At 46.1% G+C, this 103,214-nt stretch carries 80 protein-coding genes and 1 other RNA gene; 48 read left to right on the top strand and 33 right to left on the bottom strand.

Features of this window, described 5'->3' with window-relative positions; all coding sequences use genetic code 11:
• Window positions 1-6,503: two-partner secretion domain-containing protein (locus QUA71_RS12475; protein WP_333285277.1), on the bottom strand; the 6,503-nt coding region annotated here is incomplete at its 3' end.
• Between the two features lie 899 nt (window positions 6,504-7,402).
• Between QUA71_RS12475 and QUA71_RS12470 the strand changes: the two genes are divergently transcribed.
• The 3 genes from QUA71_RS12470 (at window position 7,403) to atpC (ending at window position 10,479) form a co-directional block, all read left to right on the top strand.
• Window positions 7,403-8,326, top strand: coding sequence for a PEP-CTERM sorting domain-containing protein (locus QUA71_RS12470; RefSeq protein WP_333285275.1), 924 nt, complete (start codon window positions 7,403-7,405; stop codon window positions 8,324-8,326).
• Between the two features lie 132 nt (window positions 8,327-8,458).
• On the top strand, window positions 8,459-9,916 hold the full coding sequence (gene atpD, locus QUA71_RS12465) for a F0F1 ATP synthase subunit beta (RefSeq protein WP_190663503.1): 1,458 nt from the start codon (window positions 8,459-8,461) through the stop codon (window positions 9,914-9,916).
• A 155-nt stretch (window positions 9,917-10,071) separates the two neighbouring features.
• Window positions 10,072-10,479, top strand: a complete 408-nt coding sequence (atpC, locus tag QUA71_RS12460) for an ATP synthase F1 subunit epsilon (protein WP_190663502.1) — start codon at window positions 10,072-10,074, stop codon at window positions 10,477-10,479.
• A gap of 91 nt (window positions 10,480-10,570) precedes the next feature.
• On the opposite strand, the gene QUA71_RS12455 is transcribed toward atpC, so the two are convergent.
• Window positions 10,571-10,870, bottom strand: coding sequence for a DUF7734 family protein (locus QUA71_RS12455; protein WP_333285272.1), 300 nt, complete (start codon window positions 10,868-10,870; stop codon window positions 10,571-10,573).
• Between the two features lie 701 nt (window positions 10,871-11,571).
• Here QUA71_RS12455 and QUA71_RS12450 point away from each other — a divergent pair.
• Window positions 11,572-11,706, top strand: a complete 135-nt coding sequence (locus QUA71_RS12450; RefSeq protein WP_333285271.1) for a hypothetical protein — start codon at window positions 11,572-11,574, stop codon at window positions 11,704-11,706.
• A 134-nt stretch (window positions 11,707-11,840) separates the two neighbouring features.
• Window positions 11,841-15,236: an ATP-binding protein gene (locus QUA71_RS12445; protein ID WP_333285269.1), complete on the top strand. Its 3,396-nt coding sequence runs from the start codon at window positions 11,841-11,843 to the stop codon at window positions 15,234-15,236.
• A gap of 48 nt (window positions 15,237-15,284) precedes the next feature.
• On the opposite strand, the gene QUA71_RS12440 is transcribed toward QUA71_RS12445, so the two are convergent.
• From QUA71_RS12440 to QUA71_RS12420, 5 genes are all read right to left on the bottom strand, one after another.
• The gene (locus QUA71_RS12440) at window positions 15,285-15,557 is read right to left on the bottom strand and encodes a peptidoglycan-binding domain-containing protein (protein WP_190663499.1); all 273 of its coding nucleotides are present in this window, start codon (window positions 15,555-15,557) and stop codon (window positions 15,285-15,287) included.
• 220 nt (window positions 15,558-15,777) lie between these two features.
• Window positions 15,778-16,059: a peptidoglycan-binding domain-containing protein gene (locus tag QUA71_RS12435; protein ID WP_333285267.1), complete on the bottom strand. Its 282-nt coding sequence runs from the start codon at window positions 16,057-16,059 to the stop codon at window positions 15,778-15,780.
• A 514-nt stretch (window positions 16,060-16,573) separates the two neighbouring features.
• Window positions 16,574-18,028 (bottom strand): hypothetical protein, encoded by a 1,455-nt coding sequence (locus tag QUA71_RS12430; RefSeq protein WP_333285265.1) that lies wholly within the window; start codon window positions 18,026-18,028, stop codon window positions 16,574-16,576.
• A 270-nt stretch (window positions 18,029-18,298) separates the two neighbouring features.
• Complete coding sequence (locus QUA71_RS12425) at window positions 18,299-18,919, bottom strand: DUF3177 family protein (protein WP_190662786.1); 621 nt, start codon at window positions 18,917-18,919, stop codon at window positions 18,299-18,301.
• 401 nt (window positions 18,920-19,320) lie between these two features.
• Entirely contained in the window at window positions 19,321-19,557 is a 237-nt protein-coding gene (locus tag QUA71_RS12420; protein ID WP_190662788.1) for a Calvin cycle protein CP12, read from the bottom strand.
• A gap of 744 nt (window positions 19,558-20,301) precedes the next feature.
• On the opposite strand from QUA71_RS12420, the gene QUA71_RS12415 reads away from it, so the two are divergent.
• Entirely contained in the window at window positions 20,302-21,552 is a 1,251-nt protein-coding gene (locus QUA71_RS12415; protein ID WP_333285262.1) for an FIST N-terminal domain-containing protein, read from the top strand.
• A 131-nt stretch (window positions 21,553-21,683) separates the two neighbouring features.
• On the opposite strand, the gene QUA71_RS12410 is transcribed toward QUA71_RS12415, so the two are convergent.
• Window positions 21,684-23,813, bottom strand: a complete 2,130-nt coding sequence (locus tag QUA71_RS12410; RefSeq protein ID WP_333285260.1) for an iron uptake porin — start codon at window positions 23,811-23,813, stop codon at window positions 21,684-21,686.
• 1,009 nt (window positions 23,814-24,822) lie between these two features.
• On the opposite strand from QUA71_RS12410, the gene QUA71_RS12405 reads away from it, so the two are divergent.
• Window positions 24,823-25,767, top strand: a complete 945-nt coding sequence (locus tag QUA71_RS12405) for a hypothetical protein (RefSeq protein ID WP_333285258.1) — start codon at window positions 24,823-24,825, stop codon at window positions 25,765-25,767.
• Window positions 25,768-25,914: 147 nt separating this feature from the next.
• Here QUA71_RS12405 and QUA71_RS12400 read toward each other — a convergent pair whose 3' ends face one another.
• Both QUA71_RS12400 and QUA71_RS12395 read right to left on the bottom strand, forming a co-directional pair.
• On the bottom strand, window positions 25,915-28,035 hold the full coding sequence (locus QUA71_RS12400; protein WP_333285257.1) for a hypothetical protein: 2,121 nt from the start codon (window positions 28,033-28,035) through the stop codon (window positions 25,915-25,917).
• Between the two features lie 127 nt (window positions 28,036-28,162).
• Window positions 28,163-29,920, bottom strand: a complete 1,758-nt coding sequence (locus tag QUA71_RS12395; RefSeq protein ID WP_333285255.1) for a CHAT domain-containing protein — start codon at window positions 29,918-29,920, stop codon at window positions 28,163-28,165.
• 679 nt (window positions 29,921-30,599) lie between these two features.
• Here QUA71_RS12395 and QUA71_RS12390 point away from each other — a divergent pair.
• From QUA71_RS12390 to QUA71_RS12375, 4 genes are all read left to right on the top strand, one after another.
• Window positions 30,600-32,552, top strand: coding sequence for an FAD-dependent oxidoreductase (locus QUA71_RS12390; RefSeq protein ID WP_333285281.1), 1,953 nt, complete (start codon window positions 30,600-30,602; stop codon window positions 32,550-32,552).
• A 307-nt stretch (window positions 32,553-32,859) separates the two neighbouring features.
• Window positions 32,860-33,546, top strand: a complete 687-nt coding sequence (locus QUA71_RS12385; RefSeq protein WP_333285253.1) for a methyltransferase domain-containing protein — start codon at window positions 32,860-32,862, stop codon at window positions 33,544-33,546.
• On the top strand, window positions 33,546-34,616 hold the full coding sequence (locus QUA71_RS12380) for an aromatic ring-hydroxylating dioxygenase subunit alpha (RefSeq protein ID WP_333285252.1): 1,071 nt from the start codon (window positions 33,546-33,548) through the stop codon (window positions 34,614-34,616). The genes QUA71_RS12385 and QUA71_RS12380 overlap by 1 nt, the downstream gene beginning before the upstream one ends.
• A 163-nt stretch (window positions 34,617-34,779) precedes the next feature.
• A complete protein-coding gene (locus QUA71_RS12375) occupies window positions 34,780-36,462 on the top strand; it encodes a DUF262 domain-containing HNH endonuclease family protein (protein WP_333285250.1) in 1,683 nt (560 codons plus the stop codon).
• 102 nt (window positions 36,463-36,564) lie between these two features.
• Here QUA71_RS12375 and QUA71_RS12370 read toward each other — a convergent pair whose 3' ends face one another.
• Window positions 36,565-37,038, bottom strand: a complete 474-nt coding sequence (locus QUA71_RS12370) for a hypothetical protein (RefSeq protein ID WP_333217170.1) — start codon at window positions 37,036-37,038, stop codon at window positions 36,565-36,567.
• Between the two features lie 383 nt (window positions 37,039-37,421).
• Here QUA71_RS12370 and QUA71_RS12365 point away from each other — a divergent pair, with 383 nt between their 5' ends.
• Together QUA71_RS12365 and QUA71_RS12360 are read left to right on the top strand one after the other, a co-directional pair.
• A complete protein-coding gene (locus QUA71_RS12365; protein ID WP_333285249.1) occupies window positions 37,422-37,535 on the top strand; it encodes a hypothetical protein in 114 nt (37 codons plus the stop codon).
• Window positions 37,507-37,902, top strand: coding sequence for a transcriptional regulator (locus tag QUA71_RS12360; RefSeq protein WP_333285247.1), 396 nt, complete (start codon window positions 37,507-37,509; stop codon window positions 37,900-37,902). The genes QUA71_RS12365 and QUA71_RS12360 overlap by 29 nt, the downstream gene beginning before the upstream one ends.
• 16 nt (window positions 37,903-37,918) lie before the next feature.
• Here the strand turns inward: QUA71_RS12360 and coaBC are convergent, their stop codons facing one another.
• From coaBC to QUA71_RS12330, 6 genes are all read right to left on the bottom strand, one after another.
• A complete protein-coding gene (gene coaBC / locus QUA71_RS12355; RefSeq protein WP_333285245.1) occupies window positions 37,919-39,118 on the bottom strand; it encodes a bifunctional phosphopantothenoylcysteine decarboxylase/phosphopantothenate--cysteine ligase CoaBC in 1,200 nt (399 codons plus the stop codon).
• A 144-nt stretch (window positions 39,119-39,262) separates the two neighbouring features.
• Complete coding sequence (gene isiD, locus QUA71_RS12350) at window positions 39,263-39,475, bottom strand: protein IsiD (protein WP_006632739.1); 213 nt, start codon at window positions 39,473-39,475, stop codon at window positions 39,263-39,265.
• A 45-nt stretch (window positions 39,476-39,520) separates the two neighbouring features.
• Complete coding sequence (locus QUA71_RS12345) at window positions 39,521-40,144, bottom strand: alpha/beta hydrolase (protein WP_333285243.1); 624 nt, start codon at window positions 40,142-40,144, stop codon at window positions 39,521-39,523.
• Window positions 40,145-40,336: 192 nt separating this feature from the next.
• Window positions 40,337-40,486 (bottom strand): hypothetical protein, encoded by a 150-nt coding sequence (locus QUA71_RS12340; RefSeq protein WP_333285241.1) that lies wholly within the window; start codon window positions 40,484-40,486, stop codon window positions 40,337-40,339.
• A 45-nt stretch (window positions 40,487-40,531) separates the two neighbouring features.
• Complete coding sequence (locus tag QUA71_RS12335) at window positions 40,532-42,619, bottom strand: CHASE domain-containing protein (RefSeq protein WP_333285240.1); 2,088 nt, start codon at window positions 42,617-42,619, stop codon at window positions 40,532-40,534.
• A gap of 376 nt (window positions 42,620-42,995) precedes the next feature.
• The gene (locus tag QUA71_RS12330) at window positions 42,996-44,906 is read right to left on the bottom strand and encodes an ATP-binding protein (protein WP_333285238.1); all 1,911 of its coding nucleotides are present in this window, start codon (window positions 44,904-44,906) and stop codon (window positions 42,996-42,998) included.
• Window positions 44,907-45,285: 379 nt separating this feature from the next.
• Here QUA71_RS12330 and QUA71_RS12325 point away from each other — a divergent pair, with 379 nt between their 5' ends.
• A complete protein-coding gene (locus QUA71_RS12325; RefSeq protein WP_333123502.1) occupies window positions 45,286-45,483 on the top strand; it encodes a hypothetical protein in 198 nt (65 codons plus the stop codon).
• A gap of 540 nt (window positions 45,484-46,023) precedes the next feature.
• Window positions 46,024-46,869: a cyanophycinase gene (locus QUA71_RS12320; RefSeq protein WP_333217178.1), complete on the top strand. Its 846-nt coding sequence runs from the start codon at window positions 46,024-46,026 to the stop codon at window positions 46,867-46,869.
• A 162-nt stretch (window positions 46,870-47,031) separates the two neighbouring features.
• Here QUA71_RS12320 and QUA71_RS12315 read toward each other — a convergent pair whose 3' ends face one another.
• The gene (locus QUA71_RS12315) at window positions 47,032-47,280 is read right to left on the bottom strand and encodes a hypothetical protein (RefSeq protein ID WP_333285236.1); all 249 of its coding nucleotides are present in this window, start codon (window positions 47,278-47,280) and stop codon (window positions 47,032-47,034) included.
• Between the two features lie 845 nt (window positions 47,281-48,125).
• On the opposite strand from QUA71_RS12315, the gene QUA71_RS12310 reads away from it, so the two are divergent.
• The 4 genes from QUA71_RS12310 (at window position 48,126) to QUA71_RS12295 (ending at window position 50,977) form a co-directional block, all read left to right on the top strand.
• On the top strand, window positions 48,126-49,499 hold the full coding sequence (locus QUA71_RS12310; RefSeq protein ID WP_333285234.1) for an alpha-amylase family glycosyl hydrolase: 1,374 nt from the start codon (window positions 48,126-48,128) through the stop codon (window positions 49,497-49,499).
• On the top strand, window positions 49,442-49,720 hold the full coding sequence (locus tag QUA71_RS12305) for an alpha amylase C-terminal domain-containing protein (protein WP_333285232.1): 279 nt from the start codon (window positions 49,442-49,444) through the stop codon (window positions 49,718-49,720). Before QUA71_RS12310 ends, QUA71_RS12305 begins: the two co-directional genes overlap by 58 nt.
• Before the next feature lie 349 nt (window positions 49,721-50,069).
• Window positions 50,070-50,447, top strand: coding sequence for a BON domain-containing protein (locus tag QUA71_RS12300; protein WP_006632731.1), 378 nt, complete (start codon window positions 50,070-50,072; stop codon window positions 50,445-50,447).
• Between the two features lie 113 nt (window positions 50,448-50,560).
• The gene (locus QUA71_RS12295) at window positions 50,561-50,977 is read left to right on the top strand and encodes a DUF2294 domain-containing protein (RefSeq protein ID WP_333217181.1); all 417 of its coding nucleotides are present in this window, start codon (window positions 50,561-50,563) and stop codon (window positions 50,975-50,977) included.
• Here QUA71_RS12295 and QUA71_RS12290 read toward each other — a convergent pair.
• The gene (locus QUA71_RS12290) at window positions 50,946-51,404 is read right to left on the bottom strand and encodes a response regulator (protein WP_333285229.1); all 459 of its coding nucleotides are present in this window, start codon (window positions 51,402-51,404) and stop codon (window positions 50,946-50,948) included. The two genes, QUA71_RS12295 and QUA71_RS12290, sit on opposite strands and share 32 nt — an antisense overlap.
• A 98-nt stretch (window positions 51,405-51,502) precedes the next feature.
• Between QUA71_RS12290 and QUA71_RS12285 the strand changes: the two genes are divergently transcribed.
• The 3 genes from QUA71_RS12285 to QUA71_RS12275 all read left to right on the top strand — a co-directional run bounded on the left by QUA71_RS12285 (window position 51,503) and on the right by QUA71_RS12275 (window position 55,799).
• Window positions 51,503-51,649, top strand: a complete 147-nt coding sequence (locus QUA71_RS12285) for a hypothetical protein (protein ID WP_333285227.1) — start codon at window positions 51,503-51,505, stop codon at window positions 51,647-51,649.
• Window positions 51,650-51,944: 295 nt separating this feature from the next.
• Window positions 51,945-52,748, top strand: coding sequence for a DUF2267 domain-containing protein (locus tag QUA71_RS12280; protein ID WP_333285225.1), 804 nt, complete (start codon window positions 51,945-51,947; stop codon window positions 52,746-52,748).
• 402 nt (window positions 52,749-53,150) lie between these two features.
• Window positions 53,151-55,799 (top strand): EAL domain-containing protein, encoded by a 2,649-nt coding sequence (locus QUA71_RS12275; RefSeq protein ID WP_333285223.1) that lies wholly within the window; start codon window positions 53,151-53,153, stop codon window positions 55,797-55,799.
• Between the two features lie 512 nt (window positions 55,800-56,311).
• On the opposite strand, the gene QUA71_RS12270 is transcribed toward QUA71_RS12275, so the two are convergent.
• Both QUA71_RS12270 and QUA71_RS12265 read right to left on the bottom strand, forming a co-directional pair.
• Window positions 56,312-57,964 (bottom strand): alpha-amylase family glycosyl hydrolase, encoded by a 1,653-nt coding sequence (locus QUA71_RS12270; protein WP_333285221.1) that lies wholly within the window; start codon window positions 57,962-57,964, stop codon window positions 56,312-56,314.
• A 485-nt stretch (window positions 57,965-58,449) separates the two neighbouring features.
• The gene (locus QUA71_RS12265) at window positions 58,450-59,169 is read right to left on the bottom strand and encodes a response regulator transcription factor (RefSeq protein WP_190662814.1); all 720 of its coding nucleotides are present in this window, start codon (window positions 59,167-59,169) and stop codon (window positions 58,450-58,452) included.
• A 397-nt stretch (window positions 59,170-59,566) separates the two neighbouring features.
• Between QUA71_RS12265 and QUA71_RS12260 the strand changes: the two genes are divergently transcribed.
• Both QUA71_RS12260 and QUA71_RS12255 read left to right on the top strand, forming a co-directional pair.
• A complete protein-coding gene (locus tag QUA71_RS12260; protein WP_333285219.1) occupies window positions 59,567-61,435 on the top strand; it encodes an ATP-binding protein in 1,869 nt (622 codons plus the stop codon).
• 362 nt (window positions 61,436-61,797) lie between these two features.
• A complete protein-coding gene (locus tag QUA71_RS12255; protein ID WP_333285217.1) occupies window positions 61,798-62,064 on the top strand; it encodes a hypothetical protein in 267 nt (88 codons plus the stop codon).
• Here QUA71_RS12255 and QUA71_RS12250 read toward each other — a convergent pair.
• Window positions 62,054-62,581, bottom strand: coding sequence for an orange carotenoid protein N-terminal domain-containing protein (locus QUA71_RS12250; protein WP_333285215.1), 528 nt, complete (start codon window positions 62,579-62,581; stop codon window positions 62,054-62,056). The two genes, QUA71_RS12255 and QUA71_RS12250, sit on opposite strands and share 11 nt — an antisense overlap.
• 327 nt (window positions 62,582-62,908) lie before the next feature.
• On the opposite strand from QUA71_RS12250, the gene QUA71_RS12245 reads away from it, so the two are divergent.
• A complete protein-coding gene (locus tag QUA71_RS12245; protein WP_333285213.1) occupies window positions 62,909-63,274 on the top strand; it encodes a hypothetical protein in 366 nt (121 codons plus the stop codon).
• Between the two features lie 232 nt (window positions 63,275-63,506).
• On the opposite strand, the gene QUA71_RS12240 is transcribed toward QUA71_RS12245, so the two are convergent.
• Both QUA71_RS12240 and QUA71_RS12235 read right to left on the bottom strand, forming a co-directional pair.
• Window positions 63,507-64,646 (bottom strand): glycerate kinase, encoded by a 1,140-nt coding sequence (locus tag QUA71_RS12240; protein WP_333285279.1) that lies wholly within the window; start codon window positions 64,644-64,646, stop codon window positions 63,507-63,509.
• 203 nt (window positions 64,647-64,849) lie between these two features.
• On the bottom strand, window positions 64,850-65,182 hold the full coding sequence (locus QUA71_RS12235) for a DUF565 domain-containing protein (protein ID WP_333217188.1): 333 nt from the start codon (window positions 65,180-65,182) through the stop codon (window positions 64,850-64,852).
• Window positions 65,183-65,543: 361 nt separating this feature from the next.
• Between QUA71_RS12235 and QUA71_RS12230 the strand changes: the two genes are divergently transcribed.
• From QUA71_RS12230 to QUA71_RS12215, 4 genes are all read left to right on the top strand, one after another.
• Complete coding sequence (locus QUA71_RS12230; RefSeq protein ID WP_333285211.1) at window positions 65,544-66,122, top strand: hypothetical protein; 579 nt, start codon at window positions 65,544-65,546, stop codon at window positions 66,120-66,122.
• Between the two features lie 120 nt (window positions 66,123-66,242).
• Window positions 66,243-68,327 carry a glycosyltransferase family 39 protein gene (locus QUA71_RS12225; protein WP_333285209.1) on the top strand — a complete coding sequence of 695 codons (2,085 nt, stop codon included), beginning with the start codon at window positions 66,243-66,245 and terminating at the stop codon, window positions 68,325-68,327.
• Between the two features lie 42 nt (window positions 68,328-68,369).
• Window positions 68,370-68,801: a GNAT family N-acetyltransferase gene (locus QUA71_RS12220; RefSeq protein ID WP_333285207.1), complete on the top strand. Its 432-nt coding sequence runs from the start codon at window positions 68,370-68,372 to the stop codon at window positions 68,799-68,801.
• 233 nt (window positions 68,802-69,034) lie between these two features.
• On the top strand, window positions 69,035-69,337 hold the full coding sequence (locus tag QUA71_RS12215; protein WP_333285206.1) for a hypothetical protein: 303 nt from the start codon (window positions 69,035-69,037) through the stop codon (window positions 69,335-69,337).
• A gap of 185 nt (window positions 69,338-69,522) precedes the next feature.
• Here the strand turns inward: QUA71_RS12215 and QUA71_RS12210 are convergent, their stop codons facing one another.
• Window positions 69,523-71,112, bottom strand: a complete 1,590-nt coding sequence (locus QUA71_RS12210) for an Eco57I restriction-modification methylase domain-containing protein (protein ID WP_190662823.1) — start codon at window positions 71,110-71,112, stop codon at window positions 69,523-69,525.
• Complete coding sequence (locus QUA71_RS12205; RefSeq protein ID WP_190662824.1) at window positions 71,087-72,052, bottom strand: XamI family restriction endonuclease; 966 nt, start codon at window positions 72,050-72,052, stop codon at window positions 71,087-71,089. Before QUA71_RS12205 ends, QUA71_RS12210 begins: the two co-directional genes overlap by 26 nt.
• A 209-nt stretch (window positions 72,053-72,261) precedes the next feature.
• On the opposite strand from QUA71_RS12205, the gene QUA71_RS12200 reads away from it, so the two are divergent.
• The 6 genes from QUA71_RS12200 to nuoK all read left to right on the top strand — a co-directional run bounded on the left by QUA71_RS12200 (window position 72,262) and on the right by nuoK (window position 78,117).
• The gene (locus QUA71_RS12200) at window positions 72,262-74,040 is read left to right on the top strand and encodes a protein kinase domain-containing protein (RefSeq protein WP_333285201.1); all 1,779 of its coding nucleotides are present in this window, start codon (window positions 72,262-72,264) and stop codon (window positions 74,038-74,040) included.
• 223 nt (window positions 74,041-74,263) lie between these two features.
• Window positions 74,264-74,654: a transfer-messenger RNA gene (gene ssrA / locus QUA71_RS12195) on the top strand.
• 365 nt (window positions 74,655-75,019) lie between these two features.
• On the top strand, window positions 75,020-76,138 hold the full coding sequence (nuoH, locus tag QUA71_RS12190; protein ID WP_333285199.1) for an NADH-quinone oxidoreductase subunit NuoH: 1,119 nt from the start codon (window positions 75,020-75,022) through the stop codon (window positions 76,136-76,138).
• 102 nt (window positions 76,139-76,240) lie between these two features.
• Entirely contained in the window at window positions 76,241-76,816 is a 576-nt protein-coding gene (ndhI, locus tag QUA71_RS12185) for an NAD(P)H-quinone oxidoreductase subunit I (protein ID WP_333217198.1), read from the top strand.
• 178 nt (window positions 76,817-76,994) lie between these two features.
• Entirely contained in the window at window positions 76,995-77,618 is a 624-nt protein-coding gene (locus QUA71_RS12180) for an NADH-quinone oxidoreductase subunit J (RefSeq protein WP_333285197.1), read from the top strand.
• 193 nt (window positions 77,619-77,811) lie between these two features.
• Window positions 77,812-78,117 (top strand): NADH-quinone oxidoreductase subunit NuoK, encoded by a 306-nt coding sequence (gene nuoK / locus QUA71_RS12175; protein WP_199292736.1) that lies wholly within the window; start codon window positions 77,812-77,814, stop codon window positions 78,115-78,117.
• 91 nt (window positions 78,118-78,208) lie between these two features.
• Here the strand turns inward: nuoK and folB are convergent, their stop codons facing one another.
• From folB to QUA71_RS12155, 4 genes are all read right to left on the bottom strand, one after another.
• Window positions 78,209-78,565, bottom strand: coding sequence for a dihydroneopterin aldolase (gene folB, locus QUA71_RS12170; RefSeq protein ID WP_190662829.1), 357 nt, complete (start codon window positions 78,563-78,565; stop codon window positions 78,209-78,211).
• Between the two features lie 153 nt (window positions 78,566-78,718).
• Window positions 78,719-80,086 carry a serine/threonine-protein kinase gene (locus tag QUA71_RS12165; protein ID WP_333285195.1) on the bottom strand — a complete coding sequence of 456 codons (1,368 nt, stop codon included), beginning with the start codon at window positions 80,084-80,086 and terminating at the stop codon, window positions 78,719-78,721.
• A gap of 397 nt (window positions 80,087-80,483) precedes the next feature.
• On the bottom strand, window positions 80,484-81,575 hold the full coding sequence (locus QUA71_RS12160; protein ID WP_333285194.1) for a formylglycine-generating enzyme family protein: 1,092 nt from the start codon (window positions 81,573-81,575) through the stop codon (window positions 80,484-80,486).
• Between the two features lie 130 nt (window positions 81,576-81,705).
• Window positions 81,706-82,989, bottom strand: coding sequence for a glutamate-5-semialdehyde dehydrogenase (locus tag QUA71_RS12155; protein ID WP_333285192.1), 1,284 nt, complete (start codon window positions 82,987-82,989; stop codon window positions 81,706-81,708).
• 226 nt (window positions 82,990-83,215) lie between these two features.
• On the opposite strand from QUA71_RS12155, the gene QUA71_RS12150 reads away from it, so the two are divergent.
• The 8 genes from QUA71_RS12150 (at window position 83,216) to QUA71_RS12115 (ending at window position 93,711) form a co-directional block, all read left to right on the top strand.
• Window positions 83,216-84,940, top strand: a complete 1,725-nt coding sequence (locus tag QUA71_RS12150) for a zinc metalloprotease HtpX (protein ID WP_333285190.1) — start codon at window positions 83,216-83,218, stop codon at window positions 84,938-84,940.
• Between the two features lie 259 nt (window positions 84,941-85,199).
• A complete protein-coding gene (locus tag QUA71_RS12145) occupies window positions 85,200-86,180 on the top strand; it encodes an SMP-30/gluconolactonase/LRE family protein (protein WP_333285188.1) in 981 nt (326 codons plus the stop codon).
• Between the two features lie 159 nt (window positions 86,181-86,339).
• Complete coding sequence (locus QUA71_RS12140) at window positions 86,340-88,067, top strand: hypothetical protein (protein ID WP_333285186.1); 1,728 nt, start codon at window positions 86,340-86,342, stop codon at window positions 88,065-88,067.
• 326 nt (window positions 88,068-88,393) lie between these two features.
• Window positions 88,394-89,854, top strand: a complete 1,461-nt coding sequence (locus QUA71_RS12135; RefSeq protein WP_333285184.1) for a DUF1565 domain-containing protein — start codon at window positions 88,394-88,396, stop codon at window positions 89,852-89,854.
• A 209-nt stretch (window positions 89,855-90,063) separates the two neighbouring features.
• On the top strand, window positions 90,064-90,399 hold the full coding sequence (gene psb28, locus QUA71_RS12130; protein WP_333285182.1) for a photosystem II reaction center protein Psb28: 336 nt from the start codon (window positions 90,064-90,066) through the stop codon (window positions 90,397-90,399).
• A gap of 200 nt (window positions 90,400-90,599) precedes the next feature.
• Window positions 90,600-91,106, top strand: a complete 507-nt coding sequence (locus QUA71_RS12125) for a MogA/MoaB family molybdenum cofactor biosynthesis protein (protein ID WP_006632696.1) — start codon at window positions 90,600-90,602, stop codon at window positions 91,104-91,106.
• A gap of 259 nt (window positions 91,107-91,365) precedes the next feature.
• Window positions 91,366-92,235, top strand: coding sequence for a methylated-DNA--[protein]-cysteine S-methyltransferase (locus QUA71_RS12120; protein WP_333285180.1), 870 nt, complete (start codon window positions 91,366-91,368; stop codon window positions 92,233-92,235).
• A gap of 123 nt (window positions 92,236-92,358) precedes the next feature.
• The gene (locus QUA71_RS12115; protein ID WP_333285178.1) at window positions 92,359-93,711 is read left to right on the top strand and encodes a cytochrome P450; all 1,353 of its coding nucleotides are present in this window, start codon (window positions 92,359-92,361) and stop codon (window positions 93,709-93,711) included.
• Between the two features lie 37 nt (window positions 93,712-93,748).
• Here QUA71_RS12115 and QUA71_RS12110 read toward each other — a convergent pair whose 3' ends face one another.
• The gene (locus QUA71_RS12110; RefSeq protein ID WP_333285176.1) at window positions 93,749-94,072 is read right to left on the bottom strand and encodes a hypothetical protein; all 324 of its coding nucleotides are present in this window, start codon (window positions 94,070-94,072) and stop codon (window positions 93,749-93,751) included.
• 339 nt (window positions 94,073-94,411) lie between these two features.
• Between QUA71_RS12110 and QUA71_RS12105 the strand changes: the two genes are divergently transcribed.
• Both QUA71_RS12105 and QUA71_RS12100 read left to right on the top strand, forming a co-directional pair.
• The gene (locus tag QUA71_RS12105; RefSeq protein WP_190743610.1) at window positions 94,412-94,690 is read left to right on the top strand and encodes a type II toxin-antitoxin system RelE/ParE family toxin; all 279 of its coding nucleotides are present in this window, start codon (window positions 94,412-94,414) and stop codon (window positions 94,688-94,690) included.
• A gap of 49 nt (window positions 94,691-94,739) precedes the next feature.
• Entirely contained in the window at window positions 94,740-95,051 is a 312-nt protein-coding gene (locus tag QUA71_RS12100) for a HigA family addiction module antitoxin (protein WP_333026536.1), read from the top strand.
• Window positions 95,052-95,238: 187 nt separating this feature from the next.
• Here the strand turns inward: QUA71_RS12100 and QUA71_RS12095 are convergent, their stop codons facing one another.
• Together QUA71_RS12095 and QUA71_RS12090 are read right to left on the bottom strand one after the other, a co-directional pair.
• Complete coding sequence (locus QUA71_RS12095) at window positions 95,239-96,069, bottom strand: abortive infection family protein (protein ID WP_333285174.1); 831 nt, start codon at window positions 96,067-96,069, stop codon at window positions 95,239-95,241.
• A gap of 215 nt (window positions 96,070-96,284) precedes the next feature.
• The gene (locus QUA71_RS12090) at window positions 96,285-97,232 is read right to left on the bottom strand and encodes a class I SAM-dependent methyltransferase (RefSeq protein ID WP_333285172.1); all 948 of its coding nucleotides are present in this window, start codon (window positions 97,230-97,232) and stop codon (window positions 96,285-96,287) included.
• 332 nt (window positions 97,233-97,564) lie between these two features.
• Here QUA71_RS12090 and QUA71_RS12085 point away from each other — a divergent pair, with 332 nt between their 5' ends.
• The 3 genes from QUA71_RS12085 to QUA71_RS12075 all read left to right on the top strand — a co-directional run bounded on the left by QUA71_RS12085 (window position 97,565) and on the right by QUA71_RS12075 (window position 103,092).
• Window positions 97,565-98,467 (top strand): hypothetical protein, encoded by a 903-nt coding sequence (locus tag QUA71_RS12085; RefSeq protein ID WP_333285170.1) that lies wholly within the window; start codon window positions 97,565-97,567, stop codon window positions 98,465-98,467.
• A 418-nt stretch (window positions 98,468-98,885) separates the two neighbouring features.
• Complete coding sequence (locus QUA71_RS12080) at window positions 98,886-99,827, top strand: glutathione S-transferase family protein (RefSeq protein ID WP_333285168.1); 942 nt, start codon at window positions 98,886-98,888, stop codon at window positions 99,825-99,827.
• Window positions 99,828-100,149: 322 nt separating this feature from the next.
• On the top strand, window positions 100,150-103,092 hold the full coding sequence (locus QUA71_RS12075; RefSeq protein WP_333285166.1) for a leucine-rich repeat protein: 2,943 nt from the start codon (window positions 100,150-100,152) through the stop codon (window positions 103,090-103,092).
• The last annotated feature ends 122 nt before the right edge of the window (window positions 103,093-103,214 follow it).

Below are 103,214 nucleotides of genomic sequence, written 5' to 3'. Positions count from 1 at the left end.
GGAGTGGGAGTTGGAGTTACTACCGGAGTTGGAGTGACAACTGGAGTGGGAGTTGGAGTTACTACCGGAGTTGGAGTGACAACTGGAGTGGGAGTTGGAGTTACTACCGGAGTTGGAGTGACAACTGGAGTGGGAGTTGGAGTTACTACCGGAGTTGGAGTGACAACTGGAGTGGGAGTTGGAGTTACTACCGGAGTTGGAGTTTCACTCGGAGTGGGAGTCGGAGTTACTACCGGAGTCGGAGTTTCACTCGGAGTGGGAGTCGGAGTTACTACCGGAGTTGGAGTTTCACTCGGAGTGGGAGTCGGAGTTACTACCGGAGTTGGAGTTGGCGTTGGCGTCGGGTCGATCGCGTCATCAGTCGAAAATACAATATTACCAACACTACTAGAACGCGGAAACGACTGCGATGTAATGGTAGATTGTCCCGTTGTAATTGCACCCGCCGTACCGTTGCTAGCAGCATCCCCCACAACAAACGGTTGAATCGGCGTCCCTCCATCTCCCCCAGCGTGCACAATTGTAATTTTGCCACCACCGGCGCCGCCAGCAGTAGAAATGCTAGCAAATCCCGTCGGCGACAGTGGGGTTGAAAAAGCACCCGTAGCGCGGAAAAAATTGCCTGTTATTGCTGTGACATCGCCGCCGGTGCCGCCAGTGCCGCCTTGGGCATTGATAAACTCTACTTGAATATCGCCGATCGGATCTAAGAACACATTGCCGGCATTTCCGACTATAGCGCTAGAGTTAATTTGTCCGGTGGTAATTGAAGTTATCGCCTTAACAGTTATGTTGCCGCCACTGTTTGCCGATGTATTCAAATTGCCTGCGGTGAAATTGTTACCGCTTGTAAAAAGAATTTCTCCGCCATTAGTAGTAATATTTTTAACACTTATATCGCCCTTGGCAGTAATATCGACTTGGCCGACGGTGAGATCTCCCGATAAATTGACTTTTTCCGTGTTTGGTGCTGTCAATTGTTGCGCGTTAATTGTCGAGTTTCCTGTCACATTGCCAGCATTGTCGATCGCAAGATTTTTTAACTTGCTGGTGGCCCCCACCGCACCGTTGAAAGTGATGCTGCCACTACCGGAGGCTAGAGTTAAGTTGCGGGCATTAATGCTGTCACTGTCGCTCGCACCAAAAGCAATATTTCCCCCTGCGGTACTAAATACCGCATCCTTTGTCAAAACCAAAGCATTGCTAATATTAATGTTGCCGTTATTAGTCGTAACATTCCCGCCTAATTTAGTATTTAAAGCCGTAACATTAAAACCAGAATTGCTTTTAACATTCCCGATAACTTCCGCATTCGATGCAGTAACATTCAGAACAGACAAGGGCGTTGTTTCGCCGATATTTCCTTGCAGCAGCACATTACCATTCGTCGCATCTAAGCCCAACAAATGACCGCCGTCGATCGCGCCTTTTATATTAATACTACCAACGCTGCTTTTAAGATTAACCTGGTTTCCCAGTTGAACGTTGCCAGTCAAATCTATATTGTTAGTTGTATTGATGCCATAGTTCAAATTAATTATTGAACCTTGGATAGCAGCACTGCTGTTGTCAAGTCCGGTGATAGTTCCATCAAGTGCGATCGTACCAGTTCCCGTTTGAATATTTACTGGGTCTAAAAATATGAGATTATAGGGAATACTAATATTGGCGCTGCTATCCGATCGCCCGATCGCGATCCAGCTAAATCCATTTTGAATCAAACTAATTTCCGATGCAGTCAAATCTAAAGCGCTAGTATTGTTATCAATTCCACCAACAACAATATTTTGGCCGGCTGTTGCGGGTTGCAGCGTTAACGCGCCAGTACCAGAAACATTCCCAGAAAAATCAATTTCACCTGCCGTTAACGTCAGCGAGTTACTACCTGCCGATAAACTAGAACCGAAAGCAATAGTTGCATCTCCGAGTGTAAAATTTACAGGAGCTTTTAATGTCACCGGATCGCTAAAACTAATGTTATCATTAGTTGTGGTGATATTTCCGCTAACCGCAACAGTTCCCCCGCCATTTTGAATAAATGCACCGTCTAAGTTCAGGTTTTTCTCAATATTCAAATTTACCTTATTGGCAATTGTGAGCCTCCCATCATTGGTGGTTGTTACAGTTCCTTTGAGATTGACATTATCAGCCGCAATACCGAGATTGCCAGCCACGTCAACTGTCTTGTTGAAAGTAATGTCGCTGCCTGAAAGAATCGAGTTTTTGGCAACAGTGACAGCATCTGCATAAGTTTGACTGCCGGTTGTAGTCACATTGCCGCCTAAAGATATCTTGCTGTTGGCAGTTAAATTTGTGAGAGGAGTTGTTTCGCCGATCGCACTTTTGAAGGTAATATTACCGCTAGCCGCCTTCACAGTCAAATCGCTGGTACCGTCTACAGCATTATTGAAAGTAATGCTGTCACCTGAAATAATCGGATTGTTGGCAATTGTAACTGCATCTCCATAAGTTTGACTGCCCGTTGTAGTGATATTTCCCTTCACTTGAGTTGTACCGCCAGCATCTGTAGTCAAACTCGCGGCATTGACTGTTTGATTAAATGCGGTTGTTCCTGTAGAGTTAGCTGTTAAATTGCCGATCGCACTTGTAGCACCAACTGCACCATTGAATGTAACATTACCGCTAACCGCATTCGCCGTCAAATTGCTGCTGCCGTTTACTGTATCGTTGAAAGTAATTTCGCTGCCGGAGAGAATCGGATTGTTGGCAATTGTAACTGCATCTTCGTAGGTTTGAGCGCCAGTTGTAGTGACATTGCCATTAAGTTGAGTTGTGCCCCCAGCATCTGTAGTCAAACTCGCGGCATTGACTGTTTGATTAAATGCGGTTGTTCCTGTAGAGTTAGCTGTTAAATTGCCGATCGCACTTGCAGCACCAACTGCACCATTGAATGTAACATTACCAGTACCCCCATTCAGAGTTAAATCGCTGCTGCCGTTAACAGTATCGTTAAAAGTAATCCCGCTGCCTGAAAGAATCGGATTAGTGGCAATTGTGACGGCATCTCCATAAGTTTGACTGCCGATTGTAGCGACATTGCCTTTTAGTTGAGTTGTGCCGCCGACATCTGTAGTCAAACTCGCGGCAGTGACTGTTTGATTAAATGCGGTTGTTCCTGTAGAGTTAGAAGTAATATTTCCTAATGCCTTGGTATTGCCAACTGTACCATTGAATGTAATATTACCCGTACCCCCATTTACAGTTAAGTCGCTGCCAATGTTATTGGCATCAACAGTATTATTGAAAGTAACGCCACTGCCTGAAAGAATCGGATTAGTGGCAATTGTGACGGCATCTCCATAAGTTTGACTGCCGATTGTAGCGACATTGCCTTTTAGTTCAGTTGTGCCGCCGACATTTGTAGTTAAATTCGCGGCATCGACTGTTTGATTAAATGCCGTTGTTCCTGTAGAGTTAGCAGTAATATTTCCTAATGCCTTGGTATTGCCAACTGCACCATTAAATGTAATATTACCCGTACCCCCATTTACAGTTAAGTCGCTGCCAATGTTATTGGTATCAACAGTATTATTGAAAGTAACGCCACTGCCTGAAATAATCGGATTAGTGGCAATTGTGACGGCATCTCCATAAGTTTGACTGCCGATTGTAGCGACATTGCCTTTTAGTTCAGTTGTGCCGCCGACATTTGTAGTTAAATTCGCGGCATCGACTGTTTGATTAAATGCCGTTGTTCCTGTAGAGTTAGCAGTAATATTTCCTAATGCCTTGGTATTGCCAACTGCACCATTAAATGTAATATTACCGGCACCGGCATTTACCAATAAACTTTCATTGTTTGCTGTAGTGCCATCGAGATTCCTATTAAAGGCGACATTGCCGCTGCTGGGAGTTCCTGATGTTGTTAGGGTAATAGTTGGTTTACTAAGGACAACTGGTGATTCGAAGGTAATATTGCCACCGCTACCGGCGGCGTCCTTTGAGGTCTTTATATTACCGCTAAGAATAATATTTCCTGTACCAGAGTTGAGGGTGAAGTTCCCTCCCGTACCTCCATCTACTGAATGCGAGTTCAGAGTACCAGTGGTAATGTTACCGCCAACAGTTGAGAGGGTGATCGCTCCTCCATTTCCTCGCTGAGAAAAGGAAGTGACAGTTCCAGCAGTTGTGTCGATCGCACCTGTTCCTCCAGTAACTCTGAGGTTGATATTCCCGGACGTACCTGCATCAGAGGAGAAGGAACTCAGATCACCAGTGGTAATGTTACCGCCAGCCGTTGAGAGGGTGATCGCTCCTCCATTTCCTCGCTCAGAAAAGGAAATGACCTCTCCAGCAATTGTGTTGATCGCACCTGTTCCTCCAGTAACTCTGAGGTTGATATTCCCTCCACTTCCATCAGAGGAGAAGGCATTCAGAATACCAGTGGTAATGTTACCGCCAGCCGTTGAGATGGCGATCGCTCCTGCATTTCCTCTTAGCTTAGAAAAGGAAAGGAGATTTCCAGCAGTTGTGTCGATCGCACCTGTTCCTGCCGTAATAGAGAGGTTGATATTCCCTCCATCTGCATCCGAGTAGGAATTCAGAAGACCAGTGGTAATGTTACCGCCAGCCGTTGAGAGGGTGATCGATCCTCCATTTCCCGCCTGGGAATAGGAATTGAGATTTCCAGCAGTTGTGTCGATCGCACCTGTTCCTCCAGTAATAGAGAGGTTGATATTCCCTCCCGTACCTGCATCAGAGAAGGAATTTAGATTACCAGTGGTAATGTTACCGCCGCCAACCGTTGAGAGGGCGATCGATCCTGCATTTCCAAATAAGCTTTGGGCATTCAGATTGCCCTCCCCCGCAGCGATGTTGATATCATTGGTACTGGTGAGGCTAATATTTCCGCCCGTAGTATAAAGGTCGGTATTGACTGATATTGCATTACCAGCATTTAATGTGATCGCGCCATTTCCACTATTAGTAATACGTTGATTAACCGTAATATTATTATTAGCATTCAGCGTCAGAGAATTACTATTATTCCAAACAACGGGAGCACTAACTGTAATATCACCGGCACTCGGAGCAGTCGAGGCAGTAGAAATAGTGACATTTCCCAAATTTAGTTGATTTTGCAGCGTCCCATTATTGATTGTAGAAGTAGCCACAGAGGAAGCAAATACTCCTGCCGTGAATGTACCGTTTGCATCCGCACCTGTGCTAATAGTAATATCAGTAGGATCTAATAATAAGGTGCCAGCAATCCCAAAGGTCGATCGCAAATCAACTAATCCTTGAAAATCGAGCGATTGCTTTCCCGAAACTTCCACAAAGCCGCCATTCCCAGAAAATAAGCCGCCTCTGGCCGTAATATTGCCATTAAAGCGAGTAGTTTCATCAGCCCAAACTATAACTCGCCCGCCATTCCCATTACTAACAGCATCAGCATTAATCGTCGAGTCGCTGCTAACAAAAGTCCGCGAAGCATTGGGCACAGTCCCCAAACCCTGATAATCTCCCCCAATCAGTACATTGCCACCGCCGTTAACCCCAGAAGCATCGATATTGCCTGCAATAACTCCTACTTTTTCCCCTAATATATTTAGAGTACCGCCAGTGTTGCCAGAGGCGTTGAGACTGCCAGAGGCGATCGCAGTTCCCGCAGTTACCGGCACAGAAACGTTCCCCGTCAACACCACTTCGCCATTGGGATTTACCGTCAAACCCGTCGCCTGTGCCACACCTTGTCCAGTCAGCAACTCCGGCAAAGATAACACTGGCTGCGTCCAATTGTTTGGCAGAGAACTTTGATTTGCTGTCGGCTGAATATCCAAACTCAATAAATTTCCAGCTTGACTAATTCGCACCAAATTGTTACCCGGTACGGCGCTGATGAGAATATTGCCGCTAGGCGCAGTTAGCTGACCATTATTGACCACCGTACCCCCGATCAAACTCAAACTTTGACCTGGTGTCACCGTCAGATTGCCTGTATTAACAATGCTTCCCCCTTGCAAACTTGTAAACGCAAAACTATTCGGCGTCCCCATTACAGTTGCCCAATTGTTATTGCCGATCGCACTAAACCACTGATTGTTCCCAAAACCAATCCCTGTCGCCGTAGTAGCATTAAAAGATCCAGGCACGTTGAGACTCGCATTCGGGCCGAAAATCATGCCGGCAGGATTCATCAAAAATAAATTAGAATTGCCGCCCGTAACTTGAATTAAGCCATTTATTAAAGAAGGATTACCCCCAGTAATCCTTCCCAAAATATTTTGAATATTGGGATTAGTCAGAAAGTTAGCCGTTTGAGCCTCGCTGAGGCCAAACTGAGTAAAACTGTGAAAAAGATTAGCCCCATCTCCACTGAAAGAACCCCCGGAAATGTCGTAGCGGTTGCCGTTGGGAGTAACAAGTGTGTTAGTGCCGTCTGGTGCCGGGGCGATGGGTTGGGCGTTTGCCGAGCCCGCCGCTGCACTCAGCCAGCCCACAATGAATAACCATCCGAGTAAATGTAGTTTGTTGGGTGTCATTGTGTTTCAAGACTGTGCTTAAAGTGCGATCTTATTTATTTCTACTATTTTTACTCAGAAAAATTTCTCATGTCAATAGGAGCCGCCTATTTTGGGTGACCGAATAATTAGGACTGAAAAAGGAAATGTATGGTTTTAATTACTATGATTCTAGTAAAAACAGTTTTTTTACTAGAATTCAGGCGCGGGAAATGAAACTTGGTTTCTTTTTTTGACTTTCACTGCTTCCCTGACCCAATTACCTTAAAAAACCGGGTTGATGCGTCCAGGACTGTTGGTGAAAATATGGCGCGGAATGCGAGGGTTAGAGGTTTAAAAAACTTGGAATATTAGTCAAAAGTACGTAAGTACCGATCGCCTACTATACAGCTTGCTTAGAGAGGCAAAAAACTCGCTCAAATTCCTACTCGCGGTCGCCGCCGCTTCTTTCTGCATCGGGCGACCAGCTTGCAGCCCGCTTTCACGAACAACTGACTGAACAGCCGACGTTCTCTCAAAAACTTTATATTTTAGGGATGAACTTTACCAAAACTTCATAAAGCTCGATTAAAAATTTTATGTATTTTTGATGAAAGCCAATAGTTGCAAGTCTTGTACTCAACTTTAGACTGTTACTAAAACGAAGTAAATGTAGTAAGTTGGAAGTCTAGGCAGGATGAAAATCTTGCTGTTACAGATTAAACTGTGCCAATCTGGTGTCAGTGAAAACTCTTAGAAGAAGCACTCATTTACTCCAAAACACCCTTAAGTAAGATCTCTCTGTAGATTCACTGGTGTGGAGCCTCTTCTTTAGATTTGACGATCGTCCTAAATATCGCAGGCTCGCGATCGTCGATTCGCGTCACGGCAACATGGCATTTTGCGCCTTACTACGTAACAATACTGGAGGAATCAGGGTTATGACTACCTTAACGCTAGTCAAAAAAACATCTTTTACAGTCGCCAGCTTGGCAACCACAATGTTGCTCAGCATCTGCACGCCCGTCAGAGCTTTCATGTTTGGCACTGCCGGCATCCAGTTCGATGAAGATACCAATATAAACTTTACCTTCGACCAATCTCACGGCGCTTACCAGTCCAGCTTGTGGGTAGCCCAAGCTCAGTCAGGAAACACTGGCTACACCAACATCGCCAGACTGTTCTACGAGACTAAACCCTCAGATAACGGCAGCGCGAATGACTGGCAGGGAAGCTTCGGCAACGCAGTCACCTCCGAAAACCGCTCCATCACCCAAACCTTCAAATTTTTGCAGGATCAAACTTATGCCCTGCTGCTGTGGAGCGACAGCGGCACCGGCCAACCATTGGAGCAGTACGCCTCCAGCAGCACCTTCATGAACAGCCCCAAATGGTTTGCCGCCAACACCCAGTACAGGAGAGATGACTGTCTGGTGGCGGGCTGTCAGCAAGCCGTGTTTGGCGACTTTAATCTCGACTACAACTCCCGCGACTCATTTACAAGCGTCAACGGCGGTAAAGGCCCAGAGCAATATTCATTGCTCACAATGGCCCAACTGGCTCAGGGTACAAAAATCTCATTCGACGATGCCGGAGGAGGAAACGACGTTGACTTCCAAGACTTCACCCTGTCGGCTCAGTTAGCTCCCAAACCAGTCAACGGCCTTGCCTTCCGAAACTTCACCGTGTCGGCTCAGTCAGTCCCCGAAGCAGTCCCCGGACCAGTCCCCGGACCAGTCCCCGGACCAGTCCCCGAACCAGTCCCCGAACCAGTCCCCGAACCTGTCACAGTGTTCGGGACTATGCTGGGGCTCGGGGCTGTGGCTGCAGCTCGCAGGAAAAAAAAGCGAGGGCAGCAACGATAAAAAAGACTCTTAACCAGCCCCATACAAATCTAAATAGTGCGTCTGTTCAGTGGTACTCTGAGGAATAGCATTTCTAAATGTTAAGACTTTTTCCATAACGGGAAAAATAGCATCCTAACAAAGGCACTATTCATGGTATCCACCGCAGAAAAAACGAACGTAGGCTACATCACCCAAATCATCGGGCCAGTTGTAGACGTAAAATTCCCAGGCGGCAAACTGCCCCAAATCTATAACGCTCTCACGATTTCCGGCAAAAACGAAGCAGGTCAAGACATTGCCGTTACCTGCGAAGTTCAGCAACTGCTCGGAGACAGCCAAGTGCGTGCAGTTTCCATGAGTACCACCGACGGCTTGGTGCGTGGCATGGAAGTAGTAGATACCGGGGAAGCGATCCAAGTTCCCGTCGGAATCCCAACCCTCGGCCGGATTTTTAACGTCATCGGTCAACCCGTAGACAATCTCGGCCCGGTCAATACTTCCGAAAGTATGCCCATCCACCGCAACCCCCCGGCTTTCACCGAACTGGAAACCAAGCCTTCGGTGTTTGAAACCGGGATCAAGGTGATTGACCTGCTGGCCCCCTACCGTCGCGGCGGCAAAATCGGTTTGTTCGGCGGCGCAGGCGTCGGCAAAACCGTGATTATGATGGAACTCGTGAACAACATCGCCAAAGCTCACGGCGGCGTGTCCGTGTTCGGTGGTGTGGGCGAGCGCACCCGCGAAGGTAATGACCTCTACAAAGAAATGATCGAGTCAGGGGTTATTGACGAAGAAGACCGCAGCAAGTCGAAAATTGCTCTGGTTTACGGTCAAATGAACGAGCCGCCTGGTGCTCGGATGCGCGTGGGCCTGTCGGCTCTGGCGATGGCCGAATACTTCCGCGATGTCAGCAAGCAAGACGTGCTGCTGTTCATTGACAATATCTTCCGGTTTGTGCAAGCGGGTTCTGAGGTATCGGCTCTGTTGGGTCGGATGCCTTCGGCTGTGGGATATCAGCCGACTCTCGGTACGGATATGGGCGACTTGCAGGAACGGATTACTTCGACTACCGAAGGTTCGATTACTTCGGTTCAAGCTGTGTACGTACCTGCGGATGACTTGACTGACCCCGCACCGGCTACGACTTTTGCTCACTTGGACGCTACAACTGTGTTGTCTCGCGGTTTGGCTGCGAAGGGCATTTATCCGGCTGTTGACCCACTGGATTCTACGTCTACAATGTTGCAAGTTAGCGTTGTCGGCGAAGAGCACTATGGTGTTGCTCGCCAAGTGCAGTCAACTCTGCAACGCTACAAGGAATTGCAAGACATTATTGCAATTTTGGGCTTGGATGAGCTGTCGGAAGATGACCGCTTGACCGTTTCTCGCGCTCGCAAAATTGAACGGTTCTTGTCTCAACCGTTCTTTGTGGCGGAAGTGTTCACCGGTTCCCCCGGCAAGTACGTCAAGCTGGCAGACACCATTAAGGGTTTCCAGATGATTTTGGCTGGCGAACTGGACGAATTACCTGAACAAGCTTTCTATTTGGTGGGCGATATCAACGAGGCGATCGCCAAAGCTGAAAAAATGAAAGCTGACGCCAAGTAATTTTAGTCATTAGTCAGTAGTCAGTAGTCAGTCGTTATTAGTTATTAGTTATTAGTTATTTGTTATTGGTAACAACTGACAACTGATAACTGACAACTGACAACTGACAACTGACAACTGACAACTGACAACTGACAACCGACAACTGACAATTTATGACATTAACTGTGCGCGTAGTGGCCCCAGACAAAACTGTTTGGGATTCTAATGCTGAAGAAGTAATTCTGCCGAGCACCACAGGCCAACTGGGTATCTTGAGCGGTCACGCTCCAATGTTGACAGCTTTGGATACCGGAGTAATGCGCGTCCGTCCCGGCAAGGAATGGGTGTCTATTGCTCTGATGGGTGGCTTTGCAGAAATCCAAGAAAACAAAGTTACTATTCTTGTCAACGGCGCTGAAAAAGGCGAAACCATTGATAAAGAAGCTGCTCGTACTGCTTACACCGAAGCAGTAGCTCGTTTGGAAAAGTCCGCTAGTGGCACTGACCAAGAGCAAATTAAAGCTAAGCAAGCAATCAAACGCGCGAGAGCTCGTTTCCAAGCTGCCGGCGGCACGCTCTAGCTCTAAGGGTAACGACATAGTGCTTTTGTAGTAGGGACACAACAATGTTGTGTCCCTGCTGTTTTTCTCACGTTGTCTCCCTAATGTTTTGCTAAACTCCCGCCTCGGACAATAGAGATTGCATTGTTTCCCAAGATAACCCCTGCTGAAGATAGCGGGGGTTATTTGGATTGTAGGGACTCTCCACACGATCGACACTGACAATTTTTGCTTCTTCCGGCAAAACAGGAACCTCGGGATCGAAAGCGGTCGATCGCGTCAAAGAGCTAGAAAAGCCTTTAAAAATAGCAATTTCATCGAATTCGCCGTCAATTTCGGCCTGAACGATTAAAACTTCGTGCGATCGTTTTACCGTGTATTGTTCCAAGCGACGAGCAATAGAGTCAGCCATAGCAAATCTCACTTTCCTGAAATCTGCTATAATATAGCTTAATTTTGCGGCTAATTTCAGCGACAGATAGCTAATTTTTTATTTTTAATTAGACCTTTTTTAACAGTAGGAAGTAAGCAGACATAATATAAATCCTGTAAAAAACATCTGCAATGTTTTCATCCTGCCAAACATACTTGTCGGATATTCTATGAGCCACAGAAAGATTGGGTTTCAATTATCGTTGTCCCGTTTAATTTTTATTAAACAGCGTTTTGCTTGGGATATACGCTGCTATTTATGCTAGTTTTTTGCTTGAGATCAGCTATGATAAGTGGCAACTCAAAGCTAATAAATAACTGTTTACAAGGCGGGAATTCTAGTTAGTGGCTCAATTTTATAGCCTTTGGGCGATCGAGAAAAATATATGTGCCGATTTGTCGAGCGAGTCACAGTAAAATGCAAAAAATCTGCCGTCTCCGTGTTTGAAATTTATGATGCAGAAACAGAACAAAGCATTGAACTAAAACAGGAAACTGCTGCTTAATTTCAAAAAAGTCTGAAGCTTTATTTCGAGCAAAATTTTACTGAAGCGCAAAAAATATTCAGTAAGATTTGCGAAAGAAATCCTCAAGATAGGTTAGCAGCAATTTACTACCAGCGCTTTCTAAAGAATGGAATGTATGGAGTGCCTGAAGGATGGTCGGGAATAGAAGCTTTGGATGAAAAGTAGTGATACATATATATTGTATGTGAACATCGGCAGGGATATGGCAATGCCTTGTCCGGCGCGGGGAGTAGGACACGGAAATGCCGTGTCCGTATGGTTCGCTTTGACTTTTAATAATTTGCTATAAGATTAAGGATTGTAGAAACTAGATCGGGTCTTCCTTGCGTAAGTTGTGTTTAAGTACAAAATGGTTTATAATCTTTACCAGCGCTCAGCCTTCGCTCCAAGTATTAACTGGGTTTTTCAACCTAAATTAATGTTATGTCCACTCTTTCTCTCAAGCACTTAGTGGCAAAACTTTCAAGAAAAGCAACGCTGCAAACCGTACTCATAGTTCCGTTTGTCTTGCAAGTATTTGCAGCGGTGGGTATTGTGGGGTATTTATCATTTAGGAACTCTCAAAGAGCAGTAAATGACCTTGCGGATCAGTTGATGGGCGAGGTGAGCAATCGCATCGAGCAAAATTTGAGAACTTATCTGCAAACTCCGCACCAAATCAATCAAAGCAAGCTGGATGCAGTGAAACTGGGTTTTGTGAACATGAAAGACTTGTCAGCTTGGGAAAAGTATCTGTGGCGACAAGTGCAATTATATCCTTATATCAATTTTACGTCGATCGCTAATCAAGATGGAGAATATCGCACCGGCGAAAAGATGTCGAACGGCACTTTATTGATTAACGCATCGGGCCCGTCTACAAATTTTGATTTTTATTCTTACAATACTAATGATACGGGCGATCGCACTACAGTAGCCGCCTCCGTTAAAAACTTCGACATCCGACAGCACCCTTCCTACGCTTATGCGGCTCTAGCAATCAAACCAACTTGGAGTTCAGTTTATATATCCTTCCTAGAACCCACATTGATTCTCAGCGCGCTGCAACCAGTTTACAACAGCCAGAAACAGCTAGAAGGAGTATTAATTGCTGCCTTGCGTCTCGACAGTATCGGTCAATTTTTAAACAGCCTCAAAATAGGCAAATCCGGTCAAACTTTTATTATGGAAAGAAACGGCACGCTGCTGGCCACTTCCACACCAGAAAAACCTTTCCGCAGCAAAAACGGTAAAAAAGAACTATTTAAAGTTACAGAAAGCAGCGATGCAGTAACGCAAACTACAGCTAAATATTTAGAAAACCACTTTCAAAATTTGCACCAAATTACAAAAGCGCAGCAACTCAATTTTGAGATAAACGGGAAGCAGCAATTTTTAAAAGTCCTGCCCTTCCAAGACGGCAAAAGTTTAGATTGGCTGATTGTCGTCGTCGTTCCAGAAGCCGACTTTATGCAACAAATCCATGCCGGCAACCGAACTACAGTGTTGCTATGTTTGGCAGCTTTGGGCATGGCAACTGTGCTAGGAATTCTCACTTCTCGCTGGATTATCCAACCTCTTATAAAATTAAAAAATGCAGCAATAGCTTTATCTGAAGGACAATTTGACCAAACTGTAAAGCTCGATCGCTCCGACGAGTTGGGCGTACTTGCCGCTGCTTTTAACAGCATGGCAGCGCAATTGCAAGCATCATTTACTGCCTTAGAAACTAAAAATACCGAATTGCAGCGACTCGACAAACTGAAAGACGAATTCTTAGCCAATACTTCCCACGAACTCCGCACTCCCCTCAACGGCATTATTGGGATTGCAGAATCTTTAATAGACGGTGCTACCGGACAACTGCCCGAATCTACAAATTTTAACTTAGCTTTGATTTCCTCATCGGGCAAAAGATTGTCTTCTTTAATTAACGATCTTTTAGATTTTTCTCAGCTCAAACACAAAACTATAGAACTGCAAATAAAGTCCGTCGGTCTTCGAGAAATAGTCTCTGTAATTGTCACTTTGTCTCAGCCATTAGTAGGCAAAAAAAACTTGCAATTGATTAACTCAGTTGCTCCTGAATTGCCGCCAATAGCAGCCGACGAGAATCGCTTGCAGCAAATACTTTACAACTTAATTGGCAATGCGATTAAATTTACCGAAAGTGGCCGAGTAGAAATTTCCGCAGAATTGGTAACGGGCAACGCACAATCACCGTCTAATTCCCAATTAGCCATTACTGTATCCGACACTGGCATTGGCATCCCCGAAGATAAATTAGAGCGCATTTTTGAATCCTTTGAACAAGCTGACGGTTCCACTGCTAGAGAATATGGCGGCACGGGTTTAGGGTTAACTGTTGCTAAGCAATTAGTTGAATTGCACGGAGGGAAAATTGGGGTATCTTCAACTGTAGGCGTCGGTTCCCAATTCATCTTTACTTTGCCCGTATCTGAGAGTCAGCCAGATTTTAGTAGCATACAGCCGCGTTTAACCGAGGGTTCTCCCATTTTAATCACTCCTGAATTCGCGGGCAAATCCTCTATAATAAATTCTCAGCTATCAGACAATAGCGACTTGCTAGAAAGTGAAAAACTAAAACTTTTGGTAGTCGATGATGAACCCATTAATATTCAGGTCATTATCAACAGTCTTTCTCTAGCAAACTATGAGATAACTCAAGCGAGCAACGGCTTAGAAGCTTTAAATCTGATTGAATCAGGATTTAAGCCAGACTTAATTTTACTCGACGTAATGATGCCGCAGATGACGGGTTATGAAGTGTGTCGAGAAGTTCGCAAAAAATACTCGCCTTTAGAAATGCCGATTCTGATGCTGACGGCTAAAAATCAAACTACTGACTTGGTAGAAGCTTTTAACTTAGAAGCAAATGATTATGTAACTAAACCTTTTATAAAAAAGGAATTGTTGGCGAGAATTAACACGCAAATTCGCCTAGCAAAACTGAATGCAGCCTACGGCAGGTTTGTGCCTCACGATTTTCTAAACTTGCTGGAAAAGCCGAGTATTATTGAAGTAAAATTAGGCGAAAATCAGGAAAGAGATATGACCGTGCTATTTGCTGATATTCGCTCGTTTACGGCGCTTTCAGAACAGATGACCCCCCCTGAAAATTTTGCATTTATTAATACTTACTTGGGCAGGGTTAGCCCTGCAATTAGGAAAAATAAGGGGTTTATTGACAAATACATTGGGGATGCAGTCATGGCACTGTTTCCTACATCCCCAGAGGATGGTGTGCGAGCAGCAATTGATATGCAAAAAGAAGTGAATATCTACAACCAGCAGCGAGAAAAAAATGGCTTGTTTCCGATCGCGATCGGCGTCGGTTTACACGCGGGCAATTTGATGTTGGGTACAATTGGCGAGCGAGAACGGATGGAAAGTACGGTGATTGCTGATGCGGTGAATCTCGCCTCTCGTTTGGAAGGATTGACTAAGGTTTACGGCGCGGGCATTCTAGTTAGCGGTGCAATTATCGATCGGCTAGACGATCCAGAAAAATATAAGTATAGATTTGTCGATCGAGTAACCGTGAAAGGAAAGACAAATGCTGTGTCGGTGTTTGAAATTTACGAGACAGAAACAGAGAAAAGCATTGTACTTAAGCAGCAAACTGCGGAGGTTTTTCAAGAAGCTCTCAATTTTTACTACGAGCAAAAATTTGTTGCCGCCCAAAAAATATTTCAGAATATTTTACAAATCAATCCTGACGATCGGGTAGCCCTGCTGTATTTCAAACGAGCTCGCAAGTATCGAATGTACGGAGCCCCGGAGGGGTGGTGCGGGGTCGAAACTTCGACGGAGAAATAGGGCGCACACTGTACGCCCTACTCTCTTTAACAGATGGTTGCACAAACTTTAAAATATAGTGCTACAAACACCCAATTTATTCCAAGTTTCAGGGCCGACAATGCCATCAGCAACGATTTGTTGTTGCTTTTGAAAATTGATGACTGCTTGTTCGGTTTTCGGGCCGAAGCCTCCATCAGTATTTACAGAAAATCCGCTGGCGTTCAAGAGTCGCTGAAGGTAGCGAACGTCCTCATTTTGGGTGACGCCATCGTTGCGTTTGAGTAGGGGAAAATAACGACAGGAAGGTAATTCCATGTGAATGGCGTTGGTGGTTTGCATAGTTTGATTCTCCATTGGTTGTTTGCAAGTTGTTTAAAAGCAGGGCAGCGGGAAAAAATGTTAATTAATAGTCCTGGATGCACTTTTGACGGGCATAAACGAGGTTTCGGCTTCGCTCAACCGCCAGATTTTTTAGCAGTTCTGGGGGCATAAAGGAAGTATTGCTCTGAAAAAAAACAGTTTTTTGCTACCCGTGCGCCTAGGATTAGTTAACTTGGATTTAACATCCGGGTTCACCTGTATAACAAGCGCCTAATAGACTCCAAGTTTGAGGGCCGACAATGCCATCAACAGCAATCTTATTTTCCTTTTGAAATTTGATGACTGCTTGTTCGGTTTTTGGGCCGAAGAATCCATCAGTTGCGACGGGATATCCGTTTTTGACTAAGGATTGTTGGAGATAGCGCACGTTTTGATTGGCAGTGGTACTATTATTTGGTTTCAGTGTGGGCAGTGAAGAGCAAAGAGGCAATTGAGCGTAAATTGAATTTGTGGTTTGCATGGTTTGATTGGGGATTAGTGGTTTGCAAGTCGTTTGAACTTGCTATTCCCCAGTTGTAGCTGTGGGGGGAAGTGCTTTAACAGTCGCTTTTTATAGTGACGCTGATGTGGGGTAGCTCAGATGAGTTACAGCCAGCTATCAAATCCGTGTTGTACAAAATAATTGTCAAAGGAAAACAGCAGCGAATTTCCATTTTTTATCAACTTTTAACATCTTTGCCACCAGCCCCACACCATAAGTAAGTCGGCGCAAAAAAACGCCCCTATGTAAACAAGGGCAAAGTCTCTAAAGGCTCTCTACTGGCTGACTTAAACCTGTTTACACCCTGTTACATTATGTGGTTTAATCTCGTCTACCTACTTACCTGTACGGCTGTTGGTGTCGGGATGGATAGGCAGATTGACGTAGGTTGCTTAGTCAATCAATCGTGTCACGGTGCAATCGCTCTACTCTTGTATAAGCTGAGTAATTATCTTTTCTCTAGAGGAGGCAAAAATACTGTATTTAAAGCTAGTTAACCATGCGAGCGAAAAGGGCGATCGGAAAAATTCCTCTTGGGTTGAGACTTTAACTTAGAAGTGATATCGTAGTATCGGTAGATAGTAGATTTCCGGGTGTCAAACAACTTGAGAAGTGAATCAATGACAATTTCTGTAACTATCGGGTTAAAGTCGGAAATAAAGTCGTCGGCGTCGAGATTTTGTAGAAAAAATTCCTTAGCTCGATCGCACTGATAGCGCATTTCGTCAAAGCCAACAATTTTGACCACAAACGTTGTCAACGGCGAGTTTTCCAAATCGGTTTGAGAAGTGCTTTTAGCCCGCCCATTTTCTAATAAATTTAATACTTCCGCTTCTAAACCAATTTTAGGTTGATAAGGTTTTTCTATCTGTGGAAAAAAGCTTTCCAAGCGCACGCAGTTAGCAGCTTTATCGGGAATTCCTCCCATCATCATCGCCAGAGACACCTCAATCCCCAAATCCGAAGAAAGAGCTTCTAGCAGGGCTAGAGCAGGCAGTTTGCACCCCAAATAAAGCTTCGCAATTTCGAGATTGTACTTAGCAGTAGTTTCCCAGTGCTGATAGGTGCGATCGTCTGGATATCCCTCAAACTGCCGAAAAATTATTTCTGGCTTGAGATAATTCAGAAAACCTTCCATCTTGACCAAAGCAACTCGGTAGTCGCGAACCGTGTAAAAACCGCAGCAGATGAGATTGTGATTTGTTTCCGGCAGTAAATTCCACGTATTTGCCAAAAAATGCGCTGAACTATGGTGAGCAAAACTCATCACATCCCGGTTAGAAATTCGCACAGCTTTTTTGACCGTTTCCCGCATTTCCTCGTCAGTCAAACTGAGGTTAAATCGGCTATTTATTGCCTGCAAGCGCTCATAAAGGCGCTGGCTTACTGTTACTCCGGACTCGGCAGAGCGAAACGGAATGGTTGCTTCAATGCAGCCTGCAATTTGAAGCAATTGCTCGCGTTTGAGGAAGGGTTCTAGAGCTTTTGCTGCTACCACAGCGCTGAGAAATTCGTTTTGTCCGGCGAAAGGATTTAGGACTTCGCCCGGTACAAAATTGAATACCAGCATTACCATCTCGAAGATAGCATCCGCCGGCAGTTCAGATTGCTCCCGAATTTGTAGCTGTTTGTTAACCTCTTTTGCAACAGGAGTGATGTAGTAGCTGACGTTAAAGTTAATGCTGCGATCGACTTGCACGTAGACGGTATCGTGAAATAAAGCTGCCAAAACCTCGATCGCGTCTTCATCTCCCCCCACCTCAAAAATATGTTCGGGAGTGTGAAAAAACCGCCACGGCCCCATCATCGGCTGAACAATCAGTTCGGCAATCCGAGCGACTTCACTTGGTTCGACTTTTGCTTCCAGGCGATCGAGCGCCCAAATCAGCCTTTCTAAGCACTGTAAGTAGGCTTGTTTGCTATCCATCACAGTCTTTCCCAGTAACATTGCTGTCAGTCGATTTGAGATTTGAGATTTGAGATTTGAGATTTACTCCACAGATGAATCTGGAAGCTTCAACCTTAGTCTAAAATTTTTATCTCTCCACGACTGGAGTCGGGGGCTTGTATCCGTTTTTGGGCGAGTTTACGTCATCCACCCTGCTGTTAGTTTAATTTTTTCCTAGATGCGATTCCCCTTTTGGGAGTTGGGATTTTTGAGCTTTTTGTTCAAGACTTTAGCTGCTATTTAAAAGGCAAATACTTACTTAAAGTCCCCTTAATTTCCGGTAGCTGACCTCCCATTTTTTCCTAGTCTAATTAGCACAAAGTATGACAAGTAAATTACATAGATTACTAAACCTATCAGACCCAAAAATCCCAAAAATTGAGGGGTTGCCGTAGGGTGAAACATTTGTTTGTAGAGCCAAGGTGGATCTAACCAAACGCGACAAAAAGGTTCATCAATTATCTGAAGTTGAGATTTAAAGGCACAGCTTAAGAAGGGAAGTTGAGCTAGTGCGCCCAAACCGCTGTAAACAGTAATCGCCCACCGCCAAGCTGTAAAAGCCAGTTTCAGGGGCGACTGCGGTCGATCGGCAATTTCTTCGTTTAAATCCTCCCAAAACCACAGACTAGCAGGAATTAAGGCCCTCGCAATCACCGACGATACAAAGCTCACAGGCAGCGCAGCCATCATCAGGTAAAGTGTAATTGCCAGCAAACTCGCCACCCGCCAATAAATAATCGACAAACGGACGATCGCGTCAGCTTTTGCCACAACAGCCCAAATCAGCACTACCAGCGGGATCGAAATTGTTAATAACACAGACAACCGGTAATCCATCCAGACTAGCGGTTGAAACCAAGGCCCGGTGGCTGCCAATAAAAGACTCAACATCTTTGGGAAAATATACTCACTTATTTGTGACAAATTTTACTACAAAAATGCTAAAAAATCAGCAACCTAAACATGGTCTTAATGTTTTAGTTACTGCTATTTTTTCTAAGGTACTTGGCACGCTTTGAAGGGTACTTGAGACGCGATAGACGGCAATATGCTTGGATTAAAACTGTTTATTCCTCAAATCTCGCCTTCCCATCCCCCGAACCAAGGCGCGCCAGAGCGAATTATTGTCCCCCTTGGTTCAGGGAGTGGGGAGAAGCTGCCTGATTTTAACCGTATTGGGATAGAGGGCAAATCTCGCCACTATTTCAAGGCTCAACCCCTAAAATAAAATTCTCCCGCGCCAAAAGTTAGATTTCGGCGCGGGAGGGAAGGAATAGAGCTAAATGGCTCGTTTATTCCTCGTAGATGCGGCACTCAGCAGCGTCAGGATTGTCGTCGCAAAATTTTTCAAAAGAATTCTTAGGTTTGACTTGCTTTTGGTGGGAAGCTTCTGCTTGCAGTTCTTCAACTGCGTCCCACGCCGCCGCGCATTCCCCGGAAGTGGCGCCCTTGAGGTCACAGACGGTACGAGCGCTTTCTAGTTCTTCTTCAATTTTTTCTTGGATGTTGCCTGCGGGTGTTGTTGTCATAAAGCTTGTTGGTATGAATGTGTAGGAGAATATGGTGGTCCCCGACCTATTTCTAGGTAATGTTAGCACGCCCCTGGGTTTAGTGAGCTTGTTCGGCTAACGGCACATCCTTAACCCAAATAAAGATGTTTAACCGTTAACGACAGAGCAAGGGACTAGCTAAGCAGCCGCTTGGTGTCATCACTCAAAAAACTTAGACCTCTAGAGTCTTAGGCTGGTCAAGTAAAACTGAAGTTTTAGGCCAGAAGCCCAGTCACTTGAGTGTTGAGTCGTTGACTGTCACCTTATTAAGTAAGAAAGGTTTTCTTTTTGGATGTTTGTTTGGGTTGGATTTGCTGTTTCGGTATGGCGACCCCAGCTAATAATAGCTTGAGATGCGCTGCTGTTGCAGCAGCCCAGATAGAAACCATCCATAAGTATGATGCAGTAGCCGTCTCTACTCCCTGCTTTACTAGCCCGTAGGCGGGTTCTAGTCCACAGGCATCAATGTAGGTCGAGCCAACTTTACTTTTGATGAAAACATTACACGAGGTTGGTGTGTCAAACTGTATTAAGCTTTATCTTTTAAGATTTAGCTGAACACGGCATTTCACACTTAACAAATTAAGGGGACTCTCATGTTAACTTATGTTAACACAAGAACGGCGATCGAGGGGGAATCGATCGCCTAAGAATACCGTCCCCCCAGCGGCAAGTTCCGGTTAGCCTAATGTATAGAGATAGTTTTATAGAGAAGTTTGCCTTATGTACAGCCAAAACCAAATGCAATGGGTCAGCGCCTTATCAACCCGTCCGTCTTTGGAATCCGCCCTCAAAGAAGTTATAGAACAAGCCGATCGCGACCTAGAAGGCCCGGCCGATTTAGCGCTGATATTTATCTCGTCTGCCTTTGCCAGCGAGTATTCTCGGCTGATGCCTTTACTCCGAGAACTGCTGCCAGTGCCCGCGATCCTGGGCTGCGGCGGGGGAGGAGTCATCGGCACGAACCGGGGCGGCCTCACCGAAGAAGTCGAGGGATCTCCCGCAGTCAGCCTGAGTCTGGCGCGCTTGCCCGGAGTGAATGTCAGAACTTTTCACGTCGGTGCAGAAGAACTGCCGGACTTAGACAGCCCCCCGGATACTTGGGTGGATCTCTTGGGCGTGCCGGCCCAGGAAGAACCGCAGTTCATCATCTTGGCGGACCCCTTTTCGGCAAAAATTAACGATTTGCTGCAAGGGCTAGATTATGCCTATCCGGGTGCGGCGAAGGTAGGGGGGCTCGCCGGGGGGGACGGTGCGGGCAGGGGCGCGGCGCTGTTTTGCGACTATCAGCTTTACCGAGAAGGGACGGTTGGGGTAGCTTTGAGCGGCAATATAGTTTTGGAAACGATCGTAGCTCAAGGCTGCAGGCCGATCGGGCATCCTTATCGGGTGACGGAAGGAGAACGCAATATTTTGCTGAAACTCGAAGAACAAACCGACGATACCGGCAGCGGGGGCATCGAGCGATCGCCCTTAGAGGCTTTGCGAGAGTTAGTTCAAACTTTGAGCGAAGAAGACCGAGAATTAGCCCAGCATTCGTTATTTGTAGGCTTAGTCAGCGATGAATTCAAGCTGACATTAGAGCCGGGAGACTTTTTAATCCGCAATCTGTTGGGAGTAGATCCGAAAGTGGGAGCAATTGCGATCGGCGATCGAGTCCGTCCCGGACAGCGCATCCAATTTCACCTGCGGGACGCGCGCACCTCCGCAGAAGACCTAGAAATGCTGCTCGATCGCTATCAGCGGGCCGCCGAGTACAGCGGTACATCCAGCGCCGGCGCCTTAATGTTCTCTTGTCTGGGGCGCGGCGAAGGGCTTTACGGCCAGTCGAACTTTGACTCTCGACTGTTCGGTCGATACCTCAAAAACATCCCGCTGAGCGGCTTTTTCTGCAACGGCGAAATCGGCCCCGTCGGCGGCAGCACATTTCTGCACGGCTACACATCCGTATTCGGGATTTGCCGCCAAAATTGATAAATTGTGAACAGTTGACTGTTGACCATCTAAAATCTAAAATCTAAAATCTAAAATCGATCAACTGATGACCAAGAAATAAAAGCGGCAGTCACCTGCCGCTTTTAGCTGTAACTAGATGTCTGGAAACCTTAGAAACTAAAGGTAGTACGGAGGAGTCCGACCCAGATATCCTTGTTTGCGTCGTTGTGTTCGGGATTCATAATCACGTAAACGCCCGGTGTCACTGAGATAAAGTCATTGACTTGGAAGCGATAGAAACCCTCTAGGTGATAAGAGGTGTTACGGTCTCTGGCGACATCGCTCTCAGTAACTTTTGGTGGTACACCGAAGACAAAACCGAGGAGGTTGCCTTGCCGGCCAAAGTCTGCCAAAGCCAGGGTGATAGCAGCATTCTCGATAGTAGCGTCATTCTTGCCACCGCGCAGTTGTTCAGCCTTCGTATAACCGTACCAACCGCCAATCTGAAAGCGACGGCTGGGTTTGAAGTTAACTTGCACGCCAAAGTTATCTGATGCAGTGGCTGGTTGATCGTATGGGCGCGGTTCAGGTAATCCGGTCTGTGGATTTGATACGATCCTCTCTCGAAGGAAAGGCCGGTTAGCCAAGGCACTGCCGACGCCGCCCATGAGGTTGACATCGCCGTCCCGACTATATTTCCGGGTGTAAGTGAAGGCCAAATCAAACGGTCTGCTAAAAAAGCCTATCTGACCCAGAGCGCTGAAAGAACCGTTGAAAACGCCCCTGCCGTCTGCGGGGTTGGGAGCATCGCTGTCGCCGGCGAGATAGCCCGCGGTAGCTCGGAGGCTGCCCAAGTTGAAAGTCAAACTTGCGCCAGCTCCCTGCGGCCCGCGGAATACGGCCGGGTTGCGAACTCCAAATCTGGAAATTGAACCAGTACCCGTAGAGTTAAAGGGTGTTACCGGGTCTGCAATTTCATCCAGGTCAAGTCCTTTAGGACCCACAAAGACTGTAGCAGCGCGACCGACCGGGAAACGATAGTACAGTTCGTCTAGTGTGACTTGGCTGCCCTCGTCGCCGTCAAAGGCCAAGCGAGCCATGTTGGTACCCGTAGCCGTGGCTCTGTCGTAGCGGGCGGTGTTGACTGCTTGCAAGCGGGTTCTGAGCAAGTCTCGACCGGTGAAGCTTGTCAATAAGTTCAACCGCACCCGGTAGCCGAAGTTGGTGACAGTTTTGTCGTCGTGAAGGCCGACACCATTTCCGAAGGTGTCGCTGACGGCAAAAATGGCTTCTCCAGCCAGTTTGGTGGTGGTGGAGAACTGGTTGGCTTCGAGTTCTGCGGTGCGAGCTTCTAGGCCGTCTACTCGTCCGCGCAGGGTAGCGAGTTCGGCTGCAAATTCTTCTTGCAGGCGTTGCAGGATGGCTAAGTCATCTTTAGTAACTAAGTTACCCGTTGACCCAATTAGCTGGGTTATCTGGTCTAAGCAAGCGTTGACGCCGGCTGCAAATTCGTAGCGAGTCAGGGCGCGGTTGCCGCGGTAGGTGCCGTCGGGATAACCTACGATACAACTGTAGCGTTCGACTAGGGATTGCAGGGCTTGGAATGCCCAATCTGTCGGTCGCACGTCAGAAAGCTGAGTGACTGATGTCACCTGGGACATGGTTCCGGATGGTTGGGCCGGCAGCGCTTGGGGAGCCACAGGGACGATGGGGCCGCCCATTCCGGCGGGTACTGTCTGAGCAATTTCTACCTTAGTAGCTGGGGTAGTAGCTGAGGTAGTAGCTGGGGTGCTGGCGACTGCTGGCACTTCTATTTTCCCAGCGGTGTCTGTCGGGCTGATTTGCACTGCCAAGTCTGATGCTTGGGGCGAGGATTCGGCTGTACCTGCTGCTGCTAGGGGTTCAGTCGCTGCTGCGGCGCTGGTCGGAGCGCTTGGGGCTGCTAACTCGATGTCGCTCCCTGTTGTTTGCAGTGTTGTTTGCAGTGCTGCTTGGCTGGTTTCTGGTTCGATTGAGGCGAGTTTTTCAGTGTCTGCTTCGTTGACGACCGGGGTTTGGGCCGCTTCGACACTGCTGTTTAAAGCCAGCTTTTCTGGAGCAGCAGGGGCTGCTGCAACTGGTTCTGCAACTATTTCTCCAACTATTTCTGCAATTTTTGACTCAGATGACTGAGCTGTAGTTAGCTGGTTGGCTTCAGCGGTTGCTGGAGCTTCTGCTGCGATCGCAGCGGCACTCATGACTGATGATAGCCCCAGAATTGCCGGGGATACTAGCAGTAAATTCCAAAAAGTTCTGTTCATTTTCCTCACACCTTCACACTCTATTCAACTCGACGAGCAGCAATTCCCAACTGCTAATTTTTGTGGTTGCTTGCCTGTTGACAATAACTGCCAAAATAGAACCTATCCATAACTGTTGATTCACAGTTGATTCACAGTAGGCGTGTCTACTTCTGCTTGAACGTAGGGGGCTGAGCCCTTATACCGCCCAGGCATCAATTCAGGTCAAGCCCACATTACATTACAGTTGATTATACCATCACGTGCTAATTTCATCTCTCGATCGCCCGACTTGCTTGAGTTGCTCTGCGGGCGATCGACAACTGGTTCTACGGGTTCGACCACAATCTGCCTCTAACTGACAACTGCCCCGAGTCCTCGGTTACGCCCGACTTAACAGACAGTTATAGGTAGGATTGTGGCTGCTTGTCGCATCCCTTATACAGCTTTATATCCTATAATGTCAAGCTTTTTAACCTAACTTTAAACCTCGCGACCCGGCCGGGGCTATTTTCCCGCCATGAGTGGGGAACTAAGACCTAAAGGCTGGTAGATTTACCCGATCCAAACCAAAGTTCAGGCTTGACTAATTTTGGTTTTTTGATGCCCGCTGCCGTGGGGACTTGCCAGGATGATCGCCGTTTTAGAGACTAACCGTCGGCGGGTTTAATTTCCCGCTATTTTAACACAACTTTTTTGTTGTTTGAGTGCGACTGCAACTGGTGGTGCTTGACCCGCTGTTGGTCTAGGGAAAGCTCACTTGCTTGACAGACCAACTATGCCCAAGATTCCTAGCGGTTTTAACGATGTTTTTACCTACGGACGATCGCAGGAGTTTAGTGCTAAGCTGGCGAAAAAGCAGAACTCGAAAATAGAGCTGCTGTCAGAACAAAAAACCCAGACGCTGGGGGTAAGCAAGTTATACCATTTTCGATTAAAGAATTGGAAGTAACTGATGACATAAAGGTTGGGAGCTTGCCTACACTTGGATTATGTTGGCTAACTGGTATTAGTGAAAAAGTGAGGTTTTATGGAAGATTTTGGTGTTATTATTGCTTGCTGCGACCAAGATTATTTGTTGGCAAAGGGTTGCTGTGCTAGCATCCGATATTTCCTGGGAGATGTTCCCATCTGCTTGTTGATTGACGGTACGTTTTCCGTGAGTCCCCTAGAAAAAGTTTACGGAGTGCGCGTCATTAATCACGATACCGTCTCTGAGCCACTTCTGAGAAAAAGAAGCTTTGGTTGGGGAAAAAGTCATATGATTCCCTTTTGGGAAAGTCCTTGGCAAAATTTCCTCGTGATGGATGCAGATACAATTGTTTGGGGAGATGTCCTCAAATTGGCTAATTTTCAAGACTTCGACTTTATTATTGACCAGCCTTGTAACGATTACTCAGATGCGGATATCACGGAATTTTTCTTTGACATTCCGGGAGTCGAAAAGTATTTTCCAGATTTTCGTTGGCAAGACTATCGCTCTCGCTATGTCTGTCCAGGCACATTCTTTGGGAAGCGAGGTGTTTTCAGCTTAGAGGAGTATAGAAAGATTTTGGATTTTAATGATGAACATCCAGAGATATTTAAGTATGGAGACATGGGCTTTTTTAACTTGATGGTCTTCCGCGCTGCTCAAGAGGGCAAACTGCGGGTGCAGAATGTGGATATGCAGTTGTTGGTGCCGGATTTTGACCAGGATTTGCTGAGAAAGCGGTTTCCGGTTGAGTCAACCGGGCCTGGGGGCGATCCCACTCAGGCGACTGTGATTCACTGGTGCGGGCCAAAGCCAAGTTTATCTAATGGGAAAGTTTACTCGGAACCGATGAATTTTTGCCGTCGCAAGTGTCAGGAGGATGTTTGGAACCGCACGGGTTTGGCTGCCGAGATGTCGCTGCAAGTTGAGGATTTACAGCGATCGATCTACGTGTATAAGAATAAGTTTAAGAAGAAGTTTCGGCAGTTGACTGGTAAGTAGATTAGGACTGGGGCGCGCGGGCCAGAAACCGGGAATATTCCTCGATTTCTCGCCACCCAATCCAGATTTTTTTAATAGTCTTTTGTCAAGAGGCTTTTTTTAACCGCAGATGTCAGCGGATGAACGGCGATACACGCGGATTTGGGCTTACCCATCCAGGGGTAAAGTTGGCCCGGGTGGGGGTAAAACTTGGCGGTGAACGCTTACTTTGTGACTTTCCCGCTGAGTTTGCATTTCGACGGCGATCGCCTCAAATTCGACTTCCATGCAGCCGTAGGGAATCTCTAACTCGACACTTGCTCGAACGTTTCCCAACCCGTTAGATTTAAATTCGGTAATCCAGCGCGGCCCGTCGAGAATCAGGTAGGTTTGTCGATCGTACACCCAAACTTTCACATAAATCCGGGGCATTAATTCCGGCAGTTGCACTTGCACTTTTACGGGCCCGCCGGCAAGGATTTCGGCCCGCGGCAATTCCAAAATCGGCATCGGTACTAACTCGTCTTCGGGCAAAACGTAGGGAGTCGGGGGAGTTACTTCTTCTGCGACAGTTGTGGTTTTTTTAGCAACTTTTTTCGGTTGCGGGGGTTCGTCAAAAACCACAAATTCTCTGGCTTCCGGGCTAGTGGATTTGGGATCGGAATTGGTTTCGCTGGTTTCGGGTTGCTGCTGGGTTGGGCTGCTTTCTTCCACAACAGCAATTTCGTCGCTGCTATTTGCGACGGCTGTTGGAGTTGGTGACAGGGTGGTTGCTTTGAGCCAGTCGGGGGATTCGCCGTTGCTGGCTAAGGAACTCAGTCGCGACCAAAATCGACTTTCGACGTTTAAGGTTTGAAATGCCTTTTTTGTGGGTGCTGGCGGAGTTTCTGGGGCTGTTTTTTCTAATTCGGGGCTGTTTTCTGGTTTTTGGTCGATCGCTCCGGTTTCCGCTGTTTTAGGGGAAGTTGGGATGTCTGAGGGTTTGGTTTGTGGGTCGATCGACTCTGCGACTGTTCGAGGCGAATTGGAGATTTCCGACAGCAATTGCGATCGGCTGCTGTCGGGCAGTTTGTTGCCAAATGCGGGCAATTCTAGACCACCTCCACTTGGGGTGTGACGCGAAGCCAGTAGAGGGGGTAAGGCTTCCGTGGTTGGGACTTCGGCGGGGGATGGAGGGTCTAAGGATTTTTCTACTAGCTGGAGGAAGGATATATTTTTGGCGCTTCCCGACGGTTTTGAGGCTGTTGGGGAGGGTTCGGCTTGATGCTTTTCTTCGATGAAATTGTCTTTAATTTCCTGTAGAAGGTGCTCTAAACGGGCTGTAATTGTGAATAGTTTGGTGGCTAGGGTGATGCCACCGCTGCTGAGAATTGCTTCTCCTAAAATTAGGCGGCTTTTGCACTCGGTTGGGATGTAGGTGACGCAGGCAAAGATGCAGGGGGGAACTTGTTCTGGCATCGGCTGCTGGATTTCTGCGAGAATTTTTGAGGTTTGGGGGTCGCGCAGGTAAATTTGCAGTTGTGCTGAACCGATGAGTTGTTTGAGTTCTATCGCTTCGGATTCGGGGATGAGAGTTGCTGTTTTTCTGCTTTGTTGGGGGTGTTGGGGAATGTCGATTTTGCCGGAAATGATTAAGGGGCGACCGAGTTGGGTGACGAAGGTTTCTCGATCGAGGACGAGTTCGAGTTTGACGCCCGGTTTGGGTTCGGGGGTTTGGGGAATGGGGAATTGGTAGATTTTGGTCTGCTGCGGTGCTGAATCGGCTGCTGGGATTTGGGTTGGTGCGGGGCTATCGACCGCTGCTGCGATTTGTGGGGCTGGGCGATCGACCGGTGCTGCGATTTGTGGGGCTGGGCGATCGACCGGTGCTGCGATTTGTGGTGCTGCGGGGGAAGTTGCGGGTTCGGTTTGGTCGATCGGCGGTAGGGGTTCGGAGGTTTCCGATTCTGCGGGCAATACTTCCAACTGAACGCCGTACTGCCAAGGTTTTAGTGGTGTTGCTTTGGGATCTGGCAAGCAGGAGAGTTCCCACAGTCCGGGTTTGAGCCTGGTGTAGGGAATGATCACGACTAATCCTTCGGGGTTGGTGCGGGCCGATCGGCTTTGGACTTTCCGCTGCGCCCCTGGGTCGAAGGAGGTATGGGTAACGCGAATTTCGATGTCGGTGTTGGGGTGCTGAATGCGAGCAACAACACGGTATTTACCTTCTAGAATTTCCACGTCGGAGGTTTCTAGGGGCAACCAGGCGCGATCGCCTTCTTTTTGTAGCAAAAATTCTAATTTTTTCATCTTTCTTTCCCCTTGAAGGCTCCCGCTTGATTCGTCACAGGTTGGTGGTGGTTTGTTGAGCGACAGCTACAGATATTAAATTACTTATGTTTTATAGCCTATCACCACTGTCGGTCAAGAGGCCCACTTACCAAGGACTGCCGATTATGCTGAAAGCTGCCCAATAATACGGATGGGATAAATCTTTGCTGTCGAGTTTGGAGATGGATGGGGGCAAGGGAGTTTCACCCCGGGAACTTCGCAGTTGACCGCGTTCGATCGTCACTTTGCCTTCGATCGCGGCAATTTGTGCTTGCCTGAGAGCTTCAGCTTTAATGATTGGAGGGTCGTTTGGCCTGCTGATTTTTAACTGCTGGTAAAACTCTGTCATCAGGGCGAGAGTGCCCGCATCGCTGACGTACCACAAGCTGGCGAGGGCTGATTTTGCTCCTGATTGCAGCGCTAAACCGGCAAATCCGAGTTCTGCTTCTTTGTCTCCCAAGGCGGTTCTACAGGCGCTTAATACTAACAGTTCGAGGGGCGGATTGTTCCATTTCAATTCTCTCATTTGAGCGAGGCGCAGTTGGGTGTCCCAAAATTGAATGTAGGAGTTATTTGGGGTTCCTGGGCGGAATTCGGCGTGGGTGGCAAGGTGGATGATTCCGTATCTTTGTTGCAGTCGCTGGGATTGCAAGTTTACTATGGTGAAATCTTCGTTGAGAAAGGATTGACCGGGCCACTGTCGGGCGATCGCGCCGAGTTCTAACGGCACTGCTGGCAGCGGTTCTTTGTTTGCCGTTTCTGCGAAATCTGATGCTCCCATTCCTAGGACTTGCACGTTTCTGAGGTCGGCGTAATTTATGTCTATGAGGTTGAAGGCGGGGATGCGGGCGAGGCTGTATTTTTCGATCAAAAATTGCTGTCCGTCGTGCATTGCTGCTAAGGGTACAGTTCGTAAACCTGCGCCGGCGCAGAACAGCAATGTTTCAATTTTTGCTGTTTGCAAATCTGTTTCTAGGGGTGCAACTATCCATTTGTAGAGTTGTTGGGCTGGTGCTAGATAGCTGGTGGTGTTGAGTTTTACGGGATTGGTGATTTCGCTACCTAATTCTTGGACTACTGAGAGCAGTTTCTCTTGTTTTGCTTCTGGAACGCTGCGGAGAATGGGCCGGCGATCGGGTAATATTAAAATTAATTCTAGTTGGTCGGTGCGCGGGATAGCGTAAATTAAAGCAGGTTTTTTCTTTGTTTGAACTGCTAGGCGGGAGAGAGTTTTTGATATTGCTTCGGCAGTTTGCCCACGGGTGTCAAAGTCTTGTTCAAAGTATTTTTGATAGTCTTCTTCCCAGGTTTCTTCGATTCTGGTTACGGCTTCGGTGAGGTTGCCCCGATCGAGCAAATTTCTCATTTCTTGCCCGTTAAGCCCGCCCTTGCCTGTGTTTTGGGCAATTGTAGCGAGGTTCGCGGTACTCCAGCAGAAAAATATTGCTATCAAACAGTAAAAAATAGCTTTTTTAATTTTTTTCTGAGTAGTGTGTTTTTGGCGTTGCTGCTGGGATTGGTAGTGCATGATTTTGGGGCGGTTAAGGGCGCCGTTGGCGGCAGCAGTTGGCAAAAGTTGGGATGTGGGTGGGAATTTTGACTGTGCTGGCGATCGCCGCACGATTGTAGCATTCAATGCCAACCGCAAATATCTACCGTAGGGTGTGGACACCAGCAGCAACAGAGTCCCCGCACCAAGAAATTCGCGATTTATGTAAAAGTTTGTAAAATGCAGGGGTTTTGCATAAACAGGACTTACGCGAAAACCCGGTTTCTTCAAGTAAGTCCTGTTTTCTACATAGCAGCCAGGTACATTTAACTGAGATGTTGCACCATTCTCAATAATCCTTTTATGAACAGGCAAGATGCCTGTTCCACAAAAAACTTATCTCTCGTGGAACGGGCATCTTGCCCGTTCTTAAAAATGATGCAAAATCTGAGTTTAACCGGCATTACCTCTAGGGCCGTCTTTGACTTTTTGCGGCACCTCTGCACTTCTCAAGTTGAATCGGGTTTGGTCTTGGTATTAAGTGAGGAATCCCCTGAATCGAGCGCCGATCTATTGAGTTACCTCAGGAGATATATTCTCTGTATTTACTTATTTTAAAATAGTTAAGTTTTTTCGCGCCAACTTACTTAAACCTCGACTGGTTAATTGTTTTGCCTTGGATAGCTGCCAGGTTATTTCCTACACTTCGCCGAGAGGGCATTTTGCCTAAGATTTAGCCTGAAAATCTCCTAGTTTTTTAACATCATTGCCGGCGGTTGCCAAGAGTTGAGCAACATCAATAAAAACACTTAATTATTTAGAGGATTTTACGCTAGGCGGTCGATCGCTTTTTCCTTGTTGATTCTTAGTTCTCTCCTAGATAGCTGAAGCCTGCTTCCTTCCGCTATACATTGTGTGCGATCGCACTTGACACGGTGCGATCGCGATCGGACGGGCAAATGAGTCTTCGTATTTCTTCACATATCCTGCTTTCGGTCTATGATATATGCCTTATGGCGTATTTGTGTTTAAAGCCCGTTACCGCGTACCGCTGATGAGTCAATCAACCAATTCACCGCTATCCCCACCAGTTTCTCGAAGAACCGCCCTCAAATTCCTCGGAGTCGGTGCCGCCGGCGGGCTGCTGGGCTACTCTCGATTTTCCAAGCCAGAGCCCACCGTTTTTGTGCAAGATTCTCTTGACTTGCCGCGAATGCTGAATAACCGCAAAACCGTTGCAGTTGTGGGGGCAGGCTTGGCCGGGCTCGCCTGTGCTTACGAACTCTCCCAGCGGGGTTTCGCCGTAACATTGCTCGACAAATCGCCCCAACTCGGTGGCAAAATTGCTAGTTGGCCCATTCAAGTTGGGAACGAAACTTTTATGATGGAACACGGTTTCCACGGTTTTTTTCCACAATACTACAACCTCAAAAGTGTGGTTGAAGAACTAGAAATTACTGATAACTTTGTATCTTTAGAATCCTACGCTGTTCTGTTTCGAGACGGCAAATACAAACCCGAAGTTTTCCGTCCCAACCATTCAGCTTTTCCCTGGAATATAGTTGATTTGGGGATATCTTCTCCCAATCGGCTCAAGTGGGGAATCAATCTTACAAAACCCGCTCACTGGCAAGTATTTCGGGAAATCGGCGGTTTTCAAACTAAAAAAACTTTCGATCGCCTCGACAATATATCAGTTGCCGACTGGGTAAAAGGTGAATTTCCGCGCGGGCTTTATGACTTGTATTTTCTGCCTTTTGCCAAATCCAGCCTCAACGCTCCAGATGAATTGAGCGCGGGAGAATTAATGCAATTTTTCCACTTTTACTTTTTCGGAAATCCAGAGGGTTTGGCCTTCAACGGCACGCGGCAAGATATGGGCACGAGTTTGGTGCAGCCTATTGCCCGAGCCATTGAAAGCAAAGGCGGCAAAGTATTGACAGATGTCGCAGTCAGTGAGATTCGCTGGGAAAACGGCAAGATTGATTCTGTGAGTTACCAGTCTGGAGACGTGCAAAGTAAAATACCTTTTTGGGTGAAGCGAAACGCGCTGTTAACTGACAGCAACTCTACCGAATATTTCGGCGCTGGGGACAGCGTATTTGCCGCCGCACCGTCGGGAAAAGAGGCAATTTCTCTGAGCTGCACTCACCAAGGCTGCACAGTTCAGAAACAGAACGACGGTCAATTTCACTGTCCTTGTCACGGGGCAGTTTTTGATGCCGAAGGGCGAGTTGTGAGCGGGCCGGCTCAGCGGGATTTGCCTCGATTTAAGGTAGTCGATGAAAAAGCAGATGAAATACAGTTAGCAGCAGCGGTTAACCAATCGCAGCCGCAAAAGTTGGGAGAAACATTGAAGGCTGATTACTATGTTTTGGCGGCAGATGTTCCGGGGATGCAGCATTTGTTTAGTTTAGCCAGCGGTGAGGTGAATCCGCAGGTGCAGAGCCGGATCGAGAGTTTGAATATAGCCGATCCGTTTGCGGTGGGCCGTTTTTGGTTCGATCGCGAATTTCCCTGGGAGCACAGCAATTTCAGTTCGCTTTCCGGCTACAAACTGACTGACAGCATTACGCTTTACCACCGAATTCAGGATCAGTTCATCGAGTGGAATCAGAAAACTGGCGGTAGTGTAGTGGAACTGCACGCTTATTGTTACAAGGAGAAGGAATTTCCGAACCAGGAAGTTTTACTGGCTACTTTTGAGCAAGAATTGTACGAAATTGTACCGGAATTAAAAGAGGCAAATATGCTGCACCGGGAATTAGTAAATCAAAAGAATTTCTCTGGATATCCGCCCGGTAGTTATGCGGAACGCCCGGAGACTTGCTGCGCTGTACCTAATCTTTTGTTTGCGGGAGATTGGGTAAAAATGCCGTTTCCTTGCGGTTTAATGGAAAGGGCGGTTAGCAGCGGTTTGTTGGCAGCTAATGCTATTTTATATCAGGAGGGTTTGCAGAGGCGATCGCTCTTGACGGTGAATCCCGAAGGCGTGTTAAAAATCTAAGGTTTGCAGCGGGGAGGGTTTTTATAAATCGTCAATTATTGGCTGCTATCCTCGGTGAAACCCGCCCCCAGCCCTACCAGTTTAGATTTTAGATTTTAGATGTTAGATGTCAAGAAATGGGAATGACTGATTCAAGAAGGGTTTGGAGCTTTCTTACAGTTGCATTCTTTTTTTAAGATGAGTTACGGTTTGTGGGTGTGGTTTCGCTGAGGGGAAAAGGCAGAGCTTGCGAACAAAAAAAATATCTGCGTTGAGGGGGGTGGATATACGGTTAAAATATTATTGAATGAGTATAAAGCAATAATAGATGCTGAAGAGTAACTGCAAAATTCGCAATAAATCTGTAATGTTTGATGCTTTTGCAACAGAATATGATTTCGCTGCCACCTTGCAAAACCAGAACGATTTCTTTACTAACAACCTATCGGCCAGCAAAGGTGCAGCATTAGAGATTGGCTGCGGTTCGGGAATTCTTGCTTTTGAATTAGCCCAGTATTACGATAATGTAGTGGCCGTAGATTTGTCAGCAAAAATGCTGGACATCGCCCGTCAAAAACGCTCAGCCCCGAATATCGAATACATCCAAATGGATGCCAGTCAATTAGCGATAGACCGCAAATTTGATTTAATAGTTAGTGCTGCTACTTTTCACCACCTGCCCAACCTCCCAGCCGCCCTTGAGGCAAGTAAAAAATTGTTAAATCCGCACGGAAAAATCGTCTTTTTAGATAATATATCGGAAGTCGAGACACCTCCTAGAATAGGCTACATATTAGGGGCAGCGAGAGATTTTAAGCCCGACTGTTCCACCTACGGATTTCGCAATGCTTTAAGATTATTAAAATTTAGATTGTCGCCGACGTGGTTGAAGCATTTAGCTAACGATAGGTATTTGTCAGAACGGAGATTTAGAAAAATTTACGGTCGTTGCTTTCCGGGCTGTTATTTTGTAAAATTGGGTTGTTTTATGGGCGTAATTTGGGAACATTTGTAATGCAAAACAACGCGATAAAATCGGTATCTGCAAGGGGAGAAAAAACTCACATCCGCGAGTTGGGCATTAATCTCGATCGCTGGTATGCCATCGCCCGCAGCACCGAGGTGCAAACTCAGCCGCTAGCTGCGAAAATCTGGAATCGGGCGATCGTACTTTTCCGCGACAGTGCAGGCAAAATCAACGCTTTAGAAGATAGATGTCCGCACAGGCAAGTTAAACTCAGCCACGGCCAAGTTAAAGGCGATTTAATCGAATGTGCTTACCACGGATGGCGGTTAAATGCAAGGGGAGAATGCGCCGAAGTCGATTATTTAGCAGAAAATCAAAAGCTACCTAACTGCAAAATTCGCTCCTATCCTGTCAAGGAAAAAAACGGTTTTATCTGGCTGTTTCCCGGCGAAGAAATGCGAGCAGAAAAAATAGATTTACTGGATTTGCCAGAGTGGGAACATCTCAATTATATTGCCACAGTTTCAGTCATCGACTGTCAGGCACACTATTCATTTTTAATTGAAAACTTGATGGATATGTACCACGGACACTTGCACGATGATTGGCAAGCTTGGGCAAATCCGGTGTTAGATACTATAGAAGAAAACGAGCATCAAGTAACAGCGCGCTATCAGGCACAAAGTTATTACAAAATAGATAAAATATGGTCAATTTCTCAGTTATTTTTTAAGTCTTTGCGCCGACTGCACCCGGAACCGCTGGAGGTGAGTTATGTTTACCCGCATTGGGTTTCAACTTTGGGGAGCGACTTTAAGATTTACTGCTTGGTTTGTCCGGTTAGCGAGACAGCAACTCGCGCTTATTTAATTCATTTTACCTCATTAAATGCGTTTTGGCGGCTGCACAAATTGCCTGTTTGGTTTCGCAGGTTTATCAAAGATAGTTGTTTCGGTGCGGCTCAAAAGTTATTAGATGGTTTGGTGCGGCAGGATGTGTTAATGATTGAGGAAGAACAGCAGGCTTTTTTGCAGAATTCAGAAAGAAAAAGTTATGAATTAAATCGGGCTTTGGGGAGTGTGCAAAAGTTGATGAGAAGTCAGGCGGAAAATGGATGATATATTCACTCGCAGATTGAAACCTGTGGCGGGACGAATGAAACCAGCCTGCACAGGCTAAGTTGAGGGTTAGCCTTTCCAAGCTTGAGCATGGTATTCTAGTAACAAGGAAAATTGACTTTCGGGAAGCAATTAACAACCACACCTAAGACAGGAACCCAGCATGAACCGTGTCAGCATCAAGGGTGAGGAACACCCCATTAGAAAAATCTTTAGCGATGACTTTATGTTCACCATTCCCCTCTACCAACGTCCCTATGCTTGGACAAATGAGCAAGCTGGAGAACTGCTGGAAGACCTGCTAACATCATTGGGAGATGGCAATGACACGATTGATCAACTCAACCCGTACTTTCTAGGCAGCATTGTTTTGATCAAATCTGGGCCGCCAGATGCTGAAATTGTAGATGGTCAGCAACGTCTAACAACTCTCACCATACTACTAGCTGCTCTCCGGGCATCATTGCCAACAGAACACGCCAATGACTTGACCACTTATCTATACCAAAAAGGCAGCTTAATCGCGGGTATAAATAATCGTTACCGTCTGACTTTGCGCGAGCGAGATGCCGACTTTTTTAAGGAATATATTCAAAATGAAGGTGGTATTAACAAGCTCAAAGAATTGAACAATGTTGAGCTGATGGATACTCAGAAGCTTATTAAAGAAAATGCACATTTATTCTTGCAACGTTTGCAGACGATCGCGGAATCCCACCGTATACGTCTTGCCCAGTTCCTCATTACCCAGTGCTTCTTGGTAGTGGTTTCTACGCCTGACTTTGACTCTGCATATCGGATATTTTCTGTGTTGAACAACAGGGGATTGGATCTCTCCCTAACTGATATCTTGAAAGCTGACCTTATCGGAAAAATACCCGAAAGCCAACAAGAAAAATATACTAAAAAGTGGGAAGATACCGAGGAGGAGCTGGGACGCGAGTTATTCAAAGATTTGTTTTCTCATATTCGCATGATTAAGGAAAAGAAAAAACTCAACAAGAGCGTCCTTAAAGATTTTCAGGAAAACATCAATCCTGCGGCTGGGCCTCAGCAATTCATTGATGAAATTTTAGATCCTTATGCTAAGGCTTTTTCGGAAATTCAGAACTTAAGGTATGAAAGCGAGCGGCGTGCAGAGGAAATAAATCAACTGTTTAAATATTTAGACAGAATTGATAATTTCGACTGGATACCGCCTGCCATTCTCTACCTGTCGCGCAACCGTAATAACCCGGATAATTTGGTGCGTTTTTTTACAGATTTAGACCGCCTTGCGGCAGGTTTAATGATTGTCCGCGCCAATATCAATGAGCGCATTGAACGTTACAGCAAATTGCTTACTGCTATTGAGCAAGAGGAAGATTTATTCAATTCCAATTCACCGCTCCAGTTTACTCCTGAAGAGTCAAACAATATCCTTAGAGTCCTCGATAGTGACCTTTACCTAATTCAAAAAATTCGTCGTTATGTTTTGCTGCGCTTAGATGCTGCTCTGTCAGAAGGTGAAGCATCTTACAACTTCTCCAACATTACTGTCGAGCACGTACTTCCCCAAAATCCAGGGGCTAATAGTGAGTGGATGAAGTGGTTTCCTAGTCAGGAAGAGCGAGATCAATATGTGCATCGTCTTGGCAACTTAGTTTTACTATCTCGTGCGAAAAACACTCTGGCACAAAATTATGATTTTGATGTGAAAAAACAGAAGTATTTCACCACTAATACAGGTGTTTCACCCTTTGCACTTACTACCCAAGTGCTGCGGGAACAGGAATGGACGCCAGAAGTAATCGCTCGACGACAGAAAGAGCTGATTAATGTTCTCAAGAATCTTTGGCGTTTATAGGATAATTGAATTTGATATCAAATCGCTCTTATCTGTCCATCAGCACAAAACCATCTGCGTCCATCTGCGGTCAAAAAAATCTAAATTCCGCCTGCACAAACTTTACTTTTTAGGTTGCTGCTGCTGGTAAACGCTGATAACTTTATCGGCATAAGTAGCAGTTGCGCCACTTTTGCAAGCTGCGGAGTCCCCTGTCATCCACCAGCAAGCGGCGCGGCGTACAGCGGTTAATTCATTGTTGCTGCTAGCTTTGTACTCGTCGCGCAGCAAATCGCCCACGATACAGGTAACAATTGATTTGGCTTTTGTCGCGTCGGCCTCAAATTGTTGCGGTGTTAAATCTTGTTTGGTACAGAATTTTGCCCAGCGGGAAATATTGCCCGGTAAAACTTGCCACTGACTGTACATTCCGTCATTTGCGGCTTGTGGCGGGGCGGCTTGTCGCAGCGCTTCTACGAGGGCGGAAACTTGGGCGTCGGTGACTGCTTGCGCTGTGGCTGGAAGTGCTTGCAATCCCAAGCTAATTATCAGGCTGCCGAATAGTAGATTGGTTTTTGCGATCGATTTAAAATTCATTCACAATGCCCTGTTTGATTTAAACTTTGTTTCCTCAAACAAGGTTTACTATTTTGTCTATCGAATACCTCTGTCTTAAGTATGATTTCCCCACTTAATGCACTGTCGATCGCCCTTACGATAGAAATTGTTAATCAAGTACGATAAAATCATGCAAGTACAACCCAGGGAAATTCGACGTTACACTACAGCAGAGGGTACGGCACCATTCACCGAGTGGCTTGATGCCCGCCGCGATCGGAATGTTAGAGTTAGAATCAAATCTAGGCTTGACCGAAGTTGAGCAAGGTAATCTCGGAGATTTCAAGTCAGTGGGACAATGAGTTTTTGAACTCAGAATTAGTTATGGCCCGGGCTACCGCGTCTACTTCGGACAAGTCGGCTTGACAATTGTGGTAATCCTCGTAGCTGGGGATAAAAGCACCCAAAAACAGAACATTCGACAAGCTATAGAATACTGGACAGATTATGAAAAACGTGAAAGCACCGACAAGTGATAGCGACCACGAGTACCTAATTGAATCTCTCCACGAGCCGGAAGAAGCTGCTGGTTTTATCGGCGCTATTTTGGAAAAAAAAGACCCGGAACCCGCACTTTTAAGAAATGCCATCCGAAAGGTGATTGAGGCTCGAATGAGGATGAATGCTCTTTCGGAGTCAGCAAAACAGCATCACGAAAAACTCGACAAGATGCTTGCTGAAAGTGAAGGTTCGGAAATCTATAGTTTGGTAGAATTGCTCGAAGCATTAGGATTTAAACTAGAAATTACTGTCGCAGATACTGAGTTGTCGGCTGACTCGGAATCAACGGATTTGGGGGAATCAGAATTATCGCCAGAACCAGTAGTAATTAATCCCAGTTAATAAGTAAGTCGCGACCTCACCCTTCCCTCACAAAATCTAACAATCGGTGAGCCATTTCTAGCTTGCTGCAAGGTGCTATTTCTACTTGCTTGCCGGCGGCATTAATTAATATTGCTTGATTGGTATTGCTGCCGAAACCTGCACCTATTCGATCGATCGGGTTTGCGGCAATTACATCTAGTTTCTTCGCCCGCAATTTCTCCAAAGCTGGCTTGACAATATCCCCAGTTTGTGCTGCAAACCCGATTAATTTTTGGTGTGGCTGTTTCAATTTTCCCAACTCTGCCACAATATCCGCTACCGGTGCCAACGGTAAACAATTCGGGAGCGATCGCTTCGGCAATTTTTCACTACTGTACTCAGCCGGCTTCACATCCGCTACCGCCGCCGCCATCACCGTCAAATCCGCATCGTGAAAGCATTGCAGCATCGCCTGCCGCATTTCTTGTGCACTCGTAACTGCGATCGCCCGCACACCTGAGAGCGGCAATTCCCCAGTTATACTGTGTACCAGCGTCACTGTAGCGCCGCGGTGCTGTGCAGCTTGGGCCAAAGCTATACCCATTTTGCCACTGGAAGGATTGCCGATAAACCGCACCGGATCGAGGTGTTCCCGCGTTCCTCCCGCACTGATCAACACCCGAATGCCCGCTAAATCTCGATCGCCCTTCGCATACAACAGCGATTCAATATGAGGCAAAATCTCATAAGGTTCTGCCATCCGGCCGACACCGGCGCGATCGCACGCCAGCATTCCCGCCCCCGGATTCGCAGCATGATAGCGCCGATAACTCAACACTTCCCGCCAATTCCGCTGCACCGCCGGCTGTTCCCACATATCCGTATTCATCGCCGGTGCCAGCAAAATTGGGCAAGTAGAAGCTAAGACAGTATTAGTCAGCAAATTATCAGCAAAACCCCCCGCCAACTTAGCCAAAGTATTAGCGGTCAAAGGAGCAATAACAAAAACTTCCGCCCATTCTCCCAGTTGAATATGCAGGGGGCGGCCGTGACTTGCTTGCCAAAAATCTTTGTCAGTAAAAGCAAGATGGCGGCACAGAGTAGCAAAAGTCAAAGGCGTTACAAACTCCGCGGCTGCATCAGTAAGAATAACTTTAACTTCCGCTCCAGCTTTTGCTAAAGTTGAAACTACTTCGCAAACTTTGTAAGCTGCAATCCCGCCACTAACGCCGATTAAAATTCGTCTGCCCTTCATGTCATTTTTTCATAAAAAAAAATCAAGAAAGAAATTAAGATAAAAACAGACTCAAATCTCTAATTCATCTGTTTAATCCGCAACAAAATATGCTGCTAACTTCTTCCTCAATTCCGTCGAATTTTTTGAGCTAGATTTTTAAGGCTATGCTTCGTCGTAGGCTTCCATATCCAGAAGGTGGAGATAAGGTTCAACCAGCTCCGGCCGCTGAAAGGCAAGCGATCGCAACAGATGCCAATCATTCAATCCCTCAAAAGGATCTGTATAATCGTCAACTTCCAAACGGACAGCCAATTCTGCCACGTCCTGAGAAGTAAGTACAGCAATATCGCGCGATGCTTTGGTTAAAGTTTTCATTTTTTTCCCCTGCCCGAGACTTCCGCCATACTATATACTAAACCTTTAATCAGATTTCGACACAGTTTGTACAACAAAACTTCGCATTACATCTATAACTTCCGGCAGAATCTCGTGTCCCATCTTAAATTCTTGATACTGCACCGCAGCTCCCCAAGCCGTCAAACTCTCGCGCGATCGCACAGCAGCACTAACCGGCACAATAGTATCTTGAGTACCGTGCACGATTAAAACAGGTGGCAAAGCACTCCCAGCAACTGGCGAAATCGGGTGTAAATAACCGCTCAGACAAATTAAACCGGCTACGGGCAAAGTCAATCCCACATCTAGAGTCATCGCTCCGCCTTGAGAAAAGCCACCTAAAATCGTGCGAGACAAAGGCACGCCCGTGCTGCTTTCCAAAGACTGCAAAAATTCCCTCAGCAATTGCCGGCTTTCTACCAATCCCTGAGCGTCTTTGCTTTGAAGGTTATACCACGCTTTGCCGCTCGTTACCTGGGGATGGGGGAAGGGGGCATCGGGAAACACAAACTGATAATCCGGCAAATTGAAAACGGGTGCTAAGGAAGTCAAATCCCGAGCATTAGCACCCCATCCATGCAAAGCGACCATCAAAGCCACAGGTTGGCGATCGGTTGTGGGCGGAATGCTAATAGATTGTAAAGACATCGTAGTTAATAATTGGTAATCGGGCCTTGCTACAATTATAAATTGTCACGACGGGTAAAACCCAATGTATTTGTTTTCGACCATATTCCACTGGGAATAAGCACGCGCTTGCCAATAACTATAACCGTTAACAGTTGACAGTTGAAAATAGACTGCGAAATCCGCAGCTTTCCCAAGTAGAGTGCGGATAGTTCACATTTTATAAACTGGAATTAGGGAGCATCTCATATTTGTAAAAACACTTTTTCTGGCTCCTTCCTTCTTCCTCTTTTCTTCTTCCTCTTTCCTCCTGGCTCCTGCCTCTTGCCTCCACACTCCAATTTCTAGCTTTGCTGCTTTCATTGAGATGCTCCCAGTAAGACTCAGCTAGAAGCGATATTTCTCCCCCTAATTCCAACTGGCACCTACCGCAGGTGAAACCTTAGAAACACATTGCTTAGACTGTTGTCGCACCGGCACCTCAATCCAAAATTCAGTTCCCTCTCCCGGAGCCGATAGGCACCTGAACGAACCTTGATGTTTGTCCACTATTTGATAGCCGATCGACAATCCCAAGCCCGTACCTTTACCTACAGCTTTGGTAGTAAAAAATGGATCGAACAAACGTTTTTTTACATTCTCCGTCATGCCCGCTCCATTGTCAGCAATTCGCACGCATACACAATTAGAACTTAAAAGTTCAGTACGAATCCGAATCCTAGGTAAAAAAGCCGCATCATAAGAATTTTTACCATTTGGTATGTGACTCTTTTCTTCATGTAAAACATCAATGGCATTGCTCAAAACATTCATAAATACCTGATTCAATTGTCCAGCCCAGCACTCCACTAAGGGCAAATTTCCGTATTCTTTGATGACTTGAATGCCCGGAAAACCAGGTTGTGGTTTCAGCCGACTATCCAAAATCATCAAGGTGCTGTCAATGCCTTGGTGAATGTCAACCGACTTCATTTCAGCTTCATCCAAGCGCGAAAAGTTCCGCAGAGAAAGCACGATCTGCCTGATCCGTTCAGCTCCCATATTCATTGATTGTAGGATTTTAGGCAAGTCTTCACTGATAAACTCCAAATCAATCTCTTGTAGTTTCGCTTGCACTACGGGCGTTGGGTTGGGATATTGCTGCTGGTATAGTTCCACCAGTTCCAGCAAGTTTCGGGTATATGCGCCTGTATGGATAAGGTTGCCAGAGATGAAGTTGACAGGATTGTTAATTTCGTGGGCAACTCCCGCCACCAACTGCCCCAAGCTGGACATTTTTTCAGTTTGGATTAGTTGAAATTGAGTTTCCTGCAAATTTTTTAGTGCTGTTTCTAGTTCAGCGGTGCGCTGTTTTAGTTGAATTGTGCGATCGTACACTTGCTGTTCTACTTTTGCAGTACGTTCTAGAGACATCAACAGGTAAATCGTCAAGCCGCCAGTCATCAATAGCCCGATCGCGCCAATTGCCAGCGAACCCTGATGCGTCGTCATACTGTTGTACCCCTTCCCAGGCAAAACTAGCAGCCTCCACTGGCGGTCTGCTACGTTAAATAGGCGAGTGCAAGCACTAGGATTTTGACAGATTTTTCCCCGCAAATTAGCTAACTCTGGCTTTTCGTGTTTTGGGTTATCTATCAACTGCTTAGCTTGTGAGTCGTAGCGCACGAGAAAGCGTTCTTTCTCTATAGCAGAGTTGTCATAGAGGTAAAAATTAATCTTGTCTAAATTTAGCGATTCTAAAGAGAAATCGACCATACTCGTGATCTGAAACACACCCGCAATAACTCCCATGAGGTTTTGGCGGCCGTTGACCGAATTATCAGCAGAAGTTGTGCGGCGGGGTACTGGTAGAAATACTTGCAATCCCGGTTGATTGTTGCTGACTAATTTAATCCGCCCGGAAGCGGCTATTTTCCCGGTATTCACCGATTTCTCTAAAGCTGCTTTGCGATCGGGGCTGGAGGCAACATCAAAACCGATCACTTTGTTATCTTCTTCTAGGGCTTCTCTGTAAATAATTGGAAAATATTCCGATCGCACTTTTGCTTTGACCTGCTTTTTGTCAGGAGTTCGCTCGTAAATTTGAAATGCCGGAAAACCTTCGGCTCGAATTGTTTGTTCGTAAGCTGCTTTTTGGGCAGCCGGCACGCGCCGAATCCAGTTAACAGAATGTATAGCAGAATTTCGGGAAAGTGCAGGTTGAGTGAATTGCTTAAAATCTTGTCTGCTAACTTCACTAGATGCGCTGTAGAATGCTTCAAGTGAGTACAGAAATTCTAAATTTTTGTTGATGCTTTGCTGCAATGCCACATTCAGGCGATCGGCTTGCTGATGAAATTCAGCGTGCATTCGTTGGTTTTCCGAATGCCAAACAACGGCTGCGGCTGCCAATGACAAACTCGTGCCGGTGCAAAGAGTCAGCGCTGCTGGAATGTAGCGACGGTGCGACAGTAAACATTCGGTCAGCGAATTAAACCAATTGCTCGCAACATTCATATTTCCACACCTTGTGCTACCGGAGTGCAATTGTTTAAAGACTTGTGAAGTTCCTTGATAGCACGATCGACAGCCTATAAACTAAATTGTTTAAAAACTTACGATCGCAGCAATAGCACTTACCCTGAGAAACCCAATTTCTACGAAAATATTGGTGTGGTAACGAGAAAGTTGGGAAGCAATTGGCTTTTTACGAATAGTGCATCCCCCACTGAGGGATTGCCACCAATTGTAACTAAGTGTAACGAAGCGAGTTCAAATCTGGGCGAGCCCCAAGTTACTTCCCAGGAAACACCCGAGAACGAGAAAAAGCCTCGATCTGGTGGGGCGGGTAATCAATACCCGCCCTACAAAGCCAACTTAAATGTGGAACAGCTTACAAAACAGTCCCTATTTCCTTCAAATAAACCCGTGTGAACGGTTCATCATCTCCCAGAGTATACTGTTCGATCAACCCTTGGCGGCGAATAGAAATACTATTTCCTTCCCTCACCACAACAGTATCGTGATCGGTGCTTTCTCTGATCAACATCATCTCAGTTTCTCCCGGATTGTCCAGCACCACCATATTGCTCCCCCCATAAAACATTCCCTCAGCTTCCAAAATATTTCCGGGATATTCAGCAATTAACAAATCGAGCTTGGGATTCCGCAGCAAACTTTGCACGTTAAGATTGTAATTCTTATGCAAAACTTTTTCAGAACGGTTAACAAAAAGTCCCCCGCGGCAAACAGCACCGATCGTCCAATCGGGATGCTGCAAAAGAATGTGGTCGATTGTTTCTTGCAGATCGTGCACCGAAATTTGGTTGAAAGTAATAATCGGAATTCGGGCGGATTTTCCCGAGTCAAAGAAAGTTTCGACAATATGCGACGGCACATCAACCCCTTCTCCGACAGCCGGGTTGAGGTGCATAAAAATTCCCGGGGCGGCATTGATTTCGAGAATCCCAAAATTGCCGGTTTTCCAAGATTTGGCGAGAGTTTCTGTTATCACATCAACCCCCAAACAAGTTAACCGAAAATGTAGGGCAATATCTTGAGCTAAAACAATGTTATCCGGGTGAATACTGTGGGTAGCGTCGATGCTGACGCCGCCTGCGGAAAGATTGGCGACTTTGCGTAGAGACACAACGCGATCGCGCTCTAGGACACTATCTAATGACAGCCCTTGTTCTGCCAGATACATTTCCATCGCTTCGTCGGACTGAATTTTGCTCAGGGCCGAAGTTGGCGTATCCAAACGTTCTGGTTTGCGGTTTTCGCGGCGGATCAATTCGCGAACTGTTGAGTCGCCATCACCTGTTACCCAAGCGGGTCGGCGTTCAGTTGCCGAAACAAATTTGCCGTCAACGCACAACAGCCTAAAATCCGAGCCTTTGATGCTGTTTTCCACAATTACTCGCACCGGTTCTGTTTCGGGAATGGCCTTAACTGCTCTTTTAAAAGCGGCTTGCAATTCCTCAGCATCTCGGATATCTGCTGTGACGCCAATTCCTTTATGACCGACTACTGGTTTGACAGCAACTGGATAGCCAATGTCTCTAGCAACTGTCAGAGCTCCGTTTTCTGTGGAGACGATATCGCCTTTGGGAACAGGAAATCCTAATGTAGCGAGAAAAGCTTTACAATCGTCTTTGCGCGTGGTAAAATCTGAGTCTAAATGGCTGTCAGAATCAAAAGTAGTTGCAGAGCCGCGCACGAGTTTTTTGCCGTAACCGTATTGCATCAATCCTTCATCCCACAAATAAAATACGGGAATGCCTTTTTGAGATGCAGCTCGCATTAACGAATAAACTGTCGGGCCTCCGTACACTGACTGCCGGAACATATTTTGCAGCGCGCCCATTTGTGCTTCCAAGGGAAAGTCTTGATTTTGATTGATGGCTTCAAACCAATCCCAAACTGCGTAAACTACGGATCTGGCGGTGCGGGCGTGAAGTGCTTCTATGCTAATTCTGTTAAACTGAGAAAACGGCTGGATGTTCCAGTTTTGGAAGTGCAAACCCATGTCGAGTTTGGCTACTTCTGAGGCGGTACGGCCGAAGAGTTGGGCGTGGTTCGAGAAAGTTTCGTGCAGGATTTGCGGGTAGCGATCGCCAATAATTTCCTGGTAATGTGCGATCGGCAAAGGTTCGCTCGCGCCCGTCAACGCTAAATCGAAAACTAAAGCTGCTGTGTCTAAATAAGGGTTTGGCCCCATATAGTGTTTGAAGTTGAACACATCAAAAACATCTGTTTTTCGAGCATTGACCCGGGCTGTTTCGGTGCTTTTTTCTTGCAACATTTTCTAACCTCCTTTTAGCTAATTTTTAACGGTAACTTTATACTCGGTGCAGGGGATACTACCTGCGGGCATAGATATCGCACTGCTCAGTTGAGACAACTACTCCGACCCATTCTGCCTTCAGCCTTATTGCGAGAGTGGGGCAGTGGGGGAGTGGGGCAGTGGGGGAGTGGGTGAGAGGGGAGAGGGGAGAGTGGGAAAATATTCCTTCTTTCTTCAAGATCTGACTCAGCATTCATGACTAAGCATTGATAACTAAGCACTTATAACTAATGACTACTTCCTTCCCCGTTCAGGAAAAACCTATAACTTTAGAGAGGTACACTCCCCACTTATAATTGTTTATGACTGTGAAAGAAAATTTAAGAAGCAGCAAATTATGAAGATCGCACAAACTGCTCTCAGGGATAAAGTTCATGAATTAGCTGAGGAAGCATTTCACCGGAAGCTAATTTCTGGCTACGGCGACGGTCAAAACAGCAACGAATATCAGATTGTCTGGAACGGTAAACCCAGACACCTACCTTTAGAACGGGCGAGCACCATATTGAGCAATTTGATCGAGCGATCGCACTAACGGGCGATCGGACTAATTGAGGACTGACGCTGATCAATCTGATTTCTACGAGCAATCAGAGGAGGATTAGCGAAGAATCAGGTCAGAAACCGGATCGATCACCCCCCCCCCGCGTCGGCCTTGTAATTTAAGCTCATTTTTTGACCCCTCCTATCTCCTGTTAGGGGGGGTAAGTTTTTTGTGTCGATCGTCGAGGATGAGTTAAGTAGATAGTCCTAGACGCAGAAACCGGTTTTTTTTACCAGTCGCAAACGCAAAAGCTCTCTCAAAAACCGGGGTTTCTGAGTTAAGTTTTTCCGTTCAAACGTAGAATTCTCGTTCCTATTCCCGGTTTCTTTAGTCTAGTGCCTCCAGGAGTTTACAAAACTATCGTTACAGCCCGGAGCAACACTAAAAAACCACCAGAACGCTTGAGCTGTGTGCGTCCTAGAGGGGTAGGAGTCTGAGATGTTTTTGGTATCTATATATACCTTTGGGCAGTTCTCGGAAAAAGGAATTTTGTGTTTTAGTGAAACTTAATAAATTAAAAGTGGAGATAATATGGCGAGCCAGGAAACTCAGGGGAAGTTGCTAATTATTGGTGGCGCGGAAGACAAAGAGGGCGACTGCAAAATTCTGCGGGAATTCTTGCGCTGCGCCGGAGGCACTAAAGCCCGCATTGTAGTAATGACCGCTGCAACAAGCCTACCGGGAGAAGTAGGAGATAATTACATCCGAGTGTTTGAGCGACTTGGCGCTGAAGATGTGCGAGTTATTGACACTCAAAGACCCGAAGATGCCAGCGATCCAGAGCATTTAGAAGCGATCGAACAAGCCACGGGCATATTCTTTACCGGCGGAGATCAAGCGCGGATTATTAGCTGCTTGAAAGACACCAAACTCGACGCAGCTATGCACAAACGCTACTCTGAAGGGATTATCATTGGTGGCACCAGTGCCGGCGCGGCGATGATGCCAGACATGATGATTATTGAAGGAGACTCGGAGACAAATCCCCGCGTTGATGCGGTAGCAATGGGCCCGGGAATGGGTTTCCTTCCCAATGTTGTCATCGACCAGCATTTCGCCCAACGAGGTCGTCTGGGACGCTTAGTTACGGCACTCTTGCTGCAACCGGCTGTGTTGGGATTTGGTATTGACGAAAATACAGCTATTTTAGTCCACGGTGACGAGTTAGAAGTCATTGGCGAAAGCGCTGTAACTGTCATCGACGAGTCGGAAAAACTCCACGACAATATTGAGGGACGCTTGAAGGATGAGGGTTTGGCGATTTGCGGGGCCAAGTTGCACATCCTCCCCCACGGATATCGGTTTAACTTGAAAACTCGCCAGCCGGTGTTTGATAGCGCAGCAACAACAGCAGAGAGACAAAGGCAGCTCGCCTAATTTACTTGCAACTGGCAAACGTCTCAAAAGTATGTAGGGTGTGCAGCGCACACCTTACCGCTGCAACGAAGTAGGATGGTTAAAAAGCCAGTTTCTGCGTCCAAAACCAATAAAAAGAAGAGGTCAAATCCTCTTCTTTTTATTGCTGCGGTTTCGGGGTTTTTAAGCAGTTTTCTGTTCGCCAAAAATCGACTGCTGCGCTTCTTCAGTCGATATTAAATTCCACCCTTGAACTCTCAGCTTCTGAAATGTTGCCCATCCCTTAGAACCGCCCGGTTCCCGGTAGTCGGATACAGCAAACTGCGGAAAAGCTGTATAAGGCCGCCACGCCTGACGGGCATCGGTACGCAAGTGCAATATCTTTTCTCCATTGCCTCCGAGTCTGGGCAACCAACACATTTGTTTTAGCATTTTTAACACTCCAGAGTTTTACAGTAACGGTAATTCGCCAACATCCCACATTAAACTTTTAGAGCCTTAGAGCCACTGCTCAGAATATCTAACGGGTAACAGGGACGAATGAGATTTTCACCAATTACCAATTACTGAGGTAGCAGCAGTCGTTAAAGCTGATTTTGGTTCTACAAAGTTTGCCGGTCAACAACTATAAAACAAGTGCTGCCAAGACATAAGCAAAAATAATCATTGCTATTCTCGGCTCAAACTTGGCTTAAAGTCGCAGGAAAACCCAGTTGAATATAGGATTCATGTTTCTGGTTTCCCTTGCCTTATAATTACAAGCTCATCCTCTCTGTTCCCGCATAAAATGACCTCTTTCTACGGTATTATTCCTGTCCGCTAAAAAATGTTTCTTTAGTTACAAATCTTAAATGTTCACCACGATTTATTTAGTTATCAAAAGTTAAATTACTTTTCATACAATACTTCGGACAGTTTTGGATAGCCAACCGTAGAATAGGGGTTCAAGCCTCTAAGGCAAGTTCGCGACCCACAGAAAATCTAGGGTTTCAGACTACGAACTCCAAACAGTCCGGACTATTTTTCATAAATAGCACTTAATAAGTTTTAGTTACTTTAACTACATTTTTGATTAAAATCAGGTTTCGGGTGCCTAGGGGCGCACCTTACTCAATCGCTAGGGTTCGCACTACTAAATCCTCCGGCTGCGCCCCCAAGTACCTGACAACATAAGAGTTACAGGTTTAACTCTTAAGAACAAGAACGGTGGCGACAGGTTTACCAAATTGTAAAAATCACTACTAATCACGCTTATAAGTTCTGCAAACCAGGTATTCATGGTCGCTGCAATTGAATTCAAACTCTTCGCTCCCAACAACAAAGCAGCTACACTGCTCGGCTCCTTTTCCCAATGGGCAGCAATTCCCTTAGAAAAAGATGAGAAACGTTATTTCCGCACTAACATTAAGTTAGAAGACGGTATTTATCAATACAAATTCCGAGTTCAGTCGCAAAGTCCATGTTTTGAACCGGACGAATGGGTAGAAGTCAATGACCCCTACGCCACTGCAATTGACCGCACTACTAATACAAGTACAGTTCGCATCAAAGCAGGCGCGCGAATTATTGATACCTATGTTTGGCATCACGACGACAAAGAACTCCCTAATAATGAAGAATTAGTCGTTTACGCAATGCACGTTGCTGATTTTTCCGGGCGGGATGGTTCCGAAAGTGGCGGTAAATTCCAGCAGGTTAGGGAGAAATTAGATTATCTGTGCGATTTGGGGATAAATGCGATCGAACTAATGCCAGTTAATGAATATCCGGGCGATTATAGCTGCGGCTACAAAGTCCGCGATTTCTTTGCCGTAGAGTCCAGTTACGGTGCAACCGCAGATTTGAAGCAATTGATTGACGAGTGCTGCGGACGGGGCATCCGAGTGCTCCTGGAGGGGATTTACAACCAGTGCGATGAAGAATGTCCCTTGTTGCTAATCGATCGCAATTATTGGTACTACCGCGACAAACACTATCCCGAAGATCCGGCTAACTACTGGGGATCGGAGTTTAACTACGAAAACTTCGACCCACAACTCGGCATTCGTCCTGCTTGGAAATTCATCGGCGATGTCGTTAATTTCTGGATTCAAGAATATCATATCCACGGAATTCGCTACAATGCAGTGCGACAGTTGGACAATCGAGATTTCCTGCACTGGATAATTCGTGAAGCGAAAAAAGCCGCTGGCGACAAGCCATTTTACAACCTAGCAGAACACTTTCCCCAACTTCCCGAACTCGTCGCTGCAGAGGGGCCGATGGATGGGTGCTGGCACGAAAGTTTTCGCATTTTTGCCATAGAAAATCTCGCGGGGGATACTTTAGATATTGAAAAGCTCAAGGAAGTTCTGGATGCAAAACAACAAGCCTATCAAAAGGTAACTAATGTTATCAATTATTTAGCCAGTCACGACCGATCGCACTTGCTGGCGGCAGAAAGCTTTCAGACTCTCGACCCAGAAGCGGCTTTGAAACAGGCTAATTTGGGAGCAGTTTTGTTAGTCACAGCAGTAGGAATACCGATGCTGTGGATGGCCCAAGAGTTTGGACAATCCGCTCGGCCAACTCCCAACCAGCCGAATAAACTGCAATGGTTTTTGTTGAAAAATCAGCCAAATCTGAGTTGTTGGAATACTACAAACACGTGATTCGGCTGCGGGAAAAAGTTCCGGCACTTTATACCGAAAATATTGAATTTATCCACGAAAATGCCGAAGCAAAAGTCCTCGCTTACTACCGCTGGAGCGAGGAGGGAACGCGAGCAGTAGTTGTCGCCAATTTTTCGGATACTTATCTATCTGGTTACTGCATTCCTAAGTTTCCGGCTGCCGGAACTTGGCACGAGTGGATGCACAACAAAATCGTATAAGTTGGGGAAGAAGGGTTTAAGTTTGATTTGCCGGAATGGTCAGCCCAAGTATTTGTTTGAGAGTGGGAGAATTATGTCTCCAGGCAGATGAGCGGCGGAGTTGTACAACAGTAAATTGTATTTAGGATGGGCGCACCAAACTAAACAAACTGGGTTTTTATGCCTAGGTGGATGGCTGTAACGATACTTTTTTGTAAAAAAACTCGGTTTCTGCATCCAAGAGTGCGATCATAATTCCTGGTATTGAGAATAACAATTACAGGGCGACTTGCCAACCGTGAATTAACACGTCAATTAACACGTCAATTAACACGTCAATTAACACAAACTTTGTCGGAGGACAAACTCTATGGGCTGGCTAAAAAGATTGTTTGGTTTAGAAAAACTTGAAAATCAAGAAACTGTTGAGGCTCCTGCTTACCAAGCACCTGTAGCTGAAGCTCAAGCTCAAGCTCAGTCTGGTGGGAGCGCTCAGACAATCCCGCCGGAACGCATGGGATTGAATGGAGAATACGATCAAAGCGGTTTAGCTAAACGGGTGGCTCAGGCTTTTGATGCAAATCCAGATGTTGCGGATATTGAGACTGTTTATGTGGCTCAACTTGGCACTACTGTGGTTCTCAAAGGTACAGTTCCCAGTCAGGAAATTGTCAACAAGTTGGTGACAATTGCTAAAGGTGTTAAGGGTGCAACTGGGGTGGAAACTAATGAAGTTACTGTCGGCTAACGCGACGGTTGTTTCTAACAGTTAGCTGTTAGGAGTTAACAGTTAACTTAACTCCTAACTGTTAACTCCTAACAGTCTTTTTTATTTATCTATCATGGTTTCAATCAAAAAATATGGCAGGGGAAACCTTAGAACCTACTCGCGGGAAATTAGAACGGACTCTTTCGCAAGGAATTCAAGCTTTGTACCGCTCTCAACTCGGACACTCAACGAGTCAGGCGCTGTGCAATCTTTTGGATAACAAATTGATAATAGTTGTCGAAAATGGGCTTACTCAACCCGAAAAACTGCTGGCCCAGAATGGTCAGCAAGATTTGGCGTTGCAGGTGCGGACACAATTAGAATCACTTCTGGAATTGCCACTGAAAGAATTAATCCAAAAGGTTTTGGGCGTGGGAGTCATTGATTTGCTCCGCGATGCGACCTTGGAGACGGGCCGCACGGGAACGATCGCAATTTTGGACTCTGCACCTCAAGTTCGTGCTTCTAATTATAAATCTAAAACTCAACCAAAACCATTGGAGAGTTAAGGTGCTGGCGGATAATTCTTTCTAAATCTTTGATGTTAAAAGGTTTGGAAAGGTATTCCACGCAGCCGGCTTGGAGAATTCGAGCGCGGTCTTCTGGTTTTGCTAGTGCTGTGACAGCGACTATCGGAATATCTCTGAGATCGGGGTTTTGTTGAATGCGTTTTACCACTTCCATACCGTCTATATCCGGCAAGCAAATGTCGAGTACGATTAGGTCGGGAGGTCGATCGACTGCTGCTGAAATAGCTGCATACCCGTCAACGGCTCCCACGCACTCGCAGCCGCATAAATCGAGTATTTGTGTCAGCAGCTCTAAGTTGTCGTGATTGTCGTCTACAGCCAACACTAAGGGACGCTGGTCTAGCGCCTGTTGACCGCTATTTACAAACGAGGATTCCAATTTATTGTTCCAGTGAGGGTAGTTCATAAATGCCGATCGAAACGATCAAAAAAGTTGCCCCCGAGGCATTCTTCAAGTGGCGCTGCGGCACTTGAAACAGATTGGCTCGTATTTGTAGCTCTCCGATGACCAGTTTTTGGTCTAAGCCGATACAATCTCGCTACAAGGTGCGGGCAAAACGACCGCAGTGGATTAACCCCATAGCATCTGCTTATTCTACCTCTCCTAGCGCCGATTACCAACTGATGCGAGCTTGGCGTCAGCCTTGGTAAAAATACGCAATAACTACGAAAAATCTTACCAATAAAGCATCCTCGCTTAATAGCATTCCATACTGGCGACAGCTTTTTAGGATATTAACCACATTAGACATGGGTTCCCATAGACGGATCTATCTAAAGGAAGATTATAGCGGACACTTAAGTTTCCTAACTTCCACCTGCTGAGAGATACTTGATTACTCTACTTTAGACTTCAATGTTTTTAAGTAGTAAATCACAATTTAAGCCAGTAAAAAAAATTTAGTTTTTACATGAGCTTTACCGGATATTAACCTAGGAGGTTTTAATGACAATTCCAATCAGAGACGACCTGACTTACATTTTGCTCAAAAAGATTGGCAGCGGCAACGGCAGGGGAGAGGCGGAAATTAGGAACGCAGCGGAAGAATATGTCGGTCACCCGGTGGCGGAAGCGGAATTGCTAGGTCATTTGGACTACCTCAACCAAAGAGAATTTATCAAAGCTCAGTTTAGTGGCGAGCCTTACGGAGGAGCTGAGTTATTGCCGCCTTTAGTGGCATTTCAAGAAGCTGAGTTAACAGACAAAGGCCGCAAACTGTTACACAAAATGGAGACGAATCCTCCGACATCGCTCCACCACGAAGGATCGGCAGTTCCTATCGCTTCAAAGGATATGCCGTTTTTGGAAAAAGTGATGGTAAACGGTCACTTGGAGGATATTTTTGATGCCAGGGACATTACCGAAGTAGTGTACCGGGTCATGCGCGATGTGATGACAAAAGATGCCATCGAGCACGTGGAATCTGAATTGCACAAAGAAGTTTTGCCTACGGATGACAAAACCCTGCAACAAGAAATAGCAGACCTCTGGAAAGATACAAATCCGCTGGTGGGATTGCTCAGCCGCATACGTCAGCCTTTGACCGGCCCGCCTGCACCTGCGGGGATCGATGGCAATTTGTTTGCACGGAGGGTGGAACTAGAAGGCGCACTTCCTTCGGGAGTAAAACCGGAAACTGCGATCGCGGCTGTATTTTCGGCAACGAAGGATGAGCTGTCCGAGGAGCGAATTCAGGAAATAGCCGGCTTTTTGCCGGACAGAATTCGGGAATTGTGGGAGTCGGCTTAACGAGACATTTTAAGGTATAAATACTTACCAGCCGGGTTGACCAACCAGTATTCTCCCTCCAGAGGGGAGAATACTGGTTGGTCAACCCGGTTTTTCTATACCTTTTGTCTGGTAGCTCTGCAATTGCTTTGGAGTGAGGACTTGAGTCCCGATCGAACTCGATCGGACTTGAGTCCTCACTCATTGTCAGATTGCTCTTTCCTTGCCTTGTAAGTGCTGTGAAAAACCCGGTTTATCACCCAAATTTGTCGAAAAAGCCGAAAGATCCCCATAAACGGAGTTTCTAGCTGTTGGGTTGGGTCAAGACCCTAGAGGCCGCGAAAGTGTAGTAATGTATAATACAGGGCAACTTAAGACGGTGGCTCGCAAAAATGCTGTCAACAGCCCGGGAGATCAAAAGACATGACCCGCACCAAAGTTAGACAAATGTCACGATCGACTTTACAACAAGAGATTTTACTCAATCGAATTACCAATCGCATTCGCAACTCTTTAGAACTCCAAGAGATTTTGACGACAACTGCGCGAGAAATCCGCAGTTTTTTAGATAGCGATCGAGTAAAAGTTTATCGCTTTGAGGCCGACGGTAGCGGTGAGGTAATTGCTGAGTCCATCAACGGCGACAATTTGTCCTCTATGCTGGGTTTGCGCTTTCCCTCAGGCGACATTCCCCAGAGTGCTCGGGAAATGTTTCTCAAAGCGCGCCAGCGAGTAATTGTAGATGTGGAATTGAAGCATCAAACAATTAATCGGTTAGATTGTCCCGAAACCGGCAAAACTTTAGCAGTTGAAGATATTAGCTATCGTCCTGTAGACCCCTGTCACGCTGAATATCTGAAGGCTATGGGGGCACGTTCTTCTCTGACGGTGCCGATTGTGCATCAAAATCAGCTTTGGGGACTGTTGGTGTCTCACCACAGCCAACCGAAACGGTTTAGCGATCGAGAATTGAAAATGGTGCAGTTGCTTGTGGATCAACTTTCAATTGCGATCGCCCAATCTTTTCTCCTGAGTCAAGCTAGACAGCAAGCGCGTGACGAAGCCGTTATCAACCAAATTACCAGTTTGCTGCATTCTCCTCTGGAACTCAACGAAATTCGGAAAGCAGTTCTCGAACAAACAGTCAAGCATTTGCACGGTTCGGGAGGGCGACTCTACCTTGCAGCCGAGTTTGGCGATCGGCCCGCTTTGCTTTATACCTGTGGCCAGCAGCCCCCGGACATCGACCTTGAACTCAGCCCGTTTTGGCAGCAGATTATGGGGATGGCAAACGAAGACGATCGAGAACAAACTGCTAATCATACAACCGAATTAGGTATTTTTGAAAATCTATATTCCCAGCATTACAATTCAATTGACAGCAATATTCCCAATTTTATCGTACCGCACTTGTACGCAATTTCCGATATTTCTAAAGAACCTCAACTTAAATCTGCATCTGCCAATTTAGTCGCCGCTTCCATTTGTTCCTTTTTGGCAGTACCGCTGCAATACCACCAACAGTGCATCGGCTGTCTCACCGTTTTTCGCAGCCCTATAGAAACAGAAATTTTGTGGGCGGGCCGTTCCAGTTCGGACGCCCGGAACGATCGTCCCCGACTGTCCTTTGCAGCTTGGAAAGAAATCAAAACAGGCGAAGCTCAAAAGTGGACTAGCGAAGAACAGAAGCTAGCACAATCTTTAGGAACTCACCTGTACATGGCTGCAATGCAGAGGCGCGTCGAGGCGATGATCCGACATCAAGCTTCTCACGATCCCTTAACCGGTTTACCTAATAGATTACTGTTTAATGAAAGGCTGTCTTTAGCTTTAGCTAGCGCTCACCAAAAGGGAGAAATGCTGGCGGTAATCTTTCTAGATTTAGATAGATTTAAAAATGTTAACGATACTCTCGGTCACCCAGTGGGCGATTTGTTGCTGCAAAGTGTATCTCGGCGTTTGACTGACTGTTTGCGCGTGGGGGATTCGATGGCTCGTTGGGGCGGAGATGAATTTACTGTGCTGCTGTACAATATCAACAGCCCAGAGGAAGCAACTAAAATTTGCCAGCTAATTATCCAGAGTTTAAGCAGTCCTTTTGATTTTGAGGGTCTGGAACTTTATATTAAGGCTAGCTTGGGAATTGCTTTGGCTCCTTATGACGGAGAAGATGCAGAAACTTTGCTGAAAAATGCTGATGCTGCGATGTACAAAGCTAAACAGAAAGGTCGCAATAATTATCAGTTTTACACGCAGGCGATCGGCAGTAAAGTCTCCGAGGATCTTAACTTAGAAAATAATCTTTACAAAGCTCTAAAAAATTCTGAGTTTGTGCTGCACTATCAGCCGCAAATAAACTTAAAGACTGGCAAAATAGTGGGCCTGGAAGCTCTGATTCGCTGGGAGCATCCCGAACGCGGTTTGATTTCTCCCGATCGATTTATTCCCTTAGCTGAGGAAACAGGATTAATCTGCCCAATAGACGAATGGGTGATGCGGACTGCTTGCTTGCAAAATCGAGCGTGGCAGTTACAGGGATTGCCGCCGATGCGGATAGCGGTGAACTTATCAGCCCGCCAGTTTCTGCAACCTCACACGGTAAAAATCATCGCTGAAATTTTATTAGAAACCCAGTTAAATCCCGAGTATTTAGAAATAGAAATTACCGAGAGCATTGCGATGACAGATGTGAGCTTTACGGTGTCGGTATTGCAGCAGTTGCAGGACATGGGAATTCACATTTCTCTGGACGATTTTGGCACCGGTTATTCTTCGCTGTGGTCTCTGAAAAACTTTCCCCTCAATCATTTAAAAATAGATAAATCTTTCGTGGCCGATTTGGTGACCGGCAGCAGCGGTGCTACTATTGTGAAACTGGCGATCGCCTTGGGACAGGGCCTGAATTTACAGGTGATTGCTGAGGGAGTGGAAACAGCAGAACAGTTGGCGTTTTTGCAATCGCATCACTGCGATATGGGTCAGGGTTACTTCTTTAGCAAACCCATACCGGCGGCGGCTATAACCCAATTGTGCTTAGAAAATCAATCTGAGGAAATAAGAAGTTTAAATTAACAATCAGGAAGCGGAATACAAAACAGTTTCTGTTTTGAGTTGTGAATGGATTCGGAGCCTGTCAAATAACCCTTATAAGTTTGTAGTCAGGAAATTCGTTCTCGGACTTTGGGGGAATTAAGAAAAAACTCAAGTTCTTATACCAATTTTTTATGAGGCTGCATAGAATCATATCAAATCCGTTAGCATCGGAATAGTAAATTCGAGTTCACGGTTGACGGTTCACTGTTGACTGTTCACGGCGTCAACAGTCAACACTCAACAGTCAACCGTCAACATCATTCCGGTGTAACCGGAAATGATATCAGATCCCCCCTAGCCCCCCTTAATAAGGGGGGGACAAGATTCCGCTCTTTCGTCCCCCAACAACCAGGGGGATGCGAGGGGGATCGAGATATGTGCAACTTCACATTAAATTGGTATTACTACCAACATTTGTTTTCGGGTTTGTAGTAAGAACTTCAGTCCTGATATTTTTGAATGGGGAAGGAGTGCTTTCAATGCCTAACAGCTTACTGCCAAACAAACACTTTCGCTTCGTATTCCGGCAAGTCAATCATAATATTGTCATCGCCAGATTCAATATCATAATTCCCTGTCCATTCGTGCCAAGTTCCGTTTGCCGGGAAGTGGGGCACGCTGTAACCTGCTAAATAATTTTCCGACATATTCGCCACTACTACCACTCTCGAACCTTCATCGTTCCAGCGAGTGTAAGCAAAAACTTTCGAGTCGGGGTCTTCGTGGAAAAAGTCGATGTTTTCTGTGTAAAGTGCTTGGTTATTTTTACGCAGGTGAATCAAGCCTTTGTAGTATTCCCACAAACCTTTATTCAAGTCATTTCCTAGCAGCGTCCAGTCAATTTTAGATTGCTCAATTGTTTTGGGTTTGTATTCGCCAAATTCTTCGCCCATCCAAATCAGCGGCACGCCAACTGCTGTCATTAACAGTACGGTTCCCAACTTCGCTCGCTTGAAGGCGGCTTCATCCAAAATGCCGCGCGAACCCAATTCGGCAAAAAGGCGATCGTGGTCGTGATTGCTCAAATAATTAACTACATTCGTAGCACCCAAGTAACCTTGCCGCTTGCAGTCGATTACCTCTTTGAGCCGTTCTAAATCAAAATTGTCGCCACAGAGTTGTGGAATTAGGGAGTGATAGAAACTGTCGTGCCAGCAGCCGTCCATCGGCCCGTCTAGATTCGTGATGCTGGGATCGTCGGGAATGTATTCGGCAACGGTGTAAAATGGTTTGGGGCCGGCGACACTTTTGGCTTCTTGAACGATCCAGTGCATGAAATCGTAGTTAGCAATTTGTCGCGCCGCGTCGAAACGAATGCCGTCGAGATGATATTCTTGAATCCAGAAGCGGACTGTATCGCCAGCAAATCTGCGTGCGGGGAAAGTTCCTAAGTTTTCGTCATAGAATTCGTAGTTAAATTCCGGGCCCCAATTGTTGTCTGGATCGCGGGGTTCGTGGTGAAACCAATAATCGTGATCGATTTGAGTGAGGGGGCTCGATGCTTCCGCGTGGTTGTAAATCCCGTCGATGATGACGCGAATGCCGCGCCCGTGACACTCGTCTATCAGGTTTTTGAGTTCTTCTGTGGTTCCGTAGCTGGACTCGGCAGCGAAGAAGTAGCGGGGGTTGTAACCCCAACTGTAGTCGCCTGGGTATTCTTTGAGGGGCATGAGTTCGATCGCGTTGATGCCGAGTTCGACTAGGTAATCGAGTTTTTCGACAACGTGCTTGTACTGGCCGCGCGCCAGGGGATCGGCTTCGCCGCCGGAAAAGTCGGCAACGTGCATTTCGTAAATCACTAATTCCCGATCGGCCGGTAGCGGTTTATCGTCGTGTTTCCAGACGTAGGTATCGACAATGCGATCGCCATCTTTGATCCGAACGAGGCCGTTTTGAGTAGGATCGTCGATGTCAGTCGCGTAGGGATCGACTATATCTACCCACTGATCCGCTTCCACAAACCAGCTTTTCGACTGAACGCGAAATTTGTATTGATAAACGCCATCCTCCAACTCAACTCGCGTGCGGAAAAAACCCTCTTCGTCCTTTTCCATCGGAATATCTTCCCAATTAGAAAAAGAGCCAATCAAGGCAGCTCCTTTGTTGTAGGGAGCAAATAAGTTGAATTCAATTGGAGCGGCCATAATACCTCTTTCTAAAATATTTCAGTAGTAGTTGCTACTTTTAATTTCGCTAATTTAAGCGAACTCAGCATCGCTCTGCGGATATAATTTCTTTAAGGCTTAACTATTCCTAAAAGTATCGTAATCTGGCCTGGGTCTGCGCCTTTTATGAAGTGATATCGCGCAATATTGGCAGTGCGAGCGAAATTTATTTAACTGGGGATCGCTCAACAATAAGTATTATTAATATGAGATTTTTTTAGCATCTATCTTAAGGTATATTGAGTTTTTTAAAAAGTGAAAATAATATCTGTACTGGGATAGATGCGGATTTAAACTTTATCAATTTTTCAACAACCAACAATTGTTCGGCTGCTGCACACTGCCTGCCCTAATTTTTTGGTAATAATTAGTCAGTCGGTGTGCACTGCACACCCTAAATCAGTGGCCGTAAGGTGCGCCCAGCGCACCCTACTTTTAACTTGATTTTGCCTGACGATCAGGCTTCATCCAACCAAGCCAGAACGCAGGGCAAGAACGGCAGCCTGAGTGCGGTCATCAGCACACAACTTGTTCAAAATATTGCGGACGTGAGTCTTGACTGTACCGACAGTAATGTAAAGCTTTTCGGCGATTGCAGCATTGCTGTAACCCTGCACGATCAGTTCCAATACCTCTAATTCCCGTTCCGTTAAAGGGTAAGTCTCAATGATGTGACTAAACTCGGGTTCGGCAGCCTTAATTGTGACTCTTTTGCCCTCAGCCTTCGGTTCTTCCGGCGCGGACTCCTGAGTGCGAGCTTGTTTCAGGACGATGCGGGCGATCGCCGGATCGATCCAAGAGTTACCTTCGTGAGTTACTTTTACTACATCTAATAACTGATCGAAGCTAATATCTTTCATGCAGTAAGAGTCAGCTCCGGCGGCAAAAGCTGCGAGAACTTCTTCTTCATTGTCCTGAAAAGTCAGAATCAAAATTTTGGTATCTGGATCGGACTCCGCTACCGTTTTTTTGAACTTTTGTGTCAATTCTATGCCATCAAAATCCGGCAGCCCAATATCCACAATTGCCACGTCAGGTTTTGAAGACTGAAGCAGTTTCAATCCCTCAGTAGCGTTAGCGGCATCCCCGACAACTTCTATCGTGTCACGCTGTTGTAAAGCTGTGCGGATGCCGACTCTTGTCAGGTCATGGTCTTCTATCAAAGCAACGCGAATTTTACTCATCTTTCTTCCAATAGTCCAGTAAACTTTAAAAATATCGTCAACTGACTCAGCTAAACTGAGAAAATTTGAGAATGTGTCCTGATTTAGGGTTTTACAGGCTGCACATCATTTTTAAGCATACTCATGTAGCCGCCAACAATGCAAGTTAATTTTTAAGTTATTTTGCGGCGATGCCTGCACGAGCCCGATCGGGACAGGTAAGCTCTCAATGTTTCAACAGTTTAACTAAATTATCTCATTGTCCGCCCGTTGATAGAGGTAAAGATACCACTACCCATATAAATTTAAAGTATAAAAAATTTTGATGCACTTGGCTCGTCAAAATCAATAAAGCTAGCAGCACGAGTCTTTAGCCGGTGTTAGGGCTTAAGTCCAATGCTTATTTATATAACCTGTTATGACTCAGTATCCCGGCAATAAGTCTTTTCAGTCGGAGTTTTCCGGCTCTGAAATCTTACACAAAGTATCTGAAATAACATCCCCCCAACCGCAAGTTTGCGACTGCCAAACTCAGGACGATGGCCTGTGGGAGGCAAATCCTTACATAGTTTGGAAAGCGTATGCCGATGGCTGGGTGAGTTATTTAGGTCCGCGCTGGGAGGAATATACGGGGGTACCAGCAGCAGCAGCTTTGGGTTTTGGCTATCTGGCGCAGATCCACCCAGAAGACCGTTCTCGTCTGTTGGCGAGATCGCAGGCTTCTAAGTTCCCGCCACTAAGTTACGAAATTATATTTCGTCTGCGGACGCGGGAGGGCACTTACCGCTGGAATCTGGCCAGAGCAACGCCCGCTAATCTAGACAGTCAGGAAGTTTTGGAATGGGTGGGAACCTATACAGATATGGACGCGCTCCAACAAACTCAACCCGAACCCCAAGCAGAACCAGAATTGTTGCCCCATCAAGTGCCCTCGGAAGACAATTTCACAGCAGAAAAGTTGTGTGAAGTCGAAACGGTAAGGGACAGCGGGCGGGAGTTGCACGCGATAGATCGGTTTACAAATCTGTTGAGCCAGCGCGCGGGTAGCTTGGGTCAGTTGTTGCAAGGCATTGCGGACGCGACTGTAGAGGCGATCGCAGGAGCGGAATTTTGCCTAGTTGCTCTCCTGGAGTACGATTGCAGCGGCCTCAAACTCACCGCTGTCGGGGGCACGGAAAACTTTGGTAAGGGCAAAACCCCGCACGTGCAAAACAAGCTGCTTTGGAAAGCATTTGCGACGGGAGAGTCTGTACTGTTGCGGTCGGAGTCTGGCGACGGCTTGCTGCCGGCGGCGGCTTGTGCAGCGGCGATCGAGTCCGGGCAAAGCGGGCGTTTGGGTGTGTTGGCCATCGGTAACGGGAAAGACTGCACGGCCATGGACGCCCATACTCAGCAACTGCTGGCGGTGATGGGAAAACAAGCTGCGATCGCGATTAACAGCGCGCGGGCGATCGAAAAATTAAAAAAACAGGAACAGCTTTTAGACTTGCAAAACGAGCTGCTAATTCGTCAGCAGGAAGAACTGGAAAATCAGGCGCGACGCATTCAACAGCAAAAATTGCAACTGCTAGAAGCAGCGAAGTTAAAATCACAATTTTTGGGCATCATGTCCCACGAATTGCGAACTCCCATGAATTCGATTATCGGCTTTTCCCAATTGCTGCTGCGCCAGCACAAACAACTGCTGACCGCCCAGCAAACAGAAATGGTGGGGCGCATTTTACATAACGGCAAAAACCTGCTACTGCTAATTAACGATATCCTCGACCTCTCCAAAATCGAGAGTGGCCGCACAGAATTAAAAATTGAAAAATTTCATTTAGGGCATTTAGTAATGGATGTCGCCCGGGAATTCGGAAATCAAGCCACCGATAAGAACGTGGCAATAGCCGTCAGCGTCTGCTTGCAGGATCAGTTTATAGTTAATGACAAGTCGCGCCTGCGGCAAATTTTGGTCAATCTCGTTTCCAACGCGGTTAAATTCACACATGAGGGCAGCATTTACATTGAGGTGCGGGAATTTAATTGCGATCGGCTAAGTATAACCGTTCGGGATACAGGAATCGGTATCTGTGAAAAGGATGTTCCCCACATTTTCGACAAGTTCCACCAAGGCGACCAAACCACAACTCGCCAATATCCAGGCACCGGTTTAGGACTAGCTCTTTGTGCTTCTTTAGTCAAGCTGATCGACGGTACAATTAGTGCCGAAAGTAAACCCCAAAAAGGTTCGGTATTTCGGATGGAATTCCCGCGTAAAGTTTACCCTAAAAAACTCACTTGCTGACTGAAAACTTTTTTTCTATAACTTCTGAAAAATAGCGCTATATATAGATTATAGGGGAGCATCTGTATGGAAACGCCCAGACCTAAGTCCGGCGCGGGGTGCTTCGACTTTTAATAATTGGTATAAGATTGATGATTAGAGTTCTTGCAAAAGTCAAATTTACCCCCCGCAATTCCCCCCTTATTAAGGGGGGAAACAAGAATAATCCTGCCTCCTCTCCTCCCCTTGAATCAGTAGAGTTTTCCCGATAGGGCGGGTGGAGTGAATGTAGTTCACTCAGTTGAAATGTGCTGTAGCAAGACTTTGTTAAACAGGTATTATATTTACAGCAAATTGCCGATCTCAAGAGTGATGTAAGAATCATGGCGAGCAATTGTTTGGCGATCGATCGCCATGACATACTATCTATACTCATGCAACTAAAAAAAGCAAGTATTAAAACCGGATTTAATATACAAATCAGCGGACACAATGAGGTTTATTTATGTCCGCTAATCATATTAAATTTGGTTTTAATGTCTGCTTTATTCTTCAGTCTGCGGATGACGTTGGGCGAAGCTCAGTCGCTCCGCAGGCTGGGTTTGACTCTCTGCCGCGGTTTGAACCGCCGAGTCTTCTCTAAAGACTAGAAGTTTTCCCTACTTCCGCCTGAGTAGCAATTGGTTTAACATCGGTGTAGCCCATACTATTAGCTACGTCGCGCAGCACCGAAATTTGCTGTTCAAAATCAAGACCTTCAATTTGACCCAACACGCCATTGACAGCCTCAGTTGCCTCATATCCTTCGGGGATATCGACAATTGTTTCCCCCATACCAATAGCCCAAGCATACCAAACCACCAACTGATTGTTAGCAGTTAAAGCTCCGTAAGCGTGAGAATAGGGCGTGTCGTCGCCGTTGACAATACCGCGCATTATATTCAGTTGTTGGTCATGGGAAAGCTTGTAAAAATCATCAAGCAGCATGGGAGCTAATTGTGGGTCGGCGGCGGCGGGAGCGGCTGGTGTAACTGAATCTCCCATTTTTTCATAAACAAAGTAGAGCAGCGCCAGTTTTTCATCTGTACCCAACCCGTTGATTGCCTGAACGATGTTTTGAGTGTCGTTGGAGAGAGAGTGAGGATTGGTCGCGGCGGGTGAGTTCATAAATAAAATTCCTTAAAAATGTTTCCAGAATATATAAGTATCAAGATTTGTAAGTGCAAGTCACCATCCCCTAGAGGTAATACGATTTGAGATTTGAGATTTGAGATTTGAGATTAAACAATGGGGAATGGCTGAGTATGTATGGGTTTGGAGCTTGCCTAAAGTTGCATTATTTTCAGAAAGTGGTGTAATGTTAACACACCACCCTAGAATAAATCATCCTTAAGATAGAAGCCAACGATACATCTGCGGGTAGATGAAAAAGGCTGGGATTCAAGTAATAATTGATACAGTGCATTGTTAAATAAAACTAGCAAGGAGTCGGCTATGTCTGAAATCAATCCAGAAGTCAATAACATTGAAAACTTTGACGCTCAGCAGATCACTGAAAGCGCGGAAGCTGGAGAACAAAAGTTGCCGACCGTTAATGTATCAGCAGACTACGAAGCTTCAAAAGAATTCAGCGTTAGTGACATCGATCGCACGAGTGCCGGCGCCGAAGCTGCAGCCGCTGCAACTGCACCTAAATTTGCTATTCCCGCTCCTACAGAGATCCCACTGCCGGCAGATACAAGCGGCAATCCCGATGCTTTTCGTTCGATGGCTCACGACATTACGCCTTCTGGTACACCGGGCGAAGTTACCGACGATTTGATCCAGAAAGCGCTCGATCTTGGTACTCCTGGCAGTTAATTTAGAAATTCTCCATCCTCGATGCAAAACCTCTGTATTGTAGGGTGCTTATGGCGCGCCTTACCCCTCTAATTCGCGCGTCAAATCACTTTTTGCATAAGTCCTGAATAGTCAAGTGAGTGCACGATAAGCTGCAATACAGAAGGGACACAACAATGTTGTGTCCTTAAAAGCTGCAATAAGGTAGGGACACAACAATGTTGTGTCCTCAAAGCATTAGTTTTAAGTCTTTCTAATGGCTTAATTTTAAGTCGATCGCCCGACAAATTTTGCCGACAGTGCGATCGCCCAAAATTTCAATTACTAAATCCACCCGATCGCCCTCCTCAATGATCGACTTAATAAATAACTCGGGATGCAGCGCTTTCCAGAAATATTCGACAAACCGATTAATTTCAGCTTCTGACATTCCCGACTTCCCCGCCGCCATCATTTCCCGTTCCGCCTGATTGCGCCACACTTGAGAAATGCGATAATCTTGGGGATACAAAACCATCAACCGATCTAATCGGTTCCACAGCGGCAGATAGTCGTGCAGCTTCGCATTCATGTCGCGCGCAAACTGACAGTCGCTTTCTGTAGAAATCGGAAACGGTGCAGCCGCCAAAAACTCGTTTAATTTGGCATCAACCACCGGATTCACACCGACAAACCAACCTTCAAAAAGTACAATATCCGCACCGGAAATAATTTCGGGTTGACTTCTATCTCCTGCACCTCCGTAGGCAGATTTGTCAAACCTGGGAATTTCTATATTTTTAATTATATCCGGTTTGAGGGCATCAGATTTGGGATTGTCAACTGCTGCTAAATCGCGAGTTTGAGAAGCGCGCAACTTGTCTAAAACTGCGATTCCCAAGTCAATATCGTGAGTGCCGGGGGGGCCGCGCCAAATTAAACGCGGGTCTGCTTTTTGGAGTTGTTGGCGATCGGCATAAGTCTTGTAAAGATCGTCTAAAGAAAGGCTGACAGTAGAATATCCCAATTTTCCCAGAATCAGCCTCAAAACTTGGCATAAAGTAGTTTTTCCCGTTCCTTGCCCTCCTAAAATTCCTTGAATTAAAGGACGGTTTAAACTTTGTTTGGCAGTCGATAATTGCATTGCCAGCGGCAGCCAAAGATTCCACAAAGTTTCGAGAAAAACAGTTGACTTTTGCGGGAAAGTATGCAGTTCGTCAAGAATAGAAAAGAATAAATCGGTTTTGCAGCGGACAACATCGGCTGCATTGTCTGGAGTAATGCCAAAAGCGCGCGCTCGCAAATCATCTGCAAGTTCCCAAAAAGCCAGGTGCTCGAAGTCGGGCGCGATCGGGCGATTGCCGGCGTGCCACCGATGTAAAATTTCAACAGGCGTTACAGTCGATCGATCCATCTTCTCAAAACTCTTGATGCCAAAGCGGGTTTTGTACAAATCCTATCTGCAATTGACAAATATTTGACCCCACTCAAAACGGATACAAGCCCCAACTCGGGTCGTGGAGAGTTCAAAAATTCCGACCCTAGTTCAAATTAAGATTTTTTTAAGAGCACGTTTATGTAAATACTATCTACAGCAGACAAATATTTCACCATTTTTTAAGAACCTAGTTTGAAAGCCTCGACAAATAAATTGTAAGTCAGACCAATTTTCAGAGCATTGAGCATCTCCACCCACAAAGAACCTGCCGCAGACCGCGGGCCGCCGTAAACCAGCCAGTTCACCAACTCGGTCAACAACACCAACAGCCCGGCCGCGATAATATCCCAATCGGCAGATTGTCCCGCGATGGTCGAAATAGCTGTTCCCAAAAAAGTGCCGAACAGCAGGCTAATTATCAGGAGCGAAATCCGCCGCCAAGGATTGCTCAGCCACCCTCGGAAGCGATCGCCCAGAACATCAATTAATCTGTTAATTCGGGTATTCTGCATAAAAGTTATACCATTTGAGGTGTAAGATTTGAGATTTGAGATGCGGAATGACTGATGAATATTGGGGTTTGGAGTACGGGGCTATAGTGGCACTCTTTTTTTCAACTGGTATTAAAAGCTAGACCGATGAGTAAACAAATGCCCCTCCCGACCAACTTCAAATTCTTACCGGGGTGAGTATGTCGCCATCTAAAATATAAAATTTAACATCTAAGATGGTATTGAGCGATCGCGGACTTATAGCCGAGAACGCTCAAGTAATTAAGTGTAAGTGTATCTTGTGGCACAGCAGCCCCAGGTTTTACATTAAAAATAGTTAAGACTAATCGGGGTTGCAGCCTATCCCTTAAGCCTAAAATTTATGAATCTTAAAATTTACCAAATCATAATTGGAGTGTGGATCGTCCTAATTACAGGAATGTTTCTAGGACGTTTTGAAATCACTATCTCCAACGGTTCAAATCAGTCGAACGATTGGCCTTCACAAGCCACCGCACATCCCCGCACGCCCCCGGTTCCCCCAGTCTCGACAGCTTCTGCAGGCACCGCCAGCGAGCCCCAGCCCGACTCAACACCAACCCCCCCAGATCCAGAGGAGGAATTGCTTTCCTCAATCCCTATAAATGCTAAGGCCTCCGGCCGTTTGCGCGTCAGCAACCGCAGCGAACACCCAGTGCGAGTGGCCCTGCTGTCGAAACGGCAAGCCAAGGAATCCTACGGCAAACCCGCGCACTGGGATTTTGCGCCGGGGGAAGGCGGCGGCAAGGGACTGATGCTATCGCTGCCGGAGGGCAAGTTACAAGTCAAACGGGGAGACATTCTGGTGGTTTTTGCTCAGGATGGTTCTCGCCGCTACTGGGGGCCTTTCGTCGCCGGGGAGACATCCTCGCCGGCTTGGAACAGCACAGCCGGAGAATGGCAGTTAATTTTGCAGCCGTGAACACTTAGCGGCAGGTGCCGAGATTGTGGTCAAGAAACCCGGTTTATACGGTTTTATTGAGAACGATGCGGCTATGTGAGTTAACCTCACATAGTCGCATCATTATAAAGAACAGGCATTTTGCCTGTTCCACAAAGAGTGAATTTTCTTGTGGTGGGCATCCTGCCCGCCCATGAAAGCCTTGTTGAGAATGGTGCAACATCTCTGTTTAACCGGATTCGATCGAGGTGGGAGTTTCGAGAATGCGAATCTTTCGGTAGACTCTCTATGCGAGCTAAAATTTTAAATCTAAAATCGCAGGAAGTTTGGGTGAAGGAAGTTATTAAAAATTTGTCAGAGTTTAGGAAGCGCCCGATTGCACCAAAGCTGCTGTCTCTGTTGTGGCTGTGCGCGATCGCCTGGGTAGGTTTCTTGTGGAATCTCGGCAACATCGGTTTAGTTGACGAAACCGAACCCTTGTTTGCCGAAGCCGCCCGTCAAATGACGGTGAGAGGAGATATCATCACTCCTTATTTCAACGGCGAAACCAGGTTTGACAAGCCGCCGTTGATTTACTGGCTGATGGCGGTGGCTTACCGCACTCTGGGTGTTAACGAATTGGCCGTGCGTCTTCCCTCGGCTTTGTGCGCGATCGGTCTGACTTGCCTCGGATTTTATACCCTATCGAAATCGAAGGAAGAAGGAAGAAGGAAGAAGGAAGAAGGAAGACAGAATGAGGAAGAAGCCAAGTCCCCCCTCTCGGACACTCTCCCCCTCGGACACTCCCCCAATCTTCCAATCTTTTTTTCTACTCCTTGGATTGGTGCGGCCCTAATAGCTTTAAATCCCCAAACTATTGCCTGGGGACGGACTGGCGTTTCAGATATGCTATTAGTCGGTTGTATGTGTTCGGCACTACTCGCATTTTTTCTCGGTTACACCCTCGAAGAACAGAGAGAAAAAGCCGAATTTTCTACCGTTTCCGCTTCCCGATTTCCTAATAAGTGGTATCTGACTTTTTACGTACTAATTGCCTTAGCAATTCTGGCTAAGGGGCCTGTGGGAATTGTCGTGCCAGCGCTGATTGTTGGCAGCTTCGGGCTTTATTTGGGAAATTTTCGGCAACTTTGGCGCGAAATGCGTCCGGTGTCGGGAATCTTGATTATTCTGGCGATCGCCCTGCCTTGGTACATTTTGGTGATTGTAGCCAACGGTCAAACTTATATTGACAGCTTTTTTGGCTATCACAATTTCCAGCGTTTTACTGGAGTAGTCAACAAGCACTCGGCGCCTTGGTATTTTTACTTTTTTGTAGTGCTAGTTGGTTTTGCACCTTGGTCGATTTATTTGCCTGTGGCGATCGCCCGCACCCGTTTTTGGCAGCGCAGTTACTGGCGTCGTCAACCGCGATCGGCTCAGTTGAGTTTATTTGCCTTATTTTGGTTCGGCTGCCTCTTTGGCTTTTTCACGATCGCCGTGACCAAATTGCCCAGTTATGTATTGCCTTTAATCCCCGCCGCTGCGATTTTGGTAACGCTGCTGTGGAGCGATATTATTGCAGGTAACGAACCTGAAAACAGGCGGATAAAGTTAGAAAAAAAACCGAATTCTTTACCGCGAGGGCTGTTAGCTACATACATTTTCAATGTCGTATTTTTATTAATTATAGCCGGAGCAACTTTCTACTGCTACAACTGGCTGGGAGACGACCCGGCAATGCCCAATTTTCCCCAAGCAATTCAGCAGTCGGGATTGCTGATTGTCGGCGGTACGATTTGGATAATTACAGCGGTGGCGATCGCACTTTTACTTTGGCAGCGGCAACAGCGCTGGATTTTGGTTGCTAACTTCATCGGGTTAGTAGCATTTATCATCTTTGGTCTTACTCCCGCCTACAAAGTGGTCGATATCAACCGCCAGTTACCTCTGAGACAGTTAGCACAGGTTGCGGTTCAACAAAAACTGCCAGGGGAAGAGTTTATTATGGTTGGTTTCTGGAAACCAAGTCTGGTTTTTTATACCCAAGGGCCAGTGACTTACAACGGATCTGTCACAAAGGCGATCGACTACATTAAGGAATCTAAAAACCCAACTTCTCCCTCTATTTTGTTGCTGGGATATCCCGACAAATTTGTGCAATTAGGATTGCAGCCCAATCAATATCAATTGTTGGACAGTCGGGGCGCTTACCAACTCGCCAGGGTTCCGAGACAAGCGTTTCAATAGTGCCTATAGTGTGATCTCATACTTGTTAAACAAGGTAGAAAAATGATTACAACTAAGAATCTTCAACTACTTGCCGTCGAAAGGATTCACATAGAAGCTTTCTTACGAAGTAAAAGCGAGCTTGCAGCAATTTTAAATGTCATAGTGCCTAATAGCTGGCCTCTTTTCCCGGAAGCATTTTCCCTCCCTGCTGACGAAGCTTGCGAATCCAATCCGCCTCCAACTGACTGGCACAACTACTTCTTTATTCATCCAAAAAATCAAGTGCTTGTCGGCAATGGAGGTTTCAAAGGCTCACCTGATGAGTCGGGGACTATAGAGATAGGTTATGAAATTGCTTCCGAATATTGGAATCGCGGATTTGCAACTGAGGTGGCACAGGGAATGATCGATTATGCTTTCGCTCACGAGGAGGTGAAAGCAGTCACCGCCCACACTTTAGCTGAAAAAAATGCCTCGAATAGCGTGTTGTAAAAAGTGGGAATGAAGTTCATTGCAGAGGTGGACGATCCTGAAGAAGGCAAGATATGGCGATGGCAAATAAGCAGGGATGAATATCATCCGACTTGAACTGTAACGCCGTTTCGCTGTTTAAGCCACTGGTTTTGGCGGTAATTTGAAGGTTCTCGGTTGGAGCATTAAATCTGGCAGATTGAATAAAAGCTATAATCTAGTCACTACCTAAAACCCGAAGCTAGGAGCCTACAATGGTTTCAATTCTCAACAAACCCTCCTCGTTAATCCATGAGATTTGCCTTGAAAAAGTCGATCGGTGGAAGTTGTTCAAATTGAGTGAATCGCTCCAACAGCGCATGGAACAATTGTTAGAGAAGAAAAAGGCAGATCAACTAATGGCAGAAGAGGTAGCGGAACTCGACGCCATTGGGGAATTAGATCGTATCTTTACCCACATCAATGCAATGATGGCGGCTCAAGATGTCAATCAGTGCTCCGACGAGAGAGGCGGTTCGAGAAAGAGCAAGCTATTGCTGCGCCAAGAGATACTCTAATAAGGTATGATGTTGGATTTGCGGTACGATTTACTCGACTTAGAAACATAACTTTGGCGAAAGTGCGGTATGCTCTATCAATGAGAGTGTTATACCGCAGTTGTGGCCTAACGGCAAAGTTGAGTCGCTGCCGATCACCTTTGGTACTCACAGATAACCTCTCGGCGGTCGCCTCCAGCGATTTGTTAGGTGTGTGTATGGCTAGAGTTTTCTAGAACTTTCAGCAATATATCGGCTGGTGCATTTGCCAGTTCTCTGGGCTCCAGCTTGTGCAACCCATCTCCATAGACACGCCCTTCGTAAACTAGGCTTTGCATAGGGATCGAATTTAAGGCGTTCCAAACCAACTTTAACAGTTTAGGATTGGCTGCCAGAAGAGTTGCTAATTCTTGCCTAGGATACATCATGAGATAGACATTGGGAGCTATGGCTTTGGAGTGGTTAAGAATGAAGCGAAAGGGTTTACCATGCTTGGATTGATATCGTCCCATATATGTACATAAGAATTGCGTAGGCTGTCGGGTTTCCTGCAAGTACCATAACGATCGATGCTTACACAAATAACGTTCTGGTATTCCAGCATCTACACCTTGCTGAAGGTAACTCCAAACAGAAGGATGGTTAACGCATAATTCCTCTGGTGGCAGTTTGCAAGTTAGCAAAAAAAGTTGGCGTTCCAAACTCGGATTTCCTTGTCCATCTGCCAATATTTCATCTTCTGGTAAATGTCGAGGACTAGGCAAGATTGGGGTTAAAAGTTCAGAGGGAAGGCTAAGTTGATTAATCTGTTCAGGTGTAAGAATAAAAAATTTATTGGCTCCCGTAGCAACTCCTCGCTTAATCTCAAATAAATCAGATAACTTGACCTCAGATTTAATCGGTATTTTTTGAATATCTGAAATTACGGCTCTGCTCCACTTTGGGATTTTCTGTAATAACTTTGATGAAACCTTTTTTGAAAAAATTGGATTACTAATACTTCTTCCCGAAGTAAATTCTACACAATGTTCATGAGTTGGTTTGGTGTTCCTAATCCAGATAACTGATGTAGATACAAGAACACCATCAAATTGCAAGTCATCAGGATCAAATCGATGTACTCGTATCAACGTGACTTGATTTAACAAGTAATCTTTGATTTTAGATCCATAATTCACATCCATAAACTCAGAAGGGATTAACCAGGAAGCTAATCCCTTCTGTGACATCCATGTGTGTGATGCCAAGAGAAAATAGCAATAAAGACCTGCTAAACCACTTAATTGAATGCCGGTAGCTTTTATTCCTAGTTGTTGGAGATTTTTTTTCTTTTCACCTGACAAATAATGGTGTCTTACGTAGGGCGGATTACAAATCAGAAGATTGAATCTAAAATCTTCTTTCTCAGATGGCTCAACTTCCGTGAAATCTGCAATTTTTAGTTGTAAAGGAGTATTAGCCCACAGTTGAAGTGTTGTCTCGGCATAAATTTTATCAATTTCATAGCCCACAGCACTCTCAATTTGTTCAATGGGAAATGATTGCAACAAAGCAGAATAGAAGGAGCCAGTACCAATTGCTGGATCTAAAAAACGAATTTTTTCATTGGATGGAAGTAGAGACTTAGAGTAATCGAGAATTTCGACCGCAAGAGAGTTGGGTGTGGCATATTGCCCTAATTGATTACGATCCGTAGCACTTTTAGAAGCATTAAGTCGATTTTGCTCAATCAGCCTTTTAGCCTCAATCAAGCCAATGTTATGAGTTTGCTCATAATCCAAATTCTGCAAAGTCATCTATACGGTGCTCCCAAACCCAATCTATACCTTCTGCAGCTTCGTAGCCCAAGTAGCCACTGTCAAAGTAGCCACATAAGAATAGAACAAACTCAATTATGTTTCCATATGTTGCCTGTAACTGCTGTACTTTTCGGGCTTCTTCTTTTCGCCGTTTGTTGACATTTGTAAAGTCGCCTGCTGATTTTGCTTCTACCAGTAAGGGTCGATCTCCACTTTGAGCAGTTTTACGCATAATGACCACATCAACAGGGATATTGACAGTCTTACCACTCTCGTCTGACAAGTTGACAGGAATATTTAATCGAAAACTGTATGTGCCTGGTGGCATTTTATCAAATCGCACTCGTTGAGCAGCAGGCAATAGACGATAACCACGCCCGTCCAGCCAGGCTGCTATCTCTCGTAATTGCCTCGTCTCTTGAGCATTACGAACGATGGGATCTGCTGATGAACCACACAAACGATCTGCGACGATGGTTGCTGCGCGATAAATCTCACTTTCTGTTGGTGTTTGGTTCGTATCCAGCCAAGTGAAAATATCCCGATCTGCCAACCTCAACACAATGTTGGTGATTTTTCCCAATTCTTCATCAAGACGAGGGCTTGTAAGGCGAACAGGTAATTTTCCGGCAACCTCCATACGGTCTACAACACTTTTAGATATACCAGCCAGCCCAATGAGCCGATCTCTGGCAATCGGTGGACAGGTACACATTCTTAGAGTGGGGAGTACACCTGGATTCTGTCGCAGAATCTCTGGCTGCAAATTTTTGAGGTTATTGGTAGCTTGTAGGGTTGATGCCACAACCTCGGTAACCTTAACACGGGTTTCACGAAATGCCTGTGGTGCAAAATTTATGAACCAACTGTTATACATATTCACAGACTGAGCTACGTCTGCTTTCCAACGGTCGGGTTTATCGCGATTTACAGCCATTCTATCTTAACAGGGATATTCGCTCCTACTTTACCCCATTAGTGACAACTTAAGACTTAATTTCATTTGTCAATCACTAATATTAATCAAAAAAACTGCTTTTCCGCAGAATTTGTTAGTCCAGGTGCGCTCCAGCAATAATCCAATCCGATCGCCCACGATACGTGCCATAATCAGCGATATTATCTGGTACGCGATCGCCTGAACCTATGGATGCGCTAATCGGCAAAACTTTACAGGGTGGAAAGTACACCCTCGAACAAGAATTGGGAAGAGGCGGCTTTGGAATAACTTTCAGGGCAAATCACCGCTATTTAGGACAGCCTGTAGTCATTAAAACCCTCAACGAATCTCTGCGGCAGCAACCCAATTTTGCTGAGTTCGATCGCAAGTTTCAAGACGAAGCGAGGCGGTTGGCTTCCTGCGTTCATCCGAATATTGTCCGCGTCAGCGATTTCTTTGTGGAAGACGGGCAGCCTTACATGGTGATGGACTACATAGCCGGTCAGAATTTGGGCGATGTAGTCGGTTCAAATAATCCGCTGCCAGAAAATCTTGCAATTCTCTACATCACTCAAATTGGCGCTGCTTTAAAAGTTGTTCATCAAAAGGGTTTGCTGCACCGAGATGTCAAGCCGCAAAACATTCTTTTGCGCCAAGGTACTCAGGAAGTTGTGCTGATTGATTTTGGCATTGCCCGCGAGTTTACTCCCGGTGCAACCCAAAGTCACACTAATATGGTGTCCGATGGCTACGCGCCGCCAGAACAGTATTTTGCCCAAGGAAAATATACGCCCGCAACAGATGTTTACGGTATGGCGGCGACGCTTTATACTCTGCTGACAGCACAGGTGCCGGTGGCTGCAATTTTGCGTACCAGCCAGCCGATGCCTTCACCCCGCGACTTGCAGCCTCAGCTAAGTGCGACTGTCAGCTCTGCAGTGATGCGGGGGATGACGGTAGAGGCTCAAAATCGCCCTGCTAGCGTGGATGAGTGGCTGTCGCTGTTGCATGGGCAGGGGGGTGCAGCGTCGCCGAGCACCGGGCCGACGGTGGCGGTGATTCCGGGACACGGGCCTCAGTCGCCTGCGGGTTCCAGAACAGCGCCTGCTGTGGTGTCTTCTGGGGAAGGCAACCGCAAGGTTTGGTGGATTTTGGGGTTCGTGGCGATCGCACTTATTGTTGCAGGTTTGGTCGGGATTGCTAGGGTTTTCCTCAACCGGCCGTCTTCGGAACCCGCACCGGTAGCCCAGGACGATCGCACTTCGGCCCCTGCAGATCCAGACGCGCGCTCACGCCCCGCACCAATTCCCGCGCCGACATCAACGCCAGCGCCGACTCCCAGAGAAACTCCAGCGCCGGCTGCTGAAACTCCAGCGCCGACTGCCAGAGAAACTCCAGCGCCGGCTGCTGAAACTCCAGCGCCGGATGCTGAAACTCCAACACCAGCCCCAGCGCCAACACCAGCGCCTTCTCCGGAAGCTGTCGAACCCACACCAACGGAAAAACTTGTTGACAAAGAGTTGCCGCCAGATCGATCGCCCGCACCCAGCGAACAACCGACAACCAATTATCAGAAGACTCCCACAATCCCTGGGTATGCGGTTGGTACGCCGGAAACTCAGATTTTATCCGAATTGGGAGAACCGACTGACTCTCAAGCCCGGGGCTATTGGCCGAATACTCGCACCGCACTTTACGAAATATTGCCCAATCGGATTACTCTCGGCTATATTTACGATCGCGATTCGGGCGAGCTAGTACAAACAGAGGGTTCTTTTGCCCAGTCGGTGGACGATTTGGTAGTGCGAACCGCCTTAAACGGGATGGTGGGCGGCGCCAGCGGGGAGATTTTGCAAGGCTTGGGCGACGTGCAGCAGCGCCGGAGTAATCGGTTTACGTTTAGGAAGGGTTCGCTCGAAGGGATGATCGAACGCAACGAGCGCGATCGGATTTACATTGGCGTCTGGGACGACAACTTGCATTAAACTTGGCAGCGGTGACATCCTGCACCCTTGTCAATAAACCTGGGCGGGCAAGATGCCCACCCCACAGGAAAACTTAACTCTTGTGGAACAGGCCCGAAAGCCTGTTCAAGAAAATGGTGAAAGATGTAAATATTCCAGACTCAGCTTTGTGCCAAAATCCAAAATCTAAAATCGGTTGACTTGACGCAACACGAAATATTGTCTATCATAAAAGAACACACGAGGGGCTGTAATGGTTTCGACAGGGTGGCGAAAGCTGCTCCGTGATGCAGGTCGAGAGGGAGTCTACTCTCGTTAATATCGGCTCAAAAAAAATAGTAAATGCGAACAACATCGTTCCTTTCGCTCGCAAAGCCGTAGCTGTAGCCTAAAAACTTCTTGAGCTTGGTTTAGAGTGTATGCCACCTCACTCCGTTAACGGTAGCATAACAACCCCCAACGGATGCCCTAGCTAAACGTTTCTAGTCGGCTAGCTAGGAAAGCAATCACTAGAAAATCCCCCCATTTGGGATAAAGATGGTTCCCGCCCTGAGGATTAGAAGGGATAAACCTGTGAACGATCGGAAGGTAAATACCCGCTTTGGACGGCAGTTCGATTCTGCCCAGTTCCATAAAAAAAGTGACGTAAAATCAATGGTTTAAGCCATTTGAAAGTTACTTTAAAGCATTAAAAGGGCCCAGAGTTAACTCTGGGCCCTTTTGTTTGGCATTCAATGTTCAATCTAAAACCTAAAATCTAAAATCTAAAATAGATTAGCTCGATCGACTAAGTAAAAATACATAAATTACCCACCCATTAGCTACGCTGCGGGCTCATATAATTAGAACTTCACCCTGTCTGTGCGTTCTTGGAGCCTGTCGGGCGATATACTATTAGGCGGTAAAGCATTAAAAATCTTTACAAAGACCCCGATTTCTAAGCCTACTCCTACGAAGGACGGGTGAAAAATTATATGCTGACCGCTCAAAAGCTGGACAAATGAACCCAGGAATTGACTTACAAGGAAGTTTCGTAGAAGCCCTCATGAATTTGGGCTTACCGGCGGACATCGCCCAAGTGCTTTGGCTACCGCTGCCGATGTTGCTGATGATTGTCGCTGCCGTTTTCGGGGTACTCACTAGCGTCTGGCTGGAACGGAAAATTTCCGCCGCCGCTCAACAGCGGGTAGGCCCGGAATTTATCGGCCCTCTGGGAGTGCTAGCACCCGTTGCTGACGGTCTGAAGTTGGTATTCAAAGAAGACATTGTACCGGCAAAAGCTGACGCGCTGCTATTTACCCTAGGCCCGGTAATTGTGGTGATTCCAGTTTTTCTCTCCTACTTAATCGTGCCCTTCGGAGAGCATATGCTGATCGCCGATATGGGGACAGCGATATTTCTGTGGATTGCCCTGTCTAGCATTCAGCCGATCGGCTTGCTGATGTCCGGCTATGCTTCAAACAACAAATACGCCCTCCTCGGCGGACTCAGAGCCGCGGCTCAATCCCTCAGCTACGAAATTCCCCTAGCTTTGGCAGTATTGGCAGTCGTGATGATGTCCAATAGCCTCAGTACGATCGACATCGTACACCAGCAAACCGGCTACGGCATTGTCGGCTGGAATATCTGGCGGCAACCAGCAGGTTTCCTGATTTTCTGGATCTCCGCACTAGCAGAATGCGAACGGTTGCCCTTTGACCTCCCGGAAGCAGAAGAAGAATTGGTAGCAGGATATCAGACTGAGTACACAGGCATGAAATTTGCTTTGTACTATATCGCTTCCTACGTTAACCTCGTCCTTTCTTGCCTGCTAGTAGCAGTTTTGTACCTCGGTGGCTGGGAATCCCCGATTCCTGTCGAAGTGCTGACAAATGCGCTGGGATTGAGCGAGACGACTCCTTGGTTGCAGGTAATTACTGGCTTGCTGGGCATTACAATGACCATGTTGAAAGCCTACTTTTTCCTGTTTCTGGCAGTTCTGCTCCGCTGGACTCTGCCGCGAGTTCGGATCGACCAATTGCTAGATTTGGGATGGAAGTTTTTGCTGCCCGTTGCTTTAGTTAATTTGCTATTGACCGCAGCTTTGAAGCTTGCCTTTCCCTTTGCTTTTGGCGGTTAATTGATAATAGGTAAATGGCAACAGCTAAAAAAAATAGCTGTTAACCAATTACCTATTATCAATTAGCTATTACCAAAAACTCAAGTACAGAGAGAGAACACCATGTTAAAATTCCTCAATCAAGTAGGCGAATACGCCAAAGAAAGTTTTCAAGCTGCTAAGTATATCGGTCAAGGTCTAGGTGTTACTTTTGACCACATGAGACGCCGCCCGATTACGGTGCAGTATCCTTACGAAAAATTAATTCCTTCCGAACGTTTTAGGGGCAGAATTCACTTTGAATTTGACAAGTGCATCTCCTGCGAAGTTTGCGTTCGGGTATGTCCGATCAACTTACCTGTAGTGGATTGGGAATTTAACAAAGAAACCAAGAAGAAACAACTCAAGCACTACAGTATCGATTTCGGTGTTTGTATCTTCTGTGGCAACTGCGTAGAATATTGTCCGACTAATTGTTTGTCGATGACAGAAGAATATGAGTTAGCCACCTACGAGCGCCACGAATTGAATTTTGACAACGTGGCCCTCGGACGTTTGCCCTACAAGGTTACAGATGACCCGATGGTGACACCGATGCGGGAATTCGCTTACTTGCCGAAAGGTGCGATCGACCCCCATGAAGTTTCCTACACCGATCGCCGCGCCGGTCTGCGTCCAGAGGAAATTATCGAAAAGTAAGTAATGGGGCATGGGGCATGGGGCATGGGGCATAGTTAGTAATTAGTGATGAGTGCTTACTTGTTAGTAGTTTTTCTAATAACTAAATAACTACTAACAAATGCCCAATGCCCAATGCCCAATGTCCTCATGCCCAATTACCAATTCCCAATTACCAATTACCAAAGGATAAAAAATTGTGAATCTAGCTGAAGGGGTTCAAATTGTTTCATTTGGCATACTGTCCGTAATGATGATTGGAGGAGCACTAGGAGTAGTGCTGTTATCCAACATCGTTTACTCAGCTTTTTTGCTGTGCGGCGTATTTACCAGCATTGCCGGCTTGTACTTGTTGCTGAATGCCGACTTTGTAGCAGCAGCGCAGGTATTGATTTATGTTGGCGCTGTTAACGTCTTGATTTTGTTTGCGATTATGTTGGTGAACAAGCGAGAAGATTTCCGCATAATTCCCAACGCTTGGGTGCGTCAAGTAGCAACAGCAGTAGTTTGCGTAGGCTTGTTTGCGCTTTTGGGTACGATGGTGGTGTCTACTCCTTGGGCTATTGTGGCAACGACTGGAGCACCGGCAGAAAGTTCGATCGTCACGATCGCCAAACATTTCTTCACCGACTTTTTGCTGCCTTTCGAGTTAGCATCAGTGTTTTTGTTGATGGCAATGGTGGGAGCAATTGTCTTGGCGCGCCGCGATTTTTTCCCGGATGAACTGTCAAAGAAGCTATCCGAAACACCTGCTTTGAGTTTGCCGGAAAGGCCTCGCGAATTAGTTTCTGCCGGAGATGTGTCTTCGCCAGAATCTAAGTAAAAGTAGTTAGTCTAAATGATTCGTACATTTAAGGTAGGGGCAATTTACCCGTGGTTGCCCCGCTCGGAGGTAGGTACCTATCACTACCGCTAGTGTATGAATGATTTAGACACGCTACAGTAGGGTGTTCACTGCACCTATCTCTCTGTCTTGTAGTAATGTTGATTGAGAAAGACTCAAAAAATTTATGCAACTGCAACTCCAGTATTTCCTGTTATTAGCCGCCGCACTTTTCTGTATTGGTATTTACGGTTTGATTACCAGCCGAAATGCAGTGCGCGTGTTGATGTCGATCGAGTTGATGCTGAATGCTGTCAATCTCAATTTGATGGGTTTCTCCAATTATCTCGACCCTGTACAAGTTAAGGGCCAAGTATTTACCGTGTTTGTAGTTACGGTAGCGGCGGCTGAAGCTGCGGTGGGTTTGGCAATAGTTTTGGCGATTTATCGCAACCGCAATACCGTAGACATGGAAGAATTTAACTTGCTGAAGTGGTAATTAATCAATAGTCATCAGTCATCAGTCATCAGTCATTAGCGACAAACTAATGCAGATTAAAGACTGATGACTAAGGACTAAGAACTAATGACTAATGACTTCTAGTAATTTCTAGAGTAATTCTACCCCCGAAATCAGGGATGGGGGCAGCAGGTTTCGAGAGTTGTAGTTTAACTTTTTCCACTAACGGTAGTTCTAAAAGCGCTTGAGCAATAGTATCTGCTAGGCGTTCGATTAATAAAAATTTCGACTCTTGGACTAGCTTTTGAATCAGAGTAATTGCGCTGCGGTAATCAAGAGTATGTTGAATATCATCACTTTTTCCAGCTTGCGATAAATCGAGCCAGAGAGTAACATCCACTTCAAACCACTGCCCCAAAACTTGCTCTTCCGGCAGATAGCCCGTATATCCGTAACAGCGAATTCCTGTAAGTTGAATAGAATCCATTTTGCAATAAACTAAAAGTGCGTTGTCTATACCAATTTGTATTAAACCAGATAAAGTTATCTTTCTCTTCCCTCTCTTTTTTTGCCCTTTTCCTTCTCCCTCTGCGCTCTTTGCGCCCTCTGCGGTTCAATCACTCTTATTCTCTCTTAAATTTCACAACTCTCCTCCTTTCTCCAACTTGTCCAGTAAATCCTCAGCAACTTCATACCATTTCCGCCTAATTTCAGCATCTTCTGGCTTTTCTGTCAAGCTGCGCCCTTGTAATTGTGGATATTTATTGTAATATAATTCATCAACTTTTTGATAGAAAATATCTTGATTAATGTTGAGATTTTTGCGCCGTTTACCAATGTTTTCTTGACGAATTATTTCGGCTTCCTCTAAGGATGTATCGGGAGGTTGCTGGCGCGAAGTAAATTTAGGTAAATCCGGCAACTTGGGCAACGTGAAACCTGATTTGACTACACTAAAAGCTAACATTCCTGGCACCAAAACGACACTTAAACTCCCTAGGATTTTCCAAGGAATTAAGTTGAATGTGCTGTTGTTATTAACCAGTTGAGGATTTTGGTGAACAGGAGTATGATTGCTAGTAGCAGTTTGAGTGGTGTTTTTGAAAGGGCGGCCGACAAAGTTCATTGTCACCATTTGGGAAATTATACTGCCAATTTGAGATAGTTTTGGATCTTTGAGTGCTTCGCGGACTGCTTTTGCAGATTGGTAGCGATCGCCCGGTTGTTCTGCTAACATCCGATCCAATACGCTGGCTAAATTTGGGCTGACACTGACGTGCGATCGCCAATCCCAAGTTTTATTATTGATATCGTACAATTTTTGAGGCTTTTTGCCGCTTAGCAGTACCAAAGCCGTGACGGCTAAAGCGTACAAATCGCTAGCGGCAGAAACTTTACCCAGCCGGATTTGTTCTGCCGGCGAATAACCCTGTTTGCCGATCGCCGTATCCGATTGTCCGTTAAACTGAACTACGGCATTGGCTGCGATTTGTTTGACAGAACCGAAATCAATTAAAAATGGTAGTTTGTCAGCATCATGCTGAATAATATTATCCGGGGAAATATCGCGGTGAATTAAATTTTTTGAGTGGATGTATTCTAAAACTGGTAAAAGCTGAAATAGCAGTTGAGTAACTTCGGCTTCGGTAAAATTTTTACCTTGCTGCTGGCGCGATATCAATATTTCTTCGTAGGTTTGACCCTTGATATAATCTTGCACTAAAAATAAAGATGGATTCCCGCCCAAATCCGTTCGCAGAAGTTCTCGAAACCTTGGAATTTGCGGGTGTTGGAGGTGGTAAAGCATACTCGCTTCGCGATCGAACAATTCGGCAGCTTTCGGGCTGTGAACCACCGGAGAAAACTCTTTGAGTACGCAAGATTCGTTGTAGCGGTTGATGTCTTCGGCGAGGTAAGTCCGCCCGAAGCCACCGCGACCTAATTCGCGGAGAATGCGGTACCGTTTTTCGAGAGTCGAACCGGGGGCGAGGAGGGAGGAGTTAGACATAAACCACGGCAAATTGTTCGAGTTGGGGAGTCGCCGAGCACAGTATAGCTTATTGTAGCTAAGTTTGTTTGAATGTCAGGGCGATCGCTTTTTTTGGGATGGATTAAGGAGAAGGGACACTTGGCTTAAGATGCAGTATCTACAGGCTAGTGGGTGGGTTTTACCAGCCATCTATGTCGGAAACAAACAATAATATAACAGCGCACTCTTAAAATCATCCCTACTGCGATCGCGCTTATTCACCTACTTTTTCTCCTAACTTATGCTCTTTGAAAGCTTCTAACTGCTTTCTCTTTTAAAATTTAGGTAAAATGCGATTTCGATCGCCCTTCTGCCGTCATGGAAAAGGAAAAAGTACAGAGAATTCAAGGGTAAAGAAGAGTCTTTGCCGGGAAAACTAGGACGAGGAAGAAACCGCTACGCGAAAACCCCCGTACGCCGCCCAACCGTCCGGGATCAAGCAGCGAAAGTCACTGCGGCAAGTGGCTGGCTCGTTGTGCCAGGAGCCCCCACGCATCACTCGGTAATTATTTGTGGTTTCCCAGGAACTTCCGTCAGTTGGTGCGCCGTTATAGTTTTCGTGACACCTATCGCTGCACCATTGCCAAACATTGCCGTGCATATCGTACAGTCCAAAGGCATTGGGGGGAAAATTCCCGACATCGATTGGTCGTGACCAGGGGAGTGGTCCGTCGCGGGGATCTTCGGGGTATGGGTGACAGTTGACTAATTGCCGGGTAATGGTTTCCCCAAAATAAAATGGGGTTGTTGTACCCGCACGACACGCATATTCCCATTCTGCTTCACTCAATAGGCGATATTTTTTCCCGGTTTGTTGCGAGAGTCGATCGCAGAATTCGACGACCTCATCCCACGATACTTCTACAGGACGTTTTTCAAATTTTAACCACGATGGGTTGTTTCCCATCAGTGCTTGCCACTGTGCTCGGGTGATGGAATATTTGCTTGCAAAAAAAGCAGGTACTGTCACTTGATGCTGCGGACTTTCATTATCTCTTCTATATTTATCTGTTGCTGGGGAACCCATCATAAATGTGCCGCCGGGAATATAAACCATTTCCAGTACGCTTCCATTCCCTAAGTCTTCGGGGAAGAAGTGAGCATAATGACGGCGACGACTGTTTTCTTTTCCTTGAGCATTTACTGTTATTACATCAAACTCAAAAGTAGGCAAATATTTTTGGAACTGCTGCTTTAGATTTGGTTCATCTCTATCCTTCAGCAGCGCATAGGCTGCAAATTTCACCGCGATTGATTCATCTTGCAGTGCCCCAATTATTAATTCTAAACCTGGATCTCCATATTTCAGCGCTTCAGACAATGCAGCAATTTTCACCTCAACAATGGGAGAAGCTAACCGACTTTTAACGCCGGGAATCCCGCCTAAAACGGCCGCAGCCATTGGCACTTGAGATTCACCGCCAAGGACAGCATCGTATTCTCTGGGTTGATTTGGATTTTCTGTCATAATCGGGACTTAGGTAAGTGTCACAGTTCTATCCAGTTGTAGGGTGCGTCAGACGCAGTTCTAGGGTGATTATTCAGGAACTCGGATTCTGACGCACCATACTAATTATGCCAGTTGCGTAAATCTTGTATTACAAATCTCGATGTGTAAATTCCTTCGCATCCTTCCCTACATAACTCGCGGCAATATGGCCATCTCCAACAACTCGATACTTATAGGTAATCAACCCCTCTAAACCGACAGGCCCGCGAGGTGGCATTTGCTGCGTGCTAATCCCCACTTCTGCACCGAAGCCGTAGCGGAAACCGTCGGCAAATCGAGTCGAACAATTGTGATAAACTCCGGCCGCATCTACTCCATTTAAAAAAGTTTCGGCGGCTTCGCTGTCTTCGGTAACAATGACATCTGTATGTCTGGAACCGTATGTATTGATATGGTTAATTGCCTCTTCGACAGAATCTACTATTTTGATTGACAAAATCAAATCGCTGTATTCTGTAGACCAATCGGTTTCTGTCGCTTCGGCAATATTTTCGAGGATGGCGCGAGTTTTTTCGTCTCCCCGCAGTGCGACTTTTTTCTGCTGCAAAGCTTCGGCAACAGCGGGCAGGAATTTGGCGGCGATCGCACTGTGAACTAACAAGGTTTCAATGGCATTGCAGGCGGCTGGATACTGGGTTTTTGCGTCTACAGAAATCTCTACGGCTTTCTGAATATCCGCCGCTTTGTCTGCGTACAAATGACAAATTCCGTCGGCGTGTCCCAAGACGGGAATTCGCGTATTTTCTTGCACAAAACGCACGAAGGAATTAGAACCTCTGGGAATAATCAAATCTACATATTCATCCATTTTGAGCAGTTCGATTGTTTCTTCCCGCGTGGTCAGCAACTGCACGACTTCGGGATTGACTGCGGTTTCAGCTAATGCTTGATGTATCACTTTTGTCAAGATTTCGCAGGAACGGACTGCTTCTTTGCCGCCTTTGAGAATGACGCCGTTTCCCGATTTAATTGCCAAGGATACTATCTGAATTAAAGCTTCTGGGCGCGCTTCAAAAATAATGCCTAAAACGCCCAAAGGACAGGTGATGCGCTTCAGAATTAATCCTGTATCCAATTCACGGTGGATTTGCACGACACCGATCGGCTCAGGGAGTTTCGCAACGTCGCGCACGCCCGCGATCGCACTTTTCAACTTGCTCTCATCCAACTTTAGGCGATCGTACAGCGGTTTCGCAATTCCATCAGCCTCAGCCGCCTTGCAGTCAGCCGCATTCGCCGCCACAATATCCGGCGCAGCAGCTTCTAAAGCTTTCGCAATAGCTTCAATAGCTTGATTTTTGGCATCAGCGGACAAAACGGCCAGTTTTCTAGCAGATACGCGCGTTTTTTGGGCAATTTCAATAATAGACATGGCAGTAACTTTCAAATAGTTTTGATTGTTGGATTTTGAATTTTGAGTTTTGAATTGAATCCGCAAAAATAAATTTCTGGGCGGTTTTCAATCTTAACAATTCTAGAGGAAATTCTATATTTTTGTTGACACCCCTTACAGCAATCCGTATTAACAGGTTAAAACAGTGAAGTATAGATAAAATCCCACGGTCATTTCCATTTGTCAATAACCTTTGGAGATTATTATGTCATCTCACGCCCCTTTACGCAAGGCAGGGCGAGCCGCCAAAGTCGGCGTTAAACTGATACAGAAAACAGGCGGAAATCTCGTTTTAGCTTCCGGCGTCACCATTACCATGCTATTTGGTATGGTGTTAGCGCTATCTTTAGCCTCAGTTTTGATTCTCAACAGTCCCGATCCAGTCGCCGGATTGGCGATCGCACTTCCGATAACTCTGATTTTTAACATCGCTGCTTTTTTCCTATCGCCTTACTTGATGGACTTAAGCCAAAACTGGCTATACCATACTCGCTGGGTTTCCCTAACAGAAATTGAAAGCCTAAGTCCCGAAACAGCGAAAGTTATTAAGAAGGTTTGCAAGCAGAAAAAACTCCAGCAGCCGCCTTTAGGAATTATCGACGACCAAAACCCTACTGCTTTTACTTACGGTTCATTTCCAAACCGCGCTCGCTTAGTCGTCAGTCAAGGTCTTTTTACCTATTTAGACGACGAGGAAATTGCCACTGTTTACGCCCACGAACTCGGTCACATCGTCCACTGGGACTTTGCAGTAATGACTTTAGCTTCGACTTTGGTGCAGATTACTTATTTAATTTACACTACAGCTCACAGGATGGGTCGAAGTGGTGGCAACAAAGCTAAAGATGCGGCCGGTACTGTAGCTGGTGTTGCTTATTTGTTTTACATTGCTGGCACTTATTTATTGCTGTATTTGTCGCGGACGCGAGAATATTTTGCCGACCATTTTGCAGCCGAAACAACCGGAAATCCCAACGCTTTGTCTCGCGCTTTGGTAAAAATTGCTTACGGTATTTTGGAAGAAGGACAAAGAGCCACCGAACCCAGCCGCTTATTAGAAGGAACTCGCGCTTTAGGCATTTACGATGCCAAAGCTGCCACATCTACCGGGACTGCTTACAGGATTACTTCGGAACCGGAAAAAATTGGGCGAGTGTTTCTGTGGGATATGTTTAATCCGTGGGGTTGGTGGATGGAGTTGAACTCTACTCACCCCCTGACTGGTAAACGAGTTCGCGCTTTGAGCACTTATGCCGAACAATTAGGCTTGGATATTGAGTTTGACATGGGCCGGATTGTCGGCGAAGGCAACGATTTGAGCAAGCGGAAATTGTACGGAAATTTTGTGTTCGATTTACTACTGTACAGTGCAGAAACTCTGGGCTTAGCGGTGGGTTTTGCGATCGGCATTTCGCTGTATGCTGTAAACCCAATGATGATGGTTGCTTGTCCTTTAATCGGTTTAGGTACAGGAATTTTGCTCAAGACTTTGGTGATGTTCCCGAATTACGAGCAAGCAGAACACTTGGATGTTTTAACCTTAATGTCTGACCCTTACGCAAGTCCCTTGCGGGGTCAACCGGCGCAACTACAAGGCGAATTAATTGGTCGCGGCGACGCGGGTTATACCTTCGGTTCTGACTTAAAATTGCAAGACAGAACGGGAATGATTTATCTGCGCTATGCTTCTCGTTTTGGGCCACTTGGTAATTTTATGTTTGGCATGAAACGGGTTGAAAGCTTGATTGGAATGGATGTTAGGACTTTGGGTTGGTTCCGCCGGGGTGTTGCACCTTGGATGGATTTGATTCAGCTTGAAAGCGATAGCGGTACGACGGTTAAGAGTTATCACCGCTTCTGGTCTGTTGTGATGGCTATAGGGGCGATCGCGATCGGTATTGCCTCGCTATTTATATCATTTGCTGCTTGAAAGTTGACAGGTGAAACGTTTCAAGTTAAATATAATTAAGCTCGAAAATGCGAGCTTCTTTTTTTTAGTTACATACGGTACTCTAGAATTTAATACCGCTCTAAACTATCTTTTTTTTATCAAAATAGTGAGTTGACGAACCGCTTTCGACGTGTTACCGCAGCGGCGGGATACCGCTCTTATCACAAAGAAAGGAAGAAGTAAACAAGGAGATAGGTAATCTTATGGTGGGAAGGGAGTAATTCACTTATGAGCAAACATGACAATCAAAATTGCTACAATTAGTTTGTTGTTGATAGTATTAAGTTTAGCAGTCAGCAACCCCAGCCAAAAACTCAGGGGTAACTTAACAAAGTTGACCGCCCAGACGGAAAACAAGGAGAAAAAAAACGCCGTGCAAGATATTGTTGATGACAGTGCGAAATTAGAAAAAGTCGCTGGCAATTTTCAATTTATAGAAGGCCCGCTTTGGCATCCAGACGGCTTTTTGCTGTTCAGCGATATTCCCGCCAATATTATCTATAAATTAGCCTCAAATCAGCAAGTTGAGGTATTTCGCACCCCTTCGGGAAAAGCCAACGGGAATACTTTAGACAAAGAAAACCGCTTACTTACTGGCGAACACGAAAATCGCCGCGTATCCCGCACTGAAAAAGATGGCAAAGTTATCACATTGGCGGATAAATACGAGGGCAAGCGGCTCAACAGTCCGAACGATTTGGTTGTTAAATCCGACGGCAGCATTTATTTTACCGATCCGTCCTACGGTGTTACTAAAGATCAGGAAGAATTGGGTTTTTACGGTGTTTACAGGCTGGCATCCGACGGAAAATTAACTCTGCTGGTTAAGGATTTGGTGCTGCCCAATGGCATCGCGTTTTCACCAGACGAGCAAAAACTTTATGTCAACAATTCGGAAGCGGGATACATTGCCGTTTTCGATGTAAAACCAGACGGAACTGTTACAAATGAGCGGCTTTTTGCAGATTTAAAAGACGCCAGTCAAAGCGGAGTACCCGACGGTTTAAAAGTTGATGTAGAGGGGAATGTTTACACCACCGGGCCGGGGGGAGTGTGGATTTTCTCGCCGGATGGCAAGCTTTTGGGGAAGATTTCTGTGCCTGAGACGGCGACTAATGTGGCTTGGGGAGAAAGCGATCGCAAAACGCTTTACATTACGGCTAATACAAGTCTGTATCGGATTCGCCTTAAAATTGCGGGTGTGTGGCCGGGAAAATAATCTAAAATACGGCGAAGTTGAAAGTAAAGCGGTTTGTCGTGAGGACTTTAGTCCTCACGACAAACACTTTTTATTAGGGGTAATTGACCGGGCATGATATAATCTCAGTTTTGAGAATCAGTCCTGCTCAATTCTTTAATCTAAAATCTCAAATCTCAAATGGTATTAATAGCTCGGTTGCACAAATTTCTAACTGCTACAGTCGATCGCAAATCCCGATCGCACACAATATTTTGGTTGACTTTGAGCTTGACATTTGCTGCACTTTATGCTGTTTTAGGACTCAAGCAAGCCTTCAGGGCCGAGTATATGGTGCAAGACGATGCGAGGCAGCACGTTTTCTGGATGATGCGGTTTGTCGATCCTGAATTATTCCCCAACGATTTCATTGCTAATTACTTTCAATCAGTCGCCCCCGCAGGATACAGCACGCTCTACAAATTAGCTGCAACAGTTGGCATTCATCCGCTATTTTTTCACAAAATATTGCCGCTATTTCTTGGGTTAATCTCGACTTATTACTGTTTTGGTCTTTGCCTAGAAATGCTGCCAGTGCCGATGACTGGATTTATTGCATCTTTGCTGTTAAATCAGCATATGTGGATGACGGATGATTTGGCTTCCACAACGGCAAGAGCTTTTATATATCCAATATTCCTTGCTTTTTTATATTATTTGTCGCGCAGTTCGTTGCTGCCTTGTTTGGGAGCGATCGCCCTCATCGGACTATTCTATCCTCCTTACGCCTTGGTTGCTGCCGGAATTTTAGTTTTGCGACTGCTATGCTGGAAAAACGGCGGTTTGCGCTTGTCGGGCGATCGTACTAATTATCTATTTTGCAGTACAGGTTTGGGAGTTATTTTTTTAGTAATGCTGCCCTATGCCTTAGATAAGTCTGAATTTGGCCCAACTTATACCGCAGCAGAAGCGAAGCAAATGGCCGAATTTGTGCCCAGCGGCAGAAATGCTTTTTTTCGTCCAAATCCCAAAGATTATTGGTTGACAGGGCGGGGCAGCGGGATGTTTCCCAAGTCGCTGTTTACGCCTGTCACTCACTGTGTCGGGCTGTTATTTCCGCTGCTGGTGTTTTTGCGATCGGCTTTTCCCTTAGCAAATCAGATTCAAAGCAAAATCTGGCTTTTGCTTCAGCTATTTTTAGCATCCTCGGCGATGTTTTTCGCGGCTCATGCTACCATTTTTAAGCTTTATCAACCTGGTCGCTATACGGCCTATAGCTTGCGATTTATTGTTGTTTTAATAACTGCGATTACCCTAACTTTAATTATCGATGCAGTTGGTCATTGGGCATCAAAAACCGCAACAATAGTTGATATAAAAAATCTAGTGGCACTAATTACGACAGCGATAATCGCTATCGCCGTTGTCCTTTATCCCTGCTTGGTACAAAAATTTCCCACAGTGGGGTATGTAGAAGGTAAAATGTCGGGTTTGTACAAATTTTTTGAGCAACAACCTAAAGATATCTTGATTGCTTCAATCGCGGCAGAAACTGACCATTTGCCAACATTTAGTCAGCGTTCAGTTTTGGTTGCAAAGGAATATGCAGTGCCGTATCAGAAAGGCTACTACAGCAAATATCGGCAGCGACTTAACGATTTAATTCGCGCTCAATACACTCCCGAGCGAGCTATATTGCAAAATTTTATAAATCAATATGGAGTTGATTTTTGGTTGCTCGATCGCCATGCTTTGAGTCTTCAGTATGTAAAGGATGATGGCTGGCTAAATCAATTTGATTCTACACCGGAGGCGATGCTTTCTCTCCAACAAGGAAAAATTCCCGCCTTAGCTTCAGCAATCACAAGTTGTACGGTTTTTCAGAATGAAATTTTAGTGGTTTTGGAGGCGTATTGTATTGTGAAATAGGCGGGCAGTTAAGACGGATTACACCCAGAAATAAATGCCTTACCATCTGCTGACTGAAAACGAAAAAAAATCGGCTTTCTTAACTAAAACTCTTGATTTTTAGGTGGAACCGGAGCCAAGAAACCCGGTTCCTAACCCAAGACTTAATAGTTTAGTGATTTGTAGGGACAATCCCCCTGCGGTTGCCACTCCTGAGAGGTAATATTACGGATATCGTGCAATTAAATAATCTCCGGAATCAAAGGTGAATATAAATCCGGGGTCAAGTTCGCAGACAATGAAAATTGCACAAAAGCTAGATCGCCAATTATCTCTTTAACAAAAACATGGCAACACTTTACGTCAACCCGCAAACAGGCAGCGATTCCGCAGTCGGCACCCAATCGGCTCCATTCAAAACTATAGCGCGCGCGATCGCCCGCGCTGCATCGGGAAGCACTATTCAATTAGCACCGGGAACTTACAGCGCTGCTAGTGGCGAAAAATTCCCCTTGGAAATTCCCTCGGGAGTAAAAGTTGTTGGCAATGAAACTAACAAAGGTAGAGGCATTCTGATTCAAGGCAGCGGCAAATTTGTCAGTCCCACCGCTGCGGGCCAAAATATCACGATACTGCTAGCAACTAATTCGGAATTGCGCGGAGTAACTGTTACTAATCTCGATACTCGCGGCACGGGAGTCTGGATTGAGTCAACTTCTCCGACTGTGGCTAACTGCAGTTTCACACTTTGTAAGGGCGAAGGCGTTTTTGCCACGGGCACTGCTAATCCTGCGATTCTCGACAACATATTTGTGGGAAACTCCGCCGCTGGGGTGATTGTGGCGGGAACTGCTAAAGGAGCAATACGGCGCAATATTTTTCAAAAGACGGGTTTCGGCATTTCTCTGCAAGCTCAGTCGGCTCCTTTGATTGCTGATAACCAAATTTTGGAAAATCGCTCCGGTATAGTTTTAGCGGGGGAATCTAAGCCGATTTTACGCAAGAATCGCATTGAAAAAAATACCGAAGACGGTTTGACTGCGGGGGGGAAGTCGCTGCCAGATATTGGTACTGCTCAAGATTTGGGCGGCAATATTTTTCAGAATAACGGTGAATTAGACTTGCAAAACGCGACTGGGGTTAAGATTTCTGCGGTGGGAAATCAGCTCAATTCTTCGCGGGTGAAAGGTTTATTTGAGTTGGGCAATGTGACGCCAACTCCGACTCCTGGCGGGCTAAAGTTTAGCGACATCACCACGCATTGGGCCAAAGATTTTATCGATCGCTTGGCAAAGATGAATATTGTTAGCGGGTTTCCCAACGGCACTTTTCAACCTTACGAGATTGTAACTAGAGCTCAGTATGCGGCTATGCTGGCGAAGGCGTTTGAATTGGTGCCGCGCCGTGAGGCGACGGTTTTTAAGGATGTGGCGGCGGATTTTTGGGCCAAGGGAGCGATCGACCAAGCTAATCGAGCTGGCTTTTTGGCTGGATATCCAGACAGCACGTTTCGCCCGGAGCAGAATTTGACTAGAGTTCAGGCGATCGTTTCTTTGGTAAACGGCTTGCAGTTGGCGGGCGGCAACCCCAATTCTTTGAGCGTTTATGTCGATCGAGCTCAGATTCCCAGTTTTGCTACCGACGAGATAGCAACCGCCACAGAGCGCAAAATCGTGGTCAACTATCCCGCGCGCGAAAAGCTTTGCCCCGCCCACGACATCACCCGTGGGGAGATATCCGCCCTCATCTACCAAACTATGGTAGCCACAAAGCGGGCCGATCCTATTAACTCTCCTTACATCGTCTAAGGAAATTGGAAGACAAGGGAGAGGATAACTTGGGGTACAAAGAACTAACCCATATCCCCTCGCCCTTGTCTCCAATTGCCTCACTCTCACCCACTTTCACCCAGTCTCACCCACTCCCACTGTCCCAAGTCTTGATTTGCGAGTACCCGAATCGTTTTATGATTAAACATTAAGAAATTAAGCAATCCTTAAGGTTTGACTGTCAGATTATGGCTAAAATTCAATTTTCTCGGGGTATAGACGAAGAGGCTGTGCCCGAAGTGCGCCTAACCCGTTCTAAAACGGGAGCTCAAGGCACTGCCACATTTATCTTTGAAAATCCCAAAGCTCTCAGCAGCACCAGTACCGAAGACATTACTGGAATGTACATGATCGACGAAGAAGGCGAAATCCTCACTCGCGAGGTTAAGGCTAAGTTCATCAACGGTCAGCCTGCCGGTTTGGAAGCTCTTTATCTAATGAGAAATCCCGAAGAATGGGATCGATTTATGCGTTTTATGGAACGCTACTCGGAAGCAAACGGCTTAGGATTTAGCAAGGCATAATTGATGGGGAATAGGGAATGGGGAATGGGGCATGGGGCATGGGGCATTGGTTATTGGTTATTGGTTATTAGTTATTAGTTATTTGATGATGAATAATTAATAACTAATAAATCACAACTAACTAATGACTTCTTCCCTCTTCCCTTTTCCTGATTTCCTCTTCCTTCTTGCTTCTTACTTTTTCCTTCAACATCTGTTATATGACGCAAATTCCTCACCCCGACTTATCTAAAATAACCGTAAACTGCGCTATCATTACTGTTAGCGACACGCGCTCGGCCGAAACAGACAATAGTGGCTTGTTAACTAAGAAGCTGCTAAAAGATGCGGGTCACTCTGTGGTAGCTTACACTGTTGTTAAAGATGATGCGGCCAAAATTGTATTGCAAATGCAGGCTTTTTCCCAGCGTGAAGATGTGGATGCAATCATTTTTAACGGCGGCACGGGCATCGCTCCCCGAGATACGACTTATGATGTGATGGAGAGTTTGCTAGACAGGATTTTACCAGGATTTGGTGAAATATTTCGGTTTTTGAGCTATCAAGAAATTGGTTCGAGGGCGATCGCCTCTCGCGCAGTTGCAGGGGTGTATCAAGGCAAGTTAGTCTTTTCTCTTCCGGGCTCTAGCAATGGTGTAAAACTAGCTGTGGAAAAGCTAATTTTACCGGAATTAGTTCACTTGGTGACGCAGTTGCGGGGAGGGTGAGAGCGAAAGTTCGGTTAAGTGACTGACCGAAATAAATTTGGTTACAAGTCGCCCGAGGCATCCGTGGAGCGAGAAAAAAGCTCGCTCATCCTCATCGCAAGCCCCCGGGTTTAGCAGTGAGCTCGCTTTCTTCAATCTAAAATCTAAAATCTAAAATTGACTGACTGCATTCACCGCAAGAAACGGGTGGCTTTGAGCCTGCTCTATGGCTAAAGTAAGGAAACATCAAAATTCCCTTGATTTAGACTAGATGATTGCGATGCAGAATGCGAGTGTCTATGCTAGCGAAGATTATCACCGGATTGCTCGGGCGATCGCCTTTATGCGACAACACCACCTAAACCAGCCCAATCTGGCAACTGTGGCCCAACACATAGGACTGAGTGAATATCATTTTCAACGGCTATTTACTCAATGGGCCGGCATTAGCCCCAAGCGGTTTTTGCAATATCTAACAGTTGAATATGCCAAGTCAAAAATCACTCACACTAAAAGCCTTCTAGACCTAACATTGGACGTGAGACTATCGAGTCCCGGACGATTGCACGATTTATTTGTGAACTTAGAAGCAATGTCACCAGGGGAGTTCAAAGCAGGCGGAGCAGGTTTACAAATTCGCTATGGCATTCATGATACCCCCTTTGGCAAATCTCTAATCGCGACAACTGCCCGTGGTATTTGTAATCTTTATTTCTTGGATACAACAGACGAACAAACCGCCGAACAAAGACTGCGATTGGAATGGAAAAACGCTGAAATCATTCGTGATGAGCAAGCCACTCAATCATTGCGTGACCTGATTTTCAATTCAGAAACTTTCAGCGAGCAAAAACCACTAACGCTCTTGGTAAAAGGCACTAACTTTCAGATTCAAGTTTGGCGAGCACTTTTGAAATTGCCATTTGGTGCGATCGCAACTTATCAGACTATAGCTCAAATGGTAGCACGCCCAACTGCTGCTAGAGCTGTAGGAAATGCGATCGGTAACAATCCGATTGGCTATCTAATTCCATGTCACCGAGTCATTCGAGAATCCGGAGAACTCGGTGGCTATTGCTGGGGAGTAGAGCGTAAAACAGTCATGTTAGGTTGGGAAGCTAGCCATACAATCTGCGATCGATCCCGATAGCATTACTATTTTTGCTACCTGCCTTCGCAATCGATCGCAGATAAATTTCAGGCTGCAAGGTCGATCGAAAACTTCGGAGTATGTCAAAATACACTAGAAATATTGTGTATCGCCAGTTTTTCAATGACGCTGCCTACCGGATCTCGTTCTCCTGCTTTGTTCCAAACGCTTTCGCTGGTAGCTGACCCGATCGCATTTTTCGATCGCTACTCTGCCAAATACGGCGATACATTTACCGCCCGCGTGTTGGGGCCCGCTTCGCCCCCCGTGGTGTTTCTGGGCCGTCCAGAAGCGATTCAGGCGGTGTTTACGACGTTAGCCGATGCCTTTGAGTTTGGCAAAGTGACCAACGTATTTCGCCCGCTGGTGGGAAATGAATCCCTAATTATGAATGAAGGCCCGCGACATCTGCGACAGCGACAGCTATTAATGCCCGCGCTGCATCGGGAACAGTTGCACAGTCAAGGGCATTTGATTGTTGATTTGACGAAAAAGCAGACGATCGACTGGAAAGCCCCAGATGCGATCGCAGTCCGCGAAGAAATGTCAGAAATTTCGCTGCAAGTAATCTTGCAAGTCGTGTTTGGATTAGTGCCGGGAGAGCGCTACGAACGGCTGAAACAATTGCTCAGCAACCTTTTAGAGGCGATTACCTCTGAGCTGTACTCCATGCAATTTTTCTTTGAACCGTTGCAGCAAAATTTGGGGCCTTGGAGTCCGTGGGGGCAGTTTTTGCAGCAGATGGCGCAGATTGACTCGCTGATTTATGCGGAAATTGCCGAGAGGCGATCGCATTCTCTCGATTCGTCTCGCACGGATATTCTGTCAGTGTTGATGATGGCCCGCGACGACACCGGCGAATCCCTCGGCGATCGAGAATTGCGCGATCAGTTGATGACGCTGTTGCTGTTGGGACATGAAACGACTGGATCGGCGTTGACTTGGGCGTTTTACTGGCTGCATCAGTTTCCCGAATGTCTCGCTAGATTGCGGCAGGAATTGGATGAATTGGGCGAGAATCCCGATCCGATCGCGCTTTCGCAGTCGCCCTACTTAACAGCAGTCTGCAAGGAAGCGCTGCGGGTGTATCCAATTGCCTTAATTTCGCAGCCGCGCAAAGTGAAACGGACGATCGAACTCGAAGGCTATACATATCAACCGGGAACGATTTTAATCCCCTGTGTCTATTTGGCGCACCGTCGCCCTGAAACCTACGAAAATCCGGCCGGGTTCAATCCCGATCGCTTTTTAGATCGCAAGTTTTCCGCCTCTGAATTTTTACCGTTTGGAGGCGGGAGTCGAAGCTGCATCGGAATGGCGTTATCGATGTTTGAAATGAAGCTCGTTTTAGCAACGGTGCTGTCTTCGCGTGAGTTTGTATCGAATCTCGATCGGCCAATTCGTCCGGCGCGCCGGGGAATCACCTTTGTGCCGCCCGATCGATTCCGATTAACGGTTGTGGGCGATCGGCGTTAGATTCATTGCAGTAAAACGGCGTATCAAGCAAGATATGTTATTCGATGAAAATCCCAGCAACTTTGTCTCCATTCATCGTCATGTGTGCCACAAATTCATCTCCACCATCTTCAAAACTCAGCTTCCACAAATAAATCGGAGAATTACCTTGTTTTATCTCACCAAAATAAGTAATTGAGTATCCCTTTTGCAGGCGTGAAGCGAGCTGCTCGCTAACATCGTCAAACATTTGTTGTGTAATGCCCGCTTTGTAGCCTGCATCACCGACTGTAGTAAAAAGCTCGTAATTTTTCGATGCAGTCGCATTCAAAATAACCTGCAAACAATCGATGACGTTTTGAGAGGGGGCTGTCGGGGTCATGAAGATGTCCTTCTTTTAGGATTTTATTAAAATGTTCTAGCTCAGACTGCTGTCTAACGCTTCATTGTACCGCAGTTGCGATCAAATCCAGTTGTGGAGCGTCCTTGACCGCCAACACCCTCCGCTTAGCTCAGCCGCTACGATCACTTTTTCGTTCTCCCAGATCCAGCCCTGTTAGTAGATGGGAGCGATTTTTGCTTTTGCAATCATTTTAGGCTTGACATCTGTAACCTCATAGGTTACAGTAGTAAGGTAATCTCAAAGGTTACAAAAACTTTTAATTAATATATATAAGTGCTATGAACTGGATATTCAGCCTTGATTGAAGGATTATTTCACATGATACAAACTTTTAAAAATAAAGCATTAGAAAGATTATTGAGGGAAGGTAATGCAAAAGGAATTCCTAAAGAACTTGAAAAAAGGACAAGAGCAAGACTTGAAGTAATAGATACAGCAATAATTATAGATGATATTAGAATACCAGGCTATGATTTACACGAGCTTAAAGGTGATAGACAGGGAACTTGGTCAATAAAGGTATCAGGTAACTGGCGTATAACTTTTACATTTCAGGATAACAACGCATATGATATAGATCTGGAAGATTATCACTAGCCCATAAAACAAAATCTAAAAATTTAACTTCAAGCTTAAGGAAAATTGCATGAAAGACATACAAAACATTATTCAAGGGAGGAAAGTTAGACCAGTACATCCGGGCGAGGTCATTTCAGATGTGCTTGAAGATATTGAAATGACTCAAACCAGGTTTGCTGAGATACTTGGTGTATCCCGCCGTAGTGTCAATGAAATTGTTTTAGGTCAAAGACCAATTACAGTAGATATGGCAATTCGGATTGGGAAAGCGTTGGGGAATGGCCCTCAACTGTGGCTTAATCTTCAGCAAAAAGTTGATATCTGGGATGCAGTGCAAAAACACAGTGAAGAGTACGAAAAAGTATCTACGGTAGCATAGCGCGATATGTTAATCTCAGTAAAAAGAGCATCGGGCGGGTGAAACCGCAACTATACAAACGAAGTCCGCCTGCGCGGACTTAGAGATCGAGGAAGTATTTAACCAGGATGGGGTGTCCTGTAAACAGGAACGATAACTTTTGCAACAGGATTGTTAGGGTGCGGATTGACAAAAACAGCAAACCTCTTCAGAAGGAAATCTCATCCCACTCTGCTTGAACTTTGTTTTGTTCGTCAACTTCTGATTTTTCTGCTTCAATGGCTTCTATAAACTTAATCGCGCTTGAAACATTGGTAAATATCAGAACACTCTCATGATAATTCAAAATAGGATTGTCATGAGCCAGACTTTGGTGGTTTCTAACATGATTAAAATCCTCCAGAATTTTAGTCGAATGTTTTAGAATCTTTGCGGTTATTTGTGACTCAATAAAGCGGTGCTGTCTTAGATAGTTTACATATTCTCCAAAAAGGCTATGCAATGGTTTGTTTTTGTCATAACTGATCCCATGTTTATCGCATAGCTTCTTTGTATACTTCACCATATAAGTATGCAGTCTATCTAATGCTACTTCTGGCTCATTATTTTGAATACTTTCCCTTATGGATTTTGCTAATACAGAAAACTCTTTGTCATTAGAATATGCTTGAATGGCATCAATATTTTCAACAATTCTATCTTGCTTAAGTCGTTCGGCTATTGTATAGCAATCATCAAACAAGGCTTGCTCCGCCTGGCTTATTTCTATGTGATTTATCAGTTTTTTTGTTTTCCAATATTCCAACAAAGGTGAAATTAATTTTCCAACAATATAGTTAGCTTCTTTAGCCCAAAAGGCTTTTAATCGATTAGCTTTAGATCCGCTAGCGTAATCGTACTTGCCGTCAGATATGTCAATGTTTGTATTTTCAATTATGAATTCCTGGAAAGTTCTGTTTGAAAAATCAAGAACATAACCACCTTCCATATCAAACATTTTTTCAAGTTTTACTTTTTCAATGCTCGACAAGTCAGACATTTGCAGTAACCTGTTAATTTATAATTAATTGTAACTACTCAAGACCAATTAGATATGCGATAGCTTTACTGCTTCCTGATGAGCCTCGGAGACTGATACATAGCTTTACGGGAAGTTCCTCACCCATAGGATGAAGCAGGCTAACTATTAATTGTAACGCAGTTGCGGTATAATAGACTTAAAAGTTTTATTATACCGCACACATTTTTCAAACATCAAACTTGACCATTTACTGCTTCAGCAACAATAGTGCGGTGTCGGACTGTATTGCAAGTAATTGTCGGCTGTGCAAAACCAGAATCTATTAAAGCTTCCTCAATATCCAACCCAAAATACTGATCCAAATAAGGCTCCGTACTCTTGAGCAAAGTCAAAATATAAGGAGGCATTTTGGCATAAACTTCCGACTGAGGATTCATATCCATAATTGTCAAATGTCCGCCCACACGCAGCAAACGCCTCGCTTCCCGGAATATTTCTCTAGTAGCTTTCTGCGGCAATTCGTGACAAACTAAACAAATAGAAACTAAATCAAAAGCAGCCGCCGGCAAACCAGTAGATTCAGCAGCAGCGTGAACCCAAGTCGGAGATTTTTGATTGGAAAATTCAGCTTCTCGCTGTTGGGAACGGTATTTAGCGACGGCTAAAAAATAAGGCGACAACTCCACCCCAGTCATCTTCGCTTCCGGGTAAACCTCCCCAAGAGCAAAGGTACTCATTCCCACACTGCATCCCAAATCAACAATATCTTGCGGTGAAGAAGCAATTTGAGATTTGATGACTTCGTGATAGCTGGCGCGGAGTTTAGCATCGCCTTCTGCACCTGCTTCCGGCCAAATTGTGGCGTGAACTGTACGGGCGGCCACTTCAACTTCTGTAGCAGCTTCCCAACTCATATTACCTTTTTCATAAGCGTGGAATGAAGTTAGATAATATTTCGGGTAAACAAGAGCGGGATTTTGGACGCTGAGCAATTCTGCATCCCAATTTCGAGCTAAAAGTGCTTGGGATTCTTGTCGCCAATGCACTCCGATTTTTTCGGCTCTTTTTATCATCATTTCCCGCGCTTGGTGCTTGGCTAGATTAGCCAAAGGCTTGATGGAAAGTACGCCATTTACTAAGCGCGAGGCTAATCCCGGAGTTGTGTTAATTGCAACAGTCATATTTTATCTTTTTCTATTTTGCGCCATCTATTTTAACACGTTTAGGCGATTTTGAGTCTGTCAATATAATGAAACTTAACTTTGTGCTGGCGAGTGAAATGCAAATGTTTTGTGGAAAAGACTTTTTTTTAATGAACCGCTGAGGGCGCAGAGAACGCAGAGTTAGAGAAGAGAGAAAAGCTCTGAGGATTGCAAAACTGGAGCTGGTGGTCTAATATTTATTTGTGCTTGCCTACTTAGTTATGGGGAATTGACCCGGAATCGGGAATCGGATTTCCCGAAGTTGGAGTATTTGATAGAACACTTTAAATCGGGCTATTCAGGAGTTTGTGATGAGCAAATCTATTGTGGAATTGGTTGACAATTTGCCGTCTAATGGCGTCACTGTGAAGATGTTAAAATCTCTCGATTTTGTGGTTCCGGGGGAGTGGAACAATCTCACGGGTTTTGATAATACTATTCAAGCGGTCACAGGGGAAACAAAGCGCAAATTAGTTGGGAAAATTCGCGATCGCGCGATCGAGCTTTACGCTAACCCCAACGAGCCATATCAAGGCGTAGTCAGGCTTTACCAGTTAGCAGACAGCGCCGACAGTGCGTTAGGTGCAACGGCTATGGCGAATAAAATCGGCGAAAATATCGGCTTTCTTTCCTTTCTCAACCGCCTCACTCCCAAAGCTGACACAACTCAAACGATCGACTTGTGCGTCAAAGTGGCGATCGAGCTAATTGCCTTCTGCAAACTTAACAATATTTCCCTTGACAATGTGGGAAGCTTTGGTAATTATTTATCCCATTACAAAGGCGAATCTGTGATGCGGATGGCTGCTTTAGTGTGTGCTGACGGTTTAATTCCCCTTGGACCCGACTTCATTAGAGTAGCACAAAATACCCTAGGCGGATTGAATCCTTCAACCTTGCAGCAAAACTCAACCTTCCAAAATATCAGCAACCTAATTCCCGGCGCAAATAATTCACAAAAGTTCGGATTTGTGACAGCAACTTTCGCCTCAGCGCAAGGTTGGATGAACAATTTAGTACAGTCTCGCGGCTTAACTCCCGCCATAGTTTTAGGCCATCTCAAGCAATACGTTGATGTTACCGATGACAAATTGGATTATGTCGCCGCGTTTTTAGACATGACTACCAATTATTACGAACATACGGGAATTCAGACGGTTGCTCGCCGATTGATCGATCGAGCTTATGCTGAAATAGCCTCTGGCAGATCCTAGAAAAGTCGTCGCTCATCATTCTCAAGAACAGGCAAGATGCCTGTTCCACAAAAATTAAATTTTATTGTGGGGTGGGCTTCTAGCCCGCCCTGAAGAACCTTATTGCAAATGATCCAAGATATAAAGGGAACAAACCTCGTCGCTCATCATTTTAAAGAACAGGCAAGATGCCTGTTCTACAAAAATTAAATTTATTGGGGGCCGTTGCTCCTAGCCCGCCCGGAAGGCGGGAGTGCATTATTAATTGCTGAAACCATTGCTTACTTTGCCTTCTTCCTTCTTCCTTCTTCCTTCTTCCTTCGGCTGTGAGTTAAAATAAGCAGATTATGTTTAGCAAACCTCTTTTTATCGCATTGTGAAAAACAAATCGCTTCCTTCATCCGTAACAGTCAAGCTAGGCAAATTTGTCTGGACATCAATGTGGCAATTAATGATGTCAAAACTAGCGCCGCCCGATCGCACGGGAGCATACATTCGCCCCAGCAGCAGTTTCCGCAACTTTGTCAGCACTGCACCAGACAACCCTCACGGGCCCGCTGCGGGACGGTATCGCCTCTTCGTGGGTACGGGATGCCCTTGGGCGCACCGCACTCTGGTGACGAGGGCGCTCAAAGGGCTTGAGGATGCGATATCGGTGTCGATTGTCTATCCCTCTGAAGGGGGAATGTGGGTGATGGAGTCGGAGACTTTTGGCTGCAACACGATGCCGGAACTTTATCAGTTGGCTTTACCGGGCTATCAGGGGCGGTCTACGGTGCCGGTGCTGTGGGATGACTCGAAAAAGACGATCGTCAATAACGAGAGTTCGGAAATTATTGTGATGCTAAACTCGGAGTTTAACGAGTTTGCTAGCAATCCTCAAATGGATCTTTATCCTGTGGATTTGCGATCGCAAATTGACGAGTGGAATGAGAAGATTTACCAATCGGTCAATAACGGCGTTTATCGCTGCGGTTTCGCGCAATCTCAAGCTGCTTATGACTCGGCTTGCAGTGAATTGTTTGCTGTTTTAGACGAGATCGATCGATCGCTCTTGAGGAGTCGTTACCTTTGTGGCGATCGGGTGACTTTAGCAGATGTGCGACTTTTTACTACTCTATTCCGTTTTGATGCCGTTTACTACAGCTTGTTCAAATGCAATGTGCGCCGCATTCAAGATTACGAGCATTTGGGAGCCTATCTGCGCGACTTGTACCAGTTACCGGGAGTTGCGGACACTTGCGATTTGGAGGCTGTGAAGCGCGATTATTACGGCAATTTGTTCCCGCTGAATCCCGGCTGCATTATCCCGGCTGGGCCCGATCCGGCGAGTTTGCTCAAAGCTCACGATCGCGCAGGGCTCAGAAACCGGGTTTCTTAACAAAATCTCGGTGCAGATGCCAGAATTATCGCAGAAACCCGGTTTCTAGGATGCTTGGGCGATCGCGCAGGGAATCAGAAACCGGGTTTAGCTCGTTCCCAGGCTCTGCCTGGTAACGCATTCCCAGAGGCTGGGCCTCGCCTTAACCCTCTAACAAACCCTCCATTCTCTCCTTTACTCAAACCTCACGATCGACAAAATATTGATGTTATTTTGAAGTGAGATTAAGCAATATTCAAAATCAAATCATGTCTGGCGATCGCCCTTTTATATCAAAAGGCGATCGTACTTACTATACAAAAATCCAAACAAGGAATTGGCAATGTTAGAAACTGAGGGCGATCGGGAAGCACAGCAGCGTATTAAATGGGCACGGCGACAGCGAGCAAGAGAACTCGATCTTAGGGGTCTGGAACTGAGGGAACTGCCAAAGACAATTGCCTCCCTCACCCAGTTGCAAAAGCTTTACCTCTACAACAACCAACTGAGGGAACTGCCAGAGGCGATCGCATCCCTCACCCAGTTGCAACAGCTTTACCTCTCCGACAACCAACTGAGGGAACTGCCAGAGGCGATCGCATCCCTCACCCAGTTGCAAGAGCTTTACCTCTACAACAACCAACTGACGAAACTGCCAGAGGCGATCGCATCCCTCACCCAGTTGCAAGAGCTTAACGTCTCCGGCAACCAACTGACGAAACTGCCAGAGGCGATCGCATCCCTCACCCAGTTGCGACTGCTTCTCCTCTCCGGCAACCAACTGACGAAACTGCCAGAGGCGATCGCCTCCCTCACGCAGTTGGAATGGCTTCTCCTCTCGGGCAACCAACTGAGGGAACTGCCAGAGGCGATCGCATCCCTCGCCAGGTTGCAACTGCTTGACCTCAAAAACAACCCTCTCAATCCTGACCTCGCTGCTGCCTATGAGCAAAGCACTGAAGCCGTTTTGCAATACCTGCGGGCAAAGGCAGAAGCACAGATCGAACTCAATGAAGCCAAGCTGATTTTGATTGGTGAAGGCGAGGTGGGCAAAAGTTGTCTGTTGGGGGCATTGCGGGGAGATGAATGGATAGAAGGTCGCCCTACAACTCACGGGATTGAGATTAAGCCAGTAATCATCACCGATCCCGACAGTGGCACAGAGATATCACTCAATGGTTGGGATTTTGGCGGTCAACCGGTTTATCGATCGACACACCAGTTGTTTTTCAGTGCTCCCGCCGTGTATCTGGTAGTGTGGAAGCCGCGGGAAGGCCCCCAGCAGGGCTTTGTCAAAGAGTGGATTACCCTAATCAAGCATCGGGAACCAGATGCCAAGGTGCTAGTAGTCGCAACCCACGGCGGCCCCGGACAGCGACAACCCGACATTGACAGACAGGAAATTTACGATCGATTCGGCAGCGATACAGTGCTTGACTTCTTCCATATAGACAGCAAACCTGACGATCGGAACTTCTGCACCGGGCTGGCAGAATTAAAACAAAAGATTGCTAGTGTCGCCGCATCTCTTCCCGAAATGGGACGTTCCGTTCCCGCCAAGTGGCAGCGAGTGCGGGAAATCTTGCAGACAAACGACAAAGCCTATCTGCCCTACGATGATGTTCTTGCCATCTGCGCTCAACAGGGAATCGATAAAGAACAAGCAGAACTTTTCCTTCGCATTTCCCATACCTTGGGGCATATCATCCATTACGATTACGATCCAATACTGCGGGATATCGTCATCCTCAAACCCGACTGGCTGGCAAAGGCAATCAGCTTCGTACTCGATGATGAATTGACACGCCGCCGGAACGGTTTAGTAGATTTTGAGCATCTGGGCGAATTATGGAGTAATCCCCCGTTTCCAGGCGAGGACGGCTACCCGCAAGAACTACATCCCATCTTTCTCAAGCTGATGGAACGCTTCGATTTGTCCTACCGCGTCGTGCTCGACCCAGCTAAACCCAGCAATACCAGTTTGATTGCTCAACTTGTACGCGATACACGCCCGGAATTGCCCAATTGGGGACAGCAGCCGGAAGCGGGAGACAGACAACAAGTGCAAATCTGCCGGATTGTGGACGATCGAGGGCAACTTGCAGTAGCAGAAGGATTGTTTTACCAGTTGATTGTGCGCTTGCACAAATACTCACTGGGGCGCTGCAATTACGAAAAAAGTATCCATTGGCAACGGGGTTTGATGCTTGACAACGACTACAACGGTCGGGCTTTGCTGGAATATGTTAACATTGATGTAAAAATTACCGTGCGGGCAGCTTATCCAGAACGGTTTTTGTCTTATCTGACGGAAGAGATTAAATGGCTAGTCGAGAATTTCTGGGAAGGATTGCGATGTAATGTGATGGTTCCCTGCATTGCGACTTGCGGTATGAATGCGCCCGGAAACGCGCTATTTGAGGTAAAGCAATTAATTGAGAGTAAAAAGGAAAATCGTCCTGAGTATCCCTGTTCACTCTGTGGTAAATGGCAAAACATCGATCGTCTGCTGAATAACGCGCCGACCACCCCACCCCCCTCCCAAGAAATCGGCATTCAGCAGTTCCGAAATATTGTCAAAGACGAGCTAAAAATCATCCGCAAAGATTTAGCGATTGTCGATCGTCGAGGTCAAGAACGTTTTGAGTCATTGTCTCAAGATCAGCGCAAGATTCTCAGCCAAATCGATGAGGAGTTTGCGTCGCTGATGCAAATGTTCACCGATGAAGCGAAAGATGGCCCGCGCCTGTTCAGTTTCAAGCCCGTCGATCCGAAGTTTTTCGATCGCCCAAAATTGATAAGTACAAAATTGCAAATTACCCTCTGGTGCGAACACTCTCGTCAACCGCTTCCCGCCTTAAATCCTAACGACAAAAAGAAGGGAGTTTATGAATTGGAAGTGTCGCGCGAATGGTTTACCAAAGCAGCCCCCTATCTCAAAATTTTGAGCGGAACCCTTAGTCTAGTCTTACCTGTCGCAGCCTCGGCAACCAAGCTAATGCTAGATGAAGCCACCTACAAAGGTATTGAAGAGGAACTCGATCTCGGACAAAAAAGCATCGAGTCTACCTTGAAAGGAAGCGATTTAGCGACTAATTTGTCTACCGAAAGTGATGCCCCTGATTGGCAACAGGGCGAAGCAGCAATCCGCGCCCAAGGCTCGATTTTGCGAGAATTACACGCGCTGCTAAAAGCAAAAGATCCTGGTTTTGGTGGCTTGGTGCGGGTGCAGAACAGACGCCGCGAATTTCTATGGGTTCACGAGCAGTTTGTAGATGAGTATTAAGATTTTTATCTTGACACCATTATTACGATCGTGTGATAATTTAAACGGAACTTACCCCTCACGCTTGATCGCGAGAGTTTTCAAACCCCCTGGCAGCGGTCGAACTGGGTGAGAACCCTCAC

The sequence above is a fragment of the Microcoleus sp. MON1_C5 genome, assembly GCF_036701875.1.
Classification (GTDB): Bacteria; Cyanobacteriota; Cyanobacteriia; order Cyanobacteriales; family Microcoleaceae; genus Microcoleus.
This window is presented reverse-complemented; position numbering and strand designations above follow the sequence as displayed.

Coding starts and splice junctions, on each gene's coding strand:
- QUA71_RS12470 (WP_333285275.1), top strand. CDS start 7,403: ATGACTACCTTAACGCTAGTCAAAAAAACATCTTTTACAGTCGCCAGC.
- atpD (WP_190663503.1), top strand. CDS start 8,459: ATGGTATCCACCGCAGAAAAAACGAACGTAGGCTACATCACCCAAATC.
- atpC (WP_190663502.1), top strand. CDS start 10,072: ATGACATTAACTGTGCGCGTAGTGGCCCCAGACAAAACTGTTTGGGAT.
- QUA71_RS12455 (WP_333285272.1), bottom strand. CDS start 10,870: ATGGCTGACTCTATTGCTCGTCGCTTGGAACAATACACGGTAAAACGA.
- QUA71_RS12450 (WP_333285271.1), top strand. CDS start 11,572: ATGAAAAGTAGTGATACATATATATTGTATGTGAACATCGGCAGGGAT.
- QUA71_RS12445 (WP_333285269.1), top strand. CDS start 11,841: ATGTCCACTCTTTCTCTCAAGCACTTAGTGGCAAAACTTTCAAGAAAA.
- QUA71_RS12440 (WP_190663499.1), bottom strand. CDS start 15,557: ATGCAAACCACCAACGCCATTCACATGGAATTACCTTCCTGTCGTTAT.
- QUA71_RS12435 (WP_333285267.1), bottom strand. CDS start 16,059: ATGCAAACCACAAATTCAATTTACGCTCAATTGCCTCTTTGCTCTTCA.
- QUA71_RS12430 (WP_333285265.1), bottom strand. CDS start 18,028: ATGTTACTGGGAAAGACTGTGATGGATAGCAAACAAGCCTACTTACAG.
- QUA71_RS12425 (WP_190662786.1), bottom strand. CDS start 18,919: ATGTTGAGTCTTTTATTGGCAGCCACCGGGCCTTGGTTTCAACCGCTA.
- QUA71_RS12420 (WP_190662788.1), bottom strand. CDS start 19,557: ATGACAACAACACCCGCAGGCAACATCCAAGAAAAAATTGAAGAAGAA.
- QUA71_RS12415 (WP_333285262.1), top strand. CDS start 20,302: ATGTACAGCCAAAACCAAATGCAATGGGTCAGCGCCTTATCAACCCGT.
- QUA71_RS12410 (WP_333285260.1), bottom strand. CDS start 23,813: ATGAACAGAACTTTTTGGAATTTACTGCTAGTATCCCCGGCAATTCTG.
- QUA71_RS12405 (WP_333285258.1), top strand. CDS start 24,823: ATGGAAGATTTTGGTGTTATTATTGCTTGCTGCGACCAAGATTATTTG.
- QUA71_RS12400 (WP_333285257.1), bottom strand. CDS start 28,035: ATGAAAAAATTAGAATTTTTGCTACAAAAAGAAGGCGATCGCGCCTGG.
- QUA71_RS12390 (WP_333285281.1), top strand. CDS start 30,600: ATGAGTCAATCAACCAATTCACCGCTATCCCCACCAGTTTCTCGAAGA.
- QUA71_RS12385 (WP_333285253.1), top strand. CDS start 32,860: ATGCTGAAGAGTAACTGCAAAATTCGCAATAAATCTGTAATGTTTGAT.
- QUA71_RS12380 (WP_333285252.1), top strand. CDS start 33,546: ATGCAAAACAACGCGATAAAATCGGTATCTGCAAGGGGAGAAAAAACT.
- QUA71_RS12375 (WP_333285250.1), top strand. CDS start 34,780: ATGAACCGTGTCAGCATCAAGGGTGAGGAACACCCCATTAGAAAAATC.
- QUA71_RS12370 (WP_333217170.1), bottom strand. CDS start 37,038: ATGAATTTTAAATCGATCGCAAAAACCAATCTACTATTCGGCAGCCTG.
- QUA71_RS12360 (WP_333285247.1), top strand. CDS start 37,507: ATGAAAAACGTGAAAGCACCGACAAGTGATAGCGACCACGAGTACCTA.
- coaBC (WP_333285245.1), bottom strand. CDS start 39,118: ATGAAGGGCAGACGAATTTTAATCGGCGTTAGTGGCGGGATTGCAGCT.
- isiD (WP_006632739.1), bottom strand. CDS start 39,475: ATGAAAACTTTAACCAAAGCATCGCGCGATATTGCTGTACTTACTTCT.
- QUA71_RS12345 (WP_333285243.1), bottom strand. CDS start 40,144: ATGTCTTTACAATCTATTAGCATTCCGCCCACAACCGATCGCCAACCT.
- QUA71_RS12340 (WP_333285241.1), bottom strand. CDS start 40,486: ATGAAAGCAGCAAAGCTAGAAATTGGAGTGTGGAGGCAAGAGGCAGGA.
- QUA71_RS12335 (WP_333285240.1), bottom strand. CDS start 42,619: ATGAATGTTGCGAGCAATTGGTTTAATTCGCTGACCGAATGTTTACTG.
- QUA71_RS12330 (WP_333285238.1), bottom strand. CDS start 44,906: ATGTTGCAAGAAAAAAGCACCGAAACAGCCCGGGTCAATGCTCGAAAA.
- QUA71_RS12325 (WP_333123502.1), top strand. CDS start 45,286: ATGAAGATCGCACAAACTGCTCTCAGGGATAAAGTTCATGAATTAGCT.
- QUA71_RS12320 (WP_333217178.1), top strand. CDS start 46,024: ATGGCGAGCCAGGAAACTCAGGGGAAGTTGCTAATTATTGGTGGCGCG.
- QUA71_RS12315 (WP_333285236.1), bottom strand. CDS start 47,280: ATGCTAAAACAAATGTGTTGGTTGCCCAGACTCGGAGGCAATGGAGAA.
- QUA71_RS12310 (WP_333285234.1), top strand. CDS start 48,126: ATGGTCGCTGCAATTGAATTCAAACTCTTCGCTCCCAACAACAAAGCA.
- QUA71_RS12305 (WP_333285232.1), top strand. CDS start 49,442: ATGGTTTTTGTTGAAAAATCAGCCAAATCTGAGTTGTTGGAATACTAC.
- QUA71_RS12300 (WP_006632731.1), top strand. CDS start 50,070: ATGGGCTGGCTAAAAAGATTGTTTGGTTTAGAAAAACTTGAAAATCAA.
- QUA71_RS12295 (WP_333217181.1), top strand. CDS start 50,561: ATGGCAGGGGAAACCTTAGAACCTACTCGCGGGAAATTAGAACGGACT.
- QUA71_RS12290 (WP_333285229.1), bottom strand. CDS start 51,404: ATGAACTACCCTCACTGGAACAATAAATTGGAATCCTCGTTTGTAAAT.
- QUA71_RS12285 (WP_333285227.1), top strand. CDS start 51,503: ATGACCAGTTTTTGGTCTAAGCCGATACAATCTCGCTACAAGGTGCGG.
- QUA71_RS12280 (WP_333285225.1), top strand. CDS start 51,945: ATGACAATTCCAATCAGAGACGACCTGACTTACATTTTGCTCAAAAAG.
- QUA71_RS12275 (WP_333285223.1), top strand. CDS start 53,151: ATGACCCGCACCAAAGTTAGACAAATGTCACGATCGACTTTACAACAA.
- QUA71_RS12270 (WP_333285221.1), bottom strand. CDS start 57,964: ATGGCCGCTCCAATTGAATTCAACTTATTTGCTCCCTACAACAAAGGA.
- QUA71_RS12265 (WP_190662814.1), bottom strand. CDS start 59,169: ATGAGTAAAATTCGCGTTGCTTTGATAGAAGACCATGACCTGACAAGA.
- QUA71_RS12260 (WP_333285219.1), top strand. CDS start 59,567: ATGACTCAGTATCCCGGCAATAAGTCTTTTCAGTCGGAGTTTTCCGGC.
- QUA71_RS12255 (WP_333285217.1), top strand. CDS start 61,798: ATGGCGAGCAATTGTTTGGCGATCGATCGCCATGACATACTATCTATA.
- QUA71_RS12250 (WP_333285215.1), bottom strand. CDS start 62,581: ATGAACTCACCCGCCGCGACCAATCCTCACTCTCTCTCCAACGACACT.
- QUA71_RS12245 (WP_333285213.1), top strand. CDS start 62,909: ATGTCTGAAATCAATCCAGAAGTCAATAACATTGAAAACTTTGACGCT.
- QUA71_RS12240 (WP_333285279.1), bottom strand. CDS start 64,646: ATGGATCGATCGACTGTAACGCCTGTTGAAATTTTACATCGGTGGCAC.
- QUA71_RS12235 (WP_333217188.1), bottom strand. CDS start 65,182: ATGCAGAATACCCGAATTAACAGATTAATTGATGTTCTGGGCGATCGC.
- QUA71_RS12230 (WP_333285211.1), top strand. CDS start 65,544: ATGAATCTTAAAATTTACCAAATCATAATTGGAGTGTGGATCGTCCTA.
- QUA71_RS12220 (WP_333285207.1), top strand. CDS start 68,370: ATGATTACAACTAAGAATCTTCAACTACTTGCCGTCGAAAGGATTCAC.
- QUA71_RS12215 (WP_333285206.1), top strand. CDS start 69,035: ATGGTTTCAATTCTCAACAAACCCTCCTCGTTAATCCATGAGATTTGC.
- QUA71_RS12210 (WP_190662823.1), bottom strand. CDS start 71,112: ATGACTTTGCAGAATTTGGATTATGAGCAAACTCATAACATTGGCTTG.
- QUA71_RS12205 (WP_190662824.1), bottom strand. CDS start 72,052: ATGGCTGTAAATCGCGATAAACCCGACCGTTGGAAAGCAGACGTAGCT.
- QUA71_RS12200 (WP_333285201.1), top strand. CDS start 72,262: ATGGATGCGCTAATCGGCAAAACTTTACAGGGTGGAAAGTACACCCTC.
- nuoH (WP_333285199.1), top strand. CDS start 75,020: ATGAACCCAGGAATTGACTTACAAGGAAGTTTCGTAGAAGCCCTCATG.
- ndhI (WP_333217198.1), top strand. CDS start 76,241: ATGTTAAAATTCCTCAATCAAGTAGGCGAATACGCCAAAGAAAGTTTT.
- folB (WP_190662829.1), bottom strand. CDS start 78,565: ATGGATTCTATTCAACTTACAGGAATTCGCTGTTACGGATATACGGGC.
- QUA71_RS12165 (WP_333285195.1), bottom strand. CDS start 80,086: ATGTCTAACTCCTCCCTCCTCGCCCCCGGTTCGACTCTCGAAAAACGG.
- QUA71_RS12160 (WP_333285194.1), bottom strand. CDS start 81,575: ATGACAGAAAATCCAAATCAACCCAGAGAATACGATGCTGTCCTTGGC.
- QUA71_RS12155 (WP_333285192.1), bottom strand. CDS start 82,989: ATGTCTATTATTGAAATTGCCCAAAAAACGCGCGTATCTGCTAGAAAA.
- QUA71_RS12150 (WP_333285190.1), top strand. CDS start 83,216: ATGTCATCTCACGCCCCTTTACGCAAGGCAGGGCGAGCCGCCAAAGTC.
- QUA71_RS12145 (WP_333285188.1), top strand. CDS start 85,200: ATGACAATCAAAATTGCTACAATTAGTTTGTTGTTGATAGTATTAAGT.
- QUA71_RS12140 (WP_333285186.1), top strand. CDS start 86,340: ATGGTATTAATAGCTCGGTTGCACAAATTTCTAACTGCTACAGTCGAT.
- QUA71_RS12135 (WP_333285184.1), top strand. CDS start 88,394: ATGGCAACACTTTACGTCAACCCGCAAACAGGCAGCGATTCCGCAGTC.
- psb28 (WP_333285182.1), top strand. CDS start 90,064: ATGGCTAAAATTCAATTTTCTCGGGGTATAGACGAAGAGGCTGTGCCC.
- QUA71_RS12125 (WP_006632696.1), top strand. CDS start 90,600: ATGACGCAAATTCCTCACCCCGACTTATCTAAAATAACCGTAAACTGC.
- QUA71_RS12120 (WP_333285180.1), top strand. CDS start 91,366: ATGCAGAATGCGAGTGTCTATGCTAGCGAAGATTATCACCGGATTGCT.
- QUA71_RS12115 (WP_333285178.1), top strand. CDS start 92,359: ATGACGCTGCCTACCGGATCTCGTTCTCCTGCTTTGTTCCAAACGCTT.
- QUA71_RS12110 (WP_333285176.1), bottom strand. CDS start 94,072: ATGACCCCGACAGCCCCCTCTCAAAACGTCATCGATTGTTTGCAGGTT.
- QUA71_RS12105 (WP_190743610.1), top strand. CDS start 94,412: ATGATACAAACTTTTAAAAATAAAGCATTAGAAAGATTATTGAGGGAA.
- QUA71_RS12100 (WP_333026536.1), top strand. CDS start 94,740: ATGAAAGACATACAAAACATTATTCAAGGGAGGAAAGTTAGACCAGTA.
- QUA71_RS12095 (WP_333285174.1), bottom strand. CDS start 96,069: ATGTCTGACTTGTCGAGCATTGAAAAAGTAAAACTTGAAAAAATGTTT.
- QUA71_RS12090 (WP_333285172.1), bottom strand. CDS start 97,232: ATGACTGTTGCAATTAACACAACTCCGGGATTAGCCTCGCGCTTAGTA.
- QUA71_RS12085 (WP_333285170.1), top strand. CDS start 97,565: ATGAGCAAATCTATTGTGGAATTGGTTGACAATTTGCCGTCTAATGGC.
- QUA71_RS12080 (WP_333285168.1), top strand. CDS start 98,886: ATGTGGCAATTAATGATGTCAAAACTAGCGCCGCCCGATCGCACGGGA.
- QUA71_RS12075 (WP_333285166.1), top strand. CDS start 100,150: ATGTTAGAAACTGAGGGCGATCGGGAAGCACAGCAGCGTATTAAATGG.